At 60.8% G+C, this 113,467-nt stretch carries 112 protein-coding genes and 1 riboswitch; of the genes, 36 read left to right on the forward strand and 76 right to left on the reverse strand.

Features of this window, described 5'->3' with window-relative positions:
* Positions 1–227: 227 nt before the first annotated feature.
* The 3 genes from rdgC to sugE all read left to right on the forward strand — a co-directional run bounded on the left by rdgC (position 228) and on the right by sugE (position 2,622).
* Positions 228–1,148: a recombination-associated protein RdgC gene (gene rdgC / locus AC07N4_RS06235; protein WP_007950430.1), complete on the forward strand. Its 921-nt coding sequence runs from the start codon at positions 228–230 to the stop codon at positions 1,146–1,148.
* A gap of 75 nt (positions 1,149–1,223) precedes the next feature.
* Positions 1,224–2,189: a bile acid:sodium symporter family protein gene (locus AC07N4_RS06240; protein ID WP_493065532.1), complete on the forward strand. Its 966-nt coding sequence runs from the start codon at positions 1,224–1,226 to the stop codon at positions 2,187–2,189.
* A gap of 118 nt (positions 2,190–2,307) precedes the next feature.
* Entirely contained in the window at positions 2,308–2,622 is a 315-nt protein-coding gene (sugE, locus tag AC07N4_RS06245) for a quaternary ammonium compound efflux SMR transporter SugE (RefSeq protein ID WP_085732315.1), read from the forward strand.
* A gap of 49 nt (positions 2,623–2,671) precedes the next feature.
* Here the strand turns inward: sugE and AC07N4_RS06250 are convergent, their stop codons facing one another.
* The 4 genes from AC07N4_RS06250 to AC07N4_RS06265 form a co-directional block, all read right to left on the reverse strand.
* Entirely contained in the window at positions 2,672–4,546 is a 1,875-nt protein-coding gene (locus AC07N4_RS06250; RefSeq protein WP_192560132.1) for an MFS transporter, read from the reverse strand.
* A 98-nt stretch (positions 4,547–4,644) separates the two neighbouring features.
* Entirely contained in the window at positions 4,645–5,796 is a 1,152-nt protein-coding gene (locus AC07N4_RS06255; protein WP_096823009.1) for a TDT family transporter, read from the reverse strand.
* A gap of 105 nt (positions 5,797–5,901) precedes the next feature.
* Complete coding sequence (locus tag AC07N4_RS06260) at positions 5,902–6,213, reverse strand: cupin domain-containing protein (protein WP_493065531.1); 312 nt, start codon at positions 6,211–6,213, stop codon at positions 5,902–5,904.
* Between the two features lie 52 nt (positions 6,214–6,265).
* A complete protein-coding gene (locus tag AC07N4_RS06265; protein ID WP_102622750.1) occupies positions 6,266–7,453 on the reverse strand; it encodes an MFS transporter in 1,188 nt (395 codons plus the stop codon).
* A gap of 91 nt (positions 7,454–7,544) precedes the next feature.
* On the opposite strand from AC07N4_RS06265, the gene AC07N4_RS06270 reads away from it, so the two are divergent.
* Both AC07N4_RS06270 and AC07N4_RS06275 read left to right on the forward strand, forming a co-directional pair.
* Positions 7,545–8,087: a TetR/AcrR family transcriptional regulator gene (locus AC07N4_RS06270; RefSeq protein WP_085732310.1), complete on the forward strand. Its 543-nt coding sequence runs from the start codon at positions 7,545–7,547 to the stop codon at positions 8,085–8,087.
* Between the two features lie 136 nt (positions 8,088–8,223).
* Positions 8,224–11,694 carry a hybrid sensor histidine kinase/response regulator gene (locus AC07N4_RS06275; protein WP_102622749.1) on the forward strand — a complete coding sequence of 1,157 codons (3,471 nt, stop codon included), beginning with the start codon at positions 8,224–8,226 and terminating at the stop codon, positions 11,692–11,694.
* A gap of 23 nt (positions 11,695–11,717) precedes the next feature.
* On the opposite strand, the gene AC07N4_RS06280 is transcribed toward AC07N4_RS06275, so the two are convergent.
* Both AC07N4_RS06280 and AC07N4_RS06285 read right to left on the reverse strand, forming a co-directional pair.
* Positions 11,718–13,082 (reverse strand): DNA recombination protein RmuC, encoded by a 1,365-nt coding sequence (locus AC07N4_RS06280; RefSeq protein ID WP_493065538.1) that lies wholly within the window; start codon positions 13,080–13,082, stop codon positions 11,718–11,720.
* Between the two features lie 175 nt (positions 13,083–13,257).
* The gene (locus AC07N4_RS06285; RefSeq protein ID WP_096823004.1) at positions 13,258–13,581 is read right to left on the reverse strand and encodes an SEL1-like repeat protein; all 324 of its coding nucleotides are present in this window, start codon (positions 13,579–13,581) and stop codon (positions 13,258–13,260) included.
* Between the two features lie 953 nt (positions 13,582–14,534).
* On the opposite strand from AC07N4_RS06285, the gene AC07N4_RS06290 reads away from it, so the two are divergent.
* The 3 genes from AC07N4_RS06290 (at position 14,535) to AC07N4_RS06300 (ending at position 16,936) form a co-directional block, all read left to right on the forward strand.
* Positions 14,535–14,759 carry a hypothetical protein gene (locus AC07N4_RS06290; RefSeq protein ID WP_007950419.1) on the forward strand — a complete coding sequence of 75 codons (225 nt, stop codon included), beginning with the start codon at positions 14,535–14,537 and terminating at the stop codon, positions 14,757–14,759.
* 276 nt (positions 14,760–15,035) lie between these two features.
* Positions 15,036–15,518 (forward strand): hypothetical protein, encoded by a 483-nt coding sequence (locus AC07N4_RS06295; protein ID WP_085732306.1) that lies wholly within the window; start codon positions 15,036–15,038, stop codon positions 15,516–15,518.
* A gap of 146 nt (positions 15,519–15,664) precedes the next feature.
* Entirely contained in the window at positions 15,665–16,936 is a 1,272-nt protein-coding gene (locus AC07N4_RS06300; RefSeq protein WP_096823003.1) for an OmpP1/FadL family transporter, read from the forward strand.
* Positions 16,937–17,017: 81 nt separating this feature from the next.
* Here the strand turns inward: AC07N4_RS06300 and AC07N4_RS06305 are convergent, their stop codons facing one another.
* From AC07N4_RS06305 to cobO, 14 genes are read right to left on the reverse strand one after another with little or no spacing between them, the layout of a single operon-like run.
* Complete coding sequence (locus tag AC07N4_RS06305) at positions 17,018–17,578, reverse strand: glutathione peroxidase (RefSeq protein WP_096823002.1); 561 nt, start codon at positions 17,576–17,578, stop codon at positions 17,018–17,020.
* Between the two features lie 53 nt (positions 17,579–17,631).
* Positions 17,632–17,757 carry a hypothetical protein gene (locus tag AC07N4_RS06310; protein WP_255261977.1) on the reverse strand — a complete coding sequence of 42 codons (126 nt, stop codon included), beginning with the start codon at positions 17,755–17,757 and terminating at the stop codon, positions 17,632–17,634.
* Positions 17,754–18,962 (reverse strand): MFS transporter, encoded by a 1,209-nt coding sequence (locus AC07N4_RS06315; RefSeq protein ID WP_096823001.1) that lies wholly within the window; start codon positions 18,960–18,962, stop codon positions 17,754–17,756. Before AC07N4_RS06315 ends, AC07N4_RS06310 begins: the two co-directional genes overlap by 4 nt.
* A gap of 54 nt (positions 18,963–19,016) precedes the next feature.
* Positions 19,017–19,421, reverse strand: a complete 405-nt coding sequence (locus AC07N4_RS06320) for a MarR family winged helix-turn-helix transcriptional regulator (protein ID WP_007950413.1) — start codon at positions 19,419–19,421, stop codon at positions 19,017–19,019.
* Between the two features lie 56 nt (positions 19,422–19,477).
* On the reverse strand, positions 19,478–20,209 hold the full coding sequence (locus tag AC07N4_RS06325) for an adenosylcobinamide-GDP ribazoletransferase (RefSeq protein ID WP_493065530.1): 732 nt from the start codon (positions 20,207–20,209) through the stop codon (positions 19,478–19,480).
* Between the two features lies 1 nt (position 20,210).
* The gene (gene cobC, locus AC07N4_RS06330; RefSeq protein ID WP_493065529.1) at positions 20,211–20,786 is read right to left on the reverse strand and encodes an alpha-ribazole phosphatase family protein; all 576 of its coding nucleotides are present in this window, start codon (positions 20,784–20,786) and stop codon (positions 20,211–20,213) included.
* The gene (gene cobT / locus AC07N4_RS06335; RefSeq protein ID WP_493065528.1) at positions 20,783–21,838 is read right to left on the reverse strand and encodes a nicotinate-nucleotide--dimethylbenzimidazole phosphoribosyltransferase; all 1,056 of its coding nucleotides are present in this window, start codon (positions 21,836–21,838) and stop codon (positions 20,783–20,785) included. The genes cobC and cobT overlap by 4 nt, the downstream gene beginning before the upstream one ends.
* Positions 21,835–22,356 carry a bifunctional adenosylcobinamide kinase/adenosylcobinamide-phosphate guanylyltransferase gene (cobU, locus tag AC07N4_RS06340; protein WP_096822997.1) on the reverse strand — a complete coding sequence of 174 codons (522 nt, stop codon included), beginning with the start codon at positions 22,354–22,356 and terminating at the stop codon, positions 21,835–21,837. The genes cobT and cobU overlap by 4 nt, the downstream gene beginning before the upstream one ends.
* The gene (locus AC07N4_RS06345; RefSeq protein ID WP_493065527.1) at positions 22,344–23,810 is read right to left on the reverse strand and encodes a cobyric acid synthase; all 1,467 of its coding nucleotides are present in this window, start codon (positions 23,808–23,810) and stop codon (positions 22,344–22,346) included. Before AC07N4_RS06345 ends, cobU begins: the two co-directional genes overlap by 13 nt.
* Positions 23,807–24,817, reverse strand: coding sequence for a threonine-phosphate decarboxylase CobD (gene cobD / locus AC07N4_RS06350; RefSeq protein WP_102620382.1), 1,011 nt, complete (start codon positions 24,815–24,817; stop codon positions 23,807–23,809). The genes AC07N4_RS06345 and cobD overlap by 4 nt, the downstream gene beginning before the upstream one ends.
* The gene (cbiB, locus tag AC07N4_RS06355; RefSeq protein WP_096822994.1) at positions 24,810–25,718 is read right to left on the reverse strand and encodes an adenosylcobinamide-phosphate synthase CbiB; all 909 of its coding nucleotides are present in this window, start codon (positions 25,716–25,718) and stop codon (positions 24,810–24,812) included. The genes cobD and cbiB overlap by 8 nt, the downstream gene beginning before the upstream one ends.
* A complete protein-coding gene (bluB, locus tag AC07N4_RS06360; RefSeq protein WP_493065526.1) occupies positions 25,715–26,365 on the reverse strand; it encodes a 5,6-dimethylbenzimidazole synthase in 651 nt (216 codons plus the stop codon). The genes cbiB and bluB overlap by 4 nt, the downstream gene beginning before the upstream one ends.
* Positions 26,362–27,657 carry a cobyrinic acid a,c-diamide synthase CobB gene (locus AC07N4_RS06365; protein WP_493065525.1) on the reverse strand — a complete coding sequence of 432 codons (1,296 nt, stop codon included), beginning with the start codon at positions 27,655–27,657 and terminating at the stop codon, positions 26,362–26,364. Before AC07N4_RS06365 ends, bluB begins: the two co-directional genes overlap by 4 nt.
* On the reverse strand, positions 27,654–28,265 hold the full coding sequence (cobO, locus tag AC07N4_RS06370) for a cob(I)yrinic acid a,c-diamide adenosyltransferase (protein ID WP_007950401.1): 612 nt from the start codon (positions 28,263–28,265) through the stop codon (positions 27,654–27,656). Before cobO ends, AC07N4_RS06365 begins: the two co-directional genes overlap by 4 nt.
* Positions 28,266–28,346: 81 nt before the next feature.
* Positions 28,347–28,572: riboswitch (cobalamin riboswitch) on the reverse strand.
* Positions 28,573–28,738: 166 nt separating this feature from the next.
* Here cobO and AC07N4_RS06375 point away from each other — a divergent pair.
* Both AC07N4_RS06375 and AC07N4_RS06380 read left to right on the forward strand, forming a co-directional pair.
* Entirely contained in the window at positions 28,739–29,323 is a 585-nt protein-coding gene (locus AC07N4_RS06375) for a hypothetical protein (RefSeq protein ID WP_085710581.1), read from the forward strand.
* A gap of 66 nt (positions 29,324–29,389) precedes the next feature.
* On the forward strand, positions 29,390–30,703 hold the full coding sequence (locus AC07N4_RS06380) for a PQQ-dependent sugar dehydrogenase (RefSeq protein ID WP_493065524.1): 1,314 nt from the start codon (positions 29,390–29,392) through the stop codon (positions 30,701–30,703).
* Between the two features lie 69 nt (positions 30,704–30,772).
* Here AC07N4_RS06380 and AC07N4_RS06385 read toward each other — a convergent pair whose 3' ends face one another.
* The 5 genes from AC07N4_RS06385 to AC07N4_RS06405 form a co-directional block, all read right to left on the reverse strand.
* Positions 30,773–31,309: a C40 family peptidase gene (locus tag AC07N4_RS06385; protein ID WP_096822989.1), complete on the reverse strand. Its 537-nt coding sequence runs from the start codon at positions 31,307–31,309 to the stop codon at positions 30,773–30,775.
* A 218-nt stretch (positions 31,310–31,527) separates the two neighbouring features.
* Positions 31,528–32,145 (reverse strand): C40 family peptidase, encoded by a 618-nt coding sequence (locus AC07N4_RS06390; protein ID WP_096822988.1) that lies wholly within the window; start codon positions 32,143–32,145, stop codon positions 31,528–31,530.
* Between the two features lie 214 nt (positions 32,146–32,359).
* The gene (gene hda, locus AC07N4_RS06395) at positions 32,360–33,064 is read right to left on the reverse strand and encodes a DnaA regulatory inactivator Hda (RefSeq protein ID WP_003223042.1); all 705 of its coding nucleotides are present in this window, start codon (positions 33,062–33,064) and stop codon (positions 32,360–32,362) included.
* A gap of 219 nt (positions 33,065–33,283) precedes the next feature.
* On the reverse strand, positions 33,284–34,357 hold the full coding sequence (locus tag AC07N4_RS06400; protein ID WP_096822987.1) for an AI-2E family transporter: 1,074 nt from the start codon (positions 34,355–34,357) through the stop codon (positions 33,284–33,286).
* Between the two features lie 36 nt (positions 34,358–34,393).
* Positions 34,394–35,464, reverse strand: coding sequence for a DUF2066 domain-containing protein (locus AC07N4_RS06405; RefSeq protein ID WP_493065523.1), 1,071 nt, complete (start codon positions 35,462–35,464; stop codon positions 34,394–34,396).
* 375 nt (positions 35,465–35,839) lie between these two features.
* On the opposite strand from AC07N4_RS06405, the gene purM reads away from it, so the two are divergent.
* The 3 genes from purM to AC07N4_RS06420 are packed head-to-tail and all read left to right on the forward strand — an operon-like array spanning position 35,840 to position 38,270.
* Positions 35,840–36,898 carry a phosphoribosylformylglycinamidine cyclo-ligase gene (gene purM, locus AC07N4_RS06410; protein ID WP_027614051.1) on the forward strand — a complete coding sequence of 353 codons (1,059 nt, stop codon included), beginning with the start codon at positions 35,840–35,842 and terminating at the stop codon, positions 36,896–36,898.
* Positions 36,898–37,548: a phosphoribosylglycinamide formyltransferase gene (purN, locus tag AC07N4_RS06415; protein ID WP_102620373.1), complete on the forward strand. Its 651-nt coding sequence runs from the start codon at positions 36,898–36,900 to the stop codon at positions 37,546–37,548. The genes purM and purN overlap by 1 nt, the downstream gene beginning before the upstream one ends.
* Positions 37,549–37,556: 8 nt before the next feature.
* Entirely contained in the window at positions 37,557–38,270 is a 714-nt protein-coding gene (locus tag AC07N4_RS06420) for a DUF3108 domain-containing protein (RefSeq protein WP_096822984.1), read from the forward strand.
* 53 nt (positions 38,271–38,323) lie between these two features.
* Here AC07N4_RS06420 and AC07N4_RS06425 read toward each other — a convergent pair whose 3' ends face one another.
* The gene (locus AC07N4_RS06425; protein ID WP_096822983.1) at positions 38,324–39,949 is read right to left on the reverse strand and encodes a methyl-accepting chemotaxis protein; all 1,626 of its coding nucleotides are present in this window, start codon (positions 39,947–39,949) and stop codon (positions 38,324–38,326) included.
* Between the two features lie 376 nt (positions 39,950–40,325).
* Here AC07N4_RS06425 and AC07N4_RS06430 point away from each other — a divergent pair, with 376 nt between their 5' ends.
* A complete protein-coding gene (locus AC07N4_RS06430; protein ID WP_096822982.1) occupies positions 40,326–40,742 on the forward strand; it encodes an OsmC family protein in 417 nt (138 codons plus the stop codon).
* Between the two features lie 61 nt (positions 40,743–40,803).
* Positions 40,804–41,694 (forward strand): pirin family protein, encoded by an 891-nt coding sequence (locus AC07N4_RS06435; RefSeq protein WP_493065522.1) that lies wholly within the window; start codon positions 40,804–40,806, stop codon positions 41,692–41,694.
* 42 nt (positions 41,695–41,736) lie between these two features.
* Here the strand turns inward: AC07N4_RS06435 and AC07N4_RS06440 are convergent, their stop codons facing one another.
* From AC07N4_RS06440 to AC07N4_RS06455, 4 genes are all read right to left on the reverse strand, one after another.
* Entirely contained in the window at positions 41,737–42,465 is a 729-nt protein-coding gene (locus AC07N4_RS06440) for a dienelactone hydrolase family protein (RefSeq protein WP_096822980.1), read from the reverse strand.
* Between the two features lie 68 nt (positions 42,466–42,533).
* Entirely contained in the window at positions 42,534–44,438 is a 1,905-nt protein-coding gene (htpG, locus tag AC07N4_RS06445; protein WP_493065521.1) for a molecular chaperone HtpG, read from the reverse strand.
* An 81-nt stretch (positions 44,439–44,519) separates the two neighbouring features.
* On the reverse strand, positions 44,520–44,972 hold the full coding sequence (locus tag AC07N4_RS06450) for a PaaI family thioesterase (RefSeq protein ID WP_102620368.1): 453 nt from the start codon (positions 44,970–44,972) through the stop codon (positions 44,520–44,522).
* Positions 44,969–45,445 (reverse strand): PaaI family thioesterase, encoded by a 477-nt coding sequence (locus AC07N4_RS06455; protein ID WP_096822978.1) that lies wholly within the window; start codon positions 45,443–45,445, stop codon positions 44,969–44,971. Before AC07N4_RS06455 ends, AC07N4_RS06450 begins: the two co-directional genes overlap by 4 nt.
* A gap of 158 nt (positions 45,446–45,603) precedes the next feature.
* On the opposite strand from AC07N4_RS06455, the gene AC07N4_RS06460 reads away from it, so the two are divergent.
* On the forward strand, positions 45,604–45,840 hold the full coding sequence (locus AC07N4_RS06460) for a hypothetical protein (protein WP_085682944.1): 237 nt from the start codon (positions 45,604–45,606) through the stop codon (positions 45,838–45,840).
* A 77-nt stretch (positions 45,841–45,917) separates the two neighbouring features.
* Here AC07N4_RS06460 and AC07N4_RS06465 read toward each other — a convergent pair whose 3' ends face one another.
* The 12 genes from AC07N4_RS06465 to sdhC form a co-directional block, all read right to left on the reverse strand.
* Positions 45,918–46,319, reverse strand: coding sequence for an MAPEG family protein (locus AC07N4_RS06465; protein WP_493065520.1), 402 nt, complete (start codon positions 46,317–46,319; stop codon positions 45,918–45,920).
* Positions 46,319–47,056 carry a DUF599 domain-containing protein gene (locus tag AC07N4_RS06470; protein ID WP_096822976.1) on the reverse strand — a complete coding sequence of 246 codons (738 nt, stop codon included), beginning with the start codon at positions 47,054–47,056 and terminating at the stop codon, positions 46,319–46,321. The genes AC07N4_RS06465 and AC07N4_RS06470 overlap by 1 nt, the downstream gene beginning before the upstream one ends.
* Before the next feature lie 151 nt (positions 47,057–47,207).
* Entirely contained in the window at positions 47,208–48,521 is a 1,314-nt protein-coding gene (brnQ, locus tag AC07N4_RS06475; protein ID WP_102620367.1) for a branched-chain amino acid transport system II carrier protein, read from the reverse strand.
* A gap of 330 nt (positions 48,522–48,851) precedes the next feature.
* Positions 48,852–49,733, reverse strand: coding sequence for a succinate--CoA ligase subunit alpha (gene sucD / locus AC07N4_RS06480; RefSeq protein WP_493065519.1), 882 nt, complete (start codon positions 49,731–49,733; stop codon positions 48,852–48,854).
* A complete protein-coding gene (sucC, locus tag AC07N4_RS06485; RefSeq protein WP_007919879.1) occupies positions 49,733–50,899 on the reverse strand; it encodes an ADP-forming succinate--CoA ligase subunit beta in 1,167 nt (388 codons plus the stop codon). The genes sucD and sucC overlap by 1 nt, the downstream gene beginning before the upstream one ends.
* Before the next feature lie 199 nt (positions 50,900–51,098).
* Positions 51,099–52,535: a dihydrolipoyl dehydrogenase gene (gene lpdA, locus AC07N4_RS06490; RefSeq protein WP_085732276.1), complete on the reverse strand. Its 1,437-nt coding sequence runs from the start codon at positions 52,533–52,535 to the stop codon at positions 51,099–51,101.
* A 97-nt stretch (positions 52,536–52,632) separates the two neighbouring features.
* Positions 52,633–53,859 carry a 2-oxoglutarate dehydrogenase complex dihydrolipoyllysine-residue succinyltransferase gene (gene odhB / locus AC07N4_RS06495; protein WP_102620366.1) on the reverse strand — a complete coding sequence of 409 codons (1,227 nt, stop codon included), beginning with the start codon at positions 53,857–53,859 and terminating at the stop codon, positions 52,633–52,635.
* Positions 53,860–53,901: 42 nt separating this feature from the next.
* Complete coding sequence (locus tag AC07N4_RS06500; RefSeq protein ID WP_096822973.1) at positions 53,902–56,733, reverse strand: 2-oxoglutarate dehydrogenase E1 component; 2,832 nt, start codon at positions 56,731–56,733, stop codon at positions 53,902–53,904.
* 259 nt (positions 56,734–56,992) lie between these two features.
* Positions 56,993–57,697 (reverse strand): succinate dehydrogenase iron-sulfur subunit, encoded by a 705-nt coding sequence (locus tag AC07N4_RS06505; protein ID WP_007959035.1) that lies wholly within the window; start codon positions 57,695–57,697, stop codon positions 56,993–56,995.
* An 11-nt stretch (positions 57,698–57,708) separates the two neighbouring features.
* Positions 57,709–59,481, reverse strand: coding sequence for a succinate dehydrogenase flavoprotein subunit (gene sdhA / locus AC07N4_RS06510; protein ID WP_085608857.1), 1,773 nt, complete (start codon positions 59,479–59,481; stop codon positions 57,709–57,711).
* Positions 59,482–59,484: 3 nt separating this feature from the next.
* Positions 59,485–59,853, reverse strand: a complete 369-nt coding sequence (gene sdhD, locus AC07N4_RS06515) for a succinate dehydrogenase, hydrophobic membrane anchor protein (protein ID WP_085710546.1) — start codon at positions 59,851–59,853, stop codon at positions 59,485–59,487.
* On the reverse strand, positions 59,847–60,221 hold the full coding sequence (gene sdhC / locus AC07N4_RS06520) for a succinate dehydrogenase, cytochrome b556 subunit (RefSeq protein WP_055137330.1): 375 nt from the start codon (positions 60,219–60,221) through the stop codon (positions 59,847–59,849). The genes sdhD and sdhC overlap by 7 nt, the downstream gene beginning before the upstream one ends.
* Positions 60,222–60,585: 364 nt before the next feature.
* Here sdhC and gltA point away from each other — a divergent pair, with 364 nt between their 5' ends.
* Positions 60,586–61,875: a citrate synthase gene (gltA, locus tag AC07N4_RS06525; protein WP_007959044.1), complete on the forward strand. Its 1,290-nt coding sequence runs from the start codon at positions 60,586–60,588 to the stop codon at positions 61,873–61,875.
* Positions 61,876–62,667: 792 nt separating this feature from the next.
* Here gltA and AC07N4_RS06530 read toward each other — a convergent pair.
* From AC07N4_RS06530 to AC07N4_RS06540, 3 genes are all read right to left on the reverse strand, one after another.
* Positions 62,668–64,326 carry a cation acetate symporter gene (locus tag AC07N4_RS06530; RefSeq protein WP_493065518.1) on the reverse strand — a complete coding sequence of 553 codons (1,659 nt, stop codon included), beginning with the start codon at positions 64,324–64,326 and terminating at the stop codon, positions 62,668–62,670.
* Positions 64,323–64,634 (reverse strand): DUF485 domain-containing protein, encoded by a 312-nt coding sequence (locus tag AC07N4_RS06535; RefSeq protein WP_096822125.1) that lies wholly within the window; start codon positions 64,632–64,634, stop codon positions 64,323–64,325. Before AC07N4_RS06535 ends, AC07N4_RS06530 begins: the two co-directional genes overlap by 4 nt.
* Positions 64,635–64,864: 230 nt before the next feature.
* Complete coding sequence (locus tag AC07N4_RS06540; RefSeq protein WP_096822126.1) at positions 64,865–65,716, reverse strand: glycine betaine ABC transporter substrate-binding protein; 852 nt, start codon at positions 65,714–65,716, stop codon at positions 64,865–64,867.
* A gap of 287 nt (positions 65,717–66,003) precedes the next feature.
* Between AC07N4_RS06540 and AC07N4_RS06545 the strand changes: the two genes are divergently transcribed.
* On the forward strand, positions 66,004–67,599 hold the full coding sequence (locus AC07N4_RS06545; RefSeq protein WP_493065517.1) for a glycoside hydrolase family 17 protein: 1,596 nt from the start codon (positions 66,004–66,006) through the stop codon (positions 67,597–67,599).
* A gap of 49 nt (positions 67,600–67,648) precedes the next feature.
* Here the strand turns inward: AC07N4_RS06545 and AC07N4_RS06550 are convergent, their stop codons facing one another.
* Positions 67,649–68,020, reverse strand: coding sequence for a hypothetical protein (locus tag AC07N4_RS06550; RefSeq protein WP_102620364.1), 372 nt, complete (start codon positions 68,018–68,020; stop codon positions 67,649–67,651).
* Positions 68,021–68,243: 223 nt separating this feature from the next.
* Here AC07N4_RS06550 and AC07N4_RS06555 point away from each other — a divergent pair, with 223 nt between their 5' ends.
* Positions 68,244–69,542 carry a serine/threonine protein kinase gene (locus AC07N4_RS06555; protein WP_096822129.1) on the forward strand — a complete coding sequence of 433 codons (1,299 nt, stop codon included), beginning with the start codon at positions 68,244–68,246 and terminating at the stop codon, positions 69,540–69,542.
* Positions 69,535–70,323, forward strand: coding sequence for an MlaA family lipoprotein (locus AC07N4_RS06560; RefSeq protein ID WP_096822130.1), 789 nt, complete (start codon positions 69,535–69,537; stop codon positions 70,321–70,323). Before AC07N4_RS06555 ends, AC07N4_RS06560 begins: the two co-directional genes overlap by 8 nt.
* A 64-nt stretch (positions 70,324–70,387) precedes the next feature.
* Here the strand turns inward: AC07N4_RS06560 and AC07N4_RS06565 are convergent, their stop codons facing one another.
* Positions 70,388–71,302: a DUF808 domain-containing protein gene (locus tag AC07N4_RS06565; protein ID WP_102620363.1), complete on the reverse strand. Its 915-nt coding sequence runs from the start codon at positions 71,300–71,302 to the stop codon at positions 70,388–70,390.
* Between the two features lie 134 nt (positions 71,303–71,436).
* On the opposite strand from AC07N4_RS06565, the gene AC07N4_RS06570 reads away from it, so the two are divergent.
* Positions 71,437–72,042, forward strand: a complete 606-nt coding sequence (locus tag AC07N4_RS06570) for a TetR/AcrR family transcriptional regulator (RefSeq protein ID WP_096822132.1) — start codon at positions 71,437–71,439, stop codon at positions 72,040–72,042.
* 81 nt (positions 72,043–72,123) lie between these two features.
* Here the strand turns inward: AC07N4_RS06570 and AC07N4_RS06575 are convergent, their stop codons facing one another.
* Complete coding sequence (locus tag AC07N4_RS06575; RefSeq protein ID WP_493065516.1) at positions 72,124–73,194, reverse strand: alpha/beta hydrolase-fold protein; 1,071 nt, start codon at positions 73,192–73,194, stop codon at positions 72,124–72,126.
* 95 nt (positions 73,195–73,289) lie between these two features.
* Complete coding sequence (locus tag AC07N4_RS06580; RefSeq protein WP_085710524.1) at positions 73,290–73,730, reverse strand: GlcG/HbpS family heme-binding protein; 441 nt, start codon at positions 73,728–73,730, stop codon at positions 73,290–73,292.
* A gap of 268 nt (positions 73,731–73,998) precedes the next feature.
* Here AC07N4_RS06580 and gcl point away from each other — a divergent pair, with 268 nt between their 5' ends.
* The 8 genes from gcl (at position 73,999) to AC07N4_RS06620 (ending at position 83,420) form a co-directional block, all read left to right on the forward strand.
* Entirely contained in the window at positions 73,999–75,774 is a 1,776-nt protein-coding gene (gene gcl / locus AC07N4_RS06585; protein WP_102620361.1) for a glyoxylate carboligase, read from the forward strand.
* 61 nt (positions 75,775–75,835) lie between these two features.
* Positions 75,836–76,618 (forward strand): hydroxypyruvate isomerase, encoded by a 783-nt coding sequence (gene hyi / locus AC07N4_RS06590; protein WP_007959286.1) that lies wholly within the window; start codon positions 75,836–75,838, stop codon positions 76,616–76,618.
* 43 nt (positions 76,619–76,661) lie between these two features.
* Positions 76,662–77,555: a 2-hydroxy-3-oxopropionate reductase gene (locus AC07N4_RS06595; protein WP_273537141.1), complete on the forward strand. Its 894-nt coding sequence runs from the start codon at positions 76,662–76,664 to the stop codon at positions 77,553–77,555.
* A 177-nt stretch (positions 77,556–77,732) separates the two neighbouring features.
* Positions 77,733–79,007 (forward strand): glycerate kinase type-2 family protein, encoded by a 1,275-nt coding sequence (locus AC07N4_RS06600; protein WP_493065515.1) that lies wholly within the window; start codon positions 77,733–77,735, stop codon positions 79,005–79,007.
* Complete coding sequence (pyk, locus tag AC07N4_RS06605) at positions 79,004–80,419, forward strand: pyruvate kinase (RefSeq protein ID WP_096822137.1); 1,416 nt, start codon at positions 79,004–79,006, stop codon at positions 80,417–80,419. The genes AC07N4_RS06600 and pyk overlap by 4 nt, the downstream gene beginning before the upstream one ends.
* Positions 80,420–80,555: 136 nt before the next feature.
* Positions 80,556–81,470, forward strand: a complete 915-nt coding sequence (locus tag AC07N4_RS06610) for an urea transporter (protein WP_096822138.1) — start codon at positions 80,556–80,558, stop codon at positions 81,468–81,470.
* Positions 81,471–81,491: 21 nt separating this feature from the next.
* Positions 81,492–82,316, forward strand: a complete 825-nt coding sequence (locus tag AC07N4_RS06615; protein ID WP_493065514.1) for an ion transporter — start codon at positions 81,492–81,494, stop codon at positions 82,314–82,316.
* 105 nt (positions 82,317–82,421) lie between these two features.
* Positions 82,422–83,420 (forward strand): sulfate ABC transporter substrate-binding protein, encoded by a 999-nt coding sequence (locus AC07N4_RS06620; protein ID WP_493065513.1) that lies wholly within the window; start codon positions 82,422–82,424, stop codon positions 83,418–83,420.
* A 255-nt stretch (positions 83,421–83,675) separates the two neighbouring features.
* Here AC07N4_RS06620 and AC07N4_RS06625 read toward each other — a convergent pair whose 3' ends face one another.
* On the reverse strand, positions 83,676–84,296 hold the full coding sequence (locus tag AC07N4_RS06625) for a DUF5666 domain-containing protein (protein ID WP_096822141.1): 621 nt from the start codon (positions 84,294–84,296) through the stop codon (positions 83,676–83,678).
* 243 nt (positions 84,297–84,539) lie between these two features.
* Here AC07N4_RS06625 and AC07N4_RS06630 point away from each other — a divergent pair, with 243 nt between their 5' ends.
* Positions 84,540–85,727 (forward strand): MFS transporter, encoded by a 1,188-nt coding sequence (locus tag AC07N4_RS06630; protein ID WP_493065512.1) that lies wholly within the window; start codon positions 84,540–84,542, stop codon positions 85,725–85,727.
* A gap of 46 nt (positions 85,728–85,773) precedes the next feature.
* On the opposite strand, the gene AC07N4_RS06635 is transcribed toward AC07N4_RS06630, so the two are convergent.
* Together AC07N4_RS06635 and AC07N4_RS06640 are read right to left on the reverse strand one after the other, a co-directional pair.
* Positions 85,774–86,178, reverse strand: a complete 405-nt coding sequence (locus AC07N4_RS06635; RefSeq protein WP_096822143.1) for a type II toxin-antitoxin system HicB family antitoxin — start codon at positions 86,176–86,178, stop codon at positions 85,774–85,776.
* Positions 86,178–86,390 carry a type II toxin-antitoxin system HicA family toxin gene (locus AC07N4_RS06640; protein ID WP_096822144.1) on the reverse strand — a complete coding sequence of 71 codons (213 nt, stop codon included), beginning with the start codon at positions 86,388–86,390 and terminating at the stop codon, positions 86,178–86,180. Before AC07N4_RS06640 ends, AC07N4_RS06635 begins: the two co-directional genes overlap by 1 nt.
* A gap of 221 nt (positions 86,391–86,611) precedes the next feature.
* Between AC07N4_RS06640 and AC07N4_RS06645 the strand changes: the two genes are divergently transcribed.
* The 4 genes from AC07N4_RS06645 to AC07N4_RS06660 all read left to right on the forward strand — a co-directional run bounded on the left by AC07N4_RS06645 (position 86,612) and on the right by AC07N4_RS06660 (position 89,364).
* Positions 86,612–87,331, forward strand: a complete 720-nt coding sequence (locus AC07N4_RS06645) for an SDR family oxidoreductase (RefSeq protein WP_493065511.1) — start codon at positions 86,612–86,614, stop codon at positions 87,329–87,331.
* Positions 87,332–87,352: 21 nt separating this feature from the next.
* A complete protein-coding gene (locus AC07N4_RS06650) occupies positions 87,353–88,240 on the forward strand; it encodes a LysR family transcriptional regulator (protein ID WP_493065510.1) in 888 nt (295 codons plus the stop codon).
* Positions 88,241–88,324: 84 nt separating this feature from the next.
* A complete protein-coding gene (locus tag AC07N4_RS06655) occupies positions 88,325–88,792 on the forward strand; it encodes a helix-turn-helix domain-containing protein (protein ID WP_493065509.1) in 468 nt (155 codons plus the stop codon).
* Entirely contained in the window at positions 88,789–89,364 is a 576-nt protein-coding gene (locus AC07N4_RS06660) for a PIN domain-containing protein (protein ID WP_493065508.1), read from the forward strand. The genes AC07N4_RS06655 and AC07N4_RS06660 overlap by 4 nt, the downstream gene beginning before the upstream one ends.
* 52 nt (positions 89,365–89,416) lie before the next feature.
* Here AC07N4_RS06660 and AC07N4_RS06665 read toward each other — a convergent pair whose 3' ends face one another.
* The 10 genes from AC07N4_RS06665 to ccmA all read right to left on the reverse strand — a co-directional run bounded on the left by AC07N4_RS06665 (position 89,417) and on the right by ccmA (position 96,797).
* Positions 89,417–89,824, reverse strand: a complete 408-nt coding sequence (locus AC07N4_RS06665) for a hypothetical protein (RefSeq protein WP_493065507.1) — start codon at positions 89,822–89,824, stop codon at positions 89,417–89,419.
* Positions 89,825–89,849: 25 nt separating this feature from the next.
* A complete protein-coding gene (ccmI, locus tag AC07N4_RS06670; RefSeq protein WP_493065506.1) occupies positions 89,850–91,049 on the reverse strand; it encodes a c-type cytochrome biogenesis protein CcmI in 1,200 nt (399 codons plus the stop codon).
* Complete coding sequence (locus AC07N4_RS06675; RefSeq protein ID WP_011333089.1) at positions 91,046–91,516, reverse strand: cytochrome c-type biogenesis protein; 471 nt, start codon at positions 91,514–91,516, stop codon at positions 91,046–91,048. The genes ccmI and AC07N4_RS06675 overlap by 4 nt, the downstream gene beginning before the upstream one ends.
* Positions 91,513–92,049 carry a DsbE family thiol:disulfide interchange protein gene (locus tag AC07N4_RS06680; protein WP_007959246.1) on the reverse strand — a complete coding sequence of 179 codons (537 nt, stop codon included), beginning with the start codon at positions 92,047–92,049 and terminating at the stop codon, positions 91,513–91,515. The genes AC07N4_RS06675 and AC07N4_RS06680 overlap by 4 nt, the downstream gene beginning before the upstream one ends.
* The gene (locus AC07N4_RS06685) at positions 92,046–94,034 is read right to left on the reverse strand and encodes a heme lyase CcmF/NrfE family subunit (protein ID WP_493065505.1); all 1,989 of its coding nucleotides are present in this window, start codon (positions 94,032–94,034) and stop codon (positions 92,046–92,048) included. Before AC07N4_RS06685 ends, AC07N4_RS06680 begins: the two co-directional genes overlap by 4 nt.
* A gap of 3 nt (positions 94,035–94,037) precedes the next feature.
* Positions 94,038–94,493: a cytochrome c maturation protein CcmE gene (gene ccmE / locus AC07N4_RS06690; RefSeq protein WP_096822151.1), complete on the reverse strand. Its 456-nt coding sequence runs from the start codon at positions 94,491–94,493 to the stop codon at positions 94,038–94,040.
* Positions 94,490–94,666, reverse strand: a complete 177-nt coding sequence (gene ccmD, locus AC07N4_RS06695; protein ID WP_008055370.1) for a heme exporter protein CcmD — start codon at positions 94,664–94,666, stop codon at positions 94,490–94,492. Before ccmD ends, ccmE begins: the two co-directional genes overlap by 4 nt.
* The gene (locus AC07N4_RS06700) at positions 94,663–95,418 is read right to left on the reverse strand and encodes a heme ABC transporter permease (protein ID WP_096822152.1); all 756 of its coding nucleotides are present in this window, start codon (positions 95,416–95,418) and stop codon (positions 94,663–94,665) included. The genes ccmD and AC07N4_RS06700 overlap by 4 nt, the downstream gene beginning before the upstream one ends.
* 78 nt (positions 95,419–95,496) lie before the next feature.
* Positions 95,497–96,165, reverse strand: a complete 669-nt coding sequence (gene ccmB / locus AC07N4_RS06705; protein WP_096822153.1) for a heme exporter protein CcmB — start codon at positions 96,163–96,165, stop codon at positions 95,497–95,499.
* The gene (gene ccmA, locus AC07N4_RS06710; RefSeq protein ID WP_096822154.1) at positions 96,162–96,797 is read right to left on the reverse strand and encodes a cytochrome c biogenesis heme-transporting ATPase CcmA; all 636 of its coding nucleotides are present in this window, start codon (positions 96,795–96,797) and stop codon (positions 96,162–96,164) included. Before ccmA ends, ccmB begins: the two co-directional genes overlap by 4 nt.
* A gap of 197 nt (positions 96,798–96,994) precedes the next feature.
* On the opposite strand from ccmA, the gene fliK reads away from it, so the two are divergent.
* Positions 96,995–98,572: a flagellar hook-length control protein FliK gene (fliK, locus tag AC07N4_RS06715; RefSeq protein ID WP_493065504.1), complete on the forward strand. Its 1,578-nt coding sequence runs from the start codon at positions 96,995–96,997 to the stop codon at positions 98,570–98,572.
* On the forward strand, positions 98,569–98,898 hold the full coding sequence (locus tag AC07N4_RS06720) for an EscU/YscU/HrcU family type III secretion system export apparatus switch protein (protein ID WP_102620348.1): 330 nt from the start codon (positions 98,569–98,571) through the stop codon (positions 98,896–98,898). Before fliK ends, AC07N4_RS06720 begins: the two co-directional genes overlap by 4 nt.
* 64 nt (positions 98,899–98,962) lie before the next feature.
* Here the strand turns inward: AC07N4_RS06720 and AC07N4_RS06725 are convergent, their stop codons facing one another.
* From AC07N4_RS06725 to flhA, 14 genes are all read right to left on the reverse strand, one after another.
* Positions 98,963–99,358: a DUF2802 domain-containing protein gene (locus AC07N4_RS06725; RefSeq protein ID WP_102620347.1), complete on the reverse strand. Its 396-nt coding sequence runs from the start codon at positions 99,356–99,358 to the stop codon at positions 98,963–98,965.
* Positions 99,359–99,844, reverse strand: coding sequence for a chemotaxis protein CheW (locus AC07N4_RS06730; RefSeq protein WP_007959223.1), 486 nt, complete (start codon positions 99,842–99,844; stop codon positions 99,359–99,361).
* Positions 99,845–99,928: 84 nt separating this feature from the next.
* Positions 99,929–100,894, reverse strand: a complete 966-nt coding sequence (locus AC07N4_RS06735) for a CheW domain-containing protein (RefSeq protein WP_102620346.1) — start codon at positions 100,892–100,894, stop codon at positions 99,929–99,931.
* 2 nt (positions 100,895–100,896) lie between these two features.
* A complete protein-coding gene (locus AC07N4_RS06740; protein WP_085710493.1) occupies positions 100,897–101,685 on the reverse strand; it encodes a ParA family protein in 789 nt (262 codons plus the stop codon).
* 43 nt (positions 101,686–101,728) lie between these two features.
* Positions 101,729–102,619 (reverse strand): flagellar motor protein MotD, encoded by an 891-nt coding sequence (motD, locus tag AC07N4_RS06745; RefSeq protein ID WP_096822160.1) that lies wholly within the window; start codon positions 102,617–102,619, stop codon positions 101,729–101,731.
* 12 nt (positions 102,620–102,631) lie between these two features.
* Positions 102,632–103,372 (reverse strand): flagellar motor protein, encoded by a 741-nt coding sequence (locus AC07N4_RS06750; protein WP_096822161.1) that lies wholly within the window; start codon positions 103,370–103,372, stop codon positions 102,632–102,634.
* Complete coding sequence (locus AC07N4_RS06755; protein ID WP_102620345.1) at positions 103,372–104,508, reverse strand: protein-glutamate methylesterase/protein-glutamine glutaminase; 1,137 nt, start codon at positions 104,506–104,508, stop codon at positions 103,372–103,374. Before AC07N4_RS06755 ends, AC07N4_RS06750 begins: the two co-directional genes overlap by 1 nt.
* A 49-nt stretch (positions 104,509–104,557) precedes the next feature.
* Entirely contained in the window at positions 104,558–106,828 is a 2,271-nt protein-coding gene (locus tag AC07N4_RS06760; protein ID WP_493065503.1) for a chemotaxis protein CheA, read from the reverse strand.
* Between the two features lie 53 nt (positions 106,829–106,881).
* Entirely contained in the window at positions 106,882–107,670 is a 789-nt protein-coding gene (locus tag AC07N4_RS06765; protein ID WP_096822164.1) for a protein phosphatase CheZ, read from the reverse strand.
* Positions 107,671–107,687: 17 nt separating this feature from the next.
* Complete coding sequence (locus AC07N4_RS06770; protein WP_003183998.1) at positions 107,688–108,059, reverse strand: chemotaxis response regulator CheY; 372 nt, start codon at positions 108,057–108,059, stop codon at positions 107,688–107,690.
* A gap of 167 nt (positions 108,060–108,226) precedes the next feature.
* Positions 108,227–108,967, reverse strand: coding sequence for an RNA polymerase sigma factor FliA (fliA, locus tag AC07N4_RS06775; protein WP_011333070.1), 741 nt, complete (start codon positions 108,965–108,967; stop codon positions 108,227–108,229).
* Complete coding sequence (gene fleN / locus AC07N4_RS06780) at positions 108,964–109,794, reverse strand: flagellar synthesis regulator FleN (protein WP_003222917.1); 831 nt, start codon at positions 109,792–109,794, stop codon at positions 108,964–108,966. Before fleN ends, fliA begins: the two co-directional genes overlap by 4 nt.
* Before the next feature lie 113 nt (positions 109,795–109,907).
* Positions 109,908–111,248, reverse strand: a complete 1,341-nt coding sequence (gene flhF, locus AC07N4_RS06785) for a flagellar biosynthesis GTPase FlhF (protein WP_096822165.1) — start codon at positions 111,246–111,248, stop codon at positions 109,908–109,910.
* Between the two features lie 11 nt (positions 111,249–111,259).
* The gene (gene flhA, locus AC07N4_RS06790) at positions 111,260–113,389 is read right to left on the reverse strand and encodes a flagellar biosynthesis protein FlhA (RefSeq protein WP_096822166.1); all 2,130 of its coding nucleotides are present in this window, start codon (positions 113,387–113,389) and stop codon (positions 111,260–111,262) included.
* Between the last annotated feature and the right edge of the window lie 78 nt (positions 113,390–113,467).

Consider the following 113,467-nt stretch of genomic DNA (forward strand, 5'->3'; position numbering starts at 1 on the left):
GATGACGGGATCGAACCGCCGACATTCTGCTTGTAAGGCAGACGCTCTCCCAGCTGAGCTAATCACCCTTCGCTTCGGTGTGGCGCGCATTCTACGGAGCGACCCAACCTCTGGCAAGCACTTTTTTAATTAATTTTCTCAGGCCTTCCAAAGGCTTAGAGAAGGGTTGGCCTATGACCCGGCGAAGACAATAATGCCCCCCTTTGTATAAAGGAGAGACTCACCCCATGTGGTTCAAGAACCTGCTTATCTATCGCCTGACCCAAGACCTGCCTGTCGATGCCGAGGCGCTGGAAACTGCACTGGCCACCAAACTGGCGCGTCCATGTGCAAGCCAGGAGTTGACCACCTACGGTTTCGTCGCGCCGTTCGGCAAGGGCGAAGATGCACCACTGGTGCACGTCAGCGGTGACTTCCTGCTGATCTCCGCCCGTAAGGAAGAACGCATTCTGCCGGGCAGCGTCGTGCGCGACGCGGTCAAGGAAAAGGTCGAAGAGATCGAAGCCGAGCAGATGCGCAAGGTCTATAAGAAGGAACGTGATCAGATCAAGGATGAAATCATCCAGGCGTTCCTGCCGCGCGCCTTTATCCGCCGCTCGTCGACCTTCGCCGCCATCGCGCCGAAGCAAGGCCTGATCCTGGTCAACTCCGCCAGCCCGAAACGCGCCGAAGACCTGCTTTCCACCCTGCGTGAAGTGATCGGCACCCTGCCGGTTCGTCCGCTGACCGTGAAAACCGCACCGACCGCCGTGATGACCGAATGGGTCACCACCCAGCAAGCCGCTCCGGACTTCTTCGTCCTGGACGAGTGCGAACTGCGCGACACCCACGAAGATGGCGGCATCGTGCGTTGCAAGCGTCAGGACCTGACCAGCGAAGAAATCCAGCTGCACCTGAGCACCGGCAAAGTGGTGACTCAACTGTCGCTGGCCTGGCAGGACAAGCTGTCGTTCATGCTCGACGACAAAATGACCGTCAAACGCCTGAAGTTCGAAGATCTGCTGCAAGATCAGGCGGAACAGGATGGCGGCGACGAAGCCCTCGGCCAACTGGACGCCAGCTTCACCCTGATGATGCTGACGTTCGGCGACTTCCTGCCGGCGCTGGTTGAAGCACTGGGCGGTGAAGAGACGCCGCAGGGGATCTAAAGCCTCTGCGCAGTCTTTGGGTTATCTTCAAACGCCACCGCTTCGGTGGCGTTTTCACATAATAAGGAACAGGCCATGCGCGCACTGGCTGCACTGAGTCGTTTTGTCGGCAACACCTTCGCTTACTGGGTTCTGATTTTCGCCGTGGTCGCGTTTCTGCAACCGGCCTGGTTCCTCGGTCTGAAAGGCGCAATCGTGCCGCTGCTCGGGCTGGTGATGTTTGGCATGGGCCTGACCCTCAAACTCGACGACTTCGCCGCCGTCGCCCGCCACCCATGGCGCGTGGCGCTGGGCGTGGTTGCGCATTTCGTGATCATGCCGGGGATGGCGTGGTTGCTTTGCCAGGTTTTTCACCTGCCGCCGGAAATCGCCGTCGGGGTGATTCTGGTCGGTTGCTGCCCGAGCGGCACGTCCTCGAACGTCATGACCTGGCTGGCTCGGGGCGATCTGGCGCTGTCGGTGGCCATCGCCGCCGTCACCACCCTCCTCGCCCCGCTGCTGACACCGGCGCTGATCTGGCTGCTGGCCTCGGCCTGGTTGCCGGTTTCGTTCATGGAATTGTTCTGGTCGATCCTGCAAGTGGTGCTACTGCCGATCATCCTCGGCGTGGTGGCGCAACGACTGCTCGGCGACAAGGTTCGGCATGCGGTGGACGTGTTGCCGTTGGTGTCAGTGGTCAGCATCGTGATCATCGTCGCCGCCGTGGTTGCTGCCAGTCAGGCGAAAATCGCCGAATCCGGCCTGCTGATCATGGCGGTGGTGATGCTGCACAACAGCTTCGGCTATTTGCTGGGTTATTTCACCGGGCGCCTGTTCGGCTTGCCGCTGGCTCAGCGCAAGTCCCTGGCGCTGGAAGTCGGCATGCAGAACTCGGGGCTGGGTGCCGCGCTGGCCAGTGCGCACTTTTCGCCACTGGCGGCGGTGCCGAGCGCGCTGTTCAGCGTGTGGCACAACATTTCCGGGGCGCTGCTGTCGACCTACTTCCGCCGAATGAGCGAAAAGGAAGACCGTGAAACGTTGGCCCAACAGGCAGCCGACTGAGCCCGGATCAATGCGCGGCGCACAATTTTAGGTAGTATGTGCGCCACGCGGGGACGACCCTGCGGCTCAATCGAGTTTTCAATCTGGGGACGGCCCCGTCAATCGATGGAGGTCTTTCATGTCCTGGATCATTCTGTTTTTCGCCGGCCTGTTCGAAGTCGGCTGGGCCGTCGGCCTCAAATACACCGATGGTTTCAGCCGTCCGCTGCCCACTGTTCTCACCGTCGCGGCCATGGCTGTCAGCCTTGGCCTGCTGGGTCTGGCGATGAAAGAACTGCCGCTGGGCACGGCTTATGCGATCTGGACTGGCGTTGGTGCCGTGGGCACGGTGATTGCCGGGATCATTCTGTTTGGTGAGTCGATGGCATTGATTCGGCTGGCCAGCGTTGCACTGATCATCACCGGATTGATCGGGCTCAAGGTCAGCGCCTGAGCCGTTGCCGCCATCACCGATGTATCGGTGATGGCGGCTTCACAAACAACTATCTGACTGTCCCGCGCAACTCTCCCACCAACGCCTGCAATTCGGCAGGCTGCGCCGCCTCGACCGCCACCGGCGAACCCGCCACCAGCGTTACCCGCGACCACAAGCGGTGAAAAAGCCCTTTCTTGGGATCGCGACTGAAGAAACTCCCCCACAACCCCTGCAACGCCAGCGGAATCACCGGCACCGGTGTCTCTTCGAGAATCCGTGTCAGCCCGCCCTTGAACTCGTTGATCTCGCCATCGGCGGTCAACTTGCCTTCGGGGAAGATGCAGACAAGCTCACCGTCCTTCAGATACTGGGCTATCCGGGTGAAGGCCTTTTCGTAAATCTGGATGTCTTCCTGGCGTCCGGCGATAGGAATGGTGCCCGCCGTACGGAAAATAAAGTTCAGCACCGGCAAGTTGTAGATCTTGTAGTACATGACAAAGCGAATCGGCCGACGCACCGCGCCGCCAATCAGCAACGCATCGACGAACGAAACGTGGTTGCACACCAGCAACGCCGCGCCCTCATCGGGAATCGCTTCAAGGTTGCGATGCTCGACGCGGTACATGGAATGGCTGAGCAGCCAGATCATGAAACGCATGCTGAACTCGGGGACGATCTTGAAGATGTAGGCGTTGACGCCGATGTTGAGCAGCGACACCACCAGAAACAGCTGTGGAATCGACAGTTTGACCACGCTCAGCAACACGATGGAAACGATGGCCGAAATCACCATGAACAGCGCGTTGAGAATGTTGTTGGCCGCAATCACCCGCGCCCGCTCGTTCTCGGCGGTGCGCGACTGGATCAACGCATACAGCGGCACAATGTAGAAACCGCCAAAGATGCCAAGGCCGAGGATGTCGACCAGTACCGCCCAGGCGTGGCCGAAGCCCAGCACTTCAGTCCAGCTATGGCCAACGGCGCTCTCCGGAATACCACCGGAATGCCACCACAGCAACAGCCCGAAAACCGTCAGGCCAAACGAACCGAACGGCACCAGGCCGATCTCGACTTTGCGCCCGGAAAGCTTCTCGCAAAGCATGGAACCGAGGGCAATACCGACCGAGAACACCGTGAGAATCAGGGTGACCACGGTTTCATCGCCGTGCATCCATTCCTTGGCGTAGGCCGGGATCTGTGTCAGATAAATCGCCCCGACAAACCAGAACCACGAGTTGCCGACAATCGAGCGCGACACCGCCGGGGTCTGGCCCAACCCGAGTTTCAGCGTGGCCCAGGACTGGCTGAAAATGTTCCAGTTCAGGCGCATTTCCGGAGAAGCGGCCGCCGCGCGGGGAATGCTGCGGCTGGCGAGGTAACCGAGTACGGCGATGCCGACAATTGCGGTCGACACCAGTGGCGCATAGTGCGACGAGGACATGATGACCCCGGCACCAATGGTGCCGGCCAGGATCGCCAGGAACGTGCCCATTTCCACCAGACCGTTGCCGCCGACCAGTTCATCCTCGTGCAAGGCCTGCGGCAGGATCGAGTACTTCACTGGCCCGAACAGCGCCGAGTGTGTGCCCATGGCGAACAGCGCCACCAGCATCAGCGACAGGTGATCGAACAGGAAGCCGACCGATCCCACCGCCATGATGGCGATTTCCGCCAGTTTGATCAGACGGATCAGCGCATCCTTGGCGAACTTTTCGCCGAACTGTCCGGCCAGCGCCGAAAACAGGAAGAACGGCAGAATAAACAGCAACGCACACAGGTTGACCCAGATCGAACGGTCACCTTCGATGGTCAGCCGATAGAGAATGGCGAGGATCAGCGACTGCTTGAACACGTTGTCGTTGAACGCGCCCAGCGACTGGGTGATGAAGAACGGCAGGAAGCGCCGGGTACGCAGCAGGTTGAACTGTGAGGGGTGACTCATCTTCCGTGTGTCCCTGATGTTGGGTAGCGAGTGGCCTGGATACGCTTATTGGAATGTCGATCCGCGATCCAGGCCACACCTTACCTAAACTTTTCAGGTTATTTCTTCAAACCTGCAATGCACGGTGAAACAAACAGCTCGCCGCGCCATGCGCCTTGCAGCGTGCGCTTGCCGACGATCAGCCACATCACTGCCAGCAACGTCACCAGCACACAACCGGCCACGCTGAAGAATGTCAGGTTCAAGGTGCTGCCCAATTTCAGGGTCGCCAGCGAATACACGCCCAACGGGAAGGTAAATCCCCACCAGCCGAGGTTGAACGGGATGCCGTCGCGCAGATAACGCACGGTGATCAGCAGCGCCATCAACATCCACCACAAGCCAAAGCCCCAGAGCGTGATCCCTGCTATCAGGCCCAGACCCGAAGCGATTTCACCGATACCCGGCATGCCATTGGCCGCGAAGATCGCTGGCGCATCGCCGCCCAGCAGCAACATGCCCAGGGCACCGGTGCCGATCGGCCCCAAAGCGAGCCAGCTCGATGCGGCCATGTTTTCGTGGGGCAATTTGTGCAGGGCCATGCGCAACAGCAGGATGGTCAGAATGCTGAACGCCACCGGCAGAGAAAACGCCCAGAGCACGTAGCTCGTCGCCAGCACCACCAGTTGCGAGTGCGCGTCGGCCAGGTGCGGCGCCAGCAGTCCGCCGCTGGCTGCCGCCACTTCTGCCGCCACCACCGGCAACAGCCAGACGGCGGTCATCTGATCGATGCTGTGTTCCTGACGGGTAAACATCATGTAGGGAATCAGCACACCGCAGGCCAGCGACATCGCCACGTCCAGCCACCACAGCACTTCGGCGAGGTGAATCACACCGTCGCCCCAGCGCGGCAGGCCGAACAACAGAAAACCGTTGATGATGGTCGCCAGGCCCATGGGAATGGTGCCGAAGAACATCGAAACCGTGGAGTGCCCGAAGATCCGCCGCGCTTCGTCGAAGAACAGAATCCAGCGCGCGGCGTAGGCAGCGGTAAACAGCACGAACAACAGAATGTTGAACATCCACAACCCTTCGGCCACGGCGTGCAGCCCCGGGATGGCGAAAGGCAGTTGTGCCAGCGCCAACGCCAGCACGCCGGTACCCATGGTTGCGGCGAACCAGTTCGGTGTGAATTGACGGATCACTTCACGCGGATGCTGAAGCTGGCTGAAAGGCTTGATGCCGGGTTTGGCACTGTTGGGGCAAGTCATCATGAACTCCTGTCCTCAGGTGAGGTTGAGCCCATGGTAGAACCGAATCGAATATCTATATAACGGGTAATATCTCTAACTGTTATCTGTTTTGTAGATATGCAGTCAGACGCTGCCTTCGGTTTCAATCACCAGAATCCGCGCAGCGCCTTGCGGATGAGCAACATGCTCTGTGCCGATGGACGCGTAGAAGATGTCACCGACTTCGAGCTGCACCTGCTTTTCCTCGCCTTCTTCGCGGTAGTGCATGAGCACCTGACCGTCGAGCACCACGAACACTTCCTCGCCATCGTTGACGTGCCATTTGTACGGCTGATCAGTCCAGTGCAATCGCGTGGTGATGCCGTTCATGTTGGCGATGTCGAGCGCGCCCCAGGCACGCTCGGCGGTGAAGGTCTTGCTGCGGATAATCTTCATGAATCGATCCGTGAGAAGAATGGGCTGGCCAAGGCTAACCGAATCCGCCGGCTTATGGCGCGCTACAGGTCTTGGCCGCTTGTGGACGGAAACTCATCAGCAGCGCGCCGACTGCCAGCACGATCAGCACCGCACCATACACATCGGTGGTGGCCAGCAGGCCCAGGCTGTGGGTGAAGTGCCCGGCCAGCAATGCCGGCAGGCAGAACGCCAGGTAACTCAGCACATAAAATGCCGACATCAACCCGGCCCGTTCGTGGGGCAACGCCAGCGGCACCAGACTGCGCACCGCACCGAGAAAACCGGAGCCAAATCCACAACCGGCGACCAGCGTGCCGAAAAAGAACAGTGACAGACTGGCGCTGTGCACCCCCAACAGAATCAGCACGATGCCGGCCGGCAACAGGCTTGCGCCAAGTTGCAGTGCCCGGGAGGCTGGACGGTTACGCAAGGTGAAAATCATCAGCGCACCGGTCACGGTCAACGCCGCCACAGTCGCGCCGCCGATCAGATTGGAGGTGGAACCGGTCGCCGTGCGCACCAGTGACGGGGCCAGCGAGGCATAAAATCCGCCGAGCGCCCAAGTCGCGGTGTTCAGCGGCAACACTCGCCACAGCGTCGAACGCGCCTGAACCGGCACATGCAGGGTCGGCCGCAACGAGGCCCAGGCCCCCGCTTGCGGCGAGACGCTTTCCGGCAAGCGCCAGACATAAATCCCCTGCAACACAAACAGCACGAGCAGCAGCCAATAGGTCAGTTGCAGTGGCGCGGGCGCGAATTCCGCCAGCAAACCGCAACCCATCGCACCGAGCGCCATGCCGAGCAACGGCGCGACGCTGTTGATCAGCGGCCCTTGCTGGCGATCGGTGTCCAGCAGCGTCGCACTCAACACGGCAGTGGCCATGCCGGTGGCAAACCCTTGCAGCACCCGCGCGCCGATCAGCCAACCCACGCTGTCGGCGTAGACAAACAGCAGCATCGCCAGGGCATTCAGGACCACGGCGGTGAAAATCACCGGTTTGCGGCCCAGGTGATCCGACAGCGAACCGACCGTCAGCAGCGCGGCCAGCAGACTCAGCGCGTAAACGCCGAAAATCAGGGTCAGCACCGCCGCCGAGAAATGCAGGTGATCCTGGTACAGGTGATACAACGGCGTCGGCGCGGTGGAAGCGGCGAGAAAACTGAGTAAGGTGATCGCCAGAAACCACAGGCTGGAACGGTTGGAAGCAAGGCGGGTCATGGAAATACTCCTTAAAAGCTATTTTTTTGCTTTTGCGGAGTGTGCTCCCGACTTGCGCTTAAAGCAAATTCTTTGTGTTAAGGTCTGGCACATGCCTATTAAAGAAAGTAGCCGTCCCGGCGGCCGAAGCGCCCGGGTACAGGAATCGATTCACGGCGCCGTGCGCGCACTCCTCGAAGAGCAGGAGCGCTCCACCGTGACCGTTCCGCAGATTGCCGCGCGGGCCGGGGTCACGCCCTCGACCATTTATCGGCGCTGGGGCGATCTGTCGGCGCTGCTCGCCGACGTCGCCCTCGCCCGCCTGCGCCCTGAAAGCGATCCGCTGGAAACCGGCAGCCTGCGCGGCGATATCCGCGCTTGGGCCGAGCAGTATCTGGACGAAATGAGTTCCGAGCCGGGGCGCAATGTCATGCGCGACGTGCAGGCCAGCGCCACACCGGGATTCTGCATCGCGATCATTGCCGATCAGTTGCAGACCATCGTCGACCGCTTCCCGGACGAGTCGCCACCGAGTGTGGATCACCTGATCAACCTGGTGGTTTCGCCAACGGTGTTCCGCATCCTGTTTGCCGTGGCGCCGCTGGAAGTCGAAGAACTGCACCGGCTGATCGACATCGCGCTGCGCCAGGACTGACAGCGCAGAACCGCCCGGTTCTGCGCCTGCGACACCCCGCCACGCCACGACCTTGGTCGACACTGACTAACCGCCGCGCACATGCGAGACTGTCTGGCCGGGCGCGAGTCCGGTCGTATTTTGTCAGGAGTGCTCCATGTCGTTGTCCAGCGGGCTGATCGCCGCCGTCGCCCTGGCCTATATGGCCATCATGTTCGCCATCGCCTTCTACGGCGACCGTCGCAGCGCGCCGTTGCCGCCGCGGATGCGTGCCTGGGTGTACAGCCTGTCGCTGGCGGTCTACTGCACCAGTTGGACGTTCTTCGGCGCGGTCGGTCAGGCGGCCGAACAGTTGTGGTCATTTCTGCCGATCTACCTCGGACCGATCCTACTGTTGCTGGGCGCGCCGTGGGTCCTGCAAAAAATGGTGATGATCAGCAAGCAGGAGAACATCACCTCCATTGCCGACTTCATCGCCGCCCGTTACGGCAAATCCCAATCGCTGGCGGTGGTGGTTGCGCTGATCTGCCTCGTGGGTGTCCTGCCTTATATAGCCTTGCAACTCAAAGGCATTGTCCTCGGGGTAAACCTGCTGATCGGTGCCGGTGCCGACGCCATGGGCACCCGCGCCCAGGACACGGCGCTGATCGTGTCACTGGTGCTGGCGCTGTTCACCATTGTTTTCGGCACGCGCAACCTCGACGCCACCGAGCACCACCGGGGCATGGTGCTGGCGATTGCGTTCGAGTCGCTGGTGAAGTTGTTCGCCTTCCTCGCCGTCGGCGCCTTCGTCACTTATGGCCTGTATGACGGCTTCGACGACCTGTTCAATCAGGCAATGCTCGCCCCGCGCCTTGAGGAATACTGGAAAGAAACCATCAACTGGCCGTCGATGGTGGTGCAGACCGGCGTGGCGATGATGGCGATCATCTGCCTGCCCCGGCAATTCCACGTCACCGTGGTGGAAAACATCGACCCGCAGGACCTGCGTCTGGCCAAATGGGTGTTCCCGGCCTATCTCGCGTTGGCAGCGCTGTTTGTAGTCCCTATCGCCCTGGCCGGTCAGATGATGTTGCCCAGCTCCGTCATCCCGGACTCCTTCGTCATCAGCCTGCCGCTGGCCCAGGCCCACCCGGCGCTGGCGATGCTGGCGTTCATTGGCGGCGCCTCGGCGGCCACCGGCATGGTGATCGTGGCGAGTGTGGCGCTGTCGACCATGGTCTCCAACGACATGCTGTTGCCGTGGCTGTTGCGGCGTAACAATGCCGAGCGGCCGTTCGAAGTGTTCCGTCAGTGGATGCTCTCGGTGCGCCGGGTCAGCATCGTGGTCATTCTGTTGCTGGCTTACGTCAGCTACCGCCTGCTTGGCTCCACCGCGAGCCTGGCGACCATCGGCCAGATTGCCTTCGCCGCCGTGACCCAACTGGCGCCGGCCATGCTCGGCGCGCTGTACTGGAAACAGGCCAACCGCCGCGGTGTATTCGCTGGTCTCGCCGCCGGCACCTTCCTCTGGTTTTACACACTGATTCTGCCGATTGCCGCCCGCAGTCTCGGTTGGTCGCTGGACACGTTTCCCGGCCTGGCCTGGCTGCACAGCAACCCGCTGAACCTGCCGATCACCCCGCTGACCCAAGGCGTGGTGCTGTCGCTGGCGGGTAACTTCACGTTGTTCGCCTGGGTCTCGGTGTTGTCGCGCACCCGGGTGTCGGAACACTGGCAGGCCGGGCGTTTCATCGGTCAGGAAATCAGTGCCCGGCCGAGCGCACGCTCGATGCTGGCGGTGCAGATCGACGACTTGCTGCAACTGGCGGCACGGTTTGTCGGTGAAGAGCGTGCGCGGCAGAGCTTCATCCGCTTCGCTTATCGCCAAGGCAAGGGCTTCAACCCGAACCAGAACGCCGACGGTGAATGGATCGCCCACACCGAACGTTTGCTGGCCGGTGTCCTTGGCGCGTCTTCGACACGGGCTGTAGTAAAAGCCGCCATCGAAGGTCGGGAAATGCAGCTGGAGGACGTCGTCCGGATCGCCGACGAAGCCTCGGAAGTGTTGCAGTTCAACCGCGCGCTGCTGCAAGGCGCCATCGAGAACATCACGCAGGGCATCAGCGTGGTCGACCAGTCGCTGAAACTGGTGGCCTGGAACCGGCGCTATCTGGAGCTGTTCAACTACCCGGACGGTTTGATCAGCGTCGGCCGGCCGATCGCCGACATCATTCGCTACAACGCCGAACGCGGCTTGTGTGGCCCCGGCGAAGCGGAAGTCCACGTCGCCCGCCGCCTGCACTGGATGCGTCAGGGCCGCGCCCACACGTCTGAACGACTGTTCCCCAACGGCCGGGTGATCGAGCTGATCGGCAACCCGATGCCCGGTGGCGGTTTCGTCATGAGTTTCACCGACATCACCGCGTTCCGCGAAGCCGAGCAGGCGCTGACCGAGGCCAACGAAGGGCTGGAACAACGGGTCAGCGAACGGACTCAGGAGCTGTCACAACTCAACGTCGCGCTGACCGAAGCCAAGGGCAACGCCGAAGCGGCCAACCAGTCGAAAACCCGCTTCCTAGCGGCAGTCAGCCACGACTTGATGCAACCCTTGAACGCCGCGCGGCTGTTCTCCGCCGCCCTCTCCCATCAGGACGACGGCTTGAGCGGCGAAGCGCAGAAACTGGTGCAGCACCTGGACAGTTCGCTGCGCTCGGCCGAAGACCTGATCAGCGACCTGCTGGACATTTCCCGCCTGGAAAACGGCAAGATCAACCCGGATCGCAAGCCGTTCGCGGTCAATGAGCTGTTCGATATTCTCGGCGCGGAGTTCAAGGCGCTGGCGCAGGAACAGGGCCTGAATTTCCGGGTGCGCGGCAGTCATTTGCGCATCGACAGCGACATCAAGCTGCTGCGGCGGATCCTGCAGAACTTCCTCACCAATGCCTTCCGCTATGCAAAAGGCCCGGTGTTGCTGGGCGTGCGCCGGCGACAGGGCGAGATTTGCCTGGAGGTCTGGGATCGCGGGCCGGGGATTCCGGAAGACAAGCAACAAGTGATTTTCGAGGAATTCAAACGCCTCGACAGCCACCAGACCCGCGCCGAGAAAGGCCTGGGCCTGGGCCTGGCGATTGCCGACGGCTTGTGCCGGGTACTCGGGCACACCTTGCGCGTGCGTTCATGGCCGGGGCGCGGCAGCGTGTTCAGTGTGCGGGTGCCGCTGGCCCGCACGCAGACCGCCCAACCAAGTGCTGCAGTAGAACTCAATGGCAAGTTGCACAGCGGCGCGCAGGTGCTGTGCATCGACAACGAAGACAGCATTCTGATCGGCATGAACAGCCTGCTCACGCGCTGGGGTTGTCAGGTGTGGACGGCGCGCAACCGCGAGGAATGCGCGGCGCTGCTCAACGATGGGGTGCGGCCGCAACTGGCGCTGGTGGATTTCCACCTCGACCACGGCGAGACCGGCACCGATCTGATGGCCTGGTTGCGTACGAGCCTGGGCGAACCGGTGCCCGGCGTGGTGATCAGCGCCGACGGGCATCCGGAAACCGTGGCGCAGGTGCACGCGGCGGGGCTGGATTACCTGGCCAAACCGGTGAAACCGGCGGCGTTGCGGGCGTTGTTGAGTCGCTATTTGCCTCTCTAAAAGCGCCGCTCTGACAACGCCGCTTATTCAGGCAGCTCGACCAAGCCGTCGGCATCGGTCATTGCGCGTTCCAGCAGATCTGCCGGCAGGCTCTTGCTGGCCCGTGCGCCGAGCAGTTTGAGCTGCTCGCTGCGGCTGACAAGGTTGCCGCGCCCTTCTGTCAGCTTGTTTCGCGCTGCGCTGTAGGCTTTGTCCAGCTGTTGCAGACGATTGCCGACTTCGTCCAGATCCTGAATGAACAACACGAACTTGTCGTACAGCCATCCGGCACGCTCGGCGATTTCCCGGGCGTTCTGGCTCTGGCGCTCCTGCTTCCACAGGCTGTCGATGACCCGCAGGGTGGCGAGCAGCGTGGTCGGGCTGACAATCACGATGTTGCGGTCGAAGGCTTCCTGGAACAGCGTCGGCTCGGCTTGCAACGCTGCGGAAAACGCCGCTTCGATGGGCACGAACAGCAAGACGAAATCGAGGCTGTGTAGCCCTTCCAGACGCTTGTAGTCCTTGCCGGCCAGGCCTTTGACGTGGCTGCGCAGCGACAGCACGTGCTGCTTCATGGCGATCTGGCCAATCGCATCGTCATCGGCCGCCACGTATTGCTGGTACGCCGTGAGGCTGACCTTGGAGTCGACCACCACTTGTTTATCGCCCGGCAGGTAAATGATCACGTCCGGCTGAAAGCGCTCGCCGTCCGGGCCCTTGAGGTTGACCTGGGTCTGGTACTCGCGGCCCTTCTCCAGCCCGGCATGTTCCAGCACCCGTTCCAGAATCAGCTCGCCCCAGTTGCCCTGGGTTTTCTGGCCTTTCAGGGCGCGGGTCAGGTTGGTCGCTTCATCGCTCAAGCGCAGGTTCAGTTGCTGCAGGCGCTCAAGCTCCTTGGCCAGCGAGAAGCGCTCGCGGGCCTCAGCCTGATAGCTTTCCTCGACACGCTTTTCGAAGGACTGGATGCGTTCTTTCAGCGGGTCGAGCAATTGCCCGAGACGCTGCTGACTGGTTTCGGCGAAACGCTGTTCACGTTCGTCGAAGATCTTGCCGGCCAGTTCGGCGAACTGGGCGCGCAACTCGTCACGGGAACCTTGCAGGTCATCGAGACGCTGCTGATGGTTTTCCTGCTGCTCACGCAACTCGGCACTCAGTGAGGCGGCCTGGGCGTCCAGGCGCCGCAGCTCGGCTTCCTTGTTGGCGCGCTCGAGGCTCCAGGCATGAGCGGCGTCACGGGCGTCGTCGCGCTCGATCTGCAACAGTTCGACTTCCCGGCGCACGGCCGCAAGATCCGCTTGTTTGGAGGCATTGGCCTGGCCGAGGTCGGCGACTTCGTCGCGACTGGCTTCGAGCTGGGCGTTGAGGCCGTCCTGGGCCATTTGTGCCATGGCCAGTCGCTCTTCGAGCAACGCGACTTCGGACTCGCCATGACTGGCCCGGCGCTGCAGTTGCCAGGCCAGCGCCAGCAGCGGCACCGCCGCGCCCGCCAACCCGAGCAAGATGCTGGTCAAGTCCATCGCCATAGTCATTCCCGCCGATCCGATAAAGCCTGAAGGTTAACCAAGGCGTCAGGTCTTGGACAGCTCAGTCTTCGATCAGGCCGAGTTCCTGTTGCGCACGTCGATCACCCGCACGGGCAGCCTGACGCAGCAGGTCCTGGCCGATACGACGATCCCGGGCATTGCCGCACTCACGGCACATCAACTGGCCAAGGCGACTTTGTGCAGCGACCACGCCTTCCCGGGCCGGTTGCTTGAGCAGGCGGCCGGCGAGGTGCTTGGCGTTCTGGCTGTCGCCCAGGCGCGGGCTGTCCAGCAGCCATTCGGCCACGCGCACGGAAAATCGCTTGGGAGCGGTAACACGAGAGGGTTGGGAGGTAACAGAATCTGGAGCTGAGCGAAACTTCATAAAGCACTGTGGGACAGATCGGAGGGCGCGCCACTCTACTCTTTTTTTCGCACAGGTAAAGTCGAAAAAAACCCGGCACGCCCGTGCTAGAGCAAGCGCTCGGGACAATCCACAGAAGCTGTGGATAACTCAGTGGACAACCGTCCCTGACTCGCCGCAAAGCCTTGTGGAATGGGGCCCGCAGTCAAACTGACGATTTTTTCACCAGTAAAAAAAAGCGATGTTTTTCATTGACTTAAACTTTCGTTACAGGCAGCCACCGGGGTCAGGATCGATGTGACAGCGTCGTTACCGTCCGCGCAACTAATGTGCACAAGTACCTGTTACGCGGTTATATCGGTGCGCTTTTTCGGGTCGTTTTGGCAGCCGGGTTGGGGATAAGCCCTTGCGCTTCGCGGGTTCGGCTTGCCCTCTGCGACGACCGACGGTCGGAATGTGAGCCAAATCGGGGCGGGGCCGGGGCTCGAGGCACCGTCTGTTGGTTCTTTTTAAAAATCAGGTTTGCCTTCCTCGAAGTGTTCCGTTAGTATCCGCGGCGTTAGTACCAAGCTGAAAGTCAATTCCGGTCGAACAAACCCCACGGTCAGCCTTCTCCCCGAGAAGCCTCCTCCGACAAAGCGGGACCGACCCCTCGATGGTTTCCAGGTAAATCTTGCGACGACACAGCCTTTGAATCGAATGCAAAGGGTGTTGCGAAGACCACTTACTCTGACCGAACCAACCTGCAAATTGATCAGGATCTTCACCCCGGGCCCAGAACCTTTGCCCTCGATGTGTTGCCTGCCCTCCTAAGTACCTACCTGCCAGCCCAAGCGCGCCAACTTATCAGCGCTTCAAACTGGCTGCTTTGTTCCAGTCGGGTTCTTCGTTCGACCAATGGTGGTTGACGTTACTGGAACGTTTTAACGTTGCACGGTTCTTATCCGTGTCATTTGTAGGAACACCTAATAACTATGTCTACTCAAATCCAGACTCAGGATGCCATTCGCACCCTAACCAACGCTTTTGCTCCAATGAACTGCCTGATCATGGCCGCTCGCAAAGGCTGCTTCAGCTTCACCGTGGTCAATGAACACGGGATCGCCCGCCACAGCGAGCGTCTGTACCCTGATCAATACTCCAGCGCCGAACCGCTGCAGGCCGTGATTGATCGCACCCGTCAGGCATTGATCGCCTGAGAGGCCGAAATGGCTGCAAAAGCAAAAGCCCCGCCTGAAACGCGGGGCTTTTTATTGCCCGATGTTTCTCTTTTTGCCACTCACGGTTAAGCACCAACCGATATAACGGTTATAACTGCTCGCCGGAAATATTTTAAAAACAGACCTTTACGTCGCGAATATGACACTACACTTCAACTCAAGCGGCGTGATCCGCTTCCGGCGAGCCTGAGTCGATTCACAGCTGCCAAGCTCCCCTTCAGGTCTCGCCGCCCAATAACAAGATCCGAGGGTTTTATGGGTATCGCTGCCAGCGAACTGTGCCGCTATGTGATCCGTCCAACGCTGATTTATCTGGGACGTCACTGCGCCACCGCCGAATCCCTGCTGCTGGGCATCGCCGCCAGCCAGTCCGCCCTGGGTTCCGCCCTGCATGACCGCCGTGGCCACGGCCTGTACCGGATTGCCGAGCATCGCCACCAGGCGCTCTGGGATCATTATCTGGCGCTCGATCCGGAGCGCGCCAGCCTGGTTCGCGGCCTCGCCAGCCAGCATGCCTTTCTCAGCGGCCCGCACCTCGAACTTACCGTCAACCTGCGTTACGCCACCGCCATCGCCTGGCTGCTGGTCGAAGAACAGAATCCCACCCTCCCCGACCCGGATGATCTGCTGGGAATGGCGCGTATCTGGCGTCAGACCTTTCAGCCCCAGGGTCGTCTGCGTGACTTCACCTGTGCATGGCAGACCTGTGTTTCACCGCTGAATCAGGTCGCGTGCTGACTCGCCAGTTTCGCAAGATCGTCCAACGGGTCGCGAATCTGGTCGGATTGTCCTACAAAACCGCTCTAACTCAAGCCATACGGACTATAGCGCTGGGACGAAAATGTTGGTAATTTTCGCCCCGGTGATCACCAGGAGTTCTAATAATGAAAAAAGTAATGCTCAAAACCACCCTTAGCCTCGCCGTTTCCTTGGCATCCACCCAGATTTTCGCAGCTGGCTTTGCCATCAACGAACACAGCATCAGCGGGATGGGGACTGGGTACGCCGGGCGATCTTCTTCTGCCGACGACGCAAGCACTGTTTATGGCAACCCTGCCGGCATGTCGCGCATCACGCGCGAACAAGTCACCGGTGGTGTTGCATTCCTCGACGCCAAGACCGATATCAGCGATGGTCGCTCCAGCCCTAACGGCGGCAGCAACAAAGGCGACATGGTGCCCTTTACCTCCGTACCTATGGGCTACTACGTCAAGCCGATCGACGAGCATTGGGCATTCGGCCTGGGTGTCTACGTACCTTTCGGCCTGATTACCGACTATGAAAAAGGCTTTGCCGGCCGTTACTTCGGCAGCAAGTCCGAAGTACAAGTCATCACCTTCCAGCCGACTGTCAGCTACAAGTTCAACGACGTCGTGTCGATCGGCTTCGGTCCGACCATCAACCGTATCGACGGCACCCTGGAATCCAACCTGTCGATCACTCAGGCCCTGCCGGACGGCAAGGTCAAGATCAAGGGTGACGACACTGCACTGGGCTACAACATCGGTGTGCTGGTACAAGCGACCGACACCACTCGCCTGGGTCTGACTTACCACTCGAAAGTCGACTACAAGCTCGAAGGCAACACCAAGGTCAACTACGGCGCTCTGGCCCTGGCCGGCCTCAGCTCCAGCCAGAAGTACGACGCTTCGCTGAAGATCACCACACCTGAATCCGTGGACTTCTCGGTCACTCAGGCGATCAACGATCGCTGGAACGTCTACGCCGGTACTACCTGGACCCGTTGGAGCCAGCTGGAAAAAATCACCGTCAAGAACTCCGGCGTTCAACCTGCACTGGCTGGCCAGTTCGGCGAGATCACCGAAGAACAGAACTGGCATGACACCTGGGCATACGCCATCGGTACGTCCTACCAGTTGAACAAGGAATGGGTACTGCGCACCGGTCTGACCTTCGACCAGTCGCCGACCAACAACGTCGACCGTTCGCCACGCATCCCTACCGGCGACCGTACGATCTTCAGCATCGGTGCCGGCTGGAGCCCGACCGAAGACCTGACCATCGACGTCGCTTACTCGTACCTGCAGGAAGAGAAAGTCAGCATCCGCAACGAGAACGATCGCGGTCAGACCTACGATTCCAAGTATGAAAACTCGGCAAACGGTTTCGGTGTTGGCGCAACCTACCGCTTCTGATGCTGTACGGCGAGGCTAACCCCTCGCCCACTAAAAAGCCCCGCTCTCTCGACAGAGGCGGGGCTTTTTAGTGGGCGTCGATCAGGGTTTCAGGGGTTTCGACGCGATGGCTTTCTCGATGGCCGCCAAAAACTCCGGATCGTCAGGCTTGGTCAGGCTGGAGAAATTGGCAATCACCTTGCCCTGGCGGTCGACCACGTATTTGTAGAAATTCCACTTCGGCGCGCTGCTTTGCGCGGCCAGTACCTGGAACAGGTGGGTGGCACCGTCACCGCGGACTTTCTGTGGCTCGGTCATGGTGAAGGTCACGCCGTAGTTGGCGTAGCAGACCTTGGCGGTCTCGGCGCTGTCCTTGGACTCCTGCTTGAAGTCATTGGAGGGCACGCCAAGCATCTCCAACCCTTGCGCCTTGTAGCGCTGATTGAGCGCTTCAAGGCCTTCGAACTGCGGAGCGAAACCACAGAAGCTGGCAGTATTGATCACCACCAGCGGTTTGTCGGCGTAGTGCTGGCACAGGTCGATGGATTCCTTGGCCCGCAACTTGGGCAACGAGCCTTGCAGCAGCTCCGGACAGTCCGCGGCCTGGGCCAGTCCGGTCAACGCCATCAGCAACGCGGGAACAGCACACCAGCGCTTGAGCATGTCGGGCTTCCTTGATGCATTCGTCAGAACCCGACGTTACTCGCCCTCAAAGCCTACAAGCAAGCGCCCAAGCCCAACTGCATCAGCGCCAGGCCGCCCTGGTGCCAGCCCCACCACACCAGCGCCAGCAACGCGGCACCGACTGCGATGGCCAGCATTCGAGGCCAGTAGCCGTTCATGCAGCGCTCGCGTGGGTTTGCAGACGCTCGACCGGGCGCTCGCGCACTGGCCAGTTCAGCGCAGCCGCCAACAGGCTCAAGAGAATCGCCACTTGCCAGATCAAGTCATAACTCCCGGTACGGTCATACACCACCCCGCCCAGCCAGCCGCCGAGGAACGAGCCGAGCTGATGGAACAGGAACACGATCCCACCGAGCATGGACAGGTTTCGCACGCCAAACAAGGTCGCCACCGTACCGTTGGTCAACGGCACGGTCGACAGCCACAGGAAACCCATGGCCATGCCGAACAGATACGCCGTGGTCGTCGTCACCGGCAGCCACAGGAACAGCCCGATCACCACCGCTCGCAGCAGGTACAAACCGGTCAGCAGACGCGGCTTGGACATGCGCCCGCCCAGCCAGCCGGCGGTGTAGGTGCCGAAGATGTTGAACAACCCGATCAACGCCAGCACGGTAGTGCCGACGGTCGCCGGCAGATGCTGATCGACCAGATAGGCCGGCAGGTGCACACCAATGAACACCACCTGGAAACCGCAGACGAAGAAGCCGAACGCCAGCAGCCAGAACCCGGAGTGCGAGCAAGCCTCGCGCAGGGCTTCGGACAGGGTTTGCTCATGCCCGAGCACCGGCAGCGGCTTGTCCTTGAGCATGCTCACCAGCGGCACGATCAGCGCCACCAGCAAACCCAGCACCAGCAACGCGGCAGACCAGCCCAGCCAGCCGATCAGCCCAAGGGTGCCGGGCAGCATGGCGAACTGGCCAAAGGACCCGGCAGCGCTGGCAATGCCCATGCCCATGCTGCGCTTCTCCGGCGGCACGGCGCGGCCGACGACGCCGAGGATCACCGAGAACGACGTGCCGGACAGACCGATACCGATCAGCAAACCGGCGCTCAGGGACAGACCCAACGCTGTTTCCGACAGGCCCATGAACACCAGCCCCAAGGCGTAGAGCACGCCACCGATCAGCACCACTTTCGCTGCGCCAAAACGGTCAGCCAGTGCGCCAGTGAACGGTTGCGCCAGACCCCAGATCAGGTTCTGCAAGGCAATGGCGAAGGCGAACACTTCACGCCCCCAGCCGAACTGGGCGCTCATCGGCGACAGGAACAGCCCGAAGCCGTGCCGCACGCCCAATGACAACGCCAGAATCAGCGCACTCCCCAGCAACACCCAACCGCACGTACGCCACATCGAACTCATTGTTATTCTCCAGTCGCGGGTATATACCCGCTTAGATTCGGAAAAAACCGGCCCTCAGGCCAGTTCATCCAATAGCCGCAGCAAGGTTTCACGCTTCTCGGCACCCAGTCGGTCGATCAACCGCTGTTGCGCCGCTTCCCAGGCCGGCAGGGCCGCTGCCAGGCGTTGTGCGCCGGTTTCGGTGAGCCGGACGATGCGGTTGCGCATGTCCTCGCCCTCGGCCAGCGCCACCAGGCCCTCGCCTTCCAGCACTCGCAGATTGCGCCCCAGGGTGCTGCGATCCAGGCCCATGGCCTCGGCCAGTTCGGAAATGCTCGGCTGATCCAGACGCTGCAGGTTGCACAGCAGAGAATACTGGGCAACGTTGATCCCGAAGCCGTCGAGAGCGCCGTCGTAATGCCTGCTGACGCCACGCGCGGCGCGACGCAGGTTGGTGCACAAACACTGAGAAGGAAGCATGATGCGTGTATATACCCGCGACTGTGTTAAATCAAGTTACAGATCAAAGTTACTTATCAAAACAAGGCCAGCCCGACCAGCACTGACATCTCCAGCAATTCCAGCAGTGCGCCGGCCGTATCGCCCGTGGTTCCGCCCAGTCGCCGCACCATCAAATGCCGCAGCCAGATGAATACGACGACCGAAAGCAGCAGCGCCACGACAGCATTGAACCCGGCAATCAACACGCACGCCGCCGCACTCATCGCCAGCACCTGCCAACCCGTTTTGCGCGGCAGATGATCGGCCTGCGCCTGCCCTAACCCGCCAGCCCGCACATAGGTTGTCGTGAGGAACAGTCCGAGCAGTGCTGCCCGCCCAAGTAGCGGCACAATGACCAATGCCATGCCCTGCTGCTTTTCGATCAACGCCAGCAACGCGGCGAACTTGAGCAGCAACACCAGCACCAGCGTCACCACCGCGATCGGCCCGCTGCGCGGATCCTTCATGATCGTCAGCGTACGCTCGCGATCACCGAAACCGCCGAGCCACGCATCGGCGCTGTCCGCCAATCCATCAAGGTGCAGCGCACCGCTGAGCAACACCCACACCGTCAGCAACAAAGCGGCATGCAACAGCAAGGGCGCGCCGGCCAACGCAATGTTCAGCGCCCAGAGAATCACGCCGAACAGCAGTCCCACCAGCGGATAGAACAGCAGCGAGCGGCCGAGTTCTTCGGGTGCCGGCATGCCCGGCAGTCGAATCGGCAGACTGCTGAGAAATTGCAGGGCGATCCACAGGGGCAGCATGTCAGTGCACTTCCTTGAGCGAACCATCAGCCTCGACGATCAGCGAAAACAACGCGCCATGACCGACTTCGACATTGAGCAACTGCTCACGGGGCAACCCACGGGCGCGAGCCAGCAACAGACGCATGACGCCGCCATGACTGACCAGCAACACCCGCTCTCCCGCATGCGCCGCGTGCAAGCGCATGACCGCCGCCAGCACCCGCGCAGAAAAATCGCTGACCGGCTCCCCCTGCGGCGGGGTAAACCCATACGGATCTGCCCAAAACAGCCCAAGCGCTTCGGCATCGGTTTCCATCAACGCCGCCGCGCTCTGCCCTTCCCAGGCACCGAAATGCAGCTCTTGCAGATCCTTGTCCAGAGATACCGACAGATCCCGTTGCGCACCCAACTCTTCAGCGAATCGCGCGCAACGCTGCAACGGCGAACTGACCAGCCGATCCCACGGCCCCTGCCCGATCACCGCCTCGCGCATCTGTGCCCAGCCCTTTTCGGTCAGTGCATCGTCGAGACTGCCGCGCAGGCCACCGCCGAGTTCGGTTTCACCATGGCGCAGCAGGTCCAGATGCAAGGTCATGCCGGGCGATCCGCTACCGCGGCTTCGGCGAAGGTCGCCATCTGGCCGTGCAGATCGCAGGCCAGACGCAGCAACGGCACCGCCAGCGCCGCGCCACTGCCCTCGCCCAGACGCAGGCCCAATTCGAGCAGCGGTTCGGCACTGAGGGTTTCCAGCACATGACGATGACCCGGTTCGGCGCCGCGATGCCCGAACAGCAGCCATTCACGGCAGGCCGGATTCAGCCGCACCGCCACCAACGCCGCAACCGTGCAGATGAAACCGTCCACCAGCACCGCCACGCCTTCCTGAGCACAAGCGAGATACGCGCCCACCAGTGCCGCAATCTCGAATCCACCGAGATTGAACAGAGTCTGCAACGCATCGCCGCGCTGCGCTGAGTGCAGCGCGAGCGCCCGCTCGATCACCTGCGCCTTGTGGCTGACGCCTTCAGCATTCAACCCGGTGCCGGGACCGGTCAGATGAACCACCGGGCAATCGAGCAGCGCACAGGCCAGCGCACTGGCAGCCGTGGTGTTGCCGATGCCCATTTCGCCACCGATGAACAGTTGCGCACCCGCCGCCTTCGCGCGCAACACGCTGTCGCGGCCGGCTTGCAGGGCCAGCTCGCCCTGGGCCGACGTCATCGCCGGACCCTTGGCGAAATTCGCCGTCCCCGGGCCGATATTCAAATGGCGCACGCCCGGCAGATTCAGCGACGGGGTCACGGTGCCCAGATCCACCACTTCCAGCTGCGCACTCAGTTGCCGCGCCAGCACGCTGATCGCCGCGCCGCCGCTGACGAAATTCAGCAGCATCTGCCCGGTGACTTCCTGCGGAAACGCGGAAACCCCTTCGGCCACAACGCCGTGGTCACCGGCAAAAATCGCGATCCAGACCTGATCCAGGCGCGGTTTGATCTGACCCTGCAATCCGGCCAGTTGCACCGCCACCGATTCGAGCTGCCCGAGGGAGCCGGCGGGTTTGGTCAATTGCTGCTGACGCGCCGCCGCGTTTTCAACGGCGTCCGTATCAACCGGTTTGCACGGGTTCAGCCACCAGGCTTGGGTCATAACGCAGGTCCTTTCAGAGTCAGGGGCAGGCCGGCAACCGTCAGGACGACTCGCTGACAACGCTCGGCCAGAGCTTGATGCAGCCAACCGGCTTCATCGACGTAGCGGCGAGTCAATTCGCCCAGCGGCACGACACCCATTCCGGTCTCGTTGCTGACAAAAATGATTTCACCCGGCAGCGACGCCAGGCATTCGAGCAGGGCTTCGCGTTCGGCAGCGAGGCGTTCGGCGTCTTCGAGCATCAGCAGATTGGTCAGCCACAGGGTCAGGCAATCCACCAGCAGGCAACGTTCGGCACTGGCGGTTTCGCGCAGGACCCGGGCCAGCTCCAGCGGCTCTTCGATCAGCGCCCATTCGGCGGGACGGCGCGCGCGGTGATGAGCGACGCGCTCATTCATTTCACCGTCCAGCGGTTGGCTGGTAGCGATGTACGTCACGGCCAGCGCGCTGTCAGTGGCGAGTTTTTCAGCCAGGCGACTTTTGCCGGAGCGGGCGCCGCCGAGGATCAGTTGGAGCATGGGGACATTCCACAGAGTTCACGTAACAGCCCGGTATCCAGATGCTTCTCCACCAGATCCGCCAGCCGCTCGATGTCGCGTTCGCGCAGGCCGTGGTAATCCACTTCCTGCACATCGTTCAGACCGGCCCAGCGCAACAGCGCCGCACTGGCCGCCGGCGATTCGAACAGGCCATGCAGGTAGGTGCCGAAAATCTGCCCGTCGAGACTTTGCGCGCCGTCGCAGCGGCCGTCGTCCAGATGCACAGCGGCGTTTTCCAGCGCAGCTCCCGTGGTCACGCCGGCATGAATCTCGTAACCACTGACCTCGGCATCTTCCAGCGCCAGACGCCCGCGCACATTGCGCAATTGCTTCTCGGCTTCGAGCTGCGTTTCAAACGCCAGCAGCCCCAGACCGGCGCTGGAGCCCGGCGCACCTTCAAGGCCCAGCGGATCATGGACCTGCTCGCCGAGCATTTGCAGACCGCCGCAGATTCCCAGCAGCTTGCCGCCGTAACGCAGATGTCGGCTGATGGCGGTTTCCCAGCCATTGGTGCGCAGATACGCCAGGTCGCTGCGCACGCTTTTCGAGCCCGGCAGGATGATCAGATCGGCCGGCGGAATCGCTTGCCCCGGGCCGATGAATTGCAGATCCACTTGCGGATGCAGTCGCAGAGGATCGAAATCGGTGTGGTTGCTGATGCGCGGCAGCACCGGCACCACCACTTTCAAGACTTGCTCGGCCTTGTCGGTCTGGCGCTGATCGATGCCGTCCTCGGCCTCCAGATGCAGGTCCATCACGTACGGCAGCACGCCCACCACCGGCTTGCCGGTGCGTTGTTCCAGCCAGTCGAGGCCCGGCTGCAGCAAGGCGATGTCACCGCGAAAACGGTTGATGATGAAGCCTTTGACTCGCGCCTGTTCACTCGGCGACAGCAGTTCCAGCGTGCCGACCAGATGGGCAAACACACCGCCACGGTTGATGTCGGCAATCAACAAAACCGGGCAATCCACCGCTTCGGCGAAACCCATGTTGGCGATGTCGCCGGCGCGCAGATTGATCTCTGCCGGCGAGCCCGCGCCTTCGACCATCACCAACGGATAAGCAGTGCTCAAGCGTTCATGGGAAGCGAGAACCGCCTGCATGGCGATGGCTTTGTAGTCGTGATAGGCGACAGCGTTCATGCTGGTAACCGCGCGACCGTGGATGATGACCTGGGCGCCAGTGTCACTATTCGGCTTGAGCAGCACGGGATTCATGTCGGTGTGTGGCTCAAGGTGCGCGGCTTGCGCCTGTACCGCTTGTGCCCGGCCGATCTCGCCGCCGTCAGCAGTCACCGCGCTGTTGAGCGCCATGTTCTGCGGTTTGAATGGCACCACGGCAACGCCCTGGCGGGTTGCCCAGCGGCACAGCGCCGTCACCAGCGTGCTTTTGCCGGCGTCGGAGGTGGTGCCCTGCACCATTAATGTGGTCATGCTGGTTGGTTTTCCATAGAGCGGTCCAGGGCAAAGGCTTGCAGGGCTTGCTCAAGGCGCACTTCATCGGCGGCGTTGGCGGGCAGGCCGAAACGCAGGCTGCTGTTGTGCGCGAAGAGGCGCAGGAGAATGCCGCGGCGGGCCATGAACTCGTGCAGCGCGGCGGCGTGTTCGGTGATCAGCCACTGAAACAGCGCGCAACCACCCTGAGGCTTGAAGCCGTAGCGTTCGAGCAGCGCAGCCAGCCGTTCACTGACCTCGTCACTGCGGATCCGCTGGCGGGTATGACCTTCGGTGTCTTGCAGGCAGGCTTGACCCAACACGCGGGTCGGCCCGCTGACGGCCCAGGGTCCGACCTGCTCGGCCAGCAACCGGAGCAACTTGCGCTCGGCCAGCACGAACCCCAGCCGCACACCGGCCAGGCCGAAAAACTTGCCGAACGAACGCAACACGATCAGTCCGACCTGATGCGCATGCGGAGCCAGGCTCAACTGCGGCGTGTTGTCCATGAACGCTTCGTCGACCACCAACCAGCCACCGCGCTGGGCCAGCCGCGCATGCCAGTCGAGCAAGCGCGCCGGGGTCAGGCTCAGGCCCGTGGGATTGTTCGGATTGACCACCACCAGCACGTCGAGGCTGTCGAGGAAGAAATCGACTTCCTGTTCCAGCACCTCGCGCACGATGTAACCACTGCGCCGCCAGGCTTCGGCATGCTCGGCATAACACGGCGACAACACGCCGACCTTGCCGGCCCGGCGCAAACGCGGCAGCAACTGAATGGCCATCTGCGAACCGGCCACCGGCAGCACTTGCGCGGCACCGTAGTAGTCGCACGCCGCCTGCTCCAGACCGTCATCGGTTTCCGGCAGGCGCGCCCAGGCCCGCAGCGGGATGTCCGGGACCGGGAACGGCCATGGCGCGAGGCCAGTGGACAGGTCGAGCCAGTCTTCTTCCGCGATGCCGTATTCGAGCGCCGCCCTGCGCAGCCGGCCACCGTGCTCAAGCATAGAATTCAGCCCCCACGCAGAGAATCAGCAGCCATAACCATACCCCGCGCTGGACCAATTGCCAGCCGCGATCGATGGAATCTGCATCCGCCGGCAAGCCTTCGCCCAGTTGCGGACGCTCGTGCAGCTCGCCGTGGTAAATCGCCGGCCCGCCCAACTCGACGCCCAGCGCACCCGCGCCGGCGGCCATCACTGGACCTGCGTTCGGGCTGTCCCATTTCGGCGCCTGGGTGCGCCAGCATTTCAGCGCCAGTCGGGTCTTGCCCAGCAGCGCGTAGGTCAACGCCACCAGCCGCGCAGGAATGTAGTTGAGGACGTCGTCGATCTTCGCCGCCGCCCAGCCGAAACGCTCGAAGCGTTCGTTGCGATAGCCCCACATCGCGTCGAGCGTATTGCTCAGACGATAGAGCACCACGCCCGGCGCACCGGCCACGGCAAACCAGAACAGTGCGGCGAACACGGCATCGCTGCCGTTCTCCAGTACCGATTCAGTGGCGGCGCGGGCGACAGCGGTGCTGTCCAGCTCACTGGTCTGACGGCTGACCAGATAACCCACGCGTTTGCGCGCTTCTTCCAGATCATCGCTGCGCAGGGCCTTGGCCACCGGCTCGACGTGCTCGCCGAGACTGCGCATGCCGAGGGCGCAATACAGCGCGAGAATCTCGACCACCCAGCCCACATACGGCGCCCAGGACAATGCCGTGGCCAGCAGGGTCAGCGGCAGCACTGCAATCACCCACGCGGTGACGCCATGGCTGCGCCAACCGCGACCACCGCTATTGAAACGTTGCTCGATGCGCCCGGCGAAATTGCCGAACGCCACCAGCGGATGCCAGCGTTTCGGTTCACCCAGCAGCGCATCCAGCGCGACCGCGGCGACACTCAACAACGCCACACTCATTGACTCACTCCCCAGAAGTTTTCATACAGCAGCTCACTGAGCGGACGCGCCTGCGCCCACCCTTCGAGTACCAGCATCGGCGCCGGATAGAATTCCTTGACCGGCCCCAGACAAAGAACCGCCAGCGGCTTGGCCCCGGCCGGCAGTTTCAGCAGATCGGCCAGCGCCTGCGGTTCGAACAGCGACACCCAGCCCATGCCCAGGCCTTCGGCGCGCGCCGCCAGCCACAGGTTCTGGATCGCGCAGGACAATGAGGCCATGTCCATTTCCGGCAGCGTGCGACGGCCGAAAATGTGCCGTTCGCGATCGTCCATCAAGGCTGCGACCAACACTTCCGCACAGTCGTTGATGCCCTCGACCTTGAGTTTCATGAACTCGTCACTGCGCTCGCCGAGGGCTTCGGCGGTGCGTACACGTTCTTCTTCAACAAGGTTCTGGATCTGGCCACGCAGCGCGCGGTCGCTGATACGGATGAAGCGCCACGGCTGCATCAGACCGACGCTCGGCGCCTGATGTGCGGCTTCAAGCAATCGGCGCAGCAATTCAGGCTCGACCGTGCCGCCGCTGAAGTGGCGCATGTCGCGGCGTTCGGCGATGGCGCGGTAGACCGCTTCGCGCTCGGTTTCAGTGAATGCGTTGTCGGTCATGGCACCAACAGTGCGGCAATCGCCGACGGATTCGACGGGAAGTAAAAGTGCACGTACGAGGCGGTCATCCGCCCTTCCCGATACACCGCTTCGGCACCGCGCCCGCCATTGGGGCTGTGGCCACGGGCAATGGGTGTCAGTTCGGTGGTGGTCAGGGAATGGTGATAAGTGTGACCGCGCAGCAAGCCTTCCGGCAGTTCGACCTCTTGCAAGGCCAGCGCGGCCAGACGTTTCTGCATCACGGCATCGCCACTCAGCAGGCCGACCAAATCAGCGCGGGTGCCTTCGACATCGGTCAACGAATCCAGCAGATAGAGCATGCCGCCACATTCGGCGAGTAACGGTTTGCCGGCGGCGTGATGCGCGCGGATCGCTTTGAGCATGTCGGCGTTTTGCGACAAGGCCACGTGGTGCAGTTCCGGATAACCGCCGGGCAGGTACAAGCTGTCGGCCTCAGGCAATTGCGTATCGCGGATCGGCGAGAAGAAACTCAACTCCGCGCCCATCGCCCGCAACAGATCAAGGCTGGCGCCATAGGTGAAGGCAAACGCCTCGTCTCGGGCGACGGCAATCCGCACGCCGTCGAGCAGCCTTTCGGTATTCACGATTTCAGGTGCGGCGAATTCGACGGCCGGTGGCAGCGCTACCTCGCAAGTGCTGGCCAGCGCTTCGGCGGCGGCGTCGAGGCGCACATCGAGGTCATTGAGCTCGCTGGCCTGCACCAGGCCAAGATGGCGACTTGGCAGTTCGATCCCGGTTTCCCGGGACAACGCACCGTACCAGCGCAAACCTTCAGTGAGGCTGCCTTCGAGCAACTGTGCATGGCGCACGGTGCCGACGCGGTTGGCCAGCACGCCGGCGAACGGCAGGTCCGGCTGGTAGCGCGCCAGACCCAGCGCCAAGGCGCCGAAGGTCTGGGCCATGGCCGTGCCATCGATCACGCCGAGTACCGGCACGCCGAAATGCCGCGCCAGGTCGGCGCTCGACGGTGTGCCGTCGAACAAGCCCATCACGCCTTCGATCAGGATCAGATCGGCTTCAGCGGCGGCTTCCCACAACAGACGTCGACTTTCCTGCTCGCCGACCATCCACATGTCCAGTTGATAGACCGGCGCACCGCTGGCGCGCTCGAGGATCATCGGGTCGAGAAAGTCCGGGCCGCATTTGAATACGCGAACCTTGCGCCCCTGATTGCGGTGCAGACGGGCCAGCGCGGCGGTGACAGTGGTCTTGCCCTGGCCGGAGGCCGGCGCGGCGATCAATACCGCCGGGCAGTGACGTGGTTGATTCAAAGTTCGACGCCTTTCTGCGCTTTGATACCGGCCTGGAAGGCGTGTTTGATCATGCCCATTTCGGTGACGGTGTCGCCCATCTCGATCATTTCCGGCTTGGCAGCGCGGCCGGTGACGATCACATGCTGCATCGGCGGACGGGCCTGCAGATCGCTGAGCACCTGATCCAGATCGAGGTAGCCGTGCTTGAGGGCGATGTTCAGCTCATCGAGCACCACCAGACCGATCGACGGATCACGCAGCAGTTCGCGGGACACTTCCCATGCAGCTTCGGCAGCGGCGATGTCGCGCTGGCGATCCTGGGTTTCCCAAGTGAAGCCCTCGCCCATCACATGAAAACGTACCTGCTCGGGGAAGCGGCGGAAGAACAGTTCCTCCCCGGTGCTGTTGCGGCCCTTGATGAACTGCACCACGCCGCACTGCATGCCGTGGCCCATGGCGCGGGCGAGCATGCCGAACGCCGAGCTGCTTTTGCCTTTGCCATTGCCGGTCAGCACCAGCACCAGGCCGCATTCGTCTGGCGAATTGGCGATGCGCTCGTCGATCACGGCTTTTTTGCGCTGCATGCGCGCCAGGTGGCGCTCGTCGCGTTCGGGGGAATCAGTCATGGGGGAGCTCTCCGTTGAGGCTGGATAACGGCGGGCAGGCACAAGAATAGACGGCAACAAGCCTGGCATCGCCCACCGTGATGCCGCTGGATGGATCAGGCCGGTCTCCGGGCTCATGAGCGGCCTTGGCCTGGCTGCGCGCCTTCCCGCTTTGCAGCAGTGGCATTAGACGCAGCTTTTACTCATTTACCGTTGCGGGGGCAGCGCCGGGATCGTGATGGTTCTTCGCTTGAAGACCCGCCTCACCGGCTTCCCTGTTTCACTCTGTCGACAGCGGTCACAGAGCACCTGAAACAAGCCGCGAAGGTTAGAGGGTTGGGGGTGGAGCGTCAAATGAAGAGGCCCCCTGAAAGCGAATAACTGCCGTCGATCAATTATCTGACGCCAATCTTGTGCCACACTGTCAGCAGTGATATCAAAGAGCCATGCTTTTTGAATGCAGAGAGCACATCACAATAACAAGGGAGAGCACCATGCAAGGCATGATCATCAGCAATCCGCGGCTGGAATTCCTGCGCCCGGTGCTGGAACGCTGGTTTGACTGTATCGACCGCTACAACGCCGTGCGCGGCGACAACGACACGCCGTACTGGCACGACGAAAAAGCCAACCTCGGCCTGTTGTCCGCCGCCGCGTGGATGGCCGAACTGGTCACCCTGCGCGACACCGCCACCCGCAAGCAGAACGAGGAAGGCGAGCGCAATGCCCGCGCCGACCTGTTCCTGGCCGGCGCCGAAGATCGCGCCTACATCCAGGCGACGCAACGCTGGCCGCGCGTCAACAGCCTGAATCTGACCCAGGCCCTGGCCGATATCACCAGCGACGCCAAGCGCATCAGCTACGCCAGCGATCTCAAGCTCGGCTGCCTGTTCGTCGCCCCACAGAAAGCCCAGCACAGCGCCAGCCCCGAGGAACTGCAGGACATGGTCGACGACCTGCAAAAGGAACACACCTGCGCCGTCGCCTGGTATTTCCCCTACGCCTATCGCAAATTGCGCAGCGAGGCCGGCAACTACCACCCCGGCATTGCCGTGCTGTTCAAGGAGGCACGCGGCTGAGCGGTTGAACCATCGGGCTCGCGCACTTCTCTATGATTAGGAATGCATTCATAGGGAAGATCAGTAATGCGCAAGCCCCACCTCGTTTTCGTCATCGCACTCGCCGGAGGGCTCACCGCCTGTGGTGAATCCTCCAGCCTGCAAGTCTCGGACGGCACCGGCCCGTCTCCCAAACTGCCCGAACCGAACAAGACCCTGATCCCGACGGTGAACATCGCCCCGGCGATCGGCTGGCCGGCGGGTGCGAAACCAACGCCAGCCGCAGGCACCCAAGTGGCCGCATTCGCCGAAAACCTCGATCACCCGCGCTGGCTCTACGTGCTGCCCAATGGCGATGTGCTGGTGGCGGAAACCAATGCCCCGCCGAAACCGGACGATGGCAACGGGATACGTGGCTGGGTGACGAAGAAAATCATGGGCCGCGCCGGCGCCGGGGTTCCCAGCCCGAATCGCATCACCCTGTTGCGCGACGCTGATCACGATGGCGTGGCCGAAACCCGCACGGTATTTCTACAAAATCTGAATTCTCCGTTCGGTATGACCCTGGTCGGCAACGATCTGTACGTCGCCGACACCGACCGCTTGCTGCGCTTTCACTACGAACCCGGCGCAACCGAGATCAAGAACCAGCCGATCAAGGTCGTGGATCTGCCGGGCGGCCCGCTCAACCATCACTGGACCAAGAACGTCATCGCCAGCAAGGACGGCAGCAAGCTGTACGTCACCGTCGGCTCGAACAGTAACGTCGGCGAAAACGGCCTGGATCAGGAAGAAGGCCGCGCGGCAATCTGGGAAGTGGACCGTGCGACCGGCAATCACCGGATCTTCGCCTCGGGCATCCGCAATCCCAACGGTCTGGCCTGGGAACCCAAAAGCGGCGCGCTGTGGACAGCAGTGAACGAACGGGACGAGATCGGCAGCGACCTGGTGCCGGACTACATCACCTCGGTCAAGGACAGCGGGTTTTATGGCTGGCCATTCAGCTATTACGGCCAGCATGTCGATGTCCGCGTCGAACCACAACAGCCAGAGATGGTGGCCAAGGCCATCGCTCCCGACTACGCCGTCGGCCCGCATACCGCCTCACTGGGGCTGACGTTCGCCGAGGGCAACACGTTGCCAGCACAATTCAAGGAGGGCGCGTTCATCGGCCAGCATGGCTCGTGGAATCGCAAGCCGCACAGTGGCTACAAGGTGATCTTCGTCCCGTTTGCCGCAGGCAAACCGAGCGGAACGCCAGTGGACGTGCTGACCGGCTTCCTCGACAAGGACGAGAACGCTTTAGGGCGCCCGGTCGGCGTGGTGATCGACCAACAAGGTGGATTGCTGGTGGCGGATGATGTGGGGAACAAGGTGTGGCGAGTTTCGGCGGCTAAATAGCCCGGCCCTGAAACAAAAAAACCTGTGGGAGCCAATGTGCTCCCACAGGTTTTTTATTGTTTCGGATGACTACGGGTTATGCGCCAGATGCTCCGGCTGCAGAACGCGCTTGGCACTCAGGTAGGCCTTCTGCCAATACGCCTTCGACAGGCTGTCCAGCTTCACCGTGCCACCGGTGGCTGGTGCGTGAACGAAGCGCCCTTCCCCGACGTAAATCCCCGCATGGCTGACCTGAGAGCCGCCATTGGTGGCGAAGAAGATCAGGTCGCCGGTCTGCAACCCTTCCTTGCCGACATTCGGCGCCTGCATGACGATCAACTCGCGCGTCGAGCGCGGCAGGCTGATGCCGGCGGCATCGCGGTAAACGAAACCGATCAGGCCACTGCAATCGAAGCCCGAGTCCGGCGTGTTGCCGCCCCAGCGATAAGGCGTACCCACCAGCCCGAGCGCACGGAACAGCACGTCTTCGGCAGCGGGAGAAAAAGCCTGGGAGGATCCGAACACAATCGGCGCGCGAACCACAGGGGCTGGCGGCGGAGTGCGACTGGCGCAAGCGCTGAGCAGCGCTGCGAAGAACATCAGGGCGAGGCGGGCCGGCATCGTCATAAGCAGAACATCCTGATCTGGCTGCGGCTTTTACTGCCGATTCGACAGAAAACAAAACCGCCTGCGTTGGGACGCAGGCGGTTTGCCATCAATATAGATCAGGATTCTAGCGGCTACGCGGCAAACTTCAAGTAAGACTTTAACTTCACCTTGTAAAGTTTAAGTCTATTGCCCCTGAAGGACCGCTTGTCGCCACGAGCGTGGCGACCAAGGCGAGATTACTTGCGAGCGGTAACCACGGTTGGAGCGTTCGCCAAAGCGCGCTTGGCTTCGATGAAGGTCTTGCTCCAGTAGCTGTCACCCAGGCTGTCGATGCGGACACCGCCACTGCGACGACTGCTGGAGTGAATGAACTGGTTGTCGCCCAGGTAGATCCCGGCGTGGCTTACACGACCGCGACGACCATTGGTGGCGAAAAACAGCAGGTCGCCCGGCTCGAGGTTGCTGCGCGATACCAGCGGAGCATCCACGTTGATCATTTCGCGGGTGGAGCGCGGCAGGTTCATGCCGGCTTCTTCGCGGAACAGATAGCCGATGAAACCGCTGCAATCGAACCCGGCTTCAGAGGTACCGCCGAAACGGTAACGGGTACCGATCAGGGACATGCCGCGCTCAAGAATACTGTCTGCCAGAACCGGAAGCTGATAAGGCTTCTTGCCGTTGAAAGCGGCGAGTTCTTTCTCGGTGTCCAGCTCTTCCTGATAAATAACGGAAGACTGAGCGGTGGCAGAATTTTTAGCCTGTTGCTGCTCTTGATTAACAGGTGAATGAGCAGCGCAACCGAACAACAGGGTGACGAGTGCGAGAGGCACGAGGGGTGCGAAGCGCTTTAGCATGGGCACGACCGTGGCTGATAGTTGTAAAGAAGCCGAGACTATGCCCGCTATCAGCCTCATTTGCAAATTCAATCGATCTTTTTGTGACTTCTCGGTTTCTCGTTTACATCTAAGCGCTTAAGCCTATTTGAATCGAGACGCGGCCTGCGCAGTGCACAGGAAAGCGGATTTTCTGGCGCCTGAAATATGCCGAAACCCGCTGAAAGCCCCGGTTTTACCAGCCCAGGGTTTCTTTCAGGAAGGGAATGGTCAGCTTGCGCTGAGCCTGCAAAGAGGCCTGATCGAGCTGCTCGAGCAGGTCAAAAAGCGCGCTCATGCTGCGGGTCCCGCGAGTCAAAATAAAATGCCCGACTTCATCGGTCAGATGCAGACCGCGACGGGATGCACGCAATTGCAGGGCACGCAATTTGTCTTCATCGGAGAGAGGACGCATCTGGAAAATCAGCGCCAGAGTCAGGCGCGATTTCAAGTCCGCCAGTTTTACCGGCAATTCACGTGGCGAGGTTGAAGCGGCGATCAACAAGCGGCGACCACTGTCGCGCAGACGGTTGAACAGGTGAAACATCGCCTCTTCCCAGTCGGCCTTGCCGGCGATCACCTGCAAGTCGTCCAGACAGACCAGTTCGTACTGTTCGAGGTTGTCGAGGATTTCGATGCCGCGATCCATCAACTCGGCCAGCGGCAGGTACACCGCCGGCTCGCCCATCTGTTCGAAACGCAGGCACGCGGCCTGCAACAGATGCGTACGCCCTACCCCGTGCTTGCCCCACAGATAGATGAGGCTTTCGGTCCAGCCGGCGTCGGCTTCGCATAGACGCTCGACATAGCCGAGTGCAGCGGCATTGGCGCCTGGGTAGTAGTTGATGAAGGTGGCGTCGTCACGCAGACGCACACCTAGGGGCAGCTGAATCGGTTTCATGCTGACTGAACAGTTCCCAAGGAACCGTTAGTGGCCTCTGTGTAAAGTGTGCGAAGTTTATACCCGTGAAGCGGAGCGCACAATGCGACAGACCCCAAGCAAAATCAAAGGTTTGCGTTAACACGCTGGTTTTATGACAGTTTCTTTGGCGCACGAGTGCCAGCATTGCGTGCATGAGACGGGCCAACCCGGCAATACACCGGGCGACCCTCCCTCGTCTTACAGCTTCGGATCATCCACTCCGCTATAAATGTCGGAGTCCTTGTACAAGTCATGGACGTGACGCACCAGTACCATGATCACCGCCGCCACCGGCAACGCCAGCAGCACACCGGTGAAACCGAACAACTCGCCGCCGGCCAGGATCGCAAAGATCACCGCCACCGGATGCAAACCGATTCGATCACCCACCAGCAATGGGGTCAGCACCATGCCTTCCAGCGCCTGACCGACCATGAACACCGCCACGATCCCGATCATCGGATACAGATCGCCGCCGAACTGGAACAGCCCGGCAATCAACGCCGCACCGATCCCGATCACAAACCCCATATAAGGCACGATGGCCGCCAGACCGGCGATCAGGCCGATCAACAGACCCAGTTCCAGGCCGACAATCATCAGGCCCGCCGCATAGATCACGCCCAACGCCAGCATCACCAGCAACTGGCCGCGCACGAAAGCGCCAAGCACCTCGTGACACTCGCCGGCCAGAGCCACCACACGTTCTTCGCGGTCACGCGGCAACAGGCTGCGGATCTTGGCCATCATCACGTCCCAGTCGCGCAGCAAGTAGAAACTCACCACCGGGATCAGCACCAGATTCGCCAACCAGCCGATCAGCGCCAGACTTGAGGCCGTGGCCTGACTCAGCACCACACCGACGATGTCGGTGGTCTGGCCCATGTGTTCGGTGATCGCCGCCTTGACCTTGTCGAATTTCCAGAAGCCCTCCGACAGCCCCAGCTTCGACTGCGCCCACGGCAGCGCTGTGTGCTGCAGCCAGTCGAGCATCTGCGGTGCCAGCTCATACAGTCGCAGTAACTGCTTGGCGAGCATCGGCACCAGCACCAGCAGCAACGTGGTGACGATCAGGGTGAACAAGGCGAACACCGCAATCACGCCCCAGGTACGGGACAAGCCAAGTCGCTCAAGACGATCCACCAAAGGGTCGAACAGATAAGCGAGCAACAGCGCCACCAGAAACGGCGTGAGGATCGGATGCAGCAACCAGACAAACGCGCAAAGCAGGAGCACCCCACCGAGCCAGAACCAACGCCGCGTATCGGCCATGTAACACTCCATTGCTTCTATATATGAAAGAAAAACCTACCAGCGAAACCGCAACGACGGCGCCGCAGGTGCCGGTGCCGCAGGTGCCGGTGCCGGCGCAACGACAGGCGCACCACCCGGCACTGCGGGTTGCGGAGCCACTGGAGCCGGTGCCTCGGCCGGCATTTCCTGCAACTTCGCCAGCGACAACTGCGCCCGCAACTGATCGGCACTGCCGTTCACCCGATACACAATGCGATCGGCATCGACACTCTGCAGACGCACACCAGAGGGTTCGAGTATCCGCAGCAACGTCGCGTAATGCTCCAGATTCATGCCTTGCACTTCCAGAGTCTGCTGACCCGAAGCGCCCGGCTTGGCGACAAAACGAGGCGCCAGACGCTCGGCGACCGCCAGCATCACGGCATCGGCGACAGCGGCTTGATCAGCCCCTTGCACGCTGCCCGCTTCCTTTTGATCACCCAGCCACAAATGCCATTTGGCTTGCCACTGACCGCCTTCTTCGCGGGCATGCACGGCGAGCAAGGCATCAGCGTTGTAGCGTTCCGAGGCGGCATGCAACGGCGCGGGATCGGTGCCTTCGAGCGTCGGCGCGGTCGCGACCAATTGCTCGCTCAAATCCGCCAGTGGCAAGCGCAGCGGCAACCCTCGGTGCTGGGCGGCACGCCGCAATGGCGCGGCACTGGCCTGACCGTCGCCCACCAGGCTCGAGCCTTCGGAGGAGTCGTTCAGCCACCAGCTCAGGATCGACGGCCGGCTGGCACCCCACAGCGCCAGCCCGGCACGGCGCAATGCCTGCTCGGTGGTGGCCGGGTCGAAATCAACTTTCAATACCTCCGGCGGCCCGGCATCGAAGCCGAACTGACTGATGATCTGCTGCGGGTCCTTGCGAATCGGCGCCAGCCCGGGGTTCTGCGGCGCCTTCGGGTCACCGGTGAGACGCAGCACCAGCGTGTCGAGCGCGGATTGAGTGGCGCGATCACGCTCCTCCGGTGACTGGCCGTTGACCGGTTCGCGCACCTGATAAAGACCTTTGACGTTTTCGGCCTGGCTCGCCAGGCTGACCAGAGACAAGCAACCCACTAACAGCAATTTACACAAACGCATGGAGAATTCCCGTCGACAAGAGCGGCTGGAACAGGCCGCGTGAACCGGATTGAGCAAGCCTGTGACCACTGGCCGTTGCAAAACATTCACACGCTGGCGATAAGTTTTTGCACAGCCCTAACGATAGACGGTTCCTTATACAGGCACCTGTGATGTCACCCGAAGCATCAATTGCAAAATTTTTCGGCCGATATGCCCCTGCCCGTCGGCGTGAGGATGGCCGCTGCCCCTCAAGCCTGATAAAATCGCGCGCCTTCGCAGACCGGCAACAGCCGTGCACATCGATTTCGCGTGAGGCAATCGCCTCTGTCGTTTTCGGCGTTCCCGCTGGACTCGGTCGTTACCCCTGAATCCCCTCCCCTAAAGGCCTGGATCATGAGCAAGCAACCCTCCCTGAGCTACAAGGACGCCGGTGTAGACATCGACGCCGGTGAAGCATTGGTCGAACGCATCAAGAGCGTCGCCAAGCGCACTGCGCGCCCGGAAGTCATGGGCGGACTGGGCGGTTTCGGCGCCCTCTGCGAAATCCCGGCCGGCTACAAACAGCCAGTACTGGTTTCCGGCACCGACGGCGTCGGCACCAAGCTGCGCCTGGCGCTGAACCTGAACAAGCACGACAGCATCGGCCAGGACCTGGTCGCCATGTGCGTCAACGATCTGGTGGTGTGCGGCGCCGAGCCGCTGTTCTTCCTCGACTACTACGCCACCGGCAAGCTGAACGTTGATGTTGCCGCCACCGTCGTCACCGGTATCGGTGCAGGCTGCGAACTGGCTGGCTGCTCCCTGGTTGGCGGCGAAACCGCTGAAATGCCTGGCATGTACGAAGGCGAAGACTACGATCTGGCCGGCTTCTGCGTCGGCGTCGTGGAAAAAGCGGAAATCATCGACGGCTCGAAAGTCGCCACCGGTGATGCCCTGATCGCCCTGCCATCGTCCGGCCCGCACTCCAACGGCTACTCGCTGATCCGCAAGATCATCGAAGTGTCCGGCGCCGACATCGAAACCGTTCAGCTCGACGGCAAGCCGCTGACCGAACTGCTGATGGCCCCGACCCGCATCTACGTGAAGCCGCTGCTCAAGCTGATCAAGGATACCGGCGCTGTCAAAGCCATGGCCCACATCACCGGTGGCGGCCTGCTGGACAACATCCCGCGCGTTCTGCCAAAAGGCGCTCAGGCGGTGGTTGACGTGGCCAGCTGGACTCGCCCGGCCGTCTTCGACTGGCTGCAAGAGAAAGGCAACGTTGACGAAACCGAGATGCACCGCGTGCTGAACTGCGGCGTGGGCATGGTGATCTGCGTGGCTCAGGAGCACGTTGAAGTTGCCTTGAACACCCTGCGTGACGCTGGCGAGCAGCCTTGGGTCATCGGCCAGATCGCTGCTGCCGCCGAAGGCGCTGCCCAGGTTGATCTGCAGAACCTTAAGGCTCATTAATGTCCGCAACCTGTGATGTCGTGGTGCTGCTGTCCGGCACCGGCAGTAACTTGCAGGCTCTGATCGACAGCACGCGGACCGGCGACAGCCCGGTCCGCATCGCTGCGGTGATTTCCAACCGCGCCGACGCTTACGGCCTGCAACGCGCCAGTGACGCGGGTATCGCCACCCGCTCGCTGGATCACAAGGGGTTCGAAGGCCGCGAGGCCTTCGATGCCGCCCTGATCGAACTGATCGACGCCTTCAAGCCCAAACTCGTGGTACTGGCCGGGTTCATGCGCATTCTCAGCGCTGACTTCGTCCGTCATTACCAGGGTCGCCTGCTCAACATCCACCCGTCGCTGCTACCCAAATACAAAGGGTTACACACTCATCAGCGCGCGCTGGAGGCCGGCGACGCCGAACACGGCTGCTCCGTGCACTTCGTCACCGAGGAACTCGATGGCGGACCACTGGTCGTACAGGCAGTAATACCGGTAGAGTTGCACGATTCGCCGCAGAGTCTGGCGCAACGGGTTCACGTTCAGGAACACCTGATCTACCCGACGGCCGTACGCTGGTTTGCCGAAGGACGGCTGACCCTCGGCGAGCAAGGTGCTTTACTGGATGGCCAGTTACTTGGGGCCAGCGGTCACTTGATTCGAAACTAGGAGATTTTATGCGTCGCGCCCTGCTCTTCGCTTGCGCTCTGCTCGCCCTGCCTTTCGCCCAGGCGGCAGACCTTCAACCGTTCTCCGCCAGCTACACCGCCGACTGGAAACAGTTGCCCATGAGCGGCACTGCCGAACGCAGCCTGACCAAGGAAGCCAACGGCGTCTGGAAGCTCACCTTCAAGGCTTCGATGATGATCGCCAGCCTGTCCGAAGAAAGCACCCTGACCCTGGACAAGGACACCCTGCTCCCGCAGTCCTACCACTTCGAACGTGGCGGCCTGGGCAAAGCGAAAAAGGCTGACCTGGACTTCGACTGGACCACCAAGATGGTCACCGGCACCGATCGCGGCGACGCGGTAAAAGTCCCGCTGAACCGTGGCATGGTCGACAAATCCACTTACCAGCTGGCACTGCAGCATGACGTCGCCTCCGGCAAGAAGACCATGAGCTATCAAGTGGTCGACGGCGGTGAAGTCGATACCTATGACTTCCGCGTATTGGGCTCCGAGAAAGTCGAGACCAAGGCCGGCAAGATCGACGCGATCAAGGTCGAGCGCGTGCGCGATCCGACACAAAGCAAACGCACCACCGTGATGTGGTTCGCCAAGGACTGGGATTACCTGCTGGTCCGCCTGCAACAGGTCGAAACCGACGGCAAGGAGTACAACATCATGCTCCTCGACGGCACGGTCAACGGCAAGCCTGTCAAAGGCAGCTGATTCAACGAAAAGCCCTGCGATTGCGGGGCTTTTTTTCGCCTGTCATTCAGTGATTAAACCGAGAATTTGGCCACCATATTGTTCAGATCCACCGCCAGCCGTGACAATTCCTGGCTCGCGGCGCTGGTCTGATTGGCCCCGGCCGAGGTCTGCATCGCCAGATCGCGGATATTCATCAGATTGCGATCCACCTCCCGCGCCACGGCAGCCTGCTCTTCCGATGCACTGGCGATCACCAGGTTGCGCTCGTTGATCAAGGTGAACGCCGAAGCGATTTCCTCCAGCGCCACCCCGGCAGCTTTCGCCAGATCGAGGGTCGAGCGCGCGCGGACATTGCTCTGCTGCATCGAACTGACCGCCGAATCGGTGCCCTGCTGGATACCGCCGATCATCTGCTCGATTTCCTGGGTCGATTGCTGGGTGCGATGGGCCAACGCCCGGACTTCGTCGGCCACCACCGCGAAACCACGCCCGGCGTCACCGGCGCGGGCCGCTTCGATCGCCGCGTTCAATGCCAGGAGATTGGTCTGCTCGGCAATCGAGCGGATCACCTCCAGCACTTTGCTGATGCTGTAGACCTTCTGCGCCAGATCCTCCACCTGCGTGGCGTTGGCAGTGACATCGTCCGCCAGCAACTCGATGGACGACACGGTCTGCTGCACTTGCTCACGGCCATGCTGGGCGATGCGGTCCGACTCACGCGACGCCTCGGAGGTCGCCACAGCATTGCTGGCAACCTCTTCCACCGCAGCGGTCATCTGATTCACTGCCGTTGCAGCCTGCTCGATCTCCAGGCTCTGCTGATGCAGCCCTCGCGTGGCATCTTCAGTGACGCAGCTCAGCTCTTCCGACGCCGAAGCCAACTGACTGGAAGACTCCGAGATCTGCCGAATGGTGTCGCGCAGGCTGTGCTGCATGCTCTTGAGCGCGTGCAGCAGCCGCGCCGGCTCATCCTTGCCGATGATGCTGATGTCACCGGTCAGATCGCCGCCGGCCACTACTTCGGCAACCCCCAGCGATTGCGAGAGCGGCACCACGATACTGCGGGTCAACAGCAGCGCGAGGCCAATGGTGATCAGCGCAGTGATGCCGATCATTACCCCGACCCAGACCCGCGAATTGATGAACACCAGCCGCGCAGCCTCTGTGGCGAGGTTGGCATTGTGCTTGTTCAGCTCCACCAGTTCTTTCAGGGTGACCGCGATGTCATCGGCCAACGGACTCATCTGCGCATTGAGAATGCTCGCCGCCTCTTCCACCCGATTCTGGGCCGACAGCGCCATCACCTGGGCCTGAAGCTCCAGATACTTGTGCTCGGCCACCTTGAAGCGGTCGAACAGCGCCCGCTCCTCGGGCAACACGATCAATACGTCGTAACGCTGCTGGGCTTCGCTCAACACACCGCGCAGCTCATTGAGCTTTGCAACATTCTGATCAAGGGCCTGGGGATCGCGATTGAGCAGCAGGCGCATGGTCAGGGCGCGCAGGCGCAACATGTCCTGACTCATTTCACCCACCGCCATCACGCTCGGCAGCCAGTTGTTGTCGACCTCATCGGACTGAGCGCGCATGTTCGACATTTGCAGCAAGGCGAATGCGCCAAGGCCGAACACCATCAGCGCCAACAGGCCGAAGCCCAGCCCCGCACGGGGGGCAATATTGAGACTACGGATACTCATTGCTCTGGTTCCTTCCAAAAGCGCTGCATCAACCCTGCAGCTGGCTGCTTTAGAAGGTATCGGCCCGGCGAAAATTTGCGTAAGACCAAAACGTGATATCAAAAGGCCTTAATACTTCGAACCCTTGGCATTAACGATTCAGCGTCGATTGGCCGGACTTGAACGCCGTTCGCTGCAAGATCAATGGGAAGTTATTGGAAAACCTTGAAACAACCCCACAGGTGAAACACCGACACAAGTAATCTTCGACTCAACGGCATAACCTGTCGCCCTGCCGCGCACCCACAAGAAAGTGGAACGCGCCCCTGCGGGAATGCTCTATACCTGCAAGGTCTTATTTGATCGAATGACTTTTCCTACTGCTTGCGAGGTTCACATGACCGTCACCGTCAATACCATCTCCGCCGAAGGTTTCCGTCACACCGTACAGATCGATGAGCACGAACTGTTTGCCGATGTCCCGACGACTGCCGGTGGCGAAGGCTCGGCGCCGGAGCCACACGATTACTTCGACGCCGCCCTCGGCGCCTGCAAGGCCCTGACGCTGAAGCTGTACGCGAAGAAAAAAGACATTCCACTTACCGGCGTCGGTGTCGAGGTCAAACGCGACAACAGCCAGGAGCAGAAAGGCAAATACGCCCTGCACGTCACCCTGACACTTAAAGGCGTGCTCACCGACGCACAACGCGAAGAGCTGTTGCGAGTGGCGGATCGCTGCCCGATTCATAAACTGATGACCACCAGCGAAGTCACCATCGAAACCCATGCCCCACAAGGCTTCGACAGCCAGTAATCACCACCACGACACCGGCGGGTTATGCTCCACGCATCACCCGCTCAGCCTGGAATGGACCATGGACACCCAACCCCTGATCATCCGCCCGCGCGCCGAAGACGTCGAAGGCCAGCCGATTCTGCGCCCGCTGCCGTCAGCCAAATGCCGCAGCGTCGGGCCCTTCGTGTTTTTCGACCACATGCTAGAAACGGTTTATCCCGCAGGCAAAGGGATGAACATCCGACAGCATCCGCACATCGGCCTGTCGACCCTGACCTATCTGTTTGAGGGGCAGATCCAGCACAAGGACAGCCTCGGCTCCGATCAAGTCGTCAGCGCCGGCGATGTCAGCTGGATGACGGCGGGCAGCGCGATTGCTCATGTCGAGCGCACGCCCGAACCACTGTGGGAACAAAGCTTCAAGATGCACGGGCTGCAAATCTGGCTCGCCTCGCCCAAGGATCACGAACAGGGTCCCGGGCATTACAGCCATCACCCGGCGTCGACATTGCCGGTCAGCGATAACCTCGGCGTGCAGATCCGCATGATTGCCGGGTCAGGCTTTTGTCTGGAATCGCCGGTGCCGGTACTTTCTCCGACGCTGTATGCCGAATTGAAGATGCAAACCGCGACCACCCTGCTGATTCCGACCGAACATGAAGAGCGGGCGCTGTATGTGTTGAGCGGTGATGTGCAATTGAATGGCGAAGCGGTCGAACCCCATGCGCTGGTGGTGTTGCCGGCCGGGGAAGAGATGAGCCTGTTCGCCGAGAGCGACAGTCATGCCATACTGTTCGGCGGCGCGCCACTGGATGGGCCACGGCGGATCAACTGGAATTTTGTCGCGAGCGATCCGACGGTGATCGACGAGGCCCGGCGCAAGTGGGCGGCCGGGGATTGGCCGACGGTACCGGGGGAAGTCGAGCGGATCGAGCTGCCGAAATCGCGCAACGAGCCGACACCGCTGTAAACGAACACTCCCACGCCAGGCGTGGGAGCGCTTTCAACCGAATCAGCCCTTGAACACTTCTTCCAGCAAGTCATGCATCGACTTGAACGCCCGCGCAGCGGTTTTCGCGTCGTACATCATCATGCCCGGCACATTGGCGTGCGGATCGGTGAACGAGTGCACCGCACCGCCGTAGCTCAGCAATTGCCAGTCCACGCCAGCCGCATTCATCTCGTCTTCAAATGCCGGCAGTTGCTCTTTCGGCACCAGCGGATCAGAAGCGCCGTGCAGCACCAGCACCGAGCCCTTGATGTTTTTCGCATCCGCCGGGTTCGGCGAATCCAGCGTGCCGTGGAACGATACCGCAGCCTTGAGCGCCGCACCGGTGCGGGCCAGGTCCAGCGCACAGCAACCGCCGAAGCAGAAACCGAACACCGCCAGTTTCGAGGTATCAACCGCCGCTTCGCCCTGCTTCTGCAATTGTTCGAACGCAGCCTGCATACGCTTGCGCAGCAGTGCACGGTCATTTTTCAGCGGCATCATCGCCGCGCCGGCCTGGTCGCCGTTCTGCGGACGCACCGCTTGCCCGTACACGTCGGCGATCAGCACCACGTAGCCCTTGGCCGCCACCGATTTGGCAATCTCTTCAGCACCAGCGCTGACACCCATCCAGTTCGGCGCCATCAACAGCCCCGGACGCGCACCTTTGTGCTCGGCGTCGAACGCCAGACGACCTTCATAAGGCTGGCCGTCAATCTGATAGACCACGGAACGTACAGTGACTTGGCTCATTTCTGACTCCTGATTGGTTGAACACCAGAATGAAAAAACCCGCCGAAGCGGGTTTTTCTACAGTTTGATCAAGCGGACAGCTCAACCAGCAGCTTGTTCAGACGGCTCACGTAAGCGGCCGGGTCTTTCAAGCTGTCGCCAGCCGCCAGGGCGGCCTGGTCGAAGAGGATGTGCGACAGGTCGCCAAAACGCTCTACGCTGGTCTCGTTGTCGAGTTTCTCGATCAGCGGGTGGCTCGGGTTGAATTCGAAGATCGGCTTCGAATCCGGCACCTTCTGCCCGCTGGCCTCGAGGATCTGACGCATTTGCAGACCCAGATCCTGCTCACCGATAGCCAGAATGGCCGGCGAATCGGTCAGGCGATGGGAAACGCGGACTTCGGCAACGGACTCGCCCAGCGCGGTTTTCAGACGCTCAACCAGACCTTCCTTCGACTTGGCGACTTCTTCTGCGGCCTTCTTGTCCTCTTCCGAGTCCAGGTTGCCCAGGTCCAGGTCACCACGAGCGACGTCGACAAAGCTCTTGCCGTCGAACTCGCTCAGGTAGCTCATCAGCCACTCGTCGATGCGGTCGGTCAGCAGCAGCACTTCGATGCCTTTCTTGCGGAAGACTTCCAGGTGCGGACTGTTCTTGACCTGCGCGTAGGTTTCGCCGGTGAGGTAGTAGATCTTGTCCTGACCTTCCTTGGCGCGGGCCAGGTAGTCGGCCAGACCCACGATCTGCTCGCCGTCGGTGCCGTTGGTCGATGCGAAACGCAGCAGACCGGCAATTTTTTCCTTGTTGGCGAAATCTTCTGCCGGGCCTTCTTTCATGACCTGACCGAAGTTTTTCCAGAAGCCCTTGTATTGCTCAGGCTCGTTCTTCGCCAGTTTTTCCAGCATGTCCAGCACGCGCTTGGTCAGCGCCGACTTCATCGAGTCGATGATCGGGTCTTTCTGCAAGATTTCCCGCGACACGTTCAGCGACAGGTCGTTGGAGTCGACCACACCCTTGATAAAGCGCAGGTACAGTGGCAGGAACGACTCGGCCTGATCCATCACGAACACGCGCTGTACGTACAGCTTCAGGCCTTTCGGCGCTTCACGCTGGTACAGATCGAACGGAGCGCGGGCCGGCACGTACAGCAGCGAGCTGTACTCAAGCTTGCCTTCGACCTTGTTGTGGCTCCAGGCCAGCGGGTTTTCGAAGTCGTGGGCGATGTGCTTGTAGAACTCCTGGTATTCCTCATCCTTCACTTCGGTGCGAGGACGGGTCCACAGGGCGCTGGCGCGGTTGACGGTTTCCCATTCAACTTCAGGCTTCTCTTCGCCTTCGGCAGCAGCCACTTCTTTCGGCAGCTCGATCGGCAGCGCGATGTGGTCGGAGTACTTCTTGATGATGTTGCGCAGACGCCAGCCATCGGCGAACTCGTCTTCACCGGATTTCAGGTGCAGGACGATGCGGGTGCCGCGTTCTGGTTTGTCGATGGTGGCGACTTCGAATTCGCCCTCGCCTTTCGACGACCAGTGCACACCTTCGCTGGCAGCGGTGCCGGCGCGACGGCTGTACACGTCAACTTTGTCAGCAACGATGAAGGCCGAGTAGAAGCCCACACCGAACTGGCCGATCAGGTGCGAATCCTTTTTCTGATCGCCCGAGAGATTCTTCATGAAATCGGCGGTGCCGGATTTGGCGATGGTCCCCAGGTGGGTGATCACATCGTCACGGTTCATGCCGATACCGTTGTCTTCGAGGGTGACGGTCTTGGCGTCCTTGTCGAAGCTCACACGGATTTTCAGTTCAGCGCCACCTTCGAGCAACTCAGGCTTGGCCAGGGCTTCGAAGCGCAACTTGTCGACGGCGTCGGAGGCGTTCGAGATCAATTCGCGAAGGAAGATTTCCTTGTTGGAATACAGCGAATGGATCATGAGGTGCAGCAGTTGCTTCACCTCGGTCTGGAAGCCCAGGGTTTCCTTTTGAGTTTCCACACTCATGGTCATCAAACTCCAATCAGATGGCATTGGCCGCGACCCAAATGGTCTGCGGCGGGTTGTTCACTGAGTTGGGGGCGGTGTTCAGGATTTCAAGGGCTCGTCGATTTTGAAATGGGCGCGGGCAGTGGCAATCGGCTCGCTCTCGGTGCTTTGCCAGGCCGTGACCGCGACGTTGGCCACCCGCCGCCCCTGACGACAGACCTGGCACCTGGCCCAGGTATCGCGAAACTGCCCGGCCCGCAGGTAATCGAGGGAAAAGTCGATGATCTTCGGCACACCGGGCGCACCGGTGAAAATCAGCAGATGCAGGGCGGCGGACAGCTCCATGAATCCGGCAATCACCCCGCCGTGGATCGCCGGCAATAAAGGGTTACCAATGTTGTCCTTGTTGGCCGGCAACTTGAACAGCAGGTCATCACCGACTCGCGAACACTCGACGCCGATCAGCCCTGCGTAGGGAATCAGCTTCAGCAGTGGCGCGTAGTCAGCCTTCGCGTGAGCCTCCTGCAGTTGCTGCTTGAAATCATCGTTCATTGGCTGTCTCCCTTGATCGCGCCACCAAAGCCTTTTGTGCCTTTGAGGCCCTTGCCCATGCGCATGAACGTGCCGACGACGTGGGCGATGGGATGTTCGGGATCATCCTGATAGGCGAAGCCCCGGGCGAAGATCACATCGGTGGTCACTCGGTAGCACTGGGCGAAGCCATAGACATCTTTATGCGGTTCGGCGGCATGCATGTAGTCAATCCGCAAATCCAGAGTCGGGCAGACTTCGAATTCCGGCAGCACGCACAGGGTGGCCATGCCACACGCGGTGTCCATCAGCGACGTGATCGCCCCGCCGTGGACTACGCCGGTCAGCGGATTGCCAACGATCTGCGGGCTGTACGGCAAGACCACGGTCAGGCCTTCGCTGCTGGCGCTGTGCACTTTCAAGCCCAGCACCTGGCAGTGGCGCAGGGCCGAAAGAAAGCGGGTCGCGCGCTCAAAAACAGGGTTTTCGGCCATTTGATAATTACTCTTGTTAGTCACTGTTCCCGGTAGTGGAAAGAACAGCAAAAGTTCCATTGCAAAACAAACTTATATATCTGTGAGAAATGAGGAACTTAACCCTTGGGGCTGCGTTCTTAAGGCCAGTAGTTATTTTCCATAAGGAGAAACACCCCATGCGTAAGACTTTAGCTATTGCCTTGATGTTGACCGCTTCCCTCGGTCTCGCAGCCTGCGATAAAAAATCCGAGGACAAAGCTCAAGATGCCAACCAACATGCTGAACAAGCTCAGCAGAAAATGAATGAAGCTCAGGATAAAGTGAACGACGCGGCGAAAGAAAACGCCGAAGCCGCCAAAGATCAGGCCGAATCGAACGCAGCCGCTGCAGACGAAGCGGCCAAGAAGCAATAAGCCGCTTCTCGATGGCAAAAAAGAAAACCCGCCAAGTGCGGGTTTTCTTTTGCCTGTCATTTTTTGCTAATACCGAATTAGAGCAAGACAGTTCTAAAAGTCGGACTAATCATCAGCAACAATGAGCACACTAAGCCGATCAGCCAGACCAGGCTGCGCAGCTTCGGGATATCGGCCAGGTAAAACCACAAGTAGAGAATCCGTGCGATCACGAAGATGATCGCTAACGTATCGATCAGCCATCCCGCCGTCTGCGTGGTATGCGCCATCAACACACCCACAGCAAACAAGATAAATGCTTCGATGCTGTTCTGATGCGCTGCCAGTGCGCGAGCCCCGTAACCGGTGAGTTGCGCCTGCTGCTGACGCGGCAAGTGGTTGTTGTAACCGCCCTGCTCTTTCATGGCCTTGCCCACCGGCATGCGTGCCACGTAGATCAACAACACACTGATAAACACACACCAGAACGGAATACTCATCAAGCAGCCTCTTTGATCGTGTCGGGCAATGGCGCCTCTGTAGGGGTATAGACCATTACATCGAGCACGTCGGAATGAAACTCGCGGCGATACAACACCAGCACCACGCCTGCGCTCATCAGCATGAACAGCCACGGGCTGACGAACCACGCCAGCATGCTGATGCCGAAGTAATAGGAGCGCAGACCGAAGTTGAACTGGTTGGCCGCCATCGAAATCACCCGCGCCGCCCGCGAAGCGAACGCCTTGCGCTCCTGCTCGGACACGTGCCGCTCGCCGATCATCGGCGCCGAGCCGATCAGGATGGCCGCGAAGTTGTACTGGCGCATGCACCAGCTGAACGTGAAGAAGGCGTAGACGAACACCAGCGCCAGGCACAGCAACTTGATCTCCGACATGCCCTGAGAAGCCTGCTGCACCATCGGAATATCCGCCAGCAACGACACCGCACGCTCCGATGCACCGAGCACGGTGAGAATGCCCGCCAGGATGATCAGGGTGCTGGAAGCGAAGAACGAGGCGTTGCGCTCAAGGTTGCCGATCACGCTGGTGTCGGCGATGCGGTTGTCACGCAGCAGCATGCGGCGCATCCAGTCTTCGCGGTACAGGTGCAACACGCTGGCCAGGCACGCAGTGTCGCGGCCCTTCCAGGTGGCATAACGGGTGTAACCGCCCCAGCAGATGACAAACCAGAGCGCGGCAAGCAGATGGATCTGATTGGCTTGGATGAATGACATGCAATTCCCTGTGATGAAGATTTCGGCAACCCTTCGACGTTAGCTCAGGGAAAAAGACACTGCCTCTCGCCCATAAAAAATGCCCCGTATCGATTGATACGGGGCATTTCTGTTTAATCGCTCGGAAGCCGCTTGTGGCGGCCGGGCAATCTTAAGCCAGGGCTTCGGCGCGCTTGCCCAGCAGGCGGTCGCAAACAACGGCAACTACCAGGGTCATCACGCATGGCACCAGCCACGCCAGGCCCTGCTCACTCAGCGGCAGGTGGGCCAGTTGCGACGGCAGCCAGTCAGCCAGACCGGCGCCTTTCAAGGCGTCGATGGTGCCGAACACGAACGACACCAACATCACCGGGCCCATGATGCGACTCTGTTCATGCCAGAACGCAGCGCAGAAGCTCAGGGCCACCAGCACGATGCACGGCGGGTAGATCGCGGTCAGTACCGGGATCGAGAACGCGATCAGCTTGGTCAGGCCCAGGTTGGACACCAACAGCGAGAATGCAGCCAGGATGATCACCAGTGTCTTGTAGGACAGTGGCAACACGCGGCTGAAGTACTCGGCACAGGCGCAGGTCAGACCGACCGCCGTCACCAGGCAGGCCAGCGAGATCAGCACCGCAAGGAAACCGCTACCCAGCGAACCGAAGGTGTGTTGCACGTAAGCGTGCAGCACCGCCGCGCCATTGGTAGCGCCAGCGGCCACTTCATGGCTGCCGGAACCCAGACGGAACAGGCTGACATACACCAGCGCCAGACCAACGCCGGCAATCAACCCGGCGATGATTGCGTAACGGGTGATCAGCGCAGGCGACTCGACGCCACGGGAGCGGATCGCGTTGACGATGACGATGCCGAACACCAGAGCGCCGAGGGTATCCATGGTCAGGTAACCATTGATGAAGCCCTGGGAGAACGGTGCCGCGACGTATTCCGGAGTGGCCACGCCGATATCACCCGCCGGCAGCGCAAACGCAGCGATGCCGAGTACCGCCAGGGCGATGATCTTCAGTGGCGCGAGGAAGCGCCCTACGGTGTCCAGCAAACGGCCCGGGTAGAGCGAGATGAAGAACACCAGCAGGAAGTACACCGAGCTGTAGAGGAACAGCGCCAGCGGGCTTTCGCCAGTCAACGGCGCCAGGCCTACTTCGAACGACACGGTTGCGGTACGCGGTGTTGCGAACAACGGGCCGACCGCGAGGTAGCACGCTGCTGCCAGCACGCCACCGGCAATCTTGCCGATCGGACTGCTCAGGGAATCCATCGCTCCGCCGACCTTGGCCAGCGCCACGACGGTGATCACCGGCAGACCGACCGCCGTGATCAGGAAGCCCAGCGCCGCCATCCAGACGTTGGGTCCGGACTGCAAACCGACGATAGGCGGGAAGATGATGTTACCGGCCCCGACGAACAGGGCGAATGTCATAAAACCAAGTGCCAGGATGTCCTGACCTTTCAAAACTTTCATTAAGGAAATACCACACTACTGAATCGGAATTTAGAGGGGGATTTCCCTGTGGGGTTAGGGAAATGCTGTCAATCCGTATGGGACTGACCCGTTTAGCGCGTTGCATGCCTTGTGGGCGGCAGACGCAAAAATGGCTGCTAGCCTAACGAATTTGTCTGACAAACGCACTGTTTGAGGGCGAACTATCCGATACGCGACGTGTCTGTGTCGCGTTTTTGCATGTTATTGGGTAGGTGCCTATAAATGGCCACCGTCAACTCAATCATCAGAAACGACAAAGGCCACCCGAAGGTGGCCTTTGTTTGGTAAAGCGTCAGCTAAGCGCGAGGCTTACTTGACAGCCCAACCAGTCAGCTCGGCCAGGGCCTTGCCGATGTCCGCCAGCGAACGCACGGTTTTCACGCCTGCGTCTTGCAGAGCAGCGAATTTCTCGTCTGCAGTGCCTTTGCCGCCGGAGATGATTGCGCCAGCATGGCCCATGCGCTTGCCCGGAGGAGCAGTCACACCAGCGATGTAGGAAACAACCGGCTTGGTCACGTGAGCCTTGATGTAGGCAGCCGCTTCTTCTTCAGCCGAACCGCCGATCTCGCCGATCATCACGATCGCCTCGGTCTTCGGGTCTTCCTGGAACAGCTTCAGGATGTCGATGAAGTTCGAACCCGGGATCGGGTCACCACCGATGCCGACGCAAGTCGACTGACCGAAACCGGCGTCAGTAGTCTGCTTAACAGCTTCGTAGGTCAGGGTGCCGGAACGGGAAACGATACCGACCTTGCCTGGCAAGTGAATGTGACCTGGCATGATGCCGATCTTGCATTCGCCTGGGGTGATCACGCCTGGGCAGTTAGGGCCGATCAGGATGACACCCAGCTCGTCGCACTTAACTTTAGCGTCCAGCATGTCCAGGGTAGGAATGCCTTCGGTGATGCAGACGATCAGCTTGATGCCGCCGAAAGCTGCTTCCAGGATCGAGTCCTTGCAGAAAGGAGCCGGAACGTAGATCACGCTGGCGGTGGCGCCAGTGGCAGCTACGGCGTCTTTCACGGTGTTGAACACTGGCAGGCCCAGGTGCTCGGTGCCGCCTTTGCCTGGAGTTACGCCGCCAACCATCCTGGTGCCGTATTCGATGGCTTGCTGGGTGTGGAAGCTACCTTGCGAACCGGTAATACCCTGGCAGATAACTTTGGTGTCTTTATTGATCAGGACGCTCATTACTTGCCCTCCGCAGCTTTAACGACTTGTTGAGCAGCGTCGGTCAGGCTGGTAGCAGCGATGATGTTCAAACCGCTTTCTGCCAGTACTTTAGCGCCCAGTTCAGCGTTGTTGCCTTCAAGACGAACAACAACCGGGATTTTCACGCCGACTTCTTTCACTGCACCGATGATGCCTTCGGCAATCATGTCGCAACGAACGATGCCGCCGAAGATGTTAACCAGTACTGCAGCGACGTTGGTGTCGGACAGAATGATTTTGAATGCTTCGGTAACGCGTTCTTTGGTAGCACCACCACCTACGTCGAGGAAGTTGGCTGGCTTGCCGCCGTGCAGGTTGACGATGTCCATGGTACCCATGGCCAGGCCGGCACCGTTTACCATGCAGCCGATGTTGCCTTCCAGCGCTACGTAGTTCAGTTCGAACTTGGCAGCGTGCGCTTCGCGCGGATCGTCCTGCGACGGATCGTGGAAAGTCTTCAGCTTAGGCTGACGGTACATTGCGTTGGCGTCGATGTTGATCTTGGCGTCCAGGCAGTGCAGATCGCCGTCAGCCTTGATCACCAGCGGGTTCACTTCCAGCAGAGCCAGGTCGTGATCCTTGAACAGTTTGGCCAGACCTACGAAGATCTTGGCGAACTGAGCAACCTGTTTGCCTTCCAGACCCAGCTGGAATGCCAGCTCGCGACCCTGGAATGGCTGAGCGCCAACCAGTGGATCGATAGTGGCTTTCAGAATTTTTTCTGGAGTGTCGTGAGCGATTTTCTCGATGTCCACGCCACCTTCGGTGGAGGCCATGAACACGATGCGACGGCTCGAACGGTCAACGACAGCGCCCAGGTACAGCTCTTTAGCGATATCAGTGCACGATTCAACCAGGATCTTGGTGACTGGCTGGCCATTGGCGTCAGTCTGGTAAGTCACCAGACGCTTGCCCAGCCACTGCTGTGCGAAGGCTTTGGCGTCTTCTTTGCTGCGAACCAGCTTTACGCCGCCCGCTTTACCGCGACCACCGGCGTGGACCTGGGCTTTGACAACCCACTCGCTGCCGCCGATTTTGTCGCAAGCTTCTGCTGCTGCTTCCGGGGTGTCTACTGCATAACCAGTGGAAACTGGCAGGCCGTATTCAGCGAACAGCTGCTTACCCTGATACTCGTGAAGATTCATGCTTTTTACCGTCTTCGTTAGGTACTGCGCATTCGGCGCTGCGCTCTTGATGAGTGCCGCGCCACCTGTGACTGCTGCTTGCGTAGCCTTTCCGGATACCCGGTGCAGCTACGCAAGGCTGCGTCCAGCGGACATTCCGCGGTGAGTCTTGCACGCAAGGCTCACGACGGGCCGTACCGCCGTGGTTTCTTATTGTGTCTTAACGCTTCTTGCGGTTGGCAATGTGGATGGCGCCGCCATTCACAGCCAGAGCAGCTTCGTGCAAGGCTTCAGACAGGGTCGGATGGGAGAAAACCATCATGCCCAGGTCTTCAGCGCTGGTGCCGAATTCCATACCGATCGCGCCCTGCTGAACCAGTTCTGCAGCGCTCGGGCCAATCACGTGCACGCCCAATACGCGGTCAGTCTTGGCATCGGCGATGACCTTGACGAAACCACCGGTATCGTTGGCGGCCATGGCACGGCCGGATGCTGCGAACGGGAAGGTGCCGACGTTAACTTCAACGCCTTCAGCTTTCAAGGCCTGCTCGGTTTTACCCACCCATGCGATTTCCGGGTGAGTATAAATAACCGAAGGGATCAGGTCATAGTTCATCTGAGCCTTGTGGCCCTTGATGCGCTCGACAACCATGATGCCCTCTTCCGAGGCTTTGTGAGCCAGCATCATGCCGCGAACCACGTCACCGATGGCGAATACGCCCGGTACGGTGGTAGCGCAGTGATCGTCAACGTGCACGAAACCGCGCTCGTCCAGGGTCACGCCGCTGTCGGCAGCCAGCAGATCAGTGGTCACCGGACGGCGACCAACGGCTACGATCAGCTTGTCGAAAGTGATGGTCTGTTCGCCGTTGGCATCGGTGTAGTTCACAACGACTTCGTCGCCGTTCACTTTCGAGCCGGTCACGCGAGCGCCCAGTTTGATGTCCAGACCTTGTTTGGTCAGGGTTTTCAGCGCTTCCTTGGAAACAGCGGTGTCCGCTGCCATCAGGAAGGTGTCCAGGGCTTCCAGGACAGTCACTTCTGCACCCAGACGCGACCAGACCGAACCCAGTTCCAGACCGATCACGCCAGCGCCGATCACGCCCAGACGCTTGGGTACGGATTGGAATTCCAGAGCGCCAGTCGAATCAACGATGACTTTCTGATCGACCGGAGCCGGTGGAATGTCGATCGGACGCGAACCTGGAGCCAGGATGACGTTTTCGGCTTCGATGACTTCAACCGAGCCGTCTGGCTTGGTGACTTCGACTTTCTTGCCAGCCAGCAGTTTGCCGTGGCCCTGGATCGAAGTAACTCCGTTGGCCTTGAACAGGGTGGCAACACCGCCGGTCAGGTTCTTGACGATGCCGGCCTTGCGGCCAACCATCGCAGCGACGTCCATTTTGACTTCGCCGGTCGAGATACCGTGGACGTTGAAGCTTTCTTTCGCTTCCTTGTATTTCCAGGAGCTGTCCAGCAGCGCCTTGGAAGGAATGCAGCCTACGTTCAGGCAGGTGCCGCCCAGGGCTTGCTTGCCTTCAGCATCGGTGTACTTCTCGATGCAGGCAGTGCTCAGACCGAGTTGCGCGGCCTTGATGGCAGCCACGTAGCCGCCAGGGCCCGCACCGATCACTACTACGTCAAATTTCTGCGACATTCAAAAAATCCTCTTTAGCGAAAAGCTTCAAGCCGCGCGCTGCAAGCCAGGCTGCGTTCTCTTGCAGCTTGAAGCTTGCAGCGCGTGACTGCTTCTATCAGATATCCAGCAACAGACGAGCCGGATCTTCCAGCAGGTTCTTGATGGTCACCAGGAAAGTCACAGCTTCTTTGCCATCGATCAGACGGTGATCGTAGGACAGTGCCAGGTACATCATCGGACGAATAACGACCTGACCGTTGATGGCCATCGGACGCTGGATGATGTTGTGCATGCCCAGAATCGCTGCCTGCGGCGGGTTGACGATCGGAGTCGACATCATCGAACCGAAGGTACCACCGTTGGTGATGGTGAAGGTACCGCCGGTCATCTCGTCCATCGACAGTTTGCCGTCACGGGCTTTCTTGCCGAAAGTGGCGATGCCGCCTTCGATTTCAGCCAGGCTCATCAGTTCGGCGTTACGCAGAACCGGAACCACCAGACCGCGGTCGCTGGAAACAGCAACACCAACGTCGGCGTAGCCGTGGTAAACGATGTCGCCGCCGTCGATCGAAGCGTTGACAGCCGGGAAGCGTTTCAGCGCTTCGGTGGCAGCCTTCACGAAGAACGACATGAAGCCCAGGCGTACGCCGTTGTGGGACTTCTCGAACAGGTCCTTGTACTTCGAACGCAGCGCCATGACTTCGGTCATGTCGACTTCGTTGAAAGTGGTCAGCATCGCCATGTTCGACTGAGCTTCTACCAGACGCTTGGCCACGGTAGCGCGAACGCGGGTCATCGGAACGCGCTTCTCGACGCGGTCGCCAGCAGCGAACACAGGAGCGGCAGCGGCCGGAGCAGCAGCCTTCGGCGCAGCAGCCGGAGCGGCTTTCTTGGCTTCAACAGCGGCAACCACGTCTTCCTTGGTCACACGGCCGTCTTTGCCAGTGCCTTTTACGGAAGCCAGGTTGATGCCGTTTTCTTCGGCCAGCTTGCGAGCGGCAGGAGCAGCGATAGCGTCTTCGTCAGCGCCGGCAGCCGGAGCAGCGGCAGCGGCAGCGGCAGCGGCCGGTGCAGCAGCGGCAGCCGGAGCGGCAGCAGCAGCGCCGCCTTCAACGATGGAGCCCAGGACTTCGTCGGACAGGACGGTGTCGCCCTCGCCCTTGACGATTGCGCCCAGCACGCCGTCGGCGGTAGCCAGCACTTCCAGGACAACCTTGTCGGTTTCGATGTCGACGATCAGTTCGTCACGCTTGACGGCGTCGCCCGGTTGCTTGTGCCAGGTGGCAACGGTGCCATCGGCAACCGATTCCGGGAAAGTGGGGGCTTTGATCTCGATAGCCATTGTCTGTGGTTCCTTAAATTCGGTTTCAGGTGCGCGAAGGCGTTAAACGGTAAACGCGTCTTGCAGCAGTTTTTCCTGCTGCTCGGCGTGCATCGATGCGTAACCACATGCTGGTGCAGCAGAAGCCTCACGGCCCGCGTACTCAAGTACGAGAGATTTGTTGAGGTTGCTGATGCTGCGACGCAGGTGGTGCTGGCTGCAGTACCAGGCGCCCTGGTTCATCGGCTCTTCCTGGCACCAGACAGCCGCTTTGGCGTTGGTGTAAGGAGCCAGGACTTCTTTCAAGTCGTCCTCAGGGAATGGGTACAGCTGCTCGATACGCACGATGGCGATATCTTCGCGGCCTTCGGCACGGCGTTTTTCCAGCAGGTCGTAGTAGACCTTGCCGCTGCACAGAACAACGCGCTCGACCTTTTTCGGGTCCAGTGCATCGACTTCCGGGATAACGGTCTGGAACGAACCTTCGGCCAGATCTTCCAGCGTCGAGATTGCCAGTTTGTGACGCAGCAGCGACTTCGGAGTCAGCACTACCAGAGGCTTGCGCAGCGGGCGGATCACCTGACGGCGCAGCAAGTGGTAGATCTGGGCCGGCGTGGTCGGCATGCACACCTGAATGTTGTGCTCGGCGCACAGCTGCAGGTAACGCTCAAGACGTGCCGAGGAGTGCTCAGGGCCCTGACCTTCGTAGCCGTGCGGCAGCAGCATGGTCAGACCGCAGAGACGGCCCCACTTGTGCTCACCACTGGTGATGAACTGGTCGATAACAACCTGCGCACCGTTGGCGAAGTCGCCGAACTGGGCTTCCCAGATCACCAGCGCGTTTGGCGTGGTGGTCGAGTAACCGTATTCGAACGCCAGTACGGCTTCTTCCGACAGGAACGAATCGTACAGGTCGAAGCGCGGCTGACCGTCGTACAGGTTCTGCAACGGAATGTAGGTGCCGGCATCTTTCTGGTTGTGCAGAACAGCGTGACGGTGCGAGAACGTACCGCGGCCGATGTCCTGACCGGTCATGCGAATCGGGTGACCTTCGAACGCCAGGGTCGCGTACGCCATGGTTTCGGCGTAACCCCAGTTGATCGGCAGGCCGCCGGCTTGCATCTTCTGACGGTCTTCGTAGATCTTCGCAACCTGGCGCTGAACCACGAAGCCTTCCGGAATTTCCAGCAGCTTGGCGGACAGTTCCTGCAGGGTCTTCAGATCGAAGCGAGTGTCGTGACGCGCAGTCCAGGCGTGGCCCAGATACGGACGCCAGTCCACGAACAGCTCTTTGTTCGGCTCTTTGACCAGCGATTTCACTACGTGCAGACCGTTGTCCAGCGCGTTGCGGTATTCGTCGACTTTCGCCTGAACACGCTCAACGTCGAGCACACCGCCCTGGGTCAGACGATCAGCGTACAGCTCACGGGTGGTGCGCTGCTTGGTGATCTGCTGATACATCAGAGGCTGGGTGCCGCTTGGTTCGTCGGCCTCGTTGTGGCCGCGACGACGGTAGCAGACCAGGTCGATCACCACGTCACGCTTGAACTGCATGCGGTAGTCGATGGCCAGCTGGGTCACGAACAATACGGCTTCCGGATCATCTCCATTCACATGGAGGATCGGCGCCTGGATCATTTTCGCAACGTCGGTCGCGTACTCGGTGGAGCGCGAGTCCAGCGGGTTGCTGATGGTGAAACCAACCTGGTTGTTGATCACGATGTGCACGGTACCGCCGGTCTTGAAACCGCGGGTCTGCGACATCTGGAAGGTTTCCATCACCACGCCTTGACCGGCGAATGCAGCGTCACCGTGGATGGAGATCGGCAGAACCTTCTCGCCGGTAGGGTCGTTACGACGATCCTGACGGGCGCGAACCGAACCTTCAACCACCGGGGAAACGATTTCCAGGTGGGACGGGTTGAACGCCATGGCCAGGTGAACTTCACCGCCGGCGGTCATCACGTTGGACGAGAAGCCCTGGTGGTATTTAACGTCACCGGAACCCAGCTCGACCTTCTTCTTGCCTTCGAACTCGTCGAACAGCTCGCGCGGGTTCTTGCCGAAGGTGTTGACCAGCACGTTCAGACGGCCACGGTGGGCCATGCCGATGACGACTTCCTTGGTGCCGTAGGAACCGGAACGCTGGATCAGTTCGTCGAGCATCGGAATCAGGCTTTCGCCGCCTTCCAGACCGAAACGCTTGGTGCCCGGGTATTTGGTACCCAGGTATTTTTCCAGACCTTCACCGGCGGTGACGCGCTCGAGCAGGTGGCTCTGAATGTCGGCGGAGTAGGTCGGACGGCCACGTACGCTTTCCAGACGCTGCTGGAACCACTGGCGCTGCACGGAATCGGTGATATGCGTAAATTCAGCGCCGATGGTGCGGCAATATGTCTGCTGCAACGCTTCGTGAATTTCGCGTAGGCTCGCTTCCTCTTTGCCGATGAACAGGTCGCCGGCACGGAAGGTCGTATCAAGATCGGCATTGGTCAAGCCGTAATGATTGATCGACAGGTCTGCAGGTGCAGGACGCTGCCACAGTCCCAGCGGGTCAAGCTGGGCTGCCTGGTGGCCACGCATACGGTAGGCCTGGATCAATCGCAGCACTTCAACTTGCTTCTTCTCGTGCTCACTGCTCACGCTGCCGGCGGAAACCGGTTGGGCGCGGCGCTGGTTCTTTGCCAGCAGCACGAAATGATCGCGAATTGTGGAGTGCGAAACATCGGTGGCAGAGCCGCCGTCGGCGGGCAGCTTCTGAAAGTAGGTGCGCCACTCTTCTGGCACAGCGTTAGGGTCGTGCAGGTAGAGCTCATAAAGCTCTTCCACATAGGCAGCGTTTCCACCTGAAAGGTAGGCGCTGTTCCACATGCGCTGCATCACGCTTTCTTGCATGCTTGGTCACCCTCGGTTAGGGGAACACCATCGGTGTCGACACCGAGCAAACTTGCAGAAGTCCGAATGCAGCGACCAAAACAAGCCACTTAGGATCACACTGATAGTCCGGGTACCAGCCCGGATGCCCCTGCTTGTCTCATTTCTTCAAAATAAGAGCCGCAGCTTATGGCTGTTGCTCTGGTTATAGCTCTGGCGCGGGTTGAAGCCCGCGCCACAGCCTCTACGGTGAAGCAGTACTACTTTTACAGCTTCTGAATCACACGCCGCTCGAAAGCAGCATGTTACGGATGTGACCGATGGCCTTAGTCGGGTTCAGGCCTTTCGGACATACGTTGACGCAGTTCATGATGCCCCGGCAGCGGAAGACGCTGAACGGGTCATCGAGGGACGCCAGACGCTCGGACGTCTTGGTGTCACGGCTGTCTGCCAGGAAGCGGTACGCTTGCAGCAGGGCAGCTGGACCCAGGAACTTGTCCGGGTTCCACCAGAAGGACGGGCAAGAGGTCGAGCAGCAGGCGCACAGGATGCACTCGTACAGACCGTCGAGCTTTTCACGCTCTTCAGGGGACTGCAGACGCTCGATGGCCGGAGCCGGCGTGTCGTTCTGCAGGAATGGCTTAACCTTCTCGTATTGCTTGTAGAAGATGCTCATATCGACAACCAGGTCACGGATAACCGGCAAACCTGGCAGAGGACGAACGATCAACTTGTTACCTTTGACGACAGCGGACAGCGGCGTGATGCACGCCAGGCCGTTCTTGCCGTTGATGTTCATGCCGTCGGAGCCGCAGACACCTTCACGGCAAGAGCGACGATAGGAGAAACCCTCGTCCTGCTCTTTGATCAGGGCCAGCACGTCCAGCACCATCAGGTCTTTACCACCGGTATCGACCTGGAATTCCTGCATGAACGGCGCAGCGTCCTGATCAGGGTTGTAACGATAAACACTGACTTGCAACATGGCGGTCACCCTTAATAAGTCCGGACTTTTGGTTCGAAAGTCGGAACAGTCTTCGGCGAGAAGTTCACGGCACGCTTGGTGACGCGCTTGTCACCCGGGAAGTACAGGGTGTGGCACAGCCAGTTTTCGTCGTCACGATCTTCGAAGTCTTCACGGGCGTGAGCGCCGCGGGACTCTTTACGTACTTCGGCAGCGATGGCGGTAGCTTCAGCCACTTCCAGCAGGTTTTGCAGTTCCAGCGCCTCGATACGTGCAGTGTTGAACGCCTGCGACTTATCGTTGATCTTCACATTCGCGATGCGCTTGCGCAGATCAGCCAGCTGGGCAATACCTTTCTGCATGTATTCGCCGGTACGGAATACACCGAAGTAGTTCTGCATGCAGCTTTGCAGCTCGCGACGCAGGGTAGCGACGTCTTCGCCGTCGGTACGGTTGTTCAGTGCGTTCAGGCGCGACAGTGCAGCTTCGATGTCGGCTTCGGTGGCGTCATCGTATTCGATGCCGTCAGTCAGCGCTTTTTCGAGGTGCAGGCCGGCAGCGCGACCGAAGACCACCAGGTCGAGCAGCGAGTTGCCGCCCAGACGGTTGGCGCCGTGAACCGATACGCAAGCCACTTCACCGACCGCGAACAGACCAGGAATGATCTGATCCACGCCTTCGGCGTCCTGGGTGATCGCCTGGCCATGAATGTTGGTGGCAACGCCGCCCATCATATAGTGGCAAGTCGGAACAACCGGAACCGGAGCAACCACCGGGTCAACGTGAGCGAAAGTCTTCGACAGTTCGCAGATGCCTGGCAGACGGCTGTGCAGCACTTCCTCGCCCAGGTGGTCGAGTTTGAGCATTACGTGGTCGCCATTCGGACCGCAACCGTTGCCGGCGATGATTTCTTTAACCATCGAACGGGCAACCACGTCACGACCAGCCAGGTCTTTGGCGTTCGGAGCGTAACGCTCCATGAAACGCTCGCCGTGCTTGTTGATCAGGTAACCACCTTCACCACGGCAGCCTTCTGTAACCAGTACACCGGCGCCGGCGATGCCGGTCGGGTGGAACTGCCACATTTCGATGTCTTGTACCGGCACGCCAGCACGCAGAGCCATGCCGACGCCGTCACCGGTGTTGATCAGGGCGTTGGTGGTGGATGCATAGATACGACCTGCACCGCCGGTCGCCAGTACGGTGGCTTTCGCGCGGATGTAGGTGGTTTCGCCGGTTTCGATGCAGATTGCGATCACACCGACGAATTCGCCTTCCTGGTTTTTCACCAGGTCGACAGCGTAGTACTCGTTCAGGAACGTGGTACCGGCTTTCAGGTTGCCCTGATAAAGGGTGTGCAGCAGCGCGTGACCGGTACGGTCGGATGCGGCGCAAGTACGGGCAGCCTGCCCGCCTTTACCGTAATCCTTCGACTGACCGCCGAACGGACGCTGGTAGATACGGCCTTGCTCGGTACGCGAGAACGGCAGACCCATGTGGTCCAGCTCGAAAACGGCAGCCGGGCCTTCCTGACACATGTATTCGATAGCGTCCTGGTCACCGATGTAGTCGGAACCCTTGACGGTATCGTACATGTGCCAGCGCCAGTCATCGTTCGGGTCAGCGGACGCGATGGCGCAGGTGATGCCGCCCTGGGCGGATACAGTGTGCGAACGGGTCGGGAAGACCTTGGTGATCACGGCAGTCTTGTGACCACCCTGTGCCAGCTGCAACGCAGCGCGCATGCCGGCACCGCCACCACCAATAATGATGGCGTCGAAAGAAATCGTTGGAATGTTAGCCATGACTCAGATACCCCAGAGAATCTGCACACCCCAGACGAAGTAAGCGAACATCGCAACGCCGCATACTGCCTGGAAAAGGAAACGTACTGCAGTCGCGGACTTGCCCAGCGCCATCGGCGTCAGGTAGTCGGTCGCGATGGTCCACATGCCGACCCAGGCGTGAGCGCCCAGGGCAACCAGTGCCAGCAGACTGAAGATACGCATTCCGTTGTGGGCGAACAGGCCATGCCATTGTTCATAGCCAATGCCCGGGTGAGCGGCGAGGTAGCCGATCAGGAAGATGAAATAAGCCGCGAGAACAACCGCAGACACACGTTGTGCCATCCAGTCATAGAGGCCCGAACGCGAAAGGTTCGTAACGCTGGTTACCATATCCAAACTCCTGCCAGAACGATCAGCACCACGGAAACGGCGATGATAATTTTCGAGCCCAGGCGGCCGCCTTCCAGCGTCTCACCGATGCCCATGTCCATGATCAAGTGGCGCACACCGGCAACCAGGTGATACAGCAGAGCGGACAGGAGGCCCCATGCTACGAACTTGGCCAGCGGGCTGGTCAAGCATGCCTTCACCTCGACATAACCTTCCTCGGAACCCAGGGATTTGCCCAATGCATAAAGCATGATGCCAAGGCCCAGGAAGAGGATGATGCCGGAAACACGGTGAAGAAACGACGTAACGCCGGTGATGGGGAGTTTGATGGTCCTTAGGTCTAGGTTTACAGGTCGTTGGCTTTTCACGGCTTTTTTTTCACACTGAAGAGCCCCTAACAATCAGGGCAAAGTTGTTGGGGAGTGCACTGGTCAGGTAACCACCACCCAGGGATGCGACCCCCAATGAAAGCAAGCCCAAAAGCCCTTGGCGGTCGGTCGCCGAGTATAGACAGTTAGGCTACTAATGACAACGCAATCGCCTACCCCCAATAGCTGATTGCACAAGTTGTATAAAAGGCGTAAATGGCAGTCAATTTCGAGGAAAAAGTGCGGTTAAAGCCTTCTGGAGCAAGACTTTAGGCAAATTGACATTCGAATTTATCTCACTATAGTGGTGCGGGCCCTGCGTGGGGGGTCTGTCTGATGATTTCAAGCATAAATAGGAGGCCACATGGCTGACAAAAAAGCGCAGTTGATCATCGAGGGCGCAGCCCCCGTCGAGCTGCCCATTTTAACCGGCACCGTTGGTCCCGATGTAATCGATGTTCGGGGCCTGACGGCCACGGGCCGCTTCACTTTCGACCCCGGTTTCATGTCGACCGCTTCCTGCGAATCGAAGATCACCTATATCGATGGTGACAACGGCATCCTGCTGCACCGCGGCTACCCGATCGAACAACTGGCTGAAAAGTCGGACTACCTGGAAACCTGCTACCTGCTGCTGAACGGCGAACTGCCGACTGCAGAGCAAAAGGCCCAGTTCGTCGGCACCGTGAAGAACCACACCATGGTTCACGAGCAGCTGAAAACCTTCTTCAACGGCTTCCGCCGTGACGCCCACCCGATGGCCGTCATGTGTGGTGTAGTCGGCGCCCTCTCGGCCTTCTACCACGACTCCCTCGACATCAATAACCCGCAGCATCGCGAAATCTCCGCGATCCGCCTGGTTGCCAAGATGCCGACCCTGGCCGCGATGGTTTACAAGTACTCCATGGGCCAACCCATGATGTACCCGCGCAACGACCTGTCGTACGCGGAAAACTTCCTGCACATGATGTTCAACACCCCGTGCGAGATCAAACCGATCAGCCCGGTACTCGCCAAGGCCATGGACCGGATCTTCATCCTCCACGCCGACCACGAGCAGAACGCTTCGACCTCCACCGTGCGTCTGGCCGGTTCCTCGGGCGCCAACCCGTTCGCCTGTATCGCCGCCGGTATCGCCGCACTGTGGGGCCCTGCCCACGGCGGTGCGAACGAAGCCGTGCTGACCATGCTCGATGAAATCGGCGATGTCTCGAACATCGACAAGTTCATCGCCAAGGCCAAGGACAAGAACGATCCGTTCAAGCTGATGGGCTTCGGTCACCGCGTCTACAAGAACCGCGACCCACGTGCGACCGTGATGAAGCAGACCTGCGACGAAGTGTTGAAGGAACTGGGCATCCAGAACGATCCGCAACTCGAACTGGCGATGCGCCTGGAAGAGATCGCCCTGACCGACCCGTACTTCATCGAACGCTCGCTGTACCCGAACGTCGACTTCTACTCGGGGATCATCCTCAAGGCGATCGGCATTCCGACCAGCATGTTCACCGTGATCTTCGCCCTGGCACGTACTGTCGGCTGGATCTCGCACTGGAAGGAAATGCTCTCCAGCCCGTACAAGATTGGCCGTCCGCGTCAGCTGTACACCGGCTACGAGTCGCGTGACATTACCAAGCTGGAAGATCGCAAATAAGACCTGTCTTGCGATAACGTCTTAAGTTGTAACGGGAACGGCCTCCATGTGAATGGGGGCCGTTTTTCGTTTTTGGATTGGGGGCATATCCGTTGCTGCGGTGACGACTTCTTAGGGTTCCGCCCTTACGGCGGGTCACTTTTTTCAAACGCCAAAAAAGTAACCAAAAAGGCTTTACCCTGACGTTCGGCCCTCGCTGTGGCTCGGGTTCCTTCGCTCCGGGATCGATCCGGGGACATCGCCTCCGGTTTGCTTCGCTGCACCTCCTCTCGATGTGTTTGGCTTCGCCAAACGGTCGCTGCGCTCCCACCCCGAATCAATCCCTCCACTCAGCCTGCCGACGGGCCTTGCGATCAAAAGCAGTACTTGAGCTAACGCTCATCGTGGTGAGGGGCTTTTGATCTGGCTTTTGCTCTGGCTCTGGCTTTTGATTTTTTGCCCCTTCGGCAGGCCGAGCGGAGGTGTTCATCAGGGGGTAGGCGCGCAGCGCCGTGCGGCGAAGCCGCATACATCGAGAGGAGGTGCAGCGAAGCAAACCGTAGGCGATGCCCCCTGATGGACACCGTAGCGAGGGAACACTGAGCCTAAGCGAAGTGCCGTACGCCGGGGCTTAGACTTTTTGGTTACTTTTGAGGCGTTTGTCAAAAGTGACTCGCTGTAAGAGCGAAACTGCCAGCGGAAGCACCCGAAGCAACGGATATGTACTCAATCAAAAAAAACCAAAAAAAATGCCCCAATCTCTCGACCAGGGCATTTCCATCCAACTCAACCTACATATTCAACCTGGAAGCCTCAGTGCGAAACCGCCCCACTAGCCCCCAACCCCGTCTGCGAACGCACAAACTGCGGGAAGAACAGCGCACGCTCATTCTCTGCCGCCGCCGATTTATCGGTAACCGAGAAGAACCAGATCCCGATAAACGCAATGATCATCGAAAACAGCGCCGGATACTCGTAAGGGAAAATCGCCTTCTCGTGATGCAGAATCTGCACCCAGATGGTCGGGCCAAGAATCATCAGCCCCACCGCACTCACCAGACCCAGCCAGCCGCCAATCATCGCGCCACGAGTGGTCAGCTTCTTCCAGTACATCGAAAGCAGCAGCACCGGGAAGTTGCAGCTCGCCGCGATGGAGAACGCCAGGCCGACCATGAACGCAATGTTCTGGCTTTCGAACAGAATGCCCAGGCCGATGGCCAGGATGCCCAGTGCGATGGTGGTGATCTTCGAAACGCGAATCTCATCCTTGTCGTTGGCTTTGCCTTTCTTGATCACACTGGCGTACAGGTCGTGAGACACCGCCGAAGCACCGGACAGGGTCAGACCGGCCACTACCGCCAGAATGGTCGCGAACGCCACGGCCGAGATGAAGCCGAGGAAGATGCTGCCGCCCACGGCGTTGGCCAGGTGCACCGCCGCCATGTTGTTGCCGCCGAGCAGAGCCCCCGCTGCATCCTTGAACGCCGGGTTGGTGCTGACCAGCAGGATCGCGCCGAAGCCGATGATGAAGGTCAGGATGTAGAAGTAGCCAATGAAACCGGTGGCATACAGCACGCTCTTACGCGCTTCTTTCGCATCACTCACGGTGAAGAAGCGCATCAGGATGTGTGGCAGGCCAGCGGTACCGAACATCAGTGCCAGGCCGAGGGAGAACGCCGAGATCGGGTCTTTCACCAGACCGCCGGGGCTCATGATCGCTTCGCCCTTGGCGTGAACCTTGATGGCTTCGGAGAACAGGGTGTTGAAGTCGAAGTTGACGTGCTTCATCACCATCAGCGCCATGAACGAGGCACCGGACAGCAACAGCACGGCCTTGATGATCTGCACCCAGGTGGTCGCCAGCATGCCGCCGAACAGCACGTAGAGGCACATCAGGATACCGACCAGAATCACCGCAACGTGGTAGTCGAGACCGAACAGCAGCTGGATCAGCTTGCCGGCACCGACCATTTGCGCGATCAGGTAGAACGCCACCACCACCAGCGAGCCGCAGGCCGACAGCGTGCGGATCTGGGTTTGCCCGAGGCGGTAGGACGCCACGTCGGCAAAGGTGTATTTACCCAGGTTGCGCAGACGTTCGGCGATCAGGAACAGAATGATCGGCCAACCCACCAAGAAGCCGATCGAGTAGATCAGGCCGTCGTAGCCGGAGGTGAACACCAGCGCGGAAATCCCCAGGAAGGACGCCGCCGACATGTAGTCACCGGCAATCGCCAGACCGTTCTGGAAACCGGTGATCTTGCCGCCTGCCGCATAGTAATCGGCAGCCGACTTGTTGCGTTTGGACGCCCAGTAGGTGATGCACAGGGTCGCGCCGACGAACACCACGAACATGACGATCGCGGAAACGTTGAGCGGTTGTTTGTGGACTTCGCCGGTCAGGGCGTCAGCGGCCCAGGCGGCCGGAGCGAACGCTGCGATGCTCAAAAGAGCCAGTAGACGCCGGATCATTGCTGAGCCTCCTTGAGAATCGCATTGTTCAGGTCGTCGAACTCGCCATTGGCGCGGCGTACGTAGATGCCGGTCAGGACGAAGGCCGAGACAATCAGCCCGACACCGATGGGGATGCCCCAGGTGATCGATGAGCCGGCACTGATTTTGGTCCCGAGCACTTGTGGCCCGTACGCGATCAGCAGGATGAATCCGGAGTAGAGCCCTAGCATGATCGCCGAGAGTATCCAGGCGAACCTTTCCCTTTTTTTCACCAGCTCCTTGAAGCGCGGGCTGTTCTGAATAGAGAGGTAAATGCTGTCGTTCATTGTTTTTATCCTCGCAGCACAGATTTTTATTTTTGGAACATAGCCACTCTATGCGGCTGCGAGCCGGCTTCCAGACGACCTTAGTAGTAGAACGCCATGGCGTTTTTGCCAATTTCCAGACCGCCCGAAAACGGCCCACTTTCCCTATAAAAAGAAGCGCCATAAAAAAGGCCACCCGGCTGTGACGCCGGGCGGCCCTGGGAAGCGCAGACTAGACGCTTCGACTTATATTACTTGGTCCAGTCAGCCACGCGATCCGGGTGTTTGGCCACCCAATCCTTGGCCGCTGCGTCAGGTTTGGCGCCGTCCTGAATCGCCAGCATGACTTCGCCGATTTCGTCTTTCGACGCCCACTGGAAGTTCTTCAAGAACTTGGCCACTTCCGGCGCCTTGGTCGCCAGTTCCTTGCTGCCGATGCTGTTCACGGTTTCAGCTGCGCCATACACGCCTTTCGGGTCGTCGAGGAAGCGCAGTTTCCACTTGGCGAACATCCAGTGCGGCACCCAACCGGTCACGGCAATGGATTCGTTCTTTTTCTCGGCACGGGTCAGCTCGGCAATCATGCCGGCGCCGGAACTGGCCTTGAGTTGATAGCCGGTCAGGTCGTAATCCTTGATCGCCTGGTCGGTCTTGAGCATCACGCCTGAACCGGCGTCGATGCCGACGATGCGTTTCTTGAAGCTGTCGTCGGTCTTCAGGTCTTCAATGGTCTTGGCTTTGACGTACTCCGGCACGATCAGGCCGATTTTCGCGTCCTTGAAGTTCGGGCCGTAATCGACGACCAGATCCTTGTTCTTCGTCCAGTATTCGCCGTGGGTCACAGGCAGCCAGGCCGACAGCATGGCGTCGAGTTTGCCGGTGGCAACGCCCTGCCACATGATCCCAGTAGCGACGGCCTGGAGCTTCACGTCATAGCCGAGTTTCTGCTTGATCACTTCGGCCGCCACGTGGGTGGTCGCCACGCTGTCGGACCAGCCGTCAACGTAACCGATGTTCAGGGTCTGTTTTTCAGCGCTGGCGAAAGTGGAGCTCATCGCAAGCACCAGAGCGGCACCTGCGCCTAAAAGTCGTCGCATCTTCATCGTTACTTCCCCGAAATGCTGCGCCCGACGGATGCCGGGCATCGTCAACGTATTGTTATGGTGCACAGCGCCCCCATCACGCCTGACCGCAAACTCGTTCGAACATCAGCGGAGTACTGATGAGTTCGATCATCAACCTGACGCACTCAGCGACCTGCTCTGCCAGCGACCTCGAAGCAACGAGAAACGACATCAGAAAGCCATTAACTGCGCCTGAATAATTGGCGCCAGACAATCCGCCCAAACTTTGCATGTCAAAATCATGCGGGCCACCAACCCCTCTATAAATGCAGGTAACATGCGTCGCTTTGCAGCCACTCGGCCTGACCATGTCCGCATCCTCCCGCTTCCCTTTTCTTCCTTATCTGTTCGCCTGCCTGCTTGGCCTGTTTGCGCTTTGCGGCTTCTGGTACGGCCTCGGCAAACCGGTGATCCTGCCGGACGTCGCCACCCCGACCCACAAGTTGCAGTGCGCCTCCTACACCCCGTTCGACAAGGATCAGTCGCCGTTCGACGTACCGTTCCGACTGCGCCCGGAGCGCATGGACGCCGATCTCGCCCTGCTCGCGACTCGTTTCGAATGCATCCGCACCTATTCCATGACCGGCCTCGAAGCCCTGCCTGATCTGGCGCGCAAGCATGGCTTGAAGCTGATGATCGGCGCCTGGGTCAACAGCAACCCGGTGGACACCGAGAAAGAAGTCGATCTGCTGATCGCCTCGGCCAACGCCAACCCGGATGTGGTCAGCGCGGTGATCGTCGGCAACGAAGCCCTGCTGCGCAAGGAAGTCACCGGGGCGCAATTGGCGAAGCTGATCAACAAGGTCAAGCGCCATATCAAGCAGCCAGTGACCTACGCCGATGTCTGGGAGTTCTGGCTCAAGCACCCGGAAGTCGCGCCGGCGGTGGATTTCCTGACCATTCACTTGCTGCCGTACTGGGAAGATGATCCGTCGAACATCGACGCCGCCCTGCAACACGTAGCGGAGGTGCGTCAGGTGTTCGGCAACAAGTTCGCGCCCAAGGACGTGATGATTGGCGAAACCGGCTGGCCGAGCGAAGGCCGCCAGCGTGAGACCGCGTTGCCGAGCAGGGTCAACGAAGCCAAGTTCATTCGTGGTTTTGTCACCCTCGCCGAACAGCAGGGCTGGCATTACAACCTGATCGAAGCGTTCGACCAGCCGTGGAAGCGCGGCAGCGAAGGCGCGGTCGGCGGTTACTGGGGACTGTTCGATGCCGATCGTCAGGACAAAGGCGTACTGGCCGGGCCGGTGTCGAACGTACCCGACTGGTCGCGCTGGCTGGGAATCGGTGGTCTGATCTTTGTCGGCACGTTGATGCTTGGCGGTCGGATTCGCACGACACGTTCAGCGCTGGTGCTGCCATTGCTCGGCGCCCTCGCCGCGTGCTCGATCGGCGCCTGGGGCAACCTGGCATGGCTGACCACGCGGTTCGCCAGCGAATGGGTGTGGGTCGGTTTGCTGACTGCGTTGAATTTGCTGGTGCTGGTACACGCCGCGCTGACCTTGAGCGCCCGCAACGGCTGGCGTGAGCGCGCCTTCAACGCCTTCGAACGACACGCCGGCTGGCTGGCCGCTGCCGTCGGTTTCGCGGGTGCGGTGATGGCGCTGGAGATGGTGTTCGATCCACGCTATCGCAGCTTTGCGAGTGCGGCGTTCATTCTGCCGGCACTGGTTTACCTGTGCCGCCCGGTGCCGGTGGCCCGCCGGGAGATTGCCCTGCTGACCTTCATCATCGGTGCGTGCATTGCGCCGCAGTTGTACCGTGAAGGTCTGCAGAATCAGCAGGCCTGGGGCTGGGCGCTGGTCAGTGTGCTGATGGTGGCCGCGCTATGGCGCTGCCTGCGGGTTCGCAAAGGCTGACCTTCAGCACCTGAAAGTACTGCATCGCGGGCGAGCCCGCGATGCATGACTACCTGGCGTCGCGCGATTCCCGCACCAGCCGCAACCCGGCAATCACTACCGCAAACACCGCCAGCGTGGTGTTGTACAAAGCCAGCGCCGGAAACCCGAACACCAGCGCCAGCACCGCCAGCCACCACCCTGCCCGCCCCGGCACGACAAAACCGATCACCGCAGCCGCGATCGCCGCCCAGCCCAGCATCTGGAAATGAATCATCAGGCCAAGGTTCGAGCGCACCGAGCACTCCCAACGACTCGCTTCATCCACGCAGATGCCCACCCACTGCGCGTCCTCCATGAAGCCAAAACGCGCGCCATAACTGGCGGCCAGCCATAACGGCAAAAGAACGAGCAGCAGAATCACGGGCAAGCGGCGGGACATGGAACACTCCAAACGATGAAATCGGCGGCCAGCTTAATCTGCCGCCGCACATACGCAAGGACTAACAACTCTTAACTGGTCATTCAATCCGTGCAAAGTGTATCGTCCGGCTACTATTACCCCGAATTCCGTCTGATTGGTGCCGATGCGTGGCACTTTGGCGCAAACCCAGTGGTCATAGCCTGCGAACCTCATTCGGCACCTTCCTTTAAGGGATTCAGTCATGCTCCGATCCTTGCGCTTCGTCGCCCTGCTGGGCGGCCTTATTCTGAGTGCGTCCGCGCTGGCGGTGGATATCGACGCCGCCAGTTATGGCTATCCCCTGACCAACCCGTTCGAAGCGACCATCGCCACCACGCCACCGGACCTGCGCCCGGAGTTGCCGTCGGACGACGACATCAATCAGACCGACCGCAGCGTCACCCTGCGCCCGGAACGCGAATTCATCCTACCGGACAATTTCTGGCCGGTGAAAAAACTGACGTATCGCATCGCCACCCAGGACAAGGCCGCCCCGCTGATCTTCCTGATCGCCGGCACCGGCGCACGCTATGACAGCACCCTCAACGAATACCTGAAAAAGCTCTACTACAAGGCCGGCTACCACGTGGTGCAGCTGTCCTCCCCGACCAGTTTCGACTTCATGAGCGCCGCCTCGCGTTTCGCCACCCCCGGCGTGACCAAGGAAGACGCCGAAGACATGTACCGGGTGATGCAGGCCGTGCGTGCTCAGAACCCGAAACTGCCGGTCACCGACTATTACCTCAGCGGCTACAGCCTCGGTGCGCTGGACGCGGCGTTCGTCGCCCACCTGGACGAAACCCGTCGCAGCTTCAACTTCAAGAAAGTCCTGTTGCTGAACCCGCCGGTCAACCTCTACACCTCGGTCACCAACCTCGACAAGCTGGTGCAGACCGAGGTCAAGGGCATCAACAACAGCACCACGTTCTATGAACTGGTGCTGGGCAAGCTGACCCGTTACTTCCAGCAGAAAGGCTACATCGATCTCAACGATGCCCTGCTCTATGACTTCCAACAGTCCAAGCAGCACCTGAGCAACGAGCAGATGGCGATGCTGATCGGCACCTCGTTCCGCTTCTCGGCGGCGGACATTGCCTTCACCTCGGACCTGATCAACCGTCGCGGCCTGATCACCCCGCCGAAATTCCCGATCACCGAAGGCACCAGCCTCACGCCGTTCCTCAAGCGTGCGCTGCAATGTGACTTCGACTGCTACCTCACCGAACAGGTGATCCCGATGTGGCGCGCCCGCACCGACGGCGGCAGCCTGCTGCAACTGATCGATCAGGTCAGCCTGTACGCCCTCAAGGATTACCTGCACGACAGCCCGAAAATCGCCGTGATGCACAACGCCGACGACGTGATCCTCGGCCCGGGCGACCTCGGTTTCCTGCGCAAGACCTTCGGCGATCGCCTGACGGTTTATCCACTGGGCGGCCATTGCGGCAACCTTAACTACCGCGTCAACAGCGACGCCATGCTGGAGTTCTTCCGTGGCTAAATATCTCCTGCTGTTTGCAGCGTTACTCTGTGCAGGCGTGGCCCAGGCCGACAACAGTAAAGCCAACGCACCCGTGGTAGTCGACAGTGACGGCTTCAAGGAGCCGCTGTCCAAACTCAAGTTCAACCCGGGGCTGGACCAGCGTGAGTTCGAACGCTCGACGCTCAACGCGCTGAACGTGTATGACCCGCTGGAATCGTGGAACCGCCGCGTCTACCACTTCAACTACCGCTTCGACCAATGGGTGTTCCTGCCGGTAGTCGACGGCTATCGCTACGTCACGCCCGGTTTCGTGCGTTCCGGCGTGAGCAACTTCTTCAACAACCTCGGCGACGTGCCGAACCTGGTCAACAGCCTGTTGCAGTTCAAGGGCAAGCGTTCGATGGAAACCACCGCGCGCCTGCTGCTCAACACCACCATCGGCATCGCCGGCCTGTGGGACCCGGCCACCGCCATGGGCCTGCCGCGCCAGAGCGAAGACTTCGGCCAGACCCTGGGCTTCTACGGCGTACCGGGCGGCGCCTATTTCGTACTGCCGATCCTCGGCCCGTCGAACATCCGCGACACCGCCGGCCTCGCCGTGGACTACACCGCCGAATCGGCGATCAACTACCTGAACGTGTCGAAAGTCAGCGAAAACCACCCGGAAATCTGGGCGCTGCGTGCAGTCGACAAGCGCTATCAGACCCACTTCCGCTACGGTCAGATGAACTCGCCGTTCGAGTACGAGAAGGTGCGCTACGTGTACACCGAATCGCGCAAACTGCAGATTGCCGAGTAAAACCGGCAGCCACAAAAAAGGCCATTCGATGCAAATCGAATGGCCTTTTTCATTGAGCCGTAAATCAGCCCTTCAGCGCTTTCCAGAGCTTGCCGACGACCGATACAACAGCCAGCACCACCGCACCCGCGACAACCCCCGCCACGCCATTGAGCAACACGGGTACAGCAAACCCTACGCTGCCCGCCGCAGCCCCCATGCTCTCGATCCAGTGATGCACCACCGGTACGCCATGGGTCAGGATGCCGCCGCCAACCAGGAACATCGCCGCCGTGCCGATCACCGACAGGCCTTTCATCATGTAAGGCGCGGCGCGCAGGATCGCGTTGCCGATGCGTTTCGCCGCAGCGCCGGGTTTCTGGGTCAGCCACAGGCCGAGGTCATCAAGTTTGACGATGCCGGCCACCAGGCCATAAACGCCCACGGTCATGACGATGGCGATACCCGACATCACGATCACTTGCTGCGTCAGCGAAGCCTCGGCCACGGTGCCGAGGGTGATGGCAATGATTTCCGCCGAGAGGATGAAGTCGGTGCGGATTGCGCCTTTGATCTTGTCCTTCTCGTAGGCCACCAGATCGGTTGCAGGATCGGCCACCGCTTCAGTCAACTGCGCATGCTCGGCCTGATCTTCGTCCTTGCCGTGCAGCAGCGGGTGCGCGAGTTTCTCGAAGCCCTCGAAGCACAGATACGCGCCGCCAACCATCAACAGCGGCGTCACCAGCCACGGCACAAAGGCACTGATGGCCAGCGCCGACGGCACCAGGATCAGCTTGTTGACGAACGAGCCCTTGGCCACCGCCCACACCACGGGAATTTCCCGCTCGGCGCGCACGCCCGAGACCTGCTGGGCATTGAGCGCCAAGTCATCGCCGAGCACCCCGGCGGTCTTCTTGGCGGCCATTTTGCTCATCAACGCCACATCATCCAGAACGGTGGCGATGTCGTCGATCAGCACCAGCAAACTGCTTCCTGCCATGAATCTTGTTTCCTTATGTGAATAATGCCGCGCAGCATACCGCGACTGCAGACCACACGGGGCATTGTTGAGCGCCGCGCGAGGCCGGTGCTACCATGCGCAACCGCCAGTACAGGCAAGGAACCACCGGGTTTATGAGCACAATCCGCGAGCGCAACAAAGAACTGATCCTGCGTGCCGCCAGTGAGGAGTTCGCCGACAAGGGCTTCGCTGCGACCAAAACCAGCGACATCGCCGCCAAGGCGGGATTGCCCAAGCCCAACGTCTACTACTACTTCAAGTCCAAGGAAAACCTCTACCGCGAGGTTCTGGAAAGCATCATCGTGCCGATCCTGCAGGCCTCGACTCCGTTCAACCCGGACGGCGTACCGAGCGAAGTGCTGAGCGGCTACATCCGCTCGAAGATCCGCATCTCCCGCGACCTGCCGTTTGCCTCGAAGGTGTTCGCCAGCGAAATCATGCACGGCGCCCCGCACCTGAGCGCCGACCTGGTCGAGCAGCTGAACAGTCAGGCCAAGCACAACATCGACTGCATCCAGAGCTGGATCGACCGCGGCCAGATCGCCCCGATCGACCCTAATCACCTGATGTTCAGCATCTGGGCCGCGACCCAGACCTACGCCGACTTCGACTGGCAGATCTCCGCCGTGACCGGCAAGGAAAAGCTCGACGAAGCCGACTATGAAGCCGCGGCGCAAACCATCATCCGATTGGTCCTCAAGGGCTGCGAACCGGACTGACAGCGCGACACACACGCAAAAAAAATCGCAGGCCTGGCCAAAGCGTCCTGAAGACGTGGCCAGACCTGCGATTTTTTTGTTTCAGGCGTCGCTACCCATCAACCAGCGCAGCGCTTGCGGCAAGGAGGTGCTCCAGTCGTCCGGGAAGGAATGCCCGCCTTCATGGGTACGGGATTTGACTTCGTTGCCGTCACTGAACAGCTTGCGGAAATCCGTGGCCATCTGCTGATTGCCCGACCCTTCCATCTTGCCGTTGATCACAAACACCCTTTTGCCGTGCGCCTTGCTCACCGTCGGTGTCGGCTGCCGGCCGCCAGGTGACAGCAACAGAGCACCCGCGTAGTCATCCGGATGTTGCGCCAGCAAGGCGCCCGCGTGTTGTGAACCCTGAGAGAAGCCCATCAGGTAGACGTGCTTGCGATCGATGCATTGCTGCGCCGCCAATTGCTTCAAGCCGTTCTGCACCGTTTTATGGGTGCCTTCAAAGCCCGGGCCGATCCAGCGGAAGCTGTCCACCGCATTGATCATCTCGGTACCGTTGATGCCAAGGATAATGGCCCCGGTATCAGCGAGTGGTTGGTAGCTCTCGTCGAGCTCGCCGTTGATACCGTAGCCGTGCAGCCAGACCACCACCGGACGGCACGCCTTGGGCGCGGGAATATCCGCCGACGGGTTGAGCACTGAAATGGCGCCGACCTTGCCGGGCGCGATGGTCTTGTAGCGCTGCTGCGCGTTGGCCAATACGGCTTTGTAGGTGGCGGTCTCGCGCAGGTCGGAAAAATCCTCGTCGCCGGCCAGCAATGGGCCGAACCACATGCCACGATCGTCAGCCTCTTGCAGGAAGCGCAAGGCCAGTTTGTCGTCACCACGGCGGGCAAACAGCGCGGCAACCTGATAAGGCGCGAGCATCTGCTTGGGGTCTTCACGAGTGGCCGCGAGATAAACCGCAATGGCCTGCAAGGTATCGGTGTCTTCGAGCTTCTCGGCCCGCGCCATCAATTCAGGAACATCGTCGGCATTGATCAGCGCGGTAACCACCGGGCTCAGCGCCTGGAACGCGATGTCTTCGGCGTCCAGCGGTTCGGCGGCGTGCAGAAAGGGAGTGATAAGGGTCATGGCCGTGGCCAGAGAAAAGCCAAGTAGCGTCTTCACGCTGATCTTCCTTGATACAAAAACGGGGCGGCAGTCTATCGACGCCACCCCGATTCGTCATCACCTCAATACCAACCGGGGTGATTCAGTTCCCGTCAGGCCGCCACCCCCGCATCCGCCCGCAGATCCAGGGCCTCCACAGCCTTGATCGCCACTTGCTCATCGACATCCGACAGATCGCCGCTGATACCGATCGCTCCCAGCACGTTGCCCGCCTGATCACGAATCAACACACCACCCGGTGCCGGCACGACGCTGCCCTGCCCCATGCTGTTGAGTGCAGCGATGAAGGCCGGACGTTGTTGCGCGTCCAGCGCCAGCAGGCGTGAGCCCTTGCCCAGAGCGATGGCGCCCCAGGCTTTGCCGATGGCGATGTTCGGGCGCAGCAGGCTGGCGCCGTCTTCGCGTTGCAAGGTGACCAGATGGCCGCCGGTGTCCAGTACTGCAATGGTCAGCGGCGCGGCGGAGATCGCCCGCCCTGCGCTGATGGCTTCGTTGACCAGGTTGACTGCGACTTTCAAGGTTAAAGCGCTCATGGTGCCGTCCTCATTTTGTTATTGGGAAAGCCGTTGGGCTGCGCGTTTGTGCCGCAGCCCGATGCAACAAATAGAACACAATGAATTATTTTTTTGTATACAATAATTCTCGAAAAGCGCTCCATGCGACGAAAAGCCACAGCAGAACAGGCTTCCGACGAATGAAACAGCCGCTTGAGAAAATGGATTGACCTGCGCCGTCCGCCGTGAATACACTCTGCGCAAAGCCACTTGTATACAATTACAAAACGTAAAGAGGCACAAAACCATGAGCAAAATGAGAGCAATCGAAGCCGCCGTTCTGGTGATGCGCCGTGAAGGGGTTGATACCGCTTTTGGCATTCCGGGCGCTGCAATCAACCCGCTGTATTCCGCCCTGCAGAAAGTCGGTGGCATCGATCACGTCCTTGCTCGCCACGTTGAAGGCGCCTCGCACATGGCCGAGGGCTACACCCGCACCAAGGCCGGCAACATCGGCGTGTGTATCGGCACTTCCGGCCCTGCCGGCACCGACATGGTCACCGGTCTGTACAGCGCCTCCGCGGACTCGATCCCGATCCTCTGCATCACCGGCCAGGCGCCGCGTGCCCGCATGCACAAGGAAGACTTCCAGGCGGTCGACATCACCAGCATCGTCAAGCCAGTAACCAAGTGGGCAACCACCGTTCTGGAGCCGGGCCAGGTGCCTTACGCGTTCCAGAAAGCCTTCTTTGAAATGCGCTCCGGCCGTCCGGGCCCAGTGCTGATCGATCTGCCGTTCGACGTGCAGATGGCTGAAATCGAATTCGACATCGACGCCTACCAGCCACTGCCGCTGGCCAAGCCAAGCGCGACTCGCGTGCAGGTTGAAAAGGCCCTGGCACTGCTCGATCAGGCCGAGCGTCCATTGCTGGTGGCCGGTGGCGGCATCATCAACGCCGACGCCAGCGATCTGCTGGTGGAATTCGCCGAGCTGACCGGCATCCCGGTGATCCCGACCCTGATGGGCTGGGGCACCATTCCGGACGATCACCCGCTGATGGTCGGCATGGTCGGTCTGCAGACTTCGCACCGTTACGGCAACGCCACGATGCTGAAATCCGACGTGGTGCTGGGCATCGGTAACCGCTGGGCCAACCGTCACACCGGTTCGGTCGACGTGTACACCGAAGGTCGCAAGTTCATTCACGTCGACATCGAAGGCACCCAGATCGGCCGCGTGTTCACCCCGGACCTGGGCATCGTTTCCGACGCTGCCGCCGCGCTGACCGTGTTCATCGAAGTCGCTCGTGAATGGCAAGCCGCCGGCAAACTGAAAAACCGCAGTGCATGGCTGCAAGACTGCCAGCAGCGCAAGTCCAGCCTGCAACGCAAGACCCACTTCGACAACGTGCCGGTCAAGCCGCAGCGCGTGTATGAAGAAATGAACCAGGTGTTCGGCAAGGACACCTGCTACGTCAGCACCATCGGTCTGTCGCAGATTGCCGGCGCGCAGTTCCTGCACGTCTACAAGCCGCGTCACTGGATCAACTGCGGCCAGGCCGGCCCATTGGGCTGGACCATTCCGGCAGCGCTGGGCGTGGTGAAGGCCGATCCGAACCGTAAAGTCGTGGCCCTGTCGGGGGACTATGACTTCCAGTTCATGATCGAGGAACTGGCGGTCGGCGCTCAGTTCAATCTGCCGTACATCCACGTCGTGGTGAACAACTCGTACCTGGGGCTGATCCGTCAGGCCCAGCGCGGGTTCGAAATGGACTACTGCGTGCAGCTGTCCTTCGATAACCTGAACGCGCCGGAACTCAACGGTTACGGTGTCGACCACATCGCAGTCGCCGAAGGCCTGGGCTGCAAGGCGCTGCGTGTGTTCGAACCGTCTGAAATCGCCCCTGCCCTGCGCAAGGCCGAACAGATGATCGAAGAGTTCAAGGTGCCGGTGATCGTCGAGATCATTCTGGAGCGTGTGACCAACATCTCCATGGGCACCGAGATCAACGCCGTCAACGAATTCGAAGACCTGGCGCTGGTCGGCAACGATGCGCCAACGGCGATTTCGCTGCTCGATTAAAACTGCTTGCCGTTCGTTCCCGCGCCGAGCGCGGGAACGATCACTCTAACGGGAGACCACCATGCCGCGTTTCGCAGCCAACCTGTCCATGCTGTTCACCGAACAGGATTTCCTTGCCCGTTTCGACGCCGCCGCCAAGGCCGGCTTCAGCGGTGTTGAATACCTGTTCCCCTACGATTTCAGCTCTGCCGAAATCAAGGCCAAACTCGATGCCAACGGTCTGACCCAAGTGCTGTTCAACCTGCCGGCCGGTGACTGGGCCAAGGGCGAGCGCGGTATCGCGTGCCTGCCGGACCGGGTCGAAGAATTCCGCGCCGGGGTCGATCTGGCCATCGCCTACGCACAGGTGCTGGGCAACACCCAGGTCAACTGCCTGGCCGGTATCCGTCCGCAGGGCGTGGATGATGCCACCGTTGAAAAGACCTTCGTCGCCAACCTCAAGTACGCCGCCGACAAGCTGCAAGCCGTCGGTATCAAACTGGTGATGGAAGCGATCAACACCCGCGACATCCCGGGTTTCTACCTGAACAACACGGCGCAGGCCCTGTCGATTCGCGAGCAGGTCGGCAGCGCCAACCTGTTCCTGCAATACGACATCTATCACATGCAAATCATGGAAGGCGATCTGGCCCGCACCCTGCAATCGCACCTGGCCGAGATCAACCATGTGCAGCTCGCCGACAACCCGGGCCGCAACGAGCCGGGCACTGGCGAAATCAACTACCGCTTCCTGTTCGAACACCTCGATCGCATCGGTTATCAGGGCTGGGTCGGCTGCGAGTACAAACCGCTGACCACCACTGAAGCGGGCCTCGGCTGGCTGAAGACCCACAACGCGATCTGACCCCCTATTTGCTTGAGCAAGACAAAAACAAGAGGAATTTCTCATGGCTAAAATCGGATTCATCGGCACCGGCATCATGGGCCACCCAATGGCGGCGAACCTGCAGAAAGCCGGTCACAGCCTGTTCCTGTCGGCGCACCACGACGCCGCCCCTGCCGACCTGGTCGCCGCTGGCGCCGTCGCCCTGGCCAACCCGCGCGAAGTGGCGCAGGAAGCTGAATTCATCATCGTCATGGTGCCGGATACCCCGCAGGTCGATGACGTGCTGTTCCGCGCCGACGGCGTCGCTGCCGGCATCGGCAAAGGCAAGGTGGTGATCGACATGAGCTCGATCTCGCCGACCGCCACCAAATCTTTCGCGGCGAAGATCAACGAAAAAGGCGCGCAATACCTCGACGCTCCAGTGTCCGGTGGTGAAGTCGGTGCCAAGGCTGCGACCCTGAGCATCATGGTCGGTGGCGACGCCGATGCCTTCGAACGCGCACTGCCGCTGTTCCAGGCCATGGGCAAGAACATCACCCTGGTCGGTGGCAATGGCGACGGTCAGACCGCCAAAGTCGCGAACCAGATCATCGTCGCCCTGAACATTCAGGCCGTCGCCGAAGCCCTGCTGTTCGCTTCGAAAAACGGTGCCGATCCGGCCAAGGTGCGTGAAGCGCTGATGGGCGGTTTCGCGTCCTCGAAGATCCTCGAAGTGCACGGCGACCGCATGATCAAAGGCACCTTCGATCCGGGCTTCCGCATCAGCCTGCACCAGAAGGACCTGAACCTGGCCCTGCAAGGCGCCAAGGAGCTGAACATCAACCTGCCGAACACCGCCAACGCCCAGCAAGTGTTCAGCACCTGCGCGGCCATCGGTGGCAGCAACTGGGACCACTCGGCGCTGATCAAGGGCCTGGAACACATGGCCAACTTCTCGATTCGCGACAAGAAGTAAGCCCTGCCCCGTCGCTCGTTCCCACGTCGAGGCGTCGAACCGTCCGCGTGGGAATGCAGCCCGGGACGCTCCGCGTCCCTGCCGAAGCGGACGCAGAGCGTCCATTGAGGCATTCCCACGCAGAGCGTGGGAACGATCACCTGCACTAACCAAGAACAATAAGATTGGGAGCCCGCCATGTCGGTCGATCCGCAACAACTGCTGCGCGAGCTGTTTGCCACAGCCATCGACGCGGCCCATCCGAACCAGGTCCTCGAAGCCCATCTGCCTGCCGATCGCAGCGGTCGCGTGATCGTCATCGGCGCCGGCAAGGCCGCCGCCGCCATGGCGCAAGTGGTCGAGCGATGCTGGGAAGGTGAAGTCTCGGGCCTCGTGGTGACCCGCTACGGTCACGGCGCCCCGTGCGAAAAAATCGAAGTGGTCGAAGCCGCGCACCCGGTGCCGGACGCTGCCGGCCTGGCCGTGGCCAAACGTGTGCTGGAACTGGTCAGCAACCTGACCGAAGACGACCGCGTGATTTTCCTGCTGTCCGGCGGTGGCTCTGCCCTGCTGGCGCTGCCGGCCGAAGGCATCACCCTGGCCGACAAGCAGTCGATCAACAAAGCCCTGCTCAAATCCGGCGCGACCATCGGCGAGATGAACTGCGTGCGCAAGCACCTCTCGGCGATCAAGGGCGGACGCCTGGGCAAGGCCTGCTGGCCGGCGACTGTTTATACCTATGCGATTTCCGATGTACCGGGCGACCTCGCCACGGTCATCGCCTCCGGCCCGACCGTGGCCGACCCGAGCACCAGCGCCGAAGCGCTGGCGATCATCAAGCGCTACGGCATCGAGATTCCGGCATCGGTGCGCAGCTGGCTGCAAAGCCCGGAATCGGAAACCGTCAAACCCGGTGATCCGAGCCTGACCCGCAGTCACTTCCAGTTGATCGCCCGCCCTCAACAATCGCTGGATGCCGCAGCGGTGAAATGCCGTCAGGCCGGTTTCAGCACGCTGATTCTCGGTGACCTGGAAGGCGAATCCCGCGAAGTGGCGAAAGTCCACGCCGGCATCGCCCGCCAGATCATTAATCACGGTCAGCCACTGGCGGCGCCGTGCGTGATTCTCTCCGGCGGCGAAACCACGGTGACCGTGCGCGGCAATGGCCGTGGCGGACGCAACGCCGAGTTCCTCCTCAGCCTCACCGACAGCCTCAAGGGCCAGCCGGGCGTCTATGCCTTGGCCGGTGACACCGACGGCATCGACGGCTCGGAAGACAACGCCGGCGCGATCATGACCCCGGACAGCTACGCCCGCGCCGCCGCCCTGGGCCTGAGCGCCAGCGACGAGCTGGATAACAACAACGGTTACGGCTACTTCGAGGCGCTCGATGCGCTGATCGTCACCGAGCCGACCCGCACCAACGTCAACGACTTCCGCGCCATCCTGATCCTCGAGAGCTCTAAATCATGACGCCTGATAAAAAGGTCAAAATCCTCGCCACCCTCGGGCCTGCCGTCGACGGCATCGAAGACATCCGCGAGCTGGTCGAGGCCGGGGTCAATATCTTCCGCCTCAACTTCAGCCACGGCGATCACGCCGACCACGCCAAGCGCTATCAGTGGATCCGCGAAGTCGAGCGCCAGCTCAACTATCCGCTCGGGATCCTGATGGACCTGCAAGGGCCGAAGCTGCGGGTCGGCAAGTTCGCTGACGGCAAGGTTCAGTTGCATCGCGGTCAGGCGTTCCGCCTTGATCTGGACGCGACGCCGGGCGACGAACGCCGGGTGAACCTGCCGCATCCGGAGATCATCGCCGCGCTGGAAGCCGGGATGGACCTGCTGCTGGATGACGGCAAACTGCGTCTGCGCGTCGTCACCAAATACACCGATGCGATCGACACCACCGTGCTCAATGGCGGCGAATTGTCGGATCGCAAAGGCGTGAACGTGCCGCAAGCGGTGCTCGACCTGAGCCCGTTGACCACCAAGGATCGCCGCGACTTGAGCTTCGGTCTGGAGCTGGGTGTGGACTGGGTCGCGCTGTCGTTCGTGCAGCGTCCGCAGGACATTATCGAAGCCCGCGCACTGATCGGCGACAAGGCGTTCCTGATGGCGAAGATCGAGAAGCCGTCAGCCGTGGAGCAACTGCGCGAAATCGCCGAGCTGAGCGACGCGATCATGGTGGCTCGCGGTGACCTCGGCGTGGAAGTGCCGGCCGAGAGCGTGCCGCAGATCCAGAAAAACATCATCACCACATGCCGCCAGCTCGGCAAACCGGTGGTGGTGGCGACGCAGATGCTCGAATCGATGCGCTTCTCCCCGGCGCCGACCCGCGCCGAAGTCACCGACGTGGCCAACGCCGTGGCCGAAGGCGCCGACGCGGTGATGCTGTCGGCCGAAACCGCGTCCGGCGAGTACCCGCTGGAAGCCGTGCAGATGATGAGCAAGATCATCCGCCAGGTGGAGAACGGTCCGGATTACCAGACCCAACTCGACGTCAGCCGGCCGAAAGCCGAAGCGACCGTGTCCGATGCGATCAGTTGCGCGATCCGTCGCATCAGCAACGTGCTGCCGGTGGCGGTACTGGTCAATTACAGCGAGTCCGGTGCATCGAGTCTGCGTGCGGCGCGGGAGCGGCCAAAGGCGCCGATCCTCAACCTGACACCGAACCTGCAGACCGCCCGCCGCTTGAGCGTGGCGTGGGGCATTCACTCGGTGGTCAATGATCGCCTGCGTCAGGTGGATGAGGTGTGCTCGACCGCGCTGGAAATCGCTCAGGCTCAAGGAATGGCCGAGCGTGGCGATACGTTGCTGATCACCGCGGGTGTGCCGTTTGGGCAACCGGGGTCGACTAATTCGCTGCGGATCGAAACATTGATTTAACCACTGACCAAGATCGTTCCCACGCTCTGCGTGGGAATGCGGCCCGGGACGCTCTGCGTCCCAAGAGCAGACGCAGAGCGTCCTTTGAGGCATTCCCACGCAGAGCGTGGGAACGATCAGTACCGAATGACCTGCCATGCCTGCCAACCATTTCAACACCCACTGCCCCGACTGGGCCGAGGCTTTGCTCAACGGCTTCAGTCAGATATTCCTCCAGCGCCATCCGCTGTGTGGACTCCTGTGCCTTTTGGCCATTTTATTCACCGCGCCGGTGCTGTTCGCCGGCGCGCTGCTCGGCGCGGTCGCCGGTTTGCTCACCGCGCAACGCCGCAACTATGCCAAGGCGGATCGCCAGGCCGGACTGTTCAGCTACAACGGCGTCCTGGTCGGCCTGTTGCTGAGCCTGTATTTCCCCTGGTCGCCGATGCTGCCGCCGCTGATTCTGGCGGCCGGTGGTCTGAGCGCGATGATCACGCAGCAGTGGCTCAAACGCGCACGCCTCACTGAATACCTGCCCGCCTACACTGCGCCGTTCGTGTTGCTGAGCTGGGTATTCCTGTGTTTCGCCGAGCCTTCGACGCCGGCGCCGGCACTTGAACTGAACACCCTGAACCTGCTCGGTGCCGCCCTGAAAGGCTTCGGTCAGGTGATGTTCCTCGACCATCCGTTGGCCGGTGGATTGATCGCTGCCGGTTTGCTGATCGCCGATCGCCGGGCCTTTGCCTGGGCGCTGTTGGCTTCGGTGATTGGCCTCGGTTCCAGCCTGTTGCACCACGACAGCCAGGTCGCGCTGCTGGGTCTGGGCGGCTACAACGCGGTGCTCGCCGCCCTCGCCTTCAGCGCACAACGCCAGCAACCGTGGCTGCCGTTGTTCGGCATCGGCCTGGCGCTGCTGCTGACGCCGCTGTTCAGTGCCCTTGGCCTTGCGACCCTCACGGCACCGTTCATTCTTGCCTGCTGGCTGCTGCGCACCGGCATTCGCCTGATGCGCCAACCGCAGATCAACGCCGCGCCTTGCGCTAACGGGGAGAATCAACCTAGGCTGCGCTGATTGATGGCCAAGGCGATGTGCATGAACGGTAACAACACGTGGCGTGATCGCCTGTACGTGATCATTTTCCAGACCGACACGGTGGCTGGCCGCCGTTTCGACAAGACCCTGCTGCTGATCATCTTCGCCAGTCTGGTGATCGTGATCCTCGACAGCATCGACGACGTCCACCAGAACTACGCCAATGTGCTGGCGTACATCGAATGGGGCTTCACGGTCATCTTCCTCGGCGAGTACCTGCTGCGCCTGTACTGCTCGCCCAAGCCGCTGCGCTACGCCTTCAGTTTCTACGGGCTGGTGGACTTGCTGGCGATCGTGCCCGGCATCCTCGCGCTGTATTACAGCGATGCCCAGTACCTGCTGATCATCCGGGTGATCCGGATGCTGCGGATCTTCCGTGTACTCAAGCTCGGCCCCTACCTGAAACAGGCGCATTACCTGCTCGATGCCCTGCGCGGCAGCAAGCAGAAAATCCTCGTGTTCCTGCTCAGCGTCTGCACCCTGGTCACGGTGTTCGGCACCTTGATGTACGTGGTCGAAGGCCCGGAGCACGGTTTCACCAGCATTCCCAAAGGCATCTATTGGGCTATCGTGACCCTGACCACCGTGGGTTACGGCGACATCGTGCCCAAGACCGTTCTCGGCCAGGTGATTTCGTCGCTGGTGATGGTGACTGGTTACTCGATCATCGCCGTGCCCACCGGGATTTTCACCGCTGAACTGGCCACGGCCATGCGCGGGGGTCAGTTGCAGCACGACTGCCCGGTGTGCACAAAAAACAGCCATGAACAGGAAGCGTCGTTCTGCTCCCGTTGTGGCAATGCGCTGTTCAAGAAAATGAAATAAGCAAAGTTCTTTTTAATCTTTAAGTGACTATGCGCGCCCCGCTATAGTCGCTGGCAAATGGCCTCATCTTTGTAAAGACACCCCCTACAGAACAAGGAATGCGCAGTGAAAAAACTCTTTGGCGCCTCACTTCTCGCCGCTGGTCTTGCCTTCGGTAGCGTCGCTCAAGCCGCACCGACCCTGCTCAACGTTTCCTACGACGTGATGCGCGATTTCTACAAGGACTACAACGCTGCGTTCCAGAAATACTGGCAGGCCGAACACAAAGAGAGCATCACCGTGCAGATGTCTTTCGGTGGCTCAAGCAAACAGGCGCGCTCGGTCATCGACGGCCTGCCGGCTGACGTCATTACCATGAACATGGCCACCGACATCAACGCCCTGGCGGACAACGGTCAACTGGTGCCGAAGGACTGGGTCACCCGTCTGCCGAACAACAGCGCGCCGTTCACCTCGGCCACCGTTTTCATCGTCCGCAAAGGCAACCCGAAAGCCCTGAAAGACTGGCCGGACCTGCTCAAGGACGGCGTGCAGGTGATCGTGCCGAACCCTAAAACCTCGGGCAACGGCCGCTACACCTATCTGTCCGCCTGGGGCTATGTGCTGAAAAACGGCGGTGACGAGAACAAGGCGAAAGACTTCGTCGGCAAGCTGTTCAAGCAAGCGCCAGTGCTGGACACCGGTGGCCGCGCCGCGACTACCACGTTCATGACCAACCAGATCGGCGACGTGCTGGTGACCTTCGAGAACGAAGCCGAAATGATCGCCCGCGAGTTCGGCCGCGACCAGTTTGAAGTCATCTACCCAAGCGTCTCCGCCGAAGCCGAGCCGCCGGTGTCGGTGGTCGACAAAGTCGTCGAGAAGAAAGGCTCTCGCGCCGCTGCCGAGGAATACCTGAAGTACCTGTGGTCGCCGGAAGGCCAGGAGATCGCCGCCGCCAACTACCTGCGTCCACGTGACCCGGCGGTACTGGCCAAGTACACCGACCGCTTCCCGAAAGTCGACTTCCTGTCGGTCGAGAAGACCTTCGGCGACTGGCGCACCGTGCAGAAGACCCACTTCAACGATGGCGGGATCTTCGACCAGATCTACAGCGGCCAGTAGAGTTTAGGCTGGCGTGAAAAAGGCGACCCTCAGTGGTCGCCTTTTTTTGTGGCCGCTTTACCCTCACCCCAGCCCTCCCGAAACGTCGGACCGCCCGGAGGGAGAGGGGGCCTACCGAGGTGTCTGGCGAGTTACATCGACCTGAAAGACCTTATCGATTATGGATTCACCACAGCACGTTCAGGTCGGCGTACCTCTCATGCATCCCCCAATCAGTCCCCTCTCCCTCTGGGAGAGGGCTAGGGTGAGGGGCTTTTACATCGGCGGTTTCACGCCATCCTTGCCCGCCGAGATCGATTGCGCGGTCAACGTGCCGTCCGCGCTCTGGGTCACGAAGGTGACGATCTTCACGCCAACCTTGAGCAGGCTGCGATCGCCGGGCGCCAGGTTGACGATCGGCACGTCCTCCGGCACCAGGATCTTCTGCTGGCCGCCCTTGTAGTTGACGGTCAGCACCCGGCCGTTGCTCACCACCAGATCGCCGACGCTGCCATTGGTCATGCTGCTGCCCTTGGCCAGGTCGAACGGCCGATGGCCATCGCCGCTGCCGGCCAGCTCCGGCGGGAAGACATGCACCTCCAGCGCCTTGAGCGTCCCATCCTCCTGGGGAATGGCTGCCGAGCCAATGTAACTGCCGGGCTTGATGTCTTCGATATTGGCCAGGGTAACCGCGCGGACCTTGGTGTCCGGGGTCAACTGAACCACCACGTTTTCACCGCTGTTGACGTGAACCTTGAGCGACTCGGGGCTGACCCCGGTGATTTCGCCGCGCACGCCAATGCGCATCCCCGGGGCGTCACCGGCGTAGACGCTGCCGGCGCTGAGCACGCCGATCAATGCAAGAGTCGTGGTGTGGCGAAGCAGCTGACGAAACATCGCAATCCTCCGGTTGTTTGCAGGTGGAAATCCACTGACAACATAAGCACGCTATCGAACAAGATGTAAGTGAATGTATCATCGCCCCTCCCCGGTCGGACGCAAGGTTCGCCGATGGACGACACCTCACCGGCCGCCACCTATTCCGCATCGGAATAACTGATATCGATCCAAGGCTTCTACCGCCGGCCCGGTTCGTCCCTTAGCCTCACCGCATTCCTTTTCGCTGGATCGAGAAACCCTATGACCGCCACAACTCACGCAATGACCCGAGGCATGGTGCTGCTGTTCGCTTTCTGCTGCGGCGCCATCGTTGCCAACATCTACTACGCCCAGCCGATCATCGGCCTGATTGCCCCGGACATCGGCCTGACCGACACCATGGCCAGCTTCATCGTGTCGCTGACCCAGATCGGTTATGCGCTGGGCCTGTTCTTCCTGGTGCCGCTGGCGGATCTGCTGGAAAACCGCCGCTTGATGATCATCACCACGCTGGTGGCGATTGCCAGCCTGCTGGGCGCGGCGTTTACCGATCAACCGAACGTATTCCTGCTGATTTCGTTGCTGGTGGGTTTCAGCTCGGTGTCGGTGCAGGTGCTGGTGCCCTTGGCGGCGCACCTGGCGCCGGAGGAATCTCGCGGACGTGTCGTCGGCGGAATCATGGGCGGCCTGCTGTTGGGCATTCTGCTGGCGCGTCCGGTGTCGAGCGTAGTCGCCGACCATTTTGGCTGGCGGGCGATGTTCATGATCGCGGCAGGGTTGATGGCGGCAATCAGCGTGGTGCTGGCGTTGACCGTGCCCAAACGCCAACCGGATCACAGCGCTTCCTACGGCCAGTTGCTCGGATCGTTGTGGACACTGCTGCGCAAGCAACCGGTGCTGCGTCAGCGGGCGTTCTACCAGGCCTGCATGTTCGCCACCTTCAGCCTGTTCTGGACCGCCGTGCCGCTGGAACTGGCGCGCAACCATGGCCTGTCCCAGAGTGAAATCGCGATCTTCGCCCTGGTCGGCGCCATCGGTGCGATTGCCGCCCCGATCAGCGGACGCCTGGCCGACGCCGGCCACACCCGCGTCGCCTCGCTGCTGGCCATGCTGTTCGCCAGCCTGAGCTTCCTGCCGGCCTTCATCCACCCGGCCTACAGCGTGATCGGCCTGGCCGTGACCGGCGTCGTGCTCGACTTCTGCGTGCAAATGAACATGGTACTCGGCCAGCGCGCGGTCTACTCCCTCGACGCCAAAAGCCGCGGTCGCCTCAACGCGCTGTACATGACCAGCATCTTCATCGGCGGTGCCTTCGGCTCATCGATCGCCAGCGCGGTGTATGAACACGGCGGCTGGCTGTGGATCGTGATCGTCGGCAGCGTGTTCCCGTTACTGGCGCTGGTGCGGTTCTTGAGTGTTTCGCAAAAGGGTGTTTTGGCGACTGCCTAGAAACTTGAAGGCACTGTCGGATCGCTGATCCGACAGTGCCTGATGCTCAATGCCGAACCAGTTTTTCCATGGCGGCATCCGCCAGAAAGGAAGAGCGGCTTTTGACATTATGTTCTCGCACGTAGCGGTCAATCCGCTGGATGACGTAACCGGGCAGTGTCACATTGACCTTTTCGGTCTTGCCCATGTAGGGCGAGATGTCCAGCTCCAGCATGCCCCAACCCATGTCCGCGAACTCTGGATTGTTGCGATGAGCAGCCGCAGAAGTCGGCATCGGAATCGAATCACCTTCCGCTGCAATCTCCTGCAGCATGATGTGTGCAATCTCGACGGCAGCGTTGTAGGCATCCTCAAACGTATCTCCGGCCGTCACAGCGCCGGGAATATCGGGGATCTGAATACCGATGGCGGTGTTCTCGTCGCCCCACTCGATGCAGATTGGATATTGCATTACGGATCTCCTTTGTAACTGGCTGGCGGGTTGTGCAATCCGGCACGCCTCCTGATGCTCTTGACCGTTCCGACCGGCAAATCCTTTTTCGGGTGAGGAACGGGAATCGTGTAAGGGTTGTAACGGTGCGTGAAGATGTGATGACTGCCGGTAACCCGATCCAGCGTCCAGCCTGCCTCCTCCAGCTCCTTGATCAATAACCTGCTCTGCACCAAGCGTCTCCTTGCTTCGGCCAAACAAAAGTAACCCTAGAGTTATATTTACTCAAGCACAGAAATTCGCAGAACGACGGTCGGTTATGTTGCAGCGTGTTTTCCAGAACCGTTGCAATCACCGCATGCCGTTTGAGGACGCCACGCACAACCCGCATTACACTCGGCATCTTCAAACAATTAATGGCTGCCCGAGCCGCAGCCTGCCCCAAGGAGTTGCCATGACCCGTCGTACCTTCCTCATCACCGGCGCCAGCAAGGGTATCGGGCGGGCGCTGGCCGAACATCTGGATCGGGCCGGGCATCGGGTGGTGGGGATTGCCCGCCAGCCGGACCTGAGCTTTCCGGGGATCCTGTTTCCGCTGGACCTGAGTGATCGCAAGCTGGCCGGTGAAGTGCTGACGGATCTGGCGCGCACTTATGAGTTCGACGGACTGGTGAACAATGTCGGGCTGGTGCGACCGCAAGCGTTGGGGGACATCGATCTCGATGCGTTTGACGATGTGATGCGGGTCAACCTGCATTCGGCCTTGCAGGCGACTCAGGCGTTGTTGCCGGGCATGCGCACGCGCGGCTGGGGCCGGGTGGTGAACATTTCCAGCCTGACCGTGCTCGGTATCGCTCAGCGCACCGCGTATGCGGCGGCGAAAGCGGCGCTGGTCAGTTTCACGCGCTCGTGGGCGCTGGAACTGGCGCAGACCGGGATTACCGTCAACGCCGTCGCGCCGGGGCCGACCGAGACCGAACTGTTTCGCGCCAACAACCCGCCGGGCAGCGAAGGTGAAGCGCGGTATCTGGCCGGGGTGCCGATGGGCCGTCTCGGGCAACCGGAAGAGATCGCTTCGGCCATTGCCTTTCTGTTGTCCGAGCAAAGCGGATTCATCACCGGACAGACCTTGTTTGTCGACGGCGGCGCCTCGGTGGGCAAAGCTGCGTTCTGATCACTGGCACAAGGACACCCGATGGACCGCCTCGCCGCCATGGAAACCTTTGTCTACGTCGTGGAAACCGGCTCGTTTTCCGCTGCCGCCCGGCGGCTGAATATCGGTCAGCCGGCCGTGTCGAAAACCATCGCCCAACTCGAAACCCGACTCGCCGTGCGCCTGCTATTGCGCTCGACCCGAGGCCTGACGCCGACCGAAGCCGGGCTGGCGTTTTTCGAACGGGCCAAACGCACCCTCGAAGAAGCCGACGAGGCCGACAATGCAGCTCGCGGCGCCGCCAGCGGCCTGAGTGGCAACCTGCGCATCAGCACCGCCGTGACCTTCGGTCGGATGCATGTGGTTCCACACCTGGGGCCGTTCCTCGATCAACACCCGCAGCTCAATGTCGACCTGCTGCTCGACGACCAGAACATCAACCTCGTGGAAGAAGGCATCGACATCGCCCTGCGCCTGGGCCCGCTCAGCGACTCCGGCCTGACCGTACGCAAGATCGCCGAATGCCGGCGCGTCGTGCTGGGCACTCCGGCCTACTTCGCCAGTCACGGTGAACCCGCCTGCCCTGCCGATCTGACTCAACATCGCGCCGTCATCCACAACCGCGGCGGTGGCGCGACCTGGCATTTCAACAAGGATGGCGAACAACAGTCCGTGACCGTCAATGGCCGCCTGCGTGTCAGTGCTGCCGAAGGTTTGCGTGAGGCGGTTCTCGCCCATCAGGGCCTGGGGCTGGGCTCGGAGTGGATGTTTGCACCGGAACTGGCCAGTGGCGCAGTGAAGGCTGTCATGAGCGATTGGATGTTGCCGAAGCAGGAATTGTGGGCGGTGTTTCCGACGGGACGGATGGCCAGCGCAAAGGCACGGGCGTTTGTTGAATATGTGCAGGGGGTGTTGGCGGAAATGTCGTAAAACCAGCACTCGTTTCGTTTATTGCGATTTTCGCTTATTTCGAATAACGTTCCGGCATTCCTCATTCCCAAAGCCGGACTCGCCATGTCGACCGTTATTCATCCCTCGATCAGCCTCCCTGTAGAACGCGAAGTAAAAGCCGCCATTGAAGGGCAGCGCGCTCTGGCTGCTTACCTCGCGACCCATTTCGAGACTCAGCACATCCAGATTTTCGACGAGCGGAACGAAGCTCATCGCGTCGAACTTCCCACCTCGGCCCTGCGCCTGCTGATCGACATTCTGGCGGAGCTGGCAGCCGGCAACGCGGTCCAGGTCGTTCCGGTGCATGCCGAATTGACGACCCAGGAAGCCGCCGACCTGCTCAACGTCTCACGTCCACACCTCATAAAACTGCTGGAAAGCGGCGAGTTGTCCTACCACAAAACAGGCAAGCACCGACGTGTGCGCTTTGCCGATCTGATGGACTATAAGAACCGGCGCACCACCGCCAGCGAGCAGGCAATGGCGCTTCTCGCGGGACAAGCCCAGGCGTTAAGGACAGGATACGAGTGAGGCATTCCTCTTTCACAGTTGTATACGATGCATGCGTCTTGTACCCCGCTCCCTTGAGAGATTTTCTGATGTGGCTTGCGCTCTCAGGACGATTTCGGGCGAGATGGACTCAGGAGACTCACTGCGAATGGAAACGCAATCTGCTGAAGAACCGCCCTGACCTGACGATGGAACAGCTGGATCGTACGTCCGGCCTGATGGATCAAGCGATACCCGACGCCTGCGTCCATGACTATGAAGATCTGATTACCGGACTCACGTTGCCTGACTGCGATGATCGTCATGTTCTGGCAGCGGCCATCCGTTGCGGCGCAAGTGTGATAGTGACCTTCAACCAGAAAGACTTTCCATGCAAAACGCTGGAGCCTTTCGGCATCGAGGCGCAGCATCCGGACGAGTTCGTCGATAACCTCTTTGGGCTTGATCCTGCAGCTGTGGTTGCTGCGGCCCAAAAGCAGCGTCGGCAGCTGAAAATGCCTGCCATGGACGTCGAAACCTTTCTTGATCTACTGCAACGACAAGGCCTGGTTAAGTCGGTCCAGGCACTCAGCGGCTATCACGTGATCCTTTGAAAGTTCATTACCCCACACAGCAAAACGGCGATCCAAAGATCGCCGTTTTCCATTACTCCCCGAACTGCTTGCCCAGCCCCGCCGGTACGCCGTGGATATTGGTTTCTTCCCACGGTCCGTTCGGGCTGATCGAGCGGCTCCAGCCGTTGTTCCAGCGGTAGTAGGTGCGCTGGCGGTAGAAGGTGTTGGTCTGGTCATCCAGCACGTACACCCCCAGCTTCTGATCCCAGTGGCTGTTGCCGCCCGGTGGCGGGGCGAAGCTGGCGGAGGTGCGTGGGGCCGGTTTCGCGGGTTTGGCCGGGATGCCCGGTTTGCCCGGTGTCGGGGTGGTCGACGGGGTCGGGCCGGGTTGTGACGGCGGGATTGGCGGCAGCCTTGTGGTCGGCTCCGGTCGTTGCACCGCACATGCGCTCAAGCCCAGGGCCAGTGTGAGGACTGTGATTCGGGCGATGGCGTTCATGGCGGTGCTTTCCTGTTGATTCCGGCTATTTGTCCGGGCTGTCGATGGTCAGTGTCTGCGTCGCGGTGGTGCTGCTGGCCAGAGGCCCGCTGCGGCCGACCCACTCACCGGCGGTCGGTTGACCGGCTCGGGAGATGCGCGCAACCAGTTGGACTTCGGGGAAGTTCGACAGTTTCAATTGCGGCATCATTGCGTCGGCATCGCCCAGTTCGACAGTCACCGGCAGGTCGGCGACGGTCAGTCGCTTGGCGGCCAACGGTGCTGGGGAGCCAGACACTGCACGGGCGAAGATGAACACGCTGTCACCCGGTTGCACCTTGCCCTTGAGCTCGGCGGCCAGATCGACGCTGACCTTGAGCAGCGCGGTTTTCGCGACCGGTGCCTGAGCTACCTTGCCGCCGCTGGCTTCGAGTTTCTCGGTCGCGCGGGCGATACCGCCCTGCAGAGCTTCACGGGATTTGTCATTCGCTGGCAGTTGCTCCAGCAGACGGTTCCAGTAATCGATGGCTTGCTGATAGCGCTCGCCTTCGAATGCGGCGATGCCCAGCAGGCCGAGGCTGGTGACTTCTTTCGGATCAGCCTTCAGTGCTTCGTCGGTCAGGGCCTGAATCTTGTCCGACCACTTCTTGCCATCGGCGAAGTACTGCGCCTGCGCCCACTGGCCGAGCAGTTCCGGCTGACGACCGGCCAGGTTGGCGGCGCGTTCGAACATCTTCGCCGCGTCTGCCGGACGATCCTGAGCCATGTAGGTACGACCGAGGAAGTACAGGCCTTCGGCGGAATCCGGTTGCGCGGCCACGGCGCGTTCCAGACGCTGGGTCATCTCTTCCATCGACTGCGGCGCCTGGGCGAATTCCCGGGTCAGTTCGACTTTGTCGGCGGCACCAAAATGCATATAGAGGCCCAGACCCAACACCGGCACCAGTACGGCCGCCAGCAGCGGCAATGGTTTGCCCAGACGCGAAACCCGCGCCGGCGCCACGCCCTCTGTGTCGGCCAGCAGTTCCCGCGCCGCTTCGGCACGGCCGCTGTCCATTTGCGCGGCATCGAGAACGCCCTCGGCCTGCTGCGATTGCAACTCGGCGACACGTTCCTGATACAGCGCGACGTTCAGGGCAGTCCGATCCTCTTCACGCTGGGCGCGACGTTCACGCAGAACGGGGATCAGCAGAAAACTCAGGGCGACCAGAAGCAGCAGCCCTGCGGCAAGCCAGAAATCAATCATTCTTGGTTTTTATCCAACAGTTGGTCGAGGCGCTGACGCTCTTCAGGGGACAGCGATTGCGGAGTCTCGGCACGTTGCCCGCGACGGCGGCGGACGATCACGGCGATGACGACAAAACCGCCGAGCAACAATCCGGCGGGGCCAAACCACAGCAGCGCGGTCTTGGCATTGAGCGCCGGTTTGTAGCGCACGAAATCACCGTAGCGGTCGACCATGAAGTCGATGATCTGCTGATTGTCCTTGCCCTCGCCGAGCATGCGGAAAATCTCTTTGCGCAGGTCGGCGGCAATCGGCGCGTTGGAATCGGCGATGTCCTGGTTCTGGCATTTGGGGCAACGCAGTTCCTTGGTCAACTCACGGAAACGCTCGCGATCGCCTTCTTTGGCGAACTCGTAGGTGTCGATGGCGGCGTGAGCCACACCGGCCAGACTCAAGCCCAACACCATGGCGGCTAAAAAGCGCTTCATGGCTTGGCCTCGTCAACCAGCGCCTGATACTTGGCCGCCAGTTTTTCCCGCCAGACCTGCTCGTCGATCACCCCGACGTACTTGTCGCGGATGATGCCCTTGGCGTCGATGAAGAAGGTTTCCGGTGCGCCGTAGACACCGAGGTTCAGGCCCAGGGAGCCTTCGTCGTCGCGGATGTCCAGTTGATACGGATTGTGGAACTCGGCCAGCCACTTCAACGCATCGGCGTTGGTGTCCTTGTAGTTGATGCCGTAGATCACCACGCCGCGCTCGGCGAGTTTGTTCAGCACCGGGTGCTCGACCCGGCAGGAAATGCACCAGGTGCCCCAGACGTTGACCAGCGCCGGTTTGCCGAGAATGTCAGCCTTGGTCAGGGTCTTGTCGCCCTGCACGGCCGGCAGGGAAAACTCCGGGAATGGCTTGTTGATCATCGCCGACGGCAGCTCCGCCGGATCCAGGTACAGACCGCGATAAAGGAATACGGCCACCAGCAGGAAAATCGCCAATGGCACCAGCATTAACCAACGTCTCATGCAGCGGCTCCTTCCATGCCCAGCGCTTCACGCACCTTGGCTTTGACCTTGACCCGGTAGCGCCGATCCAGCGCCGCCAGCAAACCACCGAAACCGGTCAGCAGACCACCGAACCAGATCCAGCGCACAAACGGTTTGACGTGTACCCGCACTGCCCAGGCGCCATCGCCCAGTGGCTCACCCAATGCGACGTAGAGGTCGCGGGTGAAACCGGCGTCGATCCCGGCTTCGGTCATCATCGAACTCTGCACGGTGTACAGGCGTTTTTCCGGGTGCAGCACGCTGACTTCGCGGCCATCGCGGATCACCCGGACGGTGCCTTTATCGGAGGTGAAGTTCGGGCCTTCAAAATGTTTGGCGCCTTCGAACACGAACTGATAACCGGCCAGTTCCATCGACTCGCCCGGCGCCAGACGCAGGTCACGTTCGGCACTGTTCTGGCTCGACAACACCACGCCCAAGGCGCAGACGGCGATCCCGAGGTGAGCGAGTTGCATGCCCCAGTAGCTGCGGGTCAGAGTTGGCAGACCTTTGATCAGGCCTTTGTGGCGGGTCTTGTCGAAGATGTCGCGCACGCCGGCCAGCAACACCCAGGCCGCCAGCAGGAACGTCGCCAGCACCGCCCAGTTGAAATCGCCATAGGCAACACCGGCCACCACGGCCAGCGCCACGCTGCCCAGCAGCACCGGAGTGAGCATGCTGACCAGCCATTTCACCGGTGTGTCTTTCCAGCGCACGATCACACCGACCGCCATCACCACCATCAGCAAGGCCATCAGCGGAATGAACAACGCGTTGAAATACGGCGGACCGACCGACAGCTTGGCGCCGCTGATGGCATCGAGAATCAGCGGATACAGCGTGCCGAGCAGGATCATCGACGCAGCCACCACCAGCACCAGGTTGTTGCCCAGCAGCAGGGTTTCCCGAGACCACAGGTTGAAACCGACCTGGCTCTTGACCACCGGCGCGCGCAAGGCAAACAGCGTCAGCGAACCACCGACCACGAACAACAGGAAGATCAGGATGAACACGCCGCGCTCCGGATCGGAGGCAAACGCGTGCACAGACGTCAGCACGCCGGAACGCACGAGGAAGGTGCCGAGCAGGCTCAGGGAGAAGGCGGCAATTGCCAGCAACACCGTCCAGCTCTTGAACACGCCACGTTTTTCCGTGACTGCCAGCGAGTGGATCAGCGCCGTGCCCACCAGCCAAGGCATGAACGAGGCGTTTTCCACCGGGTCCCAGAACCACCAGCCGCCCCAGCCGAGTTCGTAGTAAGCCCACCACGAACCGAGGGTGATGCCGATGCCGAGGAAAGCCCAGGCGACGATGGTCCACGGACGCGACCAGCGTGCCCATGCCGCATCGAGACGGCCGCCGAGCAGTGCGGCGATGGCGAACGCAAACGCCACCGAGAAACCGACATAGCCCATGTACAGCATCGGCGGGTGGACGATCAGGCCGATATCCTGCAGCAACGGATTGAGGTCACGACCGTCGGCCGGGATCTGCGGCAGGATCCGCGAAAACGGGTTGGAGGTGAGGATCAGGAACAACAGGAAACCGGTGCTGATCATGCCCATCACCGCCAGCACGCGGGCGAGCATGACTTGCGGCAGTTGCCGGGAGAACACCGACACCGCGAAGGTCCAGCCCCCGAGGATCAAGGCCCACAGCAGCAGCGACCCTTCGTGGGCGCCCCACACCGCGCTGAACTTGTAGTACCACGGCAGCGCGCTGTTGGAGTTCATCGCGACGTAAGCCACGGAGAAATCGTCGGTCATGAACGCGTAGGTCAGGACGCCAAAGGCAAACAACAGGAACGCAAACTGCCCCCACGCCGCTGGCTGGGCGAGGCCCATCCACAGACGGTCGCCGCGCCAGGCACCGAGCAACGGCACCACGGCCTGCACCAGCGCGAAACACAGCGCCAGGATCATGGCCAGATGGCCCAACTCAGGAATGAAAATGCTGGATGTCATCGATCAACCCTCCTTCGCAGGGGTTGGCGCGGATTGACCGCTGTCCTTCAGTGCTTTGGTCACTTCCGGCGGCATGTATTTCTCGTCGTGCTTGGCCAGCACTTCATCGGCGACCACGACGCCGTCGGCGTTGAGCTTGCCCAGTGCGACGATGCCCTGCCCTTCGCGGAACAGGTCCGGCAGGATTCCACGATAGGTGATGGTCACGGACTTGTTGAAGTCAGTGACCACGAATTTGACGTCCAGGGAGTCCGAGGAGCGTTGCAGCGAACCTTTCTCGACCATGCCGCCGGCGCGGATGCGGGTGTCCTGCGGCGCTTCGCCGTTGGCGATCTGGGTCGGGGTGTAAAACAGATTGATGTTCTGCTGCAGGGCGCTCAGGGCCAGGCCGACGGCAGCGCCGACCCCGACCAGAATCGCCAGAATGATGATAAGACGCTTTTTGCGCAGCGGATTCACTTGCCGTTCTCCCGGCGCAGACGACGCGCCTCTTGTTGCAGATACCGCTTGCGGGCCAGGATCGGCGCCGCCACGTTGAGGGCCAGCACCGCCAGGCAGATGCCGTAGGCCGACCAGACATACAGGCCGTGATGGCCCATGGCGAGGAAGTCGCCGAATGACGCGAAACTCATCGAGCGGCCTCCAGGCTGTTCTGCACTTCTTCTTTCACCCAACTGGCGCGGGCTTCGCGCTTGAGCACTTCAAGGCGCATGCGCAGCAACAGCACGGCGCCGAAGAAACAGTAGAAACCCAGCACCGTCAGCAGCAGCGGCAGCCACATTTCGGCCGGCATCGCCGGTTTTTCGGTGAGGGTGAAAGTCGCGCCCTGGTGCAGGGTGTTCCACCACTCCACCGAGTATTTGATGATCGGGATGTTGATCACGCCGACGATGGCCAGCACCGCGCAGGCCTTGGCGGCGCTGTCGCGATTGCTGATGGCGTTGCCCAGGGCGATCACGCCGAAATACAGGAACAGCAGAATCAGCATCGAGGTCAGCCGCGCGTCCCAGACCCACCACGAACCCCAGGTCGGTTTGCCCCAGATCGCCCCGGTGACCAGCGCCACGGCGGTCATCCACGCGCCGATCGGTGCGGCGCATTGCAGGGCGACGTCGGCCAGTTTCATCTTCCACACCAGCCCGACCACGCCGCACACTGCCAGCATCACGTAGATCGACTGAGCGAGCATCGCAGCGGGTACGTGGATGTAGATGATGCGAAAGCTGTTGCCTTGCTGATAGTCCGGCGGCGCGAAGGCCAGGCCCCAGACGACGCCAACGGTGATCAGCAACAACGCGGCAATGCTCAACCACGGCAACAGCCTGCTGCTGATGCCATAGAACCACTTGGGCGAGCCGAGCTTGTGAAACCAGGTCCAGTTCATACTGTTTCCATCACGGGTGCCGCTCATCGGTGTGAGCAGTCTCAGGGTCTTTGCTGGTTAAATTTTAACCAGACCTCATTATTCGCCGACGCTGATCTTCAGGCCAGCAGCTATTGCAAAGGGTGTCAGGGTTATCGCCAGGGCGGTCAGGCTGCCAAGCCACAACAGATAACCCATCGCCGGCATGCCTTGCAGTGCCGCCTGCAAGGCGCCACTGCCGAGGATCAACACCGGGATGTACAACGGCAGAATCAGCAGCGCCAGTAACAGGCCACCGCGTTTCAGACCGACCGTCAGCGCCGCGCCCACCGCGCCGAGCAAGCTCAGCACCGGTGTACCCAGCAACAACGAAAGCAGCAATACCGGCAGACACGCAGCCGGCAACCCGAGCATCAACGCCAGTAACGGCGAGAGCAAAACCAGTGCCAGCCCGGAAAAAAGCCAGTGTGCCAGCACCTTGGCCAATACCAGAAGTGGCAGGGGGTGCGGCGAAAGGACCCACTGTTCAAGGGATCCGTCTTCGAAATCACTGCGAAAAAGCCCGTCCAGCGAGAGCAGGACCGACAAGAGTGCCGCCACCCAGACTAACCCCGGGGACAAGTTTTGCAATACTTGAGTTTCCGGTCCGACGGCCAGCGGGAACAGCGCGATGACGATGGCGAAGAAAATCAGCGGATTGGCCAGCTCCGCCGGGCGGCGGAACAGCAGTCGGGATTCACGGGCAACCAGCAGGCCGAACACACTCATACCGCCCAATTCCCCAGATCGATGTCGCGATAACCGGCCGGCATCCGGCTCAGCGTGTGGTGGGTGGTCAACACCACCAGACCGCCCTGCTCGCAGTGATTGGCCAGGTGTTCTTCGAGTTGCGCCACGCCCTGCTTGTCCAGCGCGGTGAACGGTTCATCGAGAATCCACAGCGGCGGGCTGTCGAGGTAAAGGCGCGCCAACGCCACGCGGCGTTGCTGACCGGCGGACAGGCTATGACAGGGAACATCTTCGAAACCGCGCAATCCAACCGCCGCCAGTGCCTGCCAGATCGCGTCGCGTTCGGCAGGTTGATGCAGGGCGCAGAGCCAGGCGAGGTTTTCTTCCGGGGTGAGCAGGTCCTTGATGCCGGCGGCATGGCCGATCCACAGCAGGTTGCGCGCCAGTTCGCTGCGTTGCTCGCTCAGCGGTTTGCCGTTGAGCAGCACCTGACCGTCGGTCGGTTGCATCAGTCCGGACAGCAAACGCAAGAGACTGGTCTTGCCGCTGCCGTTGGGACCGCTGATCTGCACCATATCGCCACTGGCCAGTCTCAATTCGAGATTTTCGAAGAGCAGCCTGAGATCGCGCTCACACGCGAGGCCAACGGTTTGCAGGACAGGACTGGTCAAGGGTTCACGGGCCTTATACGGTTCAAGTCGGCTCTGGGGCGGCCGTTAAAGAGTTGCAGCATAAATGCAATGACGGCTCAATCCAGAGAGCTGCGTCAAACAATTGCTATGTTTTTTGAACGAACGGAAAGACGGGCGGCATTATACATGGCGTCTCTCCCTCTCCCGAGCGCATTTTCCTCAGGTTGTGTCCGCGTATGACAGGCGAAATGAACATCCTCCCGCTCCCGCAACCCACACCGGCGAACTCACGTTTGCAGGTCAGCGGTGAGCTGCTCAAGCTGTTGACGCCGATGGATGGACTGATTGCCGCCGGCCAGAGCGCCAAGGCCGAGGTGTTGTCGCTCAAGCCTGCGGACCAGGCCTTTCAGGTGCTGCTCAAGGTCACCCTCGACAGCGGCCGTCAGACCACCGTGCAGGCGACCAGCCCCCTGCCGCTGCCGCAAGGCACCAACCTGGCCGTCACCCAGCCGTCGGCAGGTAATCTCGCGGTCACCGTGCAACAGGCCATCGCCACGGCTGTCGCCACCCTAACCCGCATCGATACCGCGCAATTGCCGGTAGGCACGCTGCTGCAAGGCAAAGTGCTGACGAATCAGGCCTTGCCGCAGGTGCCGGGGCAGCCGACGGTGTTCCGCTCGACGGTCAGCCTGCTCAACACGGTATTGAGCGGCAGCACCCTGAGCCTCGACAGCCCGCAACCGTTACGCATCGGCACCCTGCTGTCGGCGCTGGTACAGGATTCCCAGACCCTGAAATTCCTGCCGCTGAGCAATCGCCAGGAACAATTGGCGGTCAGTCAGCAACTGGTCAGCCAGCAGAGCCGCCAGGGCTCGCTGGACGGTTTGCTGAAAATGCTCCAGAGCCTGCCGCCCGCCGACGATCAGACCTCCAGTGATCTGCGCGCCGCCGTGGACCGGCTGCTGGCCAATCTGCCGGACGTCGAGCAACTGACCACGCCGAAAGGCCTGGCCCAGGCACTGCTCAACAGTGGCGCGTTTCTTGAAGCCAAACTGTTGACCGGGCAAAACCCGACGCTGACCCCGGACATGAAAGCCGATCTGCTCAAGCTGATCGCGCAACTCACCCCCGGCCTGCCCGGCAATACCAACCTGAACGCCATCATCGCCGCCAACACACTGGCCCAGGCGATGCCGAGCTTCGTGCGCAATGCCCTCGGCATGCTCGGTCAGGTCAGCGCCAAACCGGTGCCGAGCAGCTTCCCGCTGCCGGACCGGCTGTTGCAAAGCCTGGAAGGTGAAGGTGATCTGGAACATCTGCTGCGCCTGGCGGCCGCCGCTGTCTCGCGCCTGCAAAGCCATCAGCTGTCGAGCCTGGAGCAGACCGGCGTGACCGACGACGGTCGACTGCTCAGCACCTGGCAGCTGGAAATCCCGATGCGCAATATGCAGGACATCATGCCGTTGCAGGTCAAGTTCCAACGCGAGGAAGCTCCGCAGCAAGAGCAACAGAACGATCGCCGTGACAGCGAACGCGAAACCAAGCAACAACTGTGGCGCGTCGATCTGGCCTTCGACATGGAGCCGCTGGGGCCAATGCAGATTCAGGCGCAACTGATCAGTGGCAGTCTCTCAAGCCAGTTGTGGGCCGAGCGGCCGTTCACGGCAAGCCTGATCGAAAACAACCTGAGCGCCCTGCGCCAGCGTCTGCTGGATTCGGGGCTCAACGTCGGCGATCTCGACTGCCACCTCGGCACCCCGCCGCAAGGCAACCAAACCCGTCTCGAACACCGCTGGGTCGACGAAACCGCATGAACGATTCCACTGCTCCACGCCAGGCCATCGCCCTCAAATACGACGGCAGCCACGCCCCGACCCTCACCGCCAAGGGTGACGAGGAACTGGCCGAAGAAATCCTGCGGATCGCCCGCGAGTGTGAAGTGCCGATTTACGAGAACGCCGAGCTGGTGAAGTTGCTGGCGCGGATGGAGCTGGGCGACAGCATTCCACAGGAGCTGTACCTGACGATTGCCGAGATCATCGCGTTTGCCTGGAACCTCAAGGGCAAGTTCCCGGCGGGACAGGACCCGAATGCACCGATGGTCGAGAAAGACGTCACCGAGCGCGGCGACGATTACTGAAGGCAAAAAAAATCGCAGTCATCGATGACTGCGATTTTTCGTTTTGACTTGCCGCGTGAAGCGCTTAGCTGCTTCTGTGCAACTTGCGCATCAACTCCGCCTCAGCCTGGGTCAACCCGCAGGACTGCGTCAGCTCATCGACACTCGCGCCCATCCCGACCAGTTTCGCCGCTTGAGCGAATGACAGGCTGGAAGGATCGCGCTGTTCGAGCTGGGCGAGTTTGTCCGGAATCGGGCCGACGACCGCGCGCAGTTCGTGCAGGGCTTCGCCCATGCGCACGTTGCCGTTCTGGTAATCGTCGACACGCTTGGCCAGGTCCTTGATGCGCTGATCACGCAGCGCATCGCCCTGGGCCTGTTGCGCAGCGATCACGCGCTGCGCCTTGATGTACGCCAGAAACATCGCCAGCGTGCCTGCCCAGAACAGGAACAGGACAATGACCGCTACCTCGAGAATCAATCAGATATTCTCCAGTTCCGACCATTCTTCTTCGCTCATCATCTTGTCCAGCTCGACCAGGATCAGCAACTCGTTGTTCTTGTTGCACACGCCCTGGATGAACTTGGCCGACTCTTCGTTACCGACGTTCGGTGCGGTCTCGATTTCCGACTGACGCAGGTAAACCACTTCAGCGACGCTGTCGACCATGATGCCCACAACCTGCTTGTCGGCTTCGATGATGACGATACGGGTGTTGTCGCTGATCTCGCCGCTCATCAGGCCGAAGCGCTGACGGGTGTCGATCACGGTCACCACGTTGCCGCGCAGGTTGATGATGCCCAGCACGTAGCTTGGCGCACCCGGAACCGGCGCGATTTCGGTGTAGCGCAGGACTTCCTGAACGCGCATCACGTTGATGCCGTAGGTTTCATTGTCCAGCTTGAAGGTTACCCATTGCAGGATCGGATCTTCGGAACCCTTTGCCGCCGTCGCCTTGTCGTTCATACCCTAGCCCCTCGAAATACCGCAATGGCGGTGTGTGTCTCGTGTGCCGGCATTGCATGCCGGTGCGTGTCTGTTATGTAAGTGTTATGTCGGTTTGTGGTTCGGCTTACTGCCGGACATGTGCTTTGCCCCACCGCTGGCGATCAACTCGGCCAGAGCGGAGACATCGAGCAAGGCGCACATGTGTTCAATCACCGTGCCCGCGAGCCATGGCCGCTGACCTCGGTGAGTCCTCCATTTGATTTCATTCGGATCCAGACGCAACGAGCGACTGACCTGATGCACCGCCAGCCCCCACTCGTAACCTTGTACCGAAATCACGTACTGCAGGCCCTGACGGAAGTCATCGCGATAGCGATCCGGCATGACCCAGCGTGCGGTGTCCAGCACCTTCAGGTTCCCCGCCTGGCTTGGCAGGATGCCGAGGAACCATTCCGGCTGACCGAACAGCGGCGTCAACTCATGGCCGGCCAGCGAATAGATCGAGCCGAGGCACACCAGCGGCACCGCCAGGGTCAGCCCGGCCACATCGAACAACAGGCATTCGAACGCTTCCGACGCCCAGGCCGGGCGACCATCAGTCTCTACCGGCGGCGGTGTATTGCTCGGTGGCAGATGCACTTCCACCAGCGGCGCAACCAGTGCCTGCTCGACGACCTGTTCGACCGGCGCAACGACTGGCACCGGCGCGGGCGGCTCGACCGGAGTCGGCTCGGGTTGCGCTTGCAGAAGCTGGGTTTGCAGCAGCGGCGCGAGGGTTGACACCACACGCACCGGCTCGGGTTCCTTGATCAGCGGTGCGGGAGCCTTGGCCACTACAGCGGCAGGCGCTGCAACCGGGGCCGCTGGCCTGGCGGCTTTCTGCGCATCGCGAGCCTGTTCTTCAAGCACCGCGGCCTGGAACTCATCGAGCTCGGCGGTGCTTTCAACCACCTCGACAGGCGCTTCGATTTCCTGCGGGATCTCTTCCGTCACATCCTCCAGCAAGCTGTCCAGATAGGACTGCAAAGCCAGTTGCGGACGCGAAGTCAGTTTGATCGGCCGATTCATGCTCAGGCCACCTGCGGAACGAGTTGTTGCGCCAGCAGATGCTTGAGCAGCGCGCGGTAGGCCAGCACGCCACGGCTCTTGCCGTCGAATTGCGAAGGCGTGACACCGGCACGGCTGGCGTCGCGCAGACGCGTATCGACCGGGATGTAACCCTGCCAGATCTCTTCCGGGAATTTGTCGCGCAGCACGCGCAAGGTGCCCATCGACGCCTGGGTGCGGCGGTCGAACAGGGTCGGCACGATGCTGAACGGCAGCGCCTGTTTGCGCGAGCGGTTGATCATCGCCAGGGTGTTGACCATGCGCTCCAGGCCTTTGACGGCCAGGTGTTCGGTCTGCACCGGGATCACCAGTTGCTGGCTCGCGGCCAGGGCGTTGACCATCAGCACGCCGAGCAACGGCGGGCTGTCGATGATTGCGTAATCGAAGTCCTGCCACAGCTGCGCCAGACTCTTGGCGATCACCAGGCCCAGGCCACTCTGCCCCGGCGACTGGCGCTCGAGGGTGGCCAGCGCGGTGCTGGACGGCAGCAGGGAAATGCGTTCATCACTGGTCGACAGCAGCAACTGGCCCGGCAGGCCTTGCGGCACACTGCCCTTGTGCAGGAACAGGTCGTAGTTGCTGTGTTCCAGGCTGTCGGGGTCGTAACCGAAATAGCTGGTCATCGAGCCGTGCGGGTCGAGATCGACCACGACCACGCGTTTGCCCGCCTCTGCCAGCAAACCGGCTAAAGCGATGGAAGAAGTGGTTTTACCAACACCACCCTTTTGATTGGCGACTGCCCAGACTCTCATTCGGATTGTTCCTCCCGGCCGAGATGCTCGGCCGAGACATGGCTCAGCGTATTAATGCGGGCGACGGAGAATTGACGGCACTCTCGCGTCCCGGCGTCTTGACCGGGGTCGGTGCAGTTTGTGTGCCAGCACGCTTCAACGCGGCATCCGGTTGCGCATTGGCGGTTCCGGTGCCTGTGAGGCTGCGACGAACATCGAGATTGCGCGACACCACCAGCACCACGCGACGGTTCTTCGCCCGGCCTTCGGCCGTGGCGTTGTTGGCCACCGGCTGGAATTCGCCGTAGCCCACCGAGGCCAGACGGCCAGGGTTGACGCCCTGCATCGCCAGCATCCGCACGATGCTCGCCGAACGCGCCGAGGACAGTTCCCAGTTGGTCGGGTACTGCGCGGTGCGGATCGGTTGGTCGTCAGTGAAGCCTTCGACGTGGATCGGGTTGTCGAACGGTTTGAGGATCGCTGCAACCTTGTCGATGATGTTGAACGCGATGTCGCTCGGCATCGCATCACCGCTGCCGAACAACAGGCTGGAGTTGAGTTCGATCTCGACCCACAGCTCGTTGCCGCGCACGGTCATCTGGTTCGAGGAGATCAGGTCGCCGAACGCCGCGCTGATATCGTCGGCGATGCTTTTCAGCGGATCGCTGGCACCGGCGATACCGGCATCGACCTGTTCGGCGTCCTTGACCAGCGGCTTGGCCGGGGTCACGGTCTTCGGTCGCTCGTCGCCGATCGGGATCGGCTTGAGCGAGCGGTCGGAGTCGGTGAAGACCCCGATCAGCGCTTCGGAGATGACCTTGTACTTGCCTTCGTTGATCGACGAGATGGAGTACATCACCACGAAAAAAGCGAACAGCAAGGTGATGAAGTCGGCATAGGAAACCAGCCAGCGTTCATGGTTTACATGCTCTTCATGTTGGCGACGACGTGCCATGAGGTTAGTCCCTTAATCCATGAAGCCCTGAAGCTTCAACTCGATGGAGCGTGGGTTTTCACCTTCGGCGATCGACAAAATGCCTTCCAACAACATTTCGCGATAACGCGACTGCCGCAACGCGATTGACTTCAATTTGGCTGCCACCGGCAGCAGGATCAGGTTGGCACTGGCCACACCGTAGATGGTGGCAACGAACGCCACGGCGATGCCGCTGCCCAGTTGCGTCGGATCGGCCAGGTTGCCCATCACGTGGATCAGGCCCATCACCGCACCGATGATACCGATGGTCGGCGCGTAGCCGCCCATGCTTTCAAAGACCTTGGCGGCCTCGATGTCGCGGGCTTCCTGGGTGTAGAAATCCACTTCGAGGATGCTGCGGATCGCTTCCGGCTCGGCGCCGTCGACCAGCAGTTGCAGGCCTTTGCGCGAGTAGGCATCAGGCTCGGCATCCGCCACGCCTTCCAGACCCAGCAGGCCTTCCTTGCGGGCGGTGAGGCTCCAGTTGACCACGCGGTCGATGCCGCCGGCCAGATCCACACGCGGCGGGAAAAAGATCCAGGCGAGGATCTGCATGGCGCGCTTGAACGCGCTCATCGGAGATTGCAGCAGCGCGGCACCGATGGTGCCGCCCAGCACGATCAGCGCCGCCGGGCCGTTGGCCAGCGCGCCGAGGTGGCCGCCTTCAAGGTAGTTGCCGCCGATGATGGCGACAAACGCCATGATGATCCCGATAAGGCTTAGAACATCCATCAGATACACGCCTCGACGATGTGCTTGCCGATATCGTCCAGGCCGTACACCGCATCCGCGAGGTCAGCTTTGACGATGGCCATCGGCATGCCGTAGATCACGCAGCTGGCTTCATCCTGGGCCCAGACCGTGCTGCCGCCCTGTTTGAGCAGGCGTGCGCCTTCGCGGCCGTCGGCGCCCATGCCGGTCAATACGACCGCCAGAACTTTGTCGTTGTAGGACTTCGCCGCGGAACCGAAAGTGATGTCCACGCAAGGCTTGTAGTTCAGACGCTCGTCGCCCGGCAGGATTTTCACCGCGCCACGGCCGTCGATCATCATCTGCTTGCCACCGGGTGCCAGCAGCGCCAGGCCCGGACGCAGGATGTCGCCATCCTCGGCTTCCTTGACGCTGATGCGGCAGAGCTTGTCCAGACGCTCGGCGAACGCCTTGGTGAAGGCTGCCGGCATGTGCTGGATCAGCACGATCGGCGCCGGGAAGTTGGCCGGCAACTGGGTCAGAACCCGTTGCAGGGCAACCGGTCCGCCAGTCGACGTGCCGATAGCCACCAGTTTGTAGGCTTTGCGTTTCGGCGCTGCCGACGAAGTGCTGGCCGCCGGAGCGCGAGCCGGTGCAGGCGCAGGTGCCGGACGAGCCGGAGCACTGTGGCTGCCAAAGCTCGACGGCGCCGCTGCCGGAGTCGGCGCAGGCGCAGGTGCAGCGGCAGGCGCCGGCGCACTGTAGGCACTGAAACGACGGTTACTGCGCGAGATGCTGTGCACCTTCTCGCACAGCAGTTGCTTGACCTTCTCCGGATTGCGGGAGATGTCTTCGAAATTCTTCGGCAGGAAATCCACCGCACCGGCATCCAGCGCATCCAGGGTTACCCGGGCGCCTTCATGGGTCAGCGAGGAGAACATCAACACCGGGGTCGGGCAGCGCTGCATGATGTGCCGCACGGCCGTGATGCCGTCCATCATCGGCATCTCGTAGTCCATGGTGATCACGTCCGGCTTGAGGGCCAGGGCCTGATCGATCGCCTCTTTACCGTTGGTTGCCGTACCGACAACCTGGATGCTCGGATCCGCTGAAAGAATTTCCGAGACGCGGCGGCGGAAAAAACCCGAATCGTCCACCACCAGGACTTTGACTGCCATAAACACTCCATTAGGTGCAGCGGGACGTTGTCGCCCCGCCGCCCCGGATTCAAATACGCCGTGCGGCGTAACGCTTGAGCATGCTTGGAACATCGAGAATCAGCGCAATGCGGCCGTCACCGGTAATGGTGGCGCCGGACATGCCCGGGGTTCCCTGCAGCATTTTGCCCAATGGCTTGATGACCACTTCTTCCTGGCCGACCAGTTGATCGACGACGAAGCCGATCCGCTGAGTGCCCACCGAAAGGATCACCACATGGCCTTCACGCTGCTCTTCGTGAGCCGCGGAGCTGACCAGCCAGCGCTTGAGGTAGAACAATGGCAGCGCCTTGTCCCGCACGATCACCACTTCCTGGCCGTCCACCACGTTGGTGGTCGACAGGTCGAGGTGGAAGATTTCGTTGACGTTCACCAGCGGGAACGCGAACGCCTGGTTGCCGAGCATCACCATCAGGGTCGGCATGATCGCGAGCGTCAGCGGCACCTTGATGACGATTTTCGAGCCGGCGCCATTGGTCGAGTAGATGTTGATCGAACCGTTGAGCTGGGAAATCTTGGTCTTCACCACGTCCATGCCCACACCGCGGCCGGACACGTCGGAGATCTCGGTCTTGGTCGAGAAACCCGGGGCGAAGATCAGGTTGTAGCACTCGGTGTCGCTCAGGCGATCGGCGGCATCCTTGTCCATCACACCGCGTTTCACGGCGATGGCGCGCAGGACGTTCGGGTCCATGCCTTTGCCGTCATCGGAAATCGACAGCAGGATATGGTCGCCTTCCTGCTCGGCCGCCAGGATCACCTTGCCGCCACGGGCCTTGCCCGAGGCTTCGCGCTCTTCCGGCGACTCGATACCGTGGTCGACCGCGTTGCGCACCAAGTGGACCAGCGGGTCGGCCAGAGCCTCGACGAGGTTCTTGTCGAGGTCGGTCTCTTCGCCCACCAGTTCCAGGTTGATCTCTTTCTTGAGCTGACGCGCCAGATCGCGAACCAGACGCGGGAAACGGCCGAAGACTTTCTTGATCGGCTGCATCCGGGTCTTCATTACCGCAGTCTGCAAGTCGGCGGTAACCACGTCGAGGTTCGACACGGCCTTCTGCATCGATTCGTCGCCGCTGTTCAGGCCCAGGCGCACCAGACGGTTACGCACCAGTACCAGCTCGCCGACCATGTTCATGATTTCGTCGAGACGTGCGGTGTCCACACGCACGGTGGTTTCGGCTTCGCTCGCCGGCTTTTCCGGTGGCGGAGTCGCCGGCGCACGGGCCGGAGCCGGTGCAGCAGCGGCGGCTGGCTTGGCCGGTTCGGCTTTAGGCTCAGGCGCTTTTGCAGCAGGTTTTGCCGCAGCGGCCGGGGCCTTGGCGGCAGGCGCTGCAACAGCAGAAGCATTGCCGGCCGTCACGACGGCACCGGTGGCGACGTCAGTGAACTTGCCTTTGCCATGCAGATCGTCGAGCAGCGATTCGAACTCGTGGTCGCTGATCAGATCGCTACCGGCCGCAGCCGCTGCCGGAGCAGCAGATGCAGGCACCGACGCAATCGCCGATTCCAGCGCATCGACGGCAAAGTTGCCCTTGCCGTGCAGCTGATCGAGCAAGGCTTCGAATTCGTCGTCGGTGATGTCGGAGCTGTCGCCCGCCGCCGGAGCAGCCGGTGCAGCGGCTGTTGGTGCCACGGCGTCGGCCGCGAACTGGCCCTTGCCGTGCAACTGGTCAAGCAGCGACTCGAATTCGGCGTCGGTGATTTCATCGCTGGCTGCTTCATCGGAAGCAGGCGCAGCGGCAGCCGCCGGGGCTTCAGCTTCGGCCTTGACGGCGTTCAGCGAGTCCAGCAACTGTTCAAATTCGTTATCGGTGATATCGCCCGAATCGCCTTCGACGACCAGTTCTTCGATCATCTCGGCAACAGGCGAAGCCGGGGCTTCATCCGCCGATTGCGGTTCAGCCAGACGCGCCAGGGCGGCCAGCAGTTCCGGCGTTGCGGCAGTAATCGGACTGCGATCGCGGACTTCGCTGAACATGCTGTTCACCGCGTCCAGCGCTTCGAGCACCACGTCCATCAGTTCTGCATCTACGCGACGCTCACCCTTGCGCAGGATGTCGAACACGTTTTCGGCGATGTGACAGCACTCCACCAGCTCATTGAGCTGAAGGAAGCCGGCGCCCCCTTTTACAGTGTGGAAACCGCGAAAAATTGCGTTGAGCAGATCTGCGTCATCCGGACGGCTTTCCAGCTCGACCAGTTGTTCGGACAGTTGCTCAAGAATCTCGCCGGCCTCAACCAGGAAATCCTGAAGGATCTCTTCATCGGCGCCGAAGCTCATTAGGGGGTGCTCCTACAGGTCTAAAAACCCAAAAAACCTATAATTCCAAAACTCTAGAATCCAAGGCTGGATAACAAATCGTCCACATCGTCCTGACCGGACACAACGTCTTCTCGTTTATCGGCATGAATCTGCGGACCTTCACCCTGCGAGAGATGTTTTTGTGGATCTTTTTCAGCGAGCATCGCCGCACGGTCATGTTCGATGCCCGCAAAGCGGTCCACCTGACTGGCCATGAGCACGAGTTTGAGCAGATTGCTTTCGACTTCGGTGACCAATTGGGTCACGCGCTTGATCACCTGACCTGTGAGGTCCTGGTAATCCTGGGCCAGCAGAATGTCGTTGAGGTTGCTCGACACCGCGCGGTTGTCCGCGCTGCTGCGTGCCAGAAAACCGTCGACCCGACGCGCCAGCTCGCGGAACTCTTCAGCCCCGACTTCACGGCGCATGAAACGTCCCCAGTCGGCACTCAACGCCTGGGCTTCGTCAGCCAGGCCATTGACCACCGGCGTGGCGCTTTCCACCAGGTCCATGGTGCGGTTGGCCGCCGCTTCGGTCAGCTTGACCACATAGCCCAGACGCTCGGTCGCATCAGTGATCTGCGACACTTCCTCGGCCTGCGGCATATGCGGGTCGATCTGGAAGTTGACGATTGCACTGTGCAGTTCGCGCGTGAGCTTGCCCACTTCCTGGTACAGGCCACGGTCACGGGTCTGATTGAGCTCATGGATCAGTTGCACAGCGTCGCCGAACCTGCCTTTTTCAAGGCTTTCGACCAGTTCGACCGCGTGTTTTTTCAGAGTCGACTCGAAGTCGCCCTGTGAAGATTCGTTATGCTCCATAGCTCCCCCGCGCGTCATCAGCCGATGCGTTCGAAAATCTTCTCGATTTTTTCTTTCAGCGCCTGAGCCGTGAAAGGTTTGACCACGTAGCCGTTAACGCCGGCCTGGGCCGCTTCGATGATCTGCTCGCGCTTGGCTTCAGCGGTCACCATCAGCACTGGCAGGTGCTTGAGTTTTTCATCGGCGCGCACGTGACGCAGCAGGTCGATACCGGTCATGCCAGGCATGTTCCAGTCGGTCACCAGAAAGTCGATGCTGCCGCTGTTGAGCACCGGAATGGCAGTGGTGCCATCGTCGGCTTCAACGGTGTTGGTGAACCCAAGGTCACGCAACAGGTTCTTGATGATCCGCCGCATCGTTGAGAAGTCATCAACGATGAGGATTTTCATGTCTTTGTTCAATTCGACCTCCAAGCAGTCTTAAACGCGCCCAGCACCTGGACGCGCCATTTCAATCAATCCGGCAAAGCACTCGATGACTGTCTGGAGCACAACAGAGCAAGACCGGTGCCGTTCACCACCGCACCAGCCTCGTTCGCAGCGTCCCCACACTGCCTTCAGCGCGCTCGCCACTCCCCCAAACGCCCCCGCAAGCGGGCCGCGCACTGGCTGTGTAACTGGCTGACCCGCGATTCACTGACGCCAAGGACTTCACCGATTTCCTTGAGGTTCAGCTCTTCGTCGTAGTACAGCGCCAACACCAGTCGCTCACGCTCCGGCAAATTGGCAATCGCGTCCGCCAACGCAGCCTGGAAGCGCTCATCTTCCAGATCGCGCGACGGCTCAAGATGAGCACTTGCGCCATCCTCGTGCAGCCCTTCGTGTTCGCCGTCCTGCAACAGGTCGTCGAAACTGAACAGTCGGCTGCCCAGGGTGTCGTTCAAAATCCCGTAGTAATCGTCGAGACTCAATTGGAGTTCGGCCGCAACCTCGTGATCTTTAGCGTCACGGCCGGTTTTAGCTTCAATCGAGCGAATCGCGTCGCTGACCATACGGGTGTTGCGGTGAACCGAGCGCGGTGCCCAGTCCCCCTTGCGTACTTCATCGAGCATGGCGCCGCGGATCCGGATGCCCGCGTACGTTTCGAAACTGGCGCCTTTGCTGGCGTCGTATTTGGTCGAGACTTCGAGCAGGCCGATCATTCCGGCCTGGATCAGGTCTTCGACCTGCACACTGGCCGGCAATCGCGCCAGCAAGTGGTAAGCAATGCGTTTGACCAGTGGCGCGTAACGCTCGATCAGCTCGTACTGCGCGTCACGTGCCGACTTCTTGTAGAAATTCATACCGCTGGCGGTCATAGCACAGGTCCTGCCGTTTGCTGCACGAGGCGCTCGACGAAAAATTCGAGGTGGCCGCGCGGATTGGCGGGCAGCGGCCAGGTGTCGACCTTTTGCGCGATCGCCTTGAACGCCAGTGCGCACTTGGAACGCGGGAAGGCTTCATAGACCGCACGCTGCTTCTGCACCGCCTTGCGCACGCTTTCGTCGTAAGGCACCGCACCGACGTATTGTAGGGCGACGTCGAGGAAGCGATCCGTGACCTTGGTCAACTTGGCGAACAGATTGCGACCTTCCTGCGGGCTCTGGGCCATGTTGGCCAGGACGCGGAAGCGGTTCATGCCGTAATCGCGGTTGAGCAGTTTGATCAGCGCGTAGGCGTCGGTGATCGAGGTCGGCTCGTCGCAGACCACCAGCAACACTTCTTGCGCCGCGCGAACGAAACTGACTACCGAGTCACCAATACCCGCAGCGGTGTCGATCACCAGTACGTCGAGATTGTCGCCGATGTCGCTGAACGCCTGAATCAGACCGGCATGCTGGGCCGGGCTCAGGTGAACCATGCTCTGCGTGCCGGAAGCGGCCGGCACGATGCGGATCCCGCCGGGGCCTTGCAACAGCACGTCGCGCAGCTCGCAGCGGCCCTCGATCACATCGGCCAGGGTACGTTTGGGCGTGAGGCCCAGCAGAACGTCGACGTTCGCCAGACCCAGGTCGGCGTCCAGCAGCATGACCCGACGGCCAAGCTCTGCCAGCGCCAGGGACAAGTTCACTGACACGTTAGTCTTGCCGACGCCACCTTTGCCGCCGGTCACCGCGATCACCTGTACGGGATGCATGCTGCCCATGTTATTTCTTTACCTTGTCTTGCATAGACGGAGGCCACATTACTGGCTGCGCGTTCACAACCGGAACAATGCATGGCAGACCATCGATGTAGGTACAAAAACTGTTCATTACCTCAGCCAACCTGCTTGGTGGGACTGTGGTAGATATCAGCGAACATGTCAGCCATGGCTTCTTCGCTGGGTTCTTCCTGCATTTGCACACTGACGGCGCGGCTGACCAATTGATGACGGCGCGGCAGATGCAGATCATCCGGAATCCGTGGGCCGTCGGTCAGGTAGGCGACCGGCAGTTCATGACTGATCGCCAGGCTCAGCACTTCGCCAAGGCTGGCCGTCTCATCCAGTTTAGTCAGGATGCACCCGGCGAGCCCGCAACGCTTGTAACTGTGATAAGCGGCGGTTAGAACCTGTTTCTGGCTGGTGGTTGCCAGTACCAGATAATTTTTCGACCGAATGCCACGACCGGCCAGGCTTTCCAGCTGCATGCGCAGTGCCGGATCGCTGGCCTGCAGGCCGGCGGTATCGATCAGCACCACGCGTTTGCGCAGCAGTGGATCCAGCGCCTGCACCAGGGACTGGCCCGGGTCGACGTGGGTCACCGACACATTGAGGATCCGGCCCAGGGTTTTCAACTGTTCCTGAGCACCGATGCGGAAGCTGTCCATGCTCACCAGCGCAATGTTCTGCGCGCCGTACTTGAGCACGTAACGGGCGGCCAGTTTGGCCAGGGTGGTGGTCTTGCCCATGCCGGCAGGACCGACCATGGCAATGATCCCGCCCTCTTCCAGCGGCTCGACTTCCGGGGTGGCGATCATCCGCGCCAGGTGCGCCAGCAACATGCGCCAGGCCTGACGAGGTTCTTCGATATCGCTGGTCAGCGCCAGCAGGTCGCGGGACAACGGGCCGGACAAGCCGATGCGTTGCAGACGACGATAAAGGTTCGCCTGAGCCGGACGGCTGCCTTGCAGCTGATTCCAGGCCAGAGTGCCGAGCTGCACTTCCATCAGCTCGCGCAGGCTGTTGAGTTCGAAACGCATCGAATCCAGCGCACGCGGATCAACGCCAGCGGCAGCCGGCGCAGGTGCCGGAGCTGGACGCGCCGGAGCAGCGTAAGTCGGTTCTGTCAGAGGCTCGGCAGCCGTCAGCGGCAGGCCGGCGGTCAATGGCAGACCGGAGAACAACTGGCGATTGGTGTTGCCGTCGGCTTCACCACGCATGCTCAGTTCGGCCTGGGCGGTGACGATGCGCGACTGGGTCTTGCGCAGCTCATCTTCGAGTTCCATGTTCGGAACCCGTGGCGCCAGCGCCGACAATTTGTAATCCAGCGCCGCCGTCAGCTCGACGCCGCCGGCAATGCGGCGGTTGCCAATGATGGCGGCATCAGCGCCCAGCTCATCACGAACCAGCTTCATGGCCTGACGCATATCGGCGGCGAAAAAACGCTTAACTTGCATAAACCACTACCTCAGCCGTTGGGCCCTACTGTCGCAACGATGGTCACTTGCTTGTTGTCCGGAATTTCCTGGTAGGCCAGCACATGCAGTCCAGGGACTGCCAGGCGGCCAAAGCGCGAGAGCATCGCGCGAACCGGGCCTGCTACCAACAGGATCACCGGCTGACCTTGCATTTCCTGACGCTGCGCCGCTTCGATGAGCGAACGCTGCAGCTTCTCGGCCATGCTTGGCTCCAGCAGAACGCCCTCTTCCGAGCCTTGTCCTGCCTTCTGCAGACTATTGAGCAATATTTGTTCCAACCTTGGCTCCAGCGTGATAACTGGCAGCTCCGACTCAGTCCCTACAATGCTTTGGACGATGGCGCGAGAAACGCCGACCCGCACAGCGGCCACCAAAGCGGCGGTATCTTGACTCTTGGCGGCATTGTTGGCGATGGCTTCGGCAATGCTGCGGATGTCGCGCACCGGCACGTGTTCGGCCAGCAGTGCTTGCAGCACCTTGAGCAGTTGCGACAGCGACACCACACCCGGCACCAGCTCTTCCGCCAGTTTTGGCGAGCTCTTGGCCAGCAATTGCATGAGTTGCTGCACTTCTTCGTGGCCGATCAGCTCACTGGAGTGCTTGTACAGAATCTGGTTCAAGTGCGTGGCGACCACGGTACTGGCATCCACTACGGTGTAACCGAGCGATTGTGCCTGGGCGCGCTGGCTGACTTCGATCCACACCGCCTCCAGCCCGAAAGCCGGATCTTTGGCGGTAATGCCGTTGAGCGTGCCGTAGACCTGCCCCGGGTTGATCGCCAGTTCGCGATCCGGGTAGATCTCGGCTTCGGCCAGGATCACGCCCATCAGGGTCAGGCGATAGGCACTCGGCGCCAGGTCGAGGTTGTCGCGGATGTGCACGGTCGGCATCAGGAAGCCCAGATCCTGCGAGAGCTTCTTGCGCACGCCCTTGATCCGCGCCAGCAATTGCCCGCCCTGGTTGCGGTCCACCAGCGGAATCAGGCGATAACCGACTTCCAGGCCGATCATGTCGATTGGCGTCACGTCGTCCCAGCCCAGCTCCTTGGTTTCCATGGCGCGGGCCGGCGAAGGCAGCAGCTCCTGCTGACGCTGAACCTCTTGCAGCGCCTGCACCTTGGCGACGTTCTGCTTTTTCCAGAACAGGTACGCGCCACCAGCCGCCAGGGCCGCCATGCTCAGGAAGGAGAAGTGCGGCATGCCCGGCACCAGGCCCATGACCGCCATCAGACCGGCCGCCACCGCCAGCGCTTTCGGCGAGGCGAACATCTGGCGATTGATCTGCTTGCCCATGTCTTCCGAACCGGAAGCACGGGTCACCATGATTGCTGCCGCTGTAGATAACAACAGTGATGGCAATTGCGCCACTAAACCGTCACCGATGGTCAGCAGGGCGTAAACCTTGCCGGCGTCGGCGAAGGTCATGTTGTGCTGGAAGATACCGACGGCCATGCCGCCGATCAGGTTGATGAACAGAATCAGCAGGCCGGCGATGGCGTCACCGCGAACGAACTTGCTGGCACCGTCCATCGAACCGTAGAACTCAGCCTCTTGGGCGACTTCGGAACGACGGGCCTTGGCCTGGTTCTGGTCGATCAGACCGGCGTTGAGGTCGGCGTCGATTGCCATTTGTTTGCCGGGCATCGCGTCGAGGGTGAAACGCGCGCTCACCTCGGAAATCCGCCCGGCACCCTTGGTGACCACGACGAAGTTGATGATCATCAAGATCGCGAAGACCACGATACCGACCACGTAGTTGCCGCCGATCACCACCTCACCGAAGGCCTGGATCACCTTACCGGCAGCGGCGTGGCCGTCCTGACCGTGGAGCATCACCACCCGCGTCGACGCCACGTTCAGCGCCAGCCGCAACAGCGTCGCCACCAGCAGGATCGTCGGGAACACCGCGAAATCCAGCGGCCGCAACGCGTACACGCAGACCAGCAGCACGACGATCGACAGGGCAATGTTGAAGGTGAAGAAGACGTCGAGCAGGAACGGCGGCACCGGCAACATCATCATCGCCAGCATGACCAGCAGCAACAGCGGCACACCCAGATTGCCCCGACTGAGATCGGCAATGTTCGAGCGAGCACTGTTGATTAACTGAGAGCGATCCACCGGTTTTCCCCGTTCCTTTAAAGCAAACTTTTGACGCCCAGAGCGGGCGCACGGCGGCTACTGCAAGAAGCCTTCCAA

The sequence above is a fragment of the Pseudomonas sp. GW821-FHT09E04 genome, assembly GCF_059416185.1.

Coding starts and splice junctions, on each gene's coding strand:
- AC07N4_RS06345 (WP_493065527.1), bottom strand. CDS start 23,810: ATGACCACATTAATGGTGCAGGGCACCACCTCCGACGCCGGCAAAAGC.
- AC07N4_RS06615 (WP_493065514.1), top strand. CDS start 81,492: ATGAACGGTAACAACACGTGGCGTGATCGCCTGTACGTGATCATTTTC.
- AC07N4_RS06310 (WP_255261977.1), bottom strand. CDS start 17,757: ATGAACGGCTACTGGCCTCGAATGCTGGCCATCGCAGTCGGTGCCGCG.
- gltA (WP_007959044.1), top strand. CDS start 60,586: ATGGCTGACAAAAAAGCGCAGTTGATCATCGAGGGCGCAGCCCCCGTC.
- cobD (WP_102620382.1), bottom strand. CDS start 24,817: ATGCTTGAGCACGGTGGCCGGCTGCGCAGGGCGGCGCTCGAATACGGC.
- AC07N4_RS06545 (WP_493065517.1), top strand. CDS start 66,004: ATGCAGGTAACATGCGTCGCTTTGCAGCCACTCGGCCTGACCATGTCC.
- purN (WP_102620373.1), top strand. CDS start 36,898: ATGTCCGCAACCTGTGATGTCGTGGTGCTGCTGTCCGGCACCGGCAGT.
- AC07N4_RS06460 (WP_085682944.1), top strand. CDS start 45,604: ATGCGTAAGACTTTAGCTATTGCCTTGATGTTGACCGCTTCCCTCGGT.
- AC07N4_RS06400 (WP_096822987.1), bottom strand. CDS start 34,357: ATGGCCGATACGCGGCGTTGGTTCTGGCTCGGTGGGGTGCTCCTGCTT.
- AC07N4_RS06425 (WP_096822983.1), bottom strand. CDS start 39,949: ATGAGTATCCGTAGTCTCAATATTGCCCCCCGTGCGGGGCTGGGCTTC.
- AC07N4_RS06630 (WP_493065512.1), top strand. CDS start 84,540: ATGACCGCCACAACTCACGCAATGACCCGAGGCATGGTGCTGCTGTTC.
- AC07N4_RS06600 (WP_493065515.1), top strand. CDS start 77,733: ATGTCGGTCGATCCGCAACAACTGCTGCGCGAGCTGTTTGCCACAGCC.
- ccmB (WP_096822153.1), bottom strand. CDS start 96,165: ATGAGTGTGTTCGGCCTGCTGGTTGCCCGTGAATCCCGACTGCTGTTC.
- AC07N4_RS06580 (WP_085710524.1), bottom strand. CDS start 73,730: ATGAGCGCTTTAACCTTGAAAGTCGCAGTCAACCTGGTCAACGAAGCC.
- AC07N4_RS06295 (WP_085732306.1), top strand. CDS start 15,036: ATGGGTATCGCTGCCAGCGAACTGTGCCGCTATGTGATCCGTCCAACG.
- AC07N4_RS06720 (WP_102620348.1), top strand. CDS start 98,569: ATGAACGATTCCACTGCTCCACGCCAGGCCATCGCCCTCAAATACGAC.
- gcl (WP_102620361.1), top strand. CDS start 73,999: ATGAGCAAAATGAGAGCAATCGAAGCCGCCGTTCTGGTGATGCGCCGT.
- AC07N4_RS06505 (WP_007959035.1), bottom strand. CDS start 57,697: ATGTTGCAAGTCAGTGTTTATCGTTACAACCCTGATCAGGACGCTGCG.
- AC07N4_RS06535 (WP_096822125.1), bottom strand. CDS start 64,634: ATGAACGACAGCATTTACCTCTCTATTCAGAACAGCCCGCGCTTCAAG.
- AC07N4_RS06315 (WP_096823001.1), bottom strand. CDS start 18,962: ATGAGTTCGATGTGGCGTACGTGCGGTTGGGTGTTGCTGGGGAGTGCG.
- AC07N4_RS06380 (WP_493065524.1), top strand. CDS start 29,390: ATGCGCAAGCCCCACCTCGTTTTCGTCATCGCACTCGCCGGAGGGCTC.
- brnQ (WP_102620367.1), bottom strand. CDS start 48,521: ATGAAAGTTTTGAAAGGTCAGGACATCCTGGCACTTGGTTTTATGACA.
- AC07N4_RS06375 (WP_085710581.1), top strand. CDS start 28,739: ATGCAAGGCATGATCATCAGCAATCCGCGGCTGGAATTCCTGCGCCCG.
- AC07N4_RS06650 (WP_493065510.1), top strand. CDS start 87,353: ATGGACCGCCTCGCCGCCATGGAAACCTTTGTCTACGTCGTGGAAACC.
- fliA (WP_011333070.1), bottom strand. CDS start 108,967: ATGACCGCCAGCGGTATGAATTTCTACAAGAAGTCGGCACGTGACGCG.
- AC07N4_RS06290 (WP_007950419.1), top strand. CDS start 14,535: ATGTCTACTCAAATCCAGACTCAGGATGCCATTCGCACCCTAACCAAC.
- odhB (WP_102620366.1), bottom strand. CDS start 53,859: ATGGCTATCGAGATCAAAGCCCCCACTTTCCCGGAATCGGTTGCCGAT.
- AC07N4_RS06655 (WP_493065509.1), top strand. CDS start 88,325: ATGTCGACCGTTATTCATCCCTCGATCAGCCTCCCTGTAGAACGCGAA.
- AC07N4_RS06385 (WP_096822989.1), bottom strand. CDS start 31,309: ATGACGATGCCGGCCCGCCTCGCCCTGATGTTCTTCGCAGCGCTGCTC.
- AC07N4_RS06450 (WP_102620368.1), bottom strand. CDS start 44,972: ATGAACGATGATTTCAAGCAGCAACTGCAGGAGGCTCACGCGAAGGCT.
- sugE (WP_085732315.1), top strand. CDS start 2,308: ATGTCCTGGATCATTCTGTTTTTCGCCGGCCTGTTCGAAGTCGGCTGG.
- lpdA (WP_085732276.1), bottom strand. CDS start 52,535: ATGTCGCAGAAATTTGACGTAGTAGTGATCGGTGCGGGCCCTGGCGGC.
- AC07N4_RS06265 (WP_102622750.1), bottom strand. CDS start 7,453: ATGACCCGCCTTGCTTCCAACCGTTCCAGCCTGTGGTTTCTGGCGATC.
- motD (WP_096822160.1), bottom strand. CDS start 102,619: ATGGCACGTCGTCGCCAACATGAAGAGCATGTAAACCATGAACGCTGG.
- AC07N4_RS06760 (WP_493065503.1), bottom strand. CDS start 106,828: ATGAGCTTCGGCGCCGATGAAGAGATCCTTCAGGATTTCCTGGTTGAG.
- AC07N4_RS06300 (WP_096823003.1), top strand. CDS start 15,665: ATGAAAAAAGTAATGCTCAAAACCACCCTTAGCCTCGCCGTTTCCTTG.
- ccmD (WP_008055370.1), bottom strand. CDS start 94,666: ATGAGTTTCGCGTCATTCGGCGACTTCCTCGCCATGGGCCATCACGGC.
- ccmI (WP_493065506.1), bottom strand. CDS start 91,049: ATGATTGATTTCTGGCTTGCCGCAGGGCTGCTGCTTCTGGTCGCCCTG.
- flhF (WP_096822165.1), bottom strand. CDS start 111,248: ATGCAAGTTAAGCGTTTTTTCGCCGCCGATATGCGTCAGGCCATGAAG.
- AC07N4_RS06420 (WP_096822984.1), top strand. CDS start 37,557: ATGCGTCGCGCCCTGCTCTTCGCTTGCGCTCTGCTCGCCCTGCCTTTC.
- AC07N4_RS06260 (WP_493065531.1), bottom strand. CDS start 6,213: ATGAAGATTATCCGCAGCAAGACCTTCACCGCCGAGCGTGCCTGGGGC.
- sucC (WP_007919879.1), bottom strand. CDS start 50,899: ATGAATCTTCACGAGTATCAGGGTAAGCAGCTGTTCGCTGAATACGGC.
- AC07N4_RS06270 (WP_085732310.1), top strand. CDS start 7,545: ATGCCTATTAAAGAAAGTAGCCGTCCCGGCGGCCGAAGCGCCCGGGTA.
- cobU (WP_096822997.1), bottom strand. CDS start 22,356: ATGCTCCAACTGATCCTCGGCGGCGCCCGCTCCGGCAAAAGTCGCCTG.
- AC07N4_RS06390 (WP_096822988.1), bottom strand. CDS start 32,145: ATGCTAAAGCGCTTCGCACCCCTCGTGCCTCTCGCACTCGTCACCCTG.
- pyk (WP_096822137.1), top strand. CDS start 79,004: ATGACGCCTGATAAAAAGGTCAAAATCCTCGCCACCCTCGGGCCTGCC.
- hda (WP_003223042.1), bottom strand. CDS start 33,064: ATGAAACCGATTCAGCTGCCCCTAGGTGTGCGTCTGCGTGACGACGCC.
- AC07N4_RS06540 (WP_096822126.1), bottom strand. CDS start 65,716: ATGAAGATGCGACGACTTTTAGGCGCAGGTGCCGCTCTGGTGCTTGCG.
- AC07N4_RS06770 (WP_003183998.1), bottom strand. CDS start 108,059: ATGAAAATCCTCATCGTTGATGACTTCTCAACGATGCGGCGGATCATC.
- AC07N4_RS06740 (WP_085710493.1), bottom strand. CDS start 101,685: ATGAGAGTCTGGGCAGTCGCCAATCAAAAGGGTGGTGTTGGTAAAACC.
- AC07N4_RS06550 (WP_102620364.1), bottom strand. CDS start 68,020: ATGTCCCGCCGCTTGCCCGTGATTCTGCTGCTCGTTCTTTTGCCGTTA.
- AC07N4_RS06555 (WP_096822129.1), top strand. CDS start 68,244: ATGCTCCGATCCTTGCGCTTCGTCGCCCTGCTGGGCGGCCTTATTCTG.
- AC07N4_RS06665 (WP_493065507.1), bottom strand. CDS start 89,824: ATGAACGCCATCGCCCGAATCACAGTCCTCACACTGGCCCTGGGCTTG.
- rdgC (WP_007950430.1), top strand. CDS start 228: ATGTGGTTCAAGAACCTGCTTATCTATCGCCTGACCCAAGACCTGCCT.
- AC07N4_RS06610 (WP_096822138.1), top strand. CDS start 80,556: ATGCCTGCCAACCATTTCAACACCCACTGCCCCGACTGGGCCGAGGCT.
- AC07N4_RS06565 (WP_102620363.1), bottom strand. CDS start 71,302: ATGGCAGGAAGCAGTTTGCTGGTGCTGATCGACGACATCGCCACCGTT.
- AC07N4_RS06685 (WP_493065505.1), bottom strand. CDS start 94,034: ATGACATCCAGCATTTTCATTCCTGAGTTGGGCCATCTGGCCATGATC.
- AC07N4_RS06465 (WP_493065520.1), bottom strand. CDS start 46,319: ATGAGTATTCCGTTCTGGTGTGTGTTTATCAGTGTGTTGTTGATCTAC.
- sucD (WP_493065519.1), bottom strand. CDS start 49,733: ATGAGCGTCCTGATCAATAAAGACACCAAAGTTATCTGCCAGGGTATT.
- AC07N4_RS06325 (WP_493065530.1), bottom strand. CDS start 20,209: ATGCTGCCCCTGTGGATCGCCCTGCAATTTCTCAGCAGTCTGCCGATT.
- sdhD (WP_085710546.1), bottom strand. CDS start 59,853: ATGGTAACCAGCGTTACGAACCTTTCGCGTTCGGGCCTCTATGACTGG.
- cobT (WP_493065528.1), bottom strand. CDS start 21,838: ATGACCCAAGCCTGGTGGCTGAACCCGTGCAAACCGGTTGATACGGAC.
- AC07N4_RS06730 (WP_007959223.1), bottom strand. CDS start 99,844: ATGAACGACAAGGCGACGGCGGCAAAGGGTTCCGAAGATCCGATCCTG.
- AC07N4_RS06430 (WP_096822982.1), top strand. CDS start 40,326: ATGACCGTCACCGTCAATACCATCTCCGCCGAAGGTTTCCGTCACACC.
- AC07N4_RS06320 (WP_007950413.1), bottom strand. CDS start 19,421: ATGCTTCCTTCTCAGTGTTTGTGCACCAACCTGCGTCGCGCCGCGCGT.
- AC07N4_RS06240 (WP_493065532.1), top strand. CDS start 1,224: ATGCGCGCACTGGCTGCACTGAGTCGTTTTGTCGGCAACACCTTCGCT.
- AC07N4_RS06250 (WP_192560132.1), bottom strand. CDS start 4,546: ATGAGTCACCCCTCACAGTTCAACCTGCTGCGTACCCGGCGCTTCCTG.
- sdhA (WP_085608857.1), bottom strand. CDS start 59,481: ATGGCTAACATTCCAACGATTTCTTTCGACGCCATCATTATTGGTGGT.
- AC07N4_RS06765 (WP_096822164.1), bottom strand. CDS start 107,670: ATGGAGCATAACGAATCTTCACAGGGCGACTTCGAGTCGACTCTGAAA.
- AC07N4_RS06285 (WP_096823004.1), bottom strand. CDS start 13,581: ATGAAGTTTCGCTCAGCTCCAGATTCTGTTACCTCCCAACCCTCTCGT.
- AC07N4_RS06530 (WP_493065518.1), bottom strand. CDS start 64,326: ATGATCCGGCGTCTACTGGCTCTTTTGAGCATCGCAGCGTTCGCTCCG.
- htpG (WP_493065521.1), bottom strand. CDS start 44,438: ATGAGTGTGGAAACTCAAAAGGAAACCCTGGGCTTCCAGACCGAGGTG.
- purM (WP_027614051.1), top strand. CDS start 35,840: ATGAGCAAGCAACCCTCCCTGAGCTACAAGGACGCCGGTGTAGACATC.
- cobC (WP_493065529.1), bottom strand. CDS start 20,786: ATGACCTTGCATCTGGACCTGCTGCGCCATGGTGAAACCGAACTCGGC.
- hyi (WP_007959286.1), top strand. CDS start 75,836: ATGCCGCGTTTCGCAGCCAACCTGTCCATGCTGTTCACCGAACAGGAT.
- AC07N4_RS06405 (WP_493065523.1), bottom strand. CDS start 35,464: ATGCGTTTGTGTAAATTGCTGTTAGTGGGTTGCTTGTCTCTGGTCAGC.
- AC07N4_RS06750 (WP_096822161.1), bottom strand. CDS start 103,372: ATGGATGTTCTAAGCCTTATCGGGATCATCATGGCGTTTGTCGCCATC.
- AC07N4_RS06645 (WP_493065511.1), top strand. CDS start 86,612: ATGACCCGTCGTACCTTCCTCATCACCGGCGCCAGCAAGGGTATCGGG.
- cbiB (WP_096822994.1), bottom strand. CDS start 25,718: ATGAGTGTGGCGTTGTTGAGTGTCGCCGCGGTCGCGCTGGATGCGCTG.
- AC07N4_RS06470 (WP_096822976.1), bottom strand. CDS start 47,056: ATGTCATTCATCCAAGCCAATCAGATCCATCTGCTTGCCGCGCTCTGG.
- AC07N4_RS06675 (WP_011333089.1), bottom strand. CDS start 91,516: ATGAAGCGCTTTTTAGCCGCCATGGTGTTGGGCTTGAGTCTGGCCGGT.
- AC07N4_RS06755 (WP_102620345.1), bottom strand. CDS start 104,508: ATGGCAGTCAAAGTCCTGGTGGTGGACGATTCGGGTTTTTTCCGCCGC.
- AC07N4_RS06595 (WP_273537141.1), top strand. CDS start 76,662: ATGGCTAAAATCGGATTCATCGGCACCGGCATCATGGGCCACCCAATG.
- fliK (WP_493065504.1), top strand. CDS start 96,995: ATGACAGGCGAAATGAACATCCTCCCGCTCCCGCAACCCACACCGGCG.
- AC07N4_RS06255 (WP_096823009.1), bottom strand. CDS start 5,796: ATGACTTGCCCCAACAGTGCCAAACCCGGCATCAAGCCTTTCAGCCAG.
- AC07N4_RS06305 (WP_096823002.1), bottom strand. CDS start 17,578: ATGCTCAAGCGCTGGTGTGCTGTTCCCGCGTTGCTGATGGCGTTGACC.
- AC07N4_RS06625 (WP_096822141.1), bottom strand. CDS start 84,296: ATGTTTCGTCAGCTGCTTCGCCACACCACGACTCTTGCATTGATCGGC.
- AC07N4_RS06275 (WP_102622749.1), top strand. CDS start 8,224: ATGTCGTTGTCCAGCGGGCTGATCGCCGCCGTCGCCCTGGCCTATATG.
- AC07N4_RS06440 (WP_096822980.1), bottom strand. CDS start 42,465: ATGAGCCAAGTCACTGTACGTTCCGTGGTCTATCAGATTGACGGCCAG.
- AC07N4_RS06435 (WP_493065522.1), top strand. CDS start 40,804: ATGGACACCCAACCCCTGATCATCCGCCCGCGCGCCGAAGACGTCGAA.
- fleN (WP_003222917.1), bottom strand. CDS start 109,794: ATGGGCAGCATGCATCCCGTACAGGTGATCGCGGTGACCGGCGGCAAA.
- AC07N4_RS06635 (WP_096822143.1), bottom strand. CDS start 86,178: ATGCAATATCCAATCTGCATCGAGTGGGGCGACGAGAACACCGCCATC.
- AC07N4_RS06700 (WP_096822152.1), bottom strand. CDS start 95,418: ATGAACTGGACCTGGTTTCACAAGCTCGGCTCGCCCAAGTGGTTCTAT.
- AC07N4_RS06455 (WP_096822978.1), bottom strand. CDS start 45,445: ATGGCCGAAAACCCTGTTTTTGAGCGCGCGACCCGCTTTCTTTCGGCC.
- AC07N4_RS06735 (WP_102620346.1), bottom strand. CDS start 100,894: ATGAATCGGCCGATCAAACTGACTTCGCGTCCGCAACTGGCTTTGCAG.
- bluB (WP_493065526.1), bottom strand. CDS start 26,365: ATGACCGACAACGCATTCACTGAAACCGAGCGCGAAGCGGTCTACCGC.
- cobO (WP_007950401.1), bottom strand. CDS start 28,265: ATGACTGATTCCCCCGAACGCGACGAGCGCCACCTGGCGCGCATGCAG.
- AC07N4_RS06680 (WP_007959246.1), bottom strand. CDS start 92,049: ATGAGACGTTGGTTAATGCTGGTGCCATTGGCGATTTTCCTGCTGGTG.
- AC07N4_RS06500 (WP_096822973.1), bottom strand. CDS start 56,733: ATGCAAGAAAGCGTGATGCAGCGCATGTGGAACAGCGCCTACCTTTCA.
- AC07N4_RS06570 (WP_096822132.1), top strand. CDS start 71,437: ATGAGCACAATCCGCGAGCGCAACAAAGAACTGATCCTGCGTGCCGCC.